Here is a 113,840-nt window from a genome sequence, read left to right as displayed (position 1 = left end):
GCCCTCGGCGTCGGGCACCAGGGTGGCGAAGATGGCGCGGATGGTGGTCGCGGCGGCACTGCGGCGGCGCGACGTGGCGGTGAGGAAGCCGGCCACGAACTCGCGGACGGCGTTGTCCCGGTCGGTCTCGGCAACGGCGTAGACGCTGCCGAGCAGCGCGGCGCCGAGCATCTCCGCGTCCAGGGCGGAGTCGAGCCTCGTCACGTCGCGAGCGGCGTGCAGCACCGCCTCGTAGGGGGTCTGTGGCGTGGCCATGCACCGACCCTACGCCGCCCGGCCCGCCCGGACACCGGTCAGCACGCCGGGCATTCCGCGCCGGGGCTCAGCCCCGGGCCGCCTCTCGCAGCGCCTCACGCGCCTCGCCGTAGCGGGCCAGCACCGCCCAGACCGGGTTGAGCACGTGCTTCTCGCCGACGCTGCCCACCGAGGTGAGCAGCCGCTGCTCGGCGCGGCGCCGGGCGCGCCGCGCCGCCCACCGGATCACCGGCCGGCTCAGCGCCGCCACCAGCAGCCCGGCCAGCAGGCCGCCGAGCAGCAGGACGGTGGGCCAGGGCACCTCGCCGAGGTCCGGGTAGTCGAGGGCGGGCAGGCCGAGGATGCGCAGCGCGTAGCCCAGCACCAGCCAGGCCAGGCCGCCCAGCGCGGCGAGGGTGACCAGCCACTGGAGCCCACCGATCACCCGCCACCAGGTCGGCCGGCGGTCCATGCCCAGGTCGGTGGCGGCCACCGCGTGGTCCAGCGCGTCCGGCAGGTCGGTCAGCCGGGACCGGGCCGCGGCCGTCACGGCTGCCGGCCAGGGCGCCGGCAGGCCGGCGGCGGAGCGGTCGGCCACCGCGCGGATGGCCAGGTTGAGCGCCGAGCGCTGCGCGGCGGTCGGATCGGGTACGGAGGTGGCCGCGACCAGGCTCTCCGCCGGCGCGTCGGCGCCCCCGCCGGGCAGGTGCAGCCGGCGCAGCGGGTCCGGCCGCAGCTTCCGCCAGCCCCGGACCAGCGGCCAGCCGGTGCTGCCCACCGCCCGGTGCCGGTACGCGCCCTCGACGGCCCCGGCCACCGTCGGCACCCCGGCCGCTCCGGCCAGGGCCGAGGTGAGTTCGTGGGCCGAGGCGTCACCCGGCCCGGTGCGCGTCGGCTCCGGCCCGACCAGCGGGTCGAGCCCGGCCACCACGGCGTCCACGTCGCCGGCCAGCCGGCGCAGGGCGGCCTGCCGCTCGGCGACCGTACGCTCCAGCTCGGCGCGGAGCCCGTCCAGACCGGCCGGGTCCACCGCCACCGTCGGCAGCAGCGGCACCCCCTCCAGCCCGTCGGCGTCGAGCAGCCGGCGCAGGTCGCCGAGGACCCGGGGCAGCTCGGCCGGGGGCAGCCGGTCGGCCTGGTTGAGCACGACCACCGTCACGTCCCGGTGCCGGTGGAACTCGCGCAGGTAGCTGGTGTGGATCACCCGGTCGGCGTACTTCTGCGGGTCGACCACCCAGACCACCAGGTCGACCAGGCCGAGCAGCCGGTCCACCTCCAGCCGGTGGGTCCGCTGCACCGAGTCGAAGTCGGGCAGGTCCAGCAGGACCAGGCCGTGCAGGGCCGACTCGTCGTCGCCGTCCAGCGGGCTCTCCCGGACGAAGCGGTGCCGCGGCAGGACCCCGATCCAGTCGAGCAGCCGGGACGCGCCGTCGAGCTGCCCCCAGACGCAGGCGTGCGCCACGCCGGTGGTCGGCCGGCGGACGCCGACCGGGGACAGGTCCAGCCGGGCCAGGGCGTTGAACAGGCTCGACTTGCCGCTGCCGGTCGCCCCGGCCAGCGCGACAACGGTGTGGTGGCCGGAGAGGGCGAGCCGGGTGCCGGCCCGCTCGACCACGGTGTGCGCGGCGACCAGCTCGGCGTCCGGCACCTGGCCGTCGACCGCCCCGAGGAAGCGCTGGAGGGCCTGGAGCCGCGCGATCAGGACGTCGGGGTCGACCCGCTGCCCGCCCCGGAACGCCTCCCGCATCCGGCCGACGATGTTGCTCACGCGCGCCCACCCTGGTCGGCGGCCGGCAACGTCGGGCCCGGTGTGCCGGAGAGGTCGGCGCGGTGCCGGGCCTTCTCCACCTCGCCGGCCGACCGGCGCAGCGCGGCGCCGGTCTCGCCGGCCGGGCGCGCCTCGGCGGTGCGGGCGAGGAACCGGTCGGCCTCCTCCGTCAGCAGCGCGCCGATCCGGTCCAGCAGGTCCACCCGTGCCTTGCTGGCGAGGTTGCGGACCGCCTGGTCACCGAAGATCGCCTGGAGCACCGCCTGCGCGGCGACGGTGGTGCCCGCGCCGGTGGCGACCTCCAGCCCGGTCGGGATGAAGGCGGTGGCCGCGAAGACCGCGATCATGACGGCCAGGCCGGTGGCGTTGACCGCGTACGCCGCGGTGCGCGCCACGAAGCGCCGGTCGCCGCCCTCGGCGCGGACCAGCTCGAGCACGCCGCGCTGCCAGTCGCGGACCAGGCGTTCGGCGCGCTCGGGGAGATCGGCCGACGGGTGGGCCAGCTCGGGTTCGAGCAGCGCCGCCCCGGCCGGGTGCGCCTTCCACCCGGTGTACGCGTTCTCCGCCGCCTCGGCGGACACCCCGCGCAGCAGCGTGACCAGTTGCGACTCGATGGCGTTGCGCAGCTCGGCGGCCGGGGCCGGGCGGCCGGTGACCGCGGCTACCACCCGGTCGCGCAGCCGGCCGATCCGCGCCTCCAGGCTGCGGAAGAACTCGCCGGTGCCGACGAACTCCTGCCAGCGGGCCAGCACCTCGCCCCGGAGCAGCCGGCCGTCCTTGAGCCCCTGGTCGACGGTCCGCTCCGCCCCCCGGTAGGCCGCCCGGACCCGCTCGTCCAGCGCGTCGGCGGCGGCCACCTGCTCGTCGGCGGCGTCGGCCAGCGCGTCGACGGTGGGGTGCAGGGCGGCCAGCGCCCCGTCGAGGGTCTGCCGGACCACCGCCGAGCGGGCCTCGGCGTCGGCGGCGAGCCGCGCGAACCAGGCGGCCAGCGGTGCGGTGACCCGGTCGGGGAGCAGGCCCTGCCCGTCCACCCAGGTCTCCGGCAGGACGAACAGCGGCGCGGCGCCGAGATCCTGTGCGGCGAGCATCTCGGACAGGTGGGCGGCGATCTCGTCGGCCGCCTCCGGGGGCACCCGGTCGAGGACCATGGCGACGGCCGTGCCGCGGGCCCGGGCGCTGCGCAGCAGCTCCCACGGGACGGCGTCGGCGTAGCGGGCTGCCGTGGTGACGAAGAGCCAGAGGTCGGCGGCGGCCAGCAGCTGACCGGCGAGCGCCCGGTTGGCGTCGACCACCGAGTCGATGTCGGGCGCGTCGAGGAAGGCCAGCCCGGCCGGGAGCGCGGGGGCGGTGACCAGCTGGAGGGTGCCCGGGTTCTCGCTCGGCTCGGTGGTGCGGGTCAGGCCGGGCAGCAGCTCGCCCTGGCGGAACCAGGCCGCGTCGGCCGGGTTGCAGACCAGCACCGGCGAGCGGGTGGTCGGGCGGAGCACGCCGGCGGCGCTGACCCGCGCCTGGACCAGGCTGTTGACAAGTGTCGACTTGCCCGCGCCGGTCGAGCCGCCGACCACCACGAGCAGCGGGGCGTCGAGGCGGGCGAGCCGGGGCAGCAGGTAGTCGTCGAGCTGGTCGGTGAGGCCGGCGGCGCTGCGGCGGGCGGGCTCGGCCGAGGGCAGGGCGAGCGGGAACCGGGCCGCCCCGATCGCCGCCCGCAGGCCGGTGAGCGCGGCGGGCAGACCTTCCGCGGTGTCGGCGGTCAGGTCCCCGCCGGTGTCGTCGGGTCCGGTGCGGGCTGCGACGGCGGGCGCGCCGGCATGGGTGGCGGGATCGCCATGCGTCGTCACCGCTAAAGCGTGCCCGACCGATGCAAGGTAAGACAACCGGACGGTAATAACGGTCAGGTTGCGTCGGGTCGGCTCAACCTCGACTTGCGGATTGCCCGGAGCGTGGCACTATTGAGTCAAGTTCACTCAACTTGTGGTGCGGTCGCTGCGGGCGACCCGCCGGGCAGGCCCGTTGACCTGCTCACCGTTACGAAGCGAGGAAGCGAACATGGCACGTGCGGTCGGCATCGACCTCGGCACGACGAACTCCTGCGTCAGCGTTCTCGAGGGCGGTGAGCCCACCGTCATCGCCAACGCGGAGGGCTCGCGGACGACCCCCTCGATCGTCGCGTTCGCCCGCAACGGCGAGGTGCTCGTCGGTGAGGTCGCGAAGCGCCAGGCGGTGACCAACCCGGACCGGACCATCCGCTCGGTCAAGCGGGAGATCGGCACCAACTGGACCGTCGACATCGACGGCAAGAAGTACACCCCGCAGGAGATCTCGGCCCGCACGCTGATGAAGCTCAAGCGGGACGCCGAGGCGTACCTGGGTGAGCAGATCACCGACGCGGTCATCACCGTGCCGGCCTACTTCAACGACGGCCAGCGGCAGGCCACCAAGGAGGCCGGCGAGATCGCCGGCTTCAACGTGCTGCGGATCGTGAACGAGCCGACCGCGGCGGCCCTGGCGTACGGCCTCGACAAGGGCTCCAAGGAGCAGACCGTCCTGGTCTTCGACCTGGGTGGCGGCACCTTCGACGTCTCGCTGCTGGAGCTGGCCGAGGGCGTCATCGAGGTCAAGTCCACCAGCGGTGACAACCACCTCGGTGGTGACGACTGGGACCAGCGCATCATCGACCACCTGGTGAAGACCTTCCGTGGCGAGCACGGCATCGACCTGTCCCAGGACAAGATGGCCATGCAGCGGCTCAAGGAAGCGGCCGAGAAGGCCAAGATCGAGCTGTCCGCCGCCACCACCAGCAACATCAACCTGCCGTACATCACCGCCGGCTCGGCGGGCCCGCTGCACCTCGACGTGACCCTGAGCCGCGCCGAGTTCCAGCGGATGACGCAGGACCTGCTGGACCGCTGCAAGGGCCCGTTCGAGCAGGCCGTCAAGGACGCCGGGATCAAGGTCTCGGACGTGGAGCACGTCATCCTGGTCGGCGGCTCGACCCGGATGCCGGCCGTGACCGACCTGGTCAAGCAGCTCACCGGCAAGGAGCCCAACAAGGGCGTCAACCCGGACGAGGTCGTCGCCGTCGGCGCCGCCCTGCAGGCCGGTGTCCTCAAGGGCGAGGTCAAGGACGTCCTGCTGCTGGACGTGACCCCGCTGAGCCTGGGCATCGAGACCAAGGGCGGCATCTTCACCAAGCTGATCGAGCGCAACACCACCATCCCGACCAAGCGCTCCGAGGTCTTCACCACGGCCGACGACAACCAGCCGTCGGTGCTGATCCAGGTGTTCCAGGGCGAGCGGGAGATCGCGGCCTACAACAAGAAGCTCGGCACCTTCGAGCTGACCGGCCTCCCGCCGGCGCCGCGCGGCGTGCCGCAGATCGAGGTCACCTTCGACATCGACGCCAACGGCATCGTCAACGTGCACGCCAAGGACCTGGGCACCGGCAAGGAACAGAAGATGACGATCACCGGCGGCTCGTCGCTGCCGAAGGACGACATCGAGCGGATGCGCCGGGACGCCGAGGAGCACGCCGAGGAGGACAAGCGCCGGCGCGACGAGGCCGAGACCCGCAACCTGGCCGAGGCGCTCCAGTGGCAGACCGAGAAGTTCCTCGCCGAGAGCGGCGACAAGCTGCCCGCCGAGAACCGCGACCAGCTCAACGAGGCGCTCGGCGAGCTGCGCAGCGCCCTCGGCGGCCAGGACATCGACAAGATCAAGGCCGCGCACGAGAAGCTGGCGCAGGTCTCCCAGCAGGCCGGCTCGCTGCTCTACTCCCAGCAGCAGGGCGAGCAGGCCGCGCCGGGTGAGGCCGGGCCGGGCGCCGGCGCGGGCGCGACCGGTGGCCCTCAGGCCGGCGGCCCGGACGACGTGGTCGACGCGGAGATCGTGGACGAGGACAAGAAGTGACCTTCGGTCCCGGACACGTTTCTCGCCGCGAGAGGGATGAGGTAGCCGCATGACGGAGAAGCCACGAGCCGCCGACCCGGGATCCACCGGGCCGGCGCCGGGTGGCTCCGCGACCGCCGGCCAGGGCGCCGGCGAGGAGCCGCGCGTCGTCATCCGTGACAAGCGCAAGATCAGCAAGACGACCGAGCGGTCGGTGGCCGACACGTCGGCCGCCGACGCGGCGGCCGACGCGCCGGCCGAGGGGCTGGTCGAGGAGGCCGAGGTCGTGGTCGACGAGATCGAGGGCGAGGCCGAAGCCCCGGTCCCCGGCCCGCCGGTGGTCGACGCGCCGGCCCAGCCGAGCGAGGAGTCCTCCACCGCGAAGAAGGCGCCGCTCGGCGGCGAGGTGGAGTCGCTCCGGGCCGAGCTGGACGAGCGGACCCGCGACGTCCAGCGCGTGTCGGCGGAGTACGCCAACTACCGCAAGCGGGTCGACCGGGACCGCAGCCTGGTCCAGGAGCAGGCGACCGGCACGGTGCTGACCGCGCTGCTGCCGATCCTCGACGACCTGGACCGGGCCCGCGAGCACGGCGACCTGGTGGGCCCGTTCGGCAGCGTGGCCGAGCAGCTCACCACCGCCCTGACCAAGTTCGGCCTGACCGCCTTCGGCGAGCAGGGCGACCCGTTCGACCCGACCCGGCACGAGGCGGTGGCGCACCAGACCTCCGCCGACGTGACCGAGGCGACCTGCGTGCAGGTCATGCGCCGGGGTTACCAGCTCGGCGAACGGCTGCTGCGGCCCGCCATGGTCGCGGTCGCCGAGCCCGAGTAGTGCCGACCCGTGACGTCCCGCCCGCCCACACCGGGCGGGCGGGACGACCGGGGTACGTCCCGTGGAAGGGGGTGGACCGGTGAGTTCCAAGGACTGGATCGAGAAGGACTACTACGCCGCGCTGGGCGTGCAGAAGTCCGCCTCCTCGGACGAGATCAAGAAGTCGTACCGGAAGCTGGCTCGGGAGTCGCACCCGGACCACAACCCCGGTGACCCGAAGGCCGAGGAGCGGTTCAAGGCCGTCTCCGAGGCGTACGCCGTGCTGGGCGACGAGAAGAAGCGCCGCGAGTACGACGAGATGCGGTCGCTCTTCGGCTCCGGGGCCTTCCGGCGCAACGCCCGCGGGGCGGGCCAGCCCGGCGGCATGCCGTTCGACGTGTCCGACCTGTTCGGCGGGGCGGGCGGCGGCGGCGAGACCCGCTTCGGCGGCGGTGGCCTGGGCGACCTGTTCAGCTCGATCTTCACGGGCGGGGGCGCCGGCGGTGCGGCCCGTCCGCGCGGCCCGGCCCGGGGCCGGGACGTCGAGACAGAGGTCGCGCTGGACTTCCCGGACGCGGTCCGCGGCGTCACCCTCCCGTTGACGCTGCGCGCCCCCGGGGTCTGCGAGACCTGCCACGGCAACGGGGCGAAGCCGGGCACCCAGCCGGTGGCCTGCCCGGTCTGCCACGGCGCCGGGGTGACCACCCGCAACCAGGGGTCGTTCAGCTTCTCCGAGCCGTGCCGCAACTGCCAGGGCGTGGGGACGGTCGTCGAGGAGAAGTGCCCGGAGTGCCACGGCACCGGCGGGGTCACCAAGACCCGCACGCTGAACGTGCGCTTCCCCGCCGGAGTGGCCGACGGCCAGCGCATCCGGCTGGCCGGCCGGGGCGAGCCCGGCGAGCGGGGCGGCCCGGCGGGCGACCTGTTCGTGCACGTCAAGGTCCGCCCGGACGAGCTGTTCGGGCGCACCGGGGACGACCTGACCCTGACCGTGCCGATCACGTTCGCGGAGGCGGTGCTCGGCATCGACCTGCGGGTGCCGACCCTGGACGGCACGGTGACCCTGCGGGTGCCGCCGGGCACGCCCAGCGGCAGGGTGCTGCGCGCCCGGGGCAAGGGCGTCGTACGCCGGGACGGCCACGCCGGTGACCTGCTGGTCACCCTCGACGTGGTGGTCCCCGCGACGCTGTCGGACGAGGCGCGGGCGGCGCTGGAGACGTTCGCCGAGCAGACCCCGCCGGCCGCGCGGGAACATCTCGACGCGCGGGTGCGTCGATTCAGTTGACCGGGTGACGAGGCACCGGAGGTGAGCGGGGATGTCACAGGAGTTCGTCGGCTCGGGTGACCCTGCCTACGAGGCCAAGGTTCTGATGATCTCGGTGGCGGCCCGGATGGCGGGGATGCACCCGCAGACGCTGCGCCAGTACGACCGGCTGGGCCTCGTGCAGGCCGGCCGGGCGGCCGGCGGCGGTCGCCGGTACAGCGTCCGGGACGTGGTGCTGCTCCGCGAGGTGCAGCGGCTCAGCCAGGACGACGGGATCAACCTCGCCGGGGTCAAGCGGATCATCAACCTGGAACGGTTGCTGGAGGAGGCCCAGGAGCGGGTGGCCCGGTTGGAGGCGGAGCTGGACGCCGCGTACCGCCGGATCGCCGAGTTGGAGTCGCTGGGCGGCTTCTCCCGCGGTGACCTCGTCCCCACCAACCGCACCTCCACGGCGCTCGTCGTCTGGCGGCCCCGCCGCACCGAACGCTGATCCCCGCTCCGCCGCACACCGACGCAGGCCGGCGCGTGCCCTTCCGGGCCGCGCCGGCCTTCCGCGTTCCGCACCCTCTGACCGCTGCACGGCCACCCTGCCGACGTGGGATCGGTCGGCGGTAGCGTCTCGGCGCATGAGGATTCTTGTCGTCGGGGCGGGCGCGACCGGAGGCTACTTCGGCGCCCTGCTCCAGCAGGCCGGCCGGGACGTCACCTTCCTCGTCCGGCCCAAGCGCGCCGACGTGCTCCGCGAGCGCGGGCTGCGGATCACCGGCCTGGGGACCGAGACCGTGCTCGTGCCACGGCTGCTCACCACAGCCGAGATCGAGGGCCATTACGACGTCGTGCTCGTCTCGGTGAAGGCCACCGCACTGCCGGCGGCGATCGACGACGTCGCCGCCGCGGTCGGCCCGCGTACCACGGTGATCCCGTTCCTGAACGGGATGGCGCACATGGACGCGCTGAACGAGCGGTTCGACGTGGGCGCCGTGCTCGGCGGCGTGGTCCGCGTCCTGACCATGCTCGACGCCGAGGGTGACATCGTCCGGCTGGGCGCGCTTGCCGAGATCGTCGTCGGCGAGCAGCGGGGCGGCGCGTCGCAGCGCGTCGAGGAGATCGCGGAGGTGCTGTCCGGCGCGGGATTCGACTTCTCCGTCTCGCCGGACATCCGCAGGGCCATGTGGCACAAGTGGGTCTTCATCAGCACCCTGGGCGCCCTCAACACCCTGGTCCGCGGTTCGGTGGGCGACGCGACGGCAATCGCCGGGGGCGACCGGCTCGGCCCGCAGATCGCCGCCGAGGCGGCGGCCGTCGCCGCGGCGGCCGGGTATCCGGTGCCGAAGCAGGCCCTCGACAACGTCCAGGCCTTCGTGACCCGACCCGGCTCGACCGACACCGCCTCGCTCTACCGGGACCTGGTCGCCGGGCAGCCCACCGAGGCCGAGCAGATCTTCGGCGACCTCACGGCGCGGGCCCGTGCGTTCGGCGTACCCACGCCTCTGCTGGACGCCACGACGGTGGCTCTGCGCGTGCACGAACAGCGCCTCACCCGGGGCTAGTGCCGTCGCAGCGGTCAGGCGCCGGCCCGCGCAGGTCGCCCCTGGCCGCCCGCTGTCTTCGGGGAAACCAGGGTGCCGGGCGAAGGCCATCCGCTAACGTCTGAACCAGGCCCAACCAACTTAATCCGGACTCCGAACTGGCAGGGGGAGCCATGGCGGAATCGGCCAAGACGGTGGCGGAACGGGCGGAGGAACGGCTGGAACAAGTGGCCCAGAACGTCCGGGAGCGATTCGACCGGGTCACCGAGGGCCGCTTCACCGACAAGGTCAAGGAAGGGCGGTTCGCCGACCAGGTGGACCATGGCGTCGACCGGGCCAGGGACGACGAGCGGCGCAAGAAGCAGGGCGGATCGACCGGCTGACCGATCCGTCGACGTGCGGGCCGGGACCCACGGGGGGTCCCGGCCCGTTCGCCGTCAAAGACGGGACGCGGTGACGCCGGCGGGAGGTCCTGGCCCCTTCGCCGCTTTCGCGGCGACGACTCAGAGCCGTCGGTTCTCCCGCACCAGGCCGCCCTCGCACCAGTCCCGGTAGACGAAGAGGTCCGGCCGGGCGAGCAGCACGCGGCTGTTGTGCGCCCAGTTGCGCATCAGCTCGTCGCCGGCCCGCTCGGCCTGCTCCACCAGCTTGCGGAAGCGGCGCTTCGGGTGGGCCCGGAAGTTCGTCCGGATGCCGTCGGCGGCGTAGATGTAGAGGCAGTGCAGGGCGAACCGGCGGGCCGGGCAGGCCGGGTCCATGGCCAGGTCGAAGAGGGTCTGCACGAGGTGGTCCCCGGCGACCAGCAGGTCCCAGTCGGGTGGCATCGAGGTCAGCGGGACCGAGTCCGGCTGGTAGGCCCACGACCGCAGCTCGGCGGGCGAGGGGTCGACGGGATTGGCGAAGCCGTGGAACGTCTCTTCCTGCACGCTCACCGGCCGACCTTCCGCTTCCGCTGGCGGGGGCACCGGCCACCCGCGGACCCTGGCTTGCTGGGCCGAAACGTTAACGCGGTTTCGCCAGGCGGCGATAGCCCTTCCCGGAATCAATTCGGCAACCGTTGGCCGGGCCGGGTCGACCGTACGGCCGACCCGGCCCGGCTGAGGTCACTCGGACGCCACTCCGACCGGCACGGGCTGCCGGGCGGCGCTGCGCCGGCGCAGCCAGAGCTTGAACCAGGGCATGTCGGGCAGGCGGGCCAGGATCGGGCCGGTCACCACGGTGATCAGCACGTACGCGGTGGCGAGCGCCGCCAGGCGGGGCTCGACCGGGTACGCGGCGGCGACGGCCAGCCCGGCGATGACGATGGAGAACTCGCCGCGCGGGGTGAGCGCGAAGCCGGCCCGCCAGCGACCGGGCTCGGCGATCCCGGCCCGTCGGGCGGCCAGCCACCCGGTGGCCAGCTTCGTCCCCATGGTGACCACGGCCAGGAGCAGCGCCGGCAGCAGCACCGGCGGCATGTCCAGCGGCTTGGTGACCAGGCCGAAGAAGACGAAGAAGACCGCGGCGAAGAGATCCCGCAGCGGCGACAGCAGCTCGGTGGCGTGGTGCGCCACCGGCCCGGACAGGGCGATGCCGACCAGGAACGCGCCGACCGCGGCGGACACCTGGAGCTTGGCGGCGACGCCGGCGACCAGCAGGGTCAGGCCGAGCACCCCGAGCAGGAGGGCCTCCGGGTCCTTCGCGGAGAGCGCGGCGGAGATCAGGTGGCCGTACCGGATCGCGACCGTCAGCACGACGACGACGGAGAGCACCGCGACGGCGAGCGCGATGCCGCCCTTCACGAGGCCGACCCCGGCAAGCAGCGCGGTGACCAGCGGCAGGTAGAGGGCCATCGCCAGGTCCTCGATCACCAGGACGGAGAGGATCACCGGGGTTTCCCGGTTACCGACCCGGCCCAGGTCGCCGAGCACCTTCGCGATCACTCCGGACGAGGAGACCCAGGTGACGCCGGCGAGCACCACGGCGGCCACCCAGCCCCACCCGAGCAGCAGGGCGAAGGCGAAGCCCGGCAGGGCGTTGAGCACCGCGTCGATCAGGCCGGCCGGTGCGGCCGAGCGGAGGTTGCCCACCAGCTCGTTGGCGCTGTATTCCAGGCCGAGCATGACGAGCAGCAGGATGACGCCGATCTCGGCGCCGACGGCGAAGAACTCCTCGCTGGCGTTGAGCGGCAGCAGGCCGCCGTGGCCGAAGCCGAGGCCGGCGAGCAGGTAGAGGGGGATGGGTGAGACACCGAAGCGGCGGCTGAGCCGGCCGAGCAGGCCGAGCAGGAGCAGCAGCGCGCCGACCTCGACGAGCAGCGTTGTGGTTTCGTGCATCCGCGCCTCAGCCGTCCGGGTCGGCTTCGGCGAGGATCGCGGTCACCCCGTCGAGCCCTTGCCGGGTGCCGACCACGACCACCACATCACCGGCCTCGAACCGGAAGGTGGGATCGGGCGAGACGTTCACCTCGCCCTGACGCAGCACCGCCACGATGGAGGCGCTGGTGCGGGTCCGTGCCTTGGTGTCACCGAGCTTCCGGTTGACGTACCGGGAGCCGGCCGGAATGGCGATCTGCTCGGTGAGCAGCCCGGCGGCCTGGTCGCGCAGCCCGGCGAGCTGGCCGAGCATCAGCGACGCGCCGAGGATGTCGGCCAGCGCCTCCGCCTCGTCGTCGGTCAGCGGTATGTCGTGCTGACAGGAGTCGGGATCGTCCGGGTCGTAGAGGACCAGGTCGCGGCGGCCATTGCGGTGGGAGACCACGCCGAGTCGGCGGCCCGATTCCGTCATCAGATCGTGACGGACGCCGATCCCCGGTAGGGCAGTCTGTTCAACACGTACTCGCACCCGCGCAAGGCTACCGTGCGGAGGAGGGGCCATGATCGGTCGCCGTGTGCTCCCGGCCATCGGTCTTCTGCTGGTGCCGGTCCTCGCCGCCTGCTCGATCGGCGACGTCCGCCGGACCCCACCCGACCGGTCGTCCGCGTCCCCCCGGCCGGCGCCGACCGCGCCGGTGCCGTCGCGGGCCGTCGGCTTCGACGAGGTACGCCACGTCCGGGTCGCCGTCGACCGCCGGTACGACCGCCCGTTCGTGGAGTTCGTCGATGCCGACCACGGGTACGCCCTCTTCGTCGCCGCCTGCGACGACCCACCGCCCAGCGGCGGCTGCCCCGGTGCCCTGCTGTACGCCACCGTGGACGGCGGCCGTTCCTGGCAGGCCCTGCGGCACCCCCGTCCGGTGGCCGTGAACCAGCAGCTCTACGCCGTGCCGGGGGCGCTGGTGCTGCTCGCCGAGCCGTACGGCTGGTACACCTCGACCGACGGCGGGGCCACCTTCGCCCACACCACCGGCGGGGAGCCGGCGGCGCTGGTGGCGGCCCGCGGCCGTTTCCAGGTGGCCGAGGGGTCCGGTGCGGTCGCCGAGTGGGACGGCGGCGCCCTGCGGCCGTTGTCCGCCCAGCCGGCCGTACCCGGGCTGAACACCGTGGGTCACTCGGGCGACCTGGTGGTGGCGGCCGGTGCGCGCGACGGCCGGCCCGCTGCGGCGGTGTCGCGGGACGGGGGCCGGCACTGGGTGTCGACGCCGCTGTCCTGGCGGGGCGACGAGGTGGGGGTGCTGCGCGTGGTGATCGCCCCGGACGGCGGCGCGTGGCTGGTCGGGGAGCGCCCGGACCGGACCGGTTTCCCGGCGCTCTGGCGGCTGGTGGGTGGCCCGGAGTGGGACCCGGTTCGTGCCGTCGGGCATCCCGCGCAGGCCCGTTCGGTGGCGCCGCTCGGCGCCGAGCTGGTGGCGGTGACCGGCCCGGACGGGGTGGGCGTGGTGGCCGGTGGCCGCTACTACCGGGTGGACTGGCCGCTCACCGCCGAGCACCACCTCACCGTCCTGGGCGACGGCACGATCGCCGCCCGCGGCCCGGACGACGTGGTGCTCGGCACGGGCTGGACGGCCAACCGCCGCTGGGTCAGGGTGGTGCTGGACGGCCAGCCCGAGTGACGGGTGTCACACGGTTGGAGTTGAGCGGAATAGACTCAACTCTGGTTGTGTCCTTCCCAGTGGACACGCCGATCCGGGGGAGCCCATGAACACGGAACGACTCACCACCAAGAGCCGCGAGACCATCACCGGTGCCGTCGCGCTGGCGAACCAGCGCGGCCACGCCACCGTGGAGCCCTGGCACCTGCTGCTGTCGCTGCTGGACACCGAGGGCTCGACCGCCGCCGGCCTGCTGCGCGCCGTCGGGGCCGACCCCGCCGAGCTGCGCCGGGTCGCCCAGCGTTCGGTCGACGCCCTGCCCGCGGCACGCGGCTCCAGCATCGCCGAGCCCACCCTGGCCCGCGAGTTCGTCAACGCCATCGGCGCCGCCGAGCAGATCGCCCGGCCGCTGGGCGACGAGTACACCTCCACCGAGCACCTGCTGGCCGGGCTGGCCCGGGTGGGTGGCGCGGTCTCCGTCGCGCTGAAGAACTCCGGCGCGACCGAGGAGAACCTGGTCGCCGCCTTCCCGACCGTGCGCGGCGGGGACCGGCGGGTCACCACGGCCGATCCGGAGCAGACCTACCAGGCCCTCGCGAAGTACGGCGTCGACCTGACCGCGAGCGCCCGCGAGGGGAAGATCGACCCGGTCATCGGCCGCGACTCGGAGATCCGCCGGGTGATCCAGGTGCTGTCCCGGCGTACCAAGAACAACCCGGTGCTGATCGGCGAGCCGGGCGTCGGCAAGACCGCCATCGTCGAGGGCCTGGCCCAGCGGATCGTCGCCGGTGACGTGCCGGAGTCGCTGCGGGACAAGAAGCTCGTCTCGCTCGACCTCGGCGCCATGGTGGCCGGCGCGCAGTACCGCGGCCAGTTCGAGGAGCGGCTGAAGTCGGTGCTGGAGGAGATCAAGAACTCCGACGGCCAGGTCATCACGTTCCTCGACGAGCTGCACACCGTGGTCGGCGCGGGCAAGGGCGAGGGCTCGATGGACGCCGGCAACATGCTCAAGCCGATGCTGGCCCGCGGCGAGCTGCGGATGGTCGGCGCCACCACGCTGGACGAGTACCGCGAGCACATCGAGAAGGACCCGGCGCTGGAGCGCCGCTTCCAGCCGGTGCTGGTCGGCGAGCCGACCATCGAGGACACCATCGGCATCCTGCGCGGCCTGAAGGAGCGCTACGAGGTGCACCACGGCGTCCGGATCACCGACGCCGCGCTGGTCGCCGCCGCCGCCCTCTCCGACCGCTACATCACCGACCGGTTCCTGCCCGACAAGGCCATCGACCTGGTCGACGAGTCCGCCTCGCGGCTCCGGATGGAGATCGACTCCCGCCCGGTCGAGGTGGACGAGATCGAGCGGGCGGTACGCCGGCTGGAGATCGAGGAGATGGCGCTGGCCAAGGAGCCGGACGCCGCCTCGGCCGAGCGGCTGGCCCGGCTGCGCAAGGAGCTGGCCGACAAGCGCGAGCAGCTCACCGCGCTCTCCGAGCGCTGGCAGCTGGAGAAGAGCCACATCACCAAGCTCTCCACCGCCAAGGAGGAACTGGAGCGGCTCGGCGGCGAGGCCGAGCGGGCCGAGCGCGACGGCGAGCTGGAGCGCGCCGCCGAGCTGCGCTACGGCCGGATCCCCGCCCTCCAGGCCGAGCTGAAGCAGGCCGAGGAGGAGCTGGCCCGGCTCCAGGCGGACGGCGCGATGCTCAAGGAGGAGGTCGGCGCGGACGACATCGCCGCGGTGGTCGCCTCCTGGACCGGCATCCCGGCCGGCCGGCTGCTGGAGGGCGAGACCGCCAAGCTGCTCCGGATGGAGGAGACGCTGGGCGCGCGGGTCGTCGGTCAGGCCGAGGCGGTCACCTCGGTCTCCGACGCGGTCCGCCGGGCCCGGGCCGGTGTCGCCGACCCGGACCGCCCGACCGGCAGCTTCCTCTTCCTCGGCCCGACCGGTGTCGGCAAGACGGAGCTGGCCAAGGCGCTCGCCGGGTTCCTCTTCGACGACGAGCGGGCCATGGTCCGCATCGACATGAGTGAGTACGGCGAGAAGCACTCCGTGGCCCGCCTGGTCGGCGCCCCGCCCGGCTACGTCGGCTACGAGGAGGGCGGCCAGCTCACCGAGGCGGTGCGTCGCCGGCCGTACTCGGTGATCCTGCTGGACGAGGTGGAAAAGGCCCACCCGGACGTCTTCGACGTGCTCCTCCAGGTGCTCGACGACGGCCGGCTCACCGACGGCCAGGGCCGCACGGTCGACTTCCGCAACGCGATCCTGATCCTCACCTCGAACCTGGGGTCGTCGGTGATCAGCGACCTGACGCTGGCCGAGGAGCAGCGCCGGGAGGGCGTCCTCGCGGTGGTCCGGTCGCACTTCAAGCCGGAGTTCCTCAACCGCCTCGACGACATCGTGGTGTTCGCCGCCCTCCAGGGCGCGGACCTGCGGGCGATCGTCGACATCCAGCTCGACCGGATGCGACGCCGTCTCGCGGACCGCCGGTTGTCGCTGGACATCAGCGACGCCGCCCGGGTGTGGCTGGCCGAGCACGGGTACGACCCGATCTACGGCGCCCGCCCGCTGCGCCGCCTCGTGCAGTCGGCGATCGGCGACCAGCTCGCGAAGGCCCTGCTGGCCGGCCAGATCCGCGACGGCGACACGGTGAAGGTCGACCTGGCCGACACCAAGGACGGCCTGACGGTGACGGCCGCCTGACCCCTGACCCCGGGCGATCAAGAAGTTTGCGTCGGCTGTGGCACATCGGCCGGCGCAAACTTCTTGATCAACAGGGTCGGTGGTGGCCGGTCGGGGAAATAGTGGGGGCATGTTCGGGATCGGGGAGAAGGACCGGGAGTTGGACGCGGCCGTCGAGGAGCTTCGGCGGGCGGACACGGTCGCCTTCGGCGGGGTCGGGATCGCGGGGCAGATGCTGCCGGCGACCGAGGCGTACCGGCACGTGGAGCAGGCCCTGCGGGAGCACCCCGAGGCGGCTCGGAAGAAGGTCGACCGGCTGCTGAAGCACGGGACGCCGGCCGGGAAGGCGTACGCGGCCACGCTGCTGGACACGGTCGACCCGGCGGCCGGCCGGGCGGCCTGGGAGCGGCTGCGCGACGACGACGGAGAGTTCACCACGTTCAGCGGGTGCCTCATGGACCGCGCCACCCTGCGCGAGTACGCCGCCGAACGCCTCTCCGGCGCCTGACCGTAGCTGACCGGTCACTCAACGAACGTCACTACGACGCACGTGCGTCTGGTTGTTACCGTCTCCGCCGAAACACCTTGGGGGGAGACGGCCGTGAACGGTTCGCTGGCGTACGTGGTGACCACGTTGGGGTGCCTGGTCGGGGTGGCCGGCGTGGTGATCGCCGTGATCGCCCTGCGCAGGGCCCGGTCCGCGCCACGCCCGAAGGCCGCCCCCGGTGACCCGTTCCGGGACCGGGACGCCGACGCGCTGCGCGGCGACCCCCGCGCGCTCAAGCCCGGCGACATCGTGGAGATCCGCCAGGTCCCCTACACCGTGCGCGGCTCGGTGCACCTGGTCGAGGGCGGCTGGAGCTGGGCGGAGCACCTGCTCGACGACGCCGGCGGGGTGAAGCGCTGGCTCTCCGTCGAGTCGGAGCCGGACCTGGAGCTGGTGCTCTGGACCAGCGAGCCGTCGGCCACCGTCACCCCCGGGGCGCCGACGCTGGAGATCGCGGGCCGCCGCTACAACTGGGACGAGTCCGGCCAGGCCAAGTTCACCGCCACCGAGGGCACCGGCCTCGACCCGCGCGGCACCATGCGCTACCACGACTACCAGGCGCCCGGCGGGGCCCGGCTCTCGTTCGAGGCGTACGGGGAGGCCGGCTGGGAGGTGAACCTCGGCGAGCAACTGCACCGCGCCGAGGTGATGATCTACCCGCAGGGCGGCCCGGAGAAGGTGGACTAGAACGTGCTCGTCGCCCTGGAGGCCCCGTACGTCGACACCCGCGCCGCCGACCTGAGCCTGGCCCTCGGCGGCCCCGAACGCCCCGCCCTGCACGTGCGCGAGCTGACCCTGCCCGGCGGGCTGCGGCTGCGGCTGCGCCTGCTCGGCGCCTCACACCAGGTGGTCTGCGGCGACCTCACCGAGACGGTCGCCTGCCTGCCCGGCCGCGCGCCGCACCTGCCGGACGCCCTGCACGACGCGACCGCCGGCTACCGGTTCACCGCCACGGTGCTCCGGCCGGCGGGTGACGGCCTGCGCACCCGGGTCGCCGCGCTCCGCGCCGACCTGGCCGACGACCCGTACGCGCTGGTCGGGGTCTTCCCCGGCGACGAGGACGCGGTCACCGCGCTCGCCGTCCGCCCCGAGCCGCCGGACGGCTCGGTGGCCTGGCGCACCTGGCACGCGTATCCCCAGACCAACGAGCTGGTCCTGACCGAGACGGTGGTGAAGCTGTGACGTATCGACGGTGGTTCGTGGTGGGGGTGGCGTTCGCCGTCATCGGCGCCGTGGTCGCCGCCTTCGCGATCTTCTACGGCAACTTCTCGCCCCGCGGCTACGTGGAGGACCGCTACAGCCGGGCGACCAGCCGGGACCTCGGCTCCGACGCGATCGCGTACACGTCGAACCGGGCGCCGAGCCAGGTGTCGAAGGAGATCACCGACGCCTGGCAGCCGGCCGACCAGTACGTCGACGGCAGCGGGGTCTACCTGCGCTACGACGACGACTCGGTGGTGATCCTGCCGCTCGCCGCCGGCTCGGTGATCCTGCTGGAGCGGATGACCACCGCGTACCCCCGCTACCACTCCCGGGTGGGCACCCACTGGGGCTGGGGGCGGGGCAGCACGGTCCGCGGCGGCGGACCCGGCTCCGGCAAGTGACCTGACCCGACGAATCCTGGAGTCCCCTGTGCAGACCCTCTTCACCGATCTGCTCGTCACGCTCGCCTACGGTGTGGTCGGCGTCGCCCTGATGGCCGTCGGCTACGTGCTGGTCGACGTCGCCACCCCGGGCAAGCTGCACGAGCTGATCTGGGCGGAGCGCAACCGCAACGCCGCGCTGCTGCTCGCCTCGAACCTGGCCGGCGTCGGCATCATCGTGGTCGCCGCGATCGCCGCCAGTGCGGACGACTTCGCGCTCGGCCTGGTCGGCGCCGCCGCGTACGGCATCCTCGGGCTGGTCATCATGGCCGCGTCGTTCCTGCTGCTGGACATGGCCACCCCCGGCAAGCTCGGCGAGATCCTGGTCGACCCGGAGCCGCACCCCGCGGTGTGGGTCTCCGCCGTGGTGCACCTGGCGACCGGCGCGATCATCGCCGCCGCCATCAGCTGATGACAGCCGGCAAGCGGGCCGCGAAGAAGAAGACCGGCTGGGTCGCCTGGCTGGCCGTCGGCCTGGTCCTCGCCGGCTGCGTGGCGGTGGGGGTGCTCCACACCGACGGGGACACCACGGTGCCCGCGCCGGCCGCCGACGAGCGCGCCGACAGCGTGGCGGTCCTCCAGCGCACCAGCGCCGAGCAGGGCCTCTGCTACGGCTGGGTGCTGGAGGACTACTACGACTACGGCGCCGCCCCGCGCAACGTGGGATCGAACCTCGGCGACGGGATCGCGGTCGAGGAGAACCCGGGCTGCCCGCGCTGGGTGCAGGTGACGGCCAACATCGGCTACGTCTCGGAGAGCAGCGAGAGCAACGACTTCGCCCGGATCGAGGTGACCGGCTCCCCGGACATCGACACGCTCGACCTCGTGCGGGTCGAGAACGGGCTGGAGCGGCTCGGGCTCACCGAGGACGTCTTCGTCGACGACCCCGGTTGGGCGGTCACCCGGGCCGCAGTCATGCTGCCGCTGCTCGCCGTCGAGGCGGGGCTGGCCCAGCCCGCCGACACCCCGCTACCGGCGGTGGGCAGCCCGTCCCCGCTGCCCGACGCCGGCAGCGACTACCTGCGGGACCGGTGGGGCTGGCTGCTCGCCACCGTCGGGCTGCTCCTGCTCGCCGCGCTCTTCGTCACCGTGGGCGTGGTGCAGCGCCGCCGGGCGACCGCTCCGGGTCGCGGCGCGGCGCCGGACGCGCCGAGCCGGAGTGGTCGCAAGCGCCGGATGGCCGTGCCCGCGCAGCCTGCCGGGGCGGGCGCCGCCGGGCGTACCCGGGAGAAGGCGTGACCGCCGACGCGCCCGCGCGGCCGCGGTGGCGCCCGGCCCGCGCGGCGGTCCTGCTCGCGGTCTTCGTGTGCGCGGCCTGCGGCCTGGTGTACGAGCTGGCCCTGGTCGCGCTCGGCAGCTACCTGATCGGCGACACGGTCGGCCAGGCGTCGATCGTGCTCGGCGTGATGGTGTTCGCGATGGGCGTCGGCGCGCTGGTCGCGAAGCCGTTCCAGTCCCGGGCGGCGGCCGCGTTCGCCGCGATCGAGCTGGCCCTGGCGCTGCTCGGCGGCCTCTCCGTGCTGGGCCTCTACGCCGCGTTCGCCTGGCTCGACCTCTACGGGCCGGCGCTGGTCGGCACCGCGTTCGTGCTGGGCCTGCTGATCGGCGCGGAGATCCCGCTGCTCATGGTGCTGCTGCAGCGCATCCGCGAACAGTCCGCGGGCAGCGCCGTGGCCGACCTCTTCGCCGCCGACTACGTCGGCGCGCTGCTCGGCGGGCTGGCCTTCCCGTTCCTGCTGATGCCCGTCTTCGGCCAGCTCAAGGGCGCCCTCGTGGTGGGCGCGGTGAACGCCGTGGCCGGCCTCGCCCTGGTCTGCACGGTCTTCCGCGCCGACCTCGGCCGCCGGTCCCGGGTCGCGCTCGGCGCCGGCGCCGTCGTGGTCGCCCTCGGCCTGGGGTACGCCTGGGTCACCGCGCACGACTTCGAGGTGACCGCACGGCAGCAGCTCTACCGCGACCCGGTGGTGCACGCCGAGCGCAGCCGCTACCAGGAGATCGTGCTGACCCGGTCGGTGCGGGAGGTCGGCCACGCCGACACCGACCTGCGGCTGTTCCTCAACGGCGACCTCCAGTTCAGCTCGATCGACGAATATCGCTACCATGAGTCGCTGGTCCACCCGGCGATGCGCGGGCCGCACGGCAACGTGCTGGTGCTCGGCGCCGGGGACGGGCTGGCGTTGCGGGAGATCCTCAAGTACCCGGACGTGCGCCAGGTGACCCTCGTCGACCTCGACCCGGCCGTGGTGCGCCTGGCCCGGTCCGAGCCGCAGCTGCGGGACCTCAACCACCACTCGCTCGCCGACCCGCGGGTCCGGGTGCTCAACGTCGACGCGTTCGGCTGGCTGCGCACCGCCACGGAACGCTTCGACGTGGTCGTCGCCGACCTGCCCGACCCGGACGAGACGGCCACCGCCAAGCTCTACACCATCGAGTTCTACGCGCTGATCCGGCCGGTGCTCGCACCCGGCGGCCGGCTCGTGGTGCAGTCCGGCTCGCCGTACTTCGCGCCCCGGTCGTACTGGTCGATCGAGCGGTCGATCCGGGAGGCCGGCTTCGCCACCGTGCCCTACCACGTGGACGTGCCGAGCTTCGGCGACTGGGGCTTCGTGCTCGCCGCGCCGGGCGCCACGCCGCCCACGCTGGGGCTGCCCGACGACGCGCCGCCGCTGCGCTTCCTCACCCCGTCGGTGCTCGCCGCGGCGGCCAGCTTCCCCGCCGACCGGGCCCGGCTGGACGTGCCCGCCTCCACGTTGCTCCAGCCCAGAGTGCTGGAGTACGCCCGCGCGGAGTGGCGCGGCTACTAACGTCGGTCGCGTGGCCGCCCGTCCGTCCCGTTGGTCGAGACCGCCCCGGGCACTGGAGGCGCCGTCGTACCTTCAGGCGTTCGTGCTGTCCGGGGTGGTGACCGTGCTGGTCACCCGGGCGTACCTCAACGCGACCGGCTTCCCACAGCTCGGCGGCGGCGGGCTGCACATCGCGCACGTGCTCTGGGGTGGCCTGCTCATGACCGCGGGCCTCGCGGTGGGGCTGATCTTCCTCGGCAGCGTGGCGCGGATCGTGGGCGCCATCCTGGGCGGGATGGGCTTCGGGCTCTTCATCGACGAGGTCGGCAAGTTCGTCACCGCCGGCACCGACTACTTCTACGCACCGGCCGCCAGCATCATCTACGTCGCGTTCGCCCTGCTGGTCGTGATCACCCAGGCGTTGCGCGGCCGGACCCGGCTGTCCGGGCCGGAGCGCACGGCGAACGCGCTCTACACCGTCGTCGGCGGTCTCACGACCGGCCTCACGGCCCGGCGCCGGGCGGCCGTGCTGCGCCTGGTCCAGGGGTGCGGGCCGGAGGTCGAGGAGGCGGTCGTCCGGCTGCTCGACGTGGTGCCCCAGCGGGAGACACCCCCGTTCCGGTTCTGGCGCCGCTGGGTCCGCCTGGCCCGCCGCGGCCTGGTCTGGGTGACCACGCACCGGTGGGTCGTGTCCCTGGTCGTGCTCTACGTGATCGGCGAGCCGTTCGTCGTCGTGCTGCGGGTCCTGCTGGACGCGATCACCGGCCATCTGCCCGACCAGGACGAATGGGGTGCGCTGCTCGGGGTCTCGGTCTCCGCGCTGATCACCGCGGTGCTGAGCATCCGCGGCGCCCTGCTGCTGCCCAGCGACCAGACGCGGGCCTTCCGGCTGTTCAAGCTCGCGCTCCTCGTGGACCTGCTGTTCGGGCAGATCTTCAGCTTCACGGTCAACCAGTTCGGCGCGGTCTTCGCACTCGGCGTGGATCTCTTCCTGCTCGCGGTGGTGACCGCCGAGTACCGCCGGCTGCGCCGGGAGGCCGGGGAGGACCAGTCGAGCTGACCTTGACGCGCGGCATCGATGGGTCGGGACCGTTACTGTGTGGGCCTGATCTAGAGAAGGAGAGAGTCATGACCGATTCCTCCCCGGCGCCGGGCCGAGCGCGTCCGGGCGTGGTGGCGGCGTCCTTCTACCTGCTGCTGCTCTTCGCGCTCACCCAGTTGATCGGTCTGATCGCGACGGTCGCCGTCAGCAGCCGGCTGAAGGAGGGCTTCGAGCGGGCGTTCGAGGGCACCACGACGGGCGCCCAGGACGTCGGCACGTTCGTGGTCGGGTTCACCATCGGGACCGCCGTCCTGCTGCTCGTCCTCGCGCTGGTCCTGGTCGTCCTGGGCCTGTTCAACAACCGGGGCAGCAACGGCACCCGGATCACCACCTGGGTGCTGGGCGGCATTCTCATCTGCTGCCTCGGCGGCAGCCTGATCAGCGGCGCCACCGGAGCCGTCGGCGGCAACACCGGTGGCGAGGGGCCCTCCGCCGAGGAGCTCCGGCGCAGCCTCGACGACGCCCTGCCGTCCTGGTACACGCCGGTGAACACGCTGCTCGGCGTGCTCGGGCTGGTCTCGTTGCTGGTCGCCCTCATCCTGCTGGCGCTGCCCAAGGCCAACGAGTTCTTCCGCAAGCCGAAGCAGGGCTGGGAGCCCCCGGTCCCCGGCGCCGCCTACCCGGCGGAGCCCGGCTACCCGCAGACCCCGGGCTACCCGGCCGCGCCCGGTTACCCGGGCCAGCCCGCCCCCGGCCAGCCGGGCCAGCCGGCTCCCGGGCAGCCGGGCCAGGCCGGTCCGTCGCCGGAGCCCGGGGAGCGCCGGGACGGCGAGCCGCCATCGGCAAGTTGACGTCCGGATAAGAGCGACGCCGACGATCCCTCCGAGTAGGTTGCAACCCGACGCCTACCGGAGGGATTCGTCGTGTCGTACCCCCATGAGGCCCCGCCCCGCCGGCCGGGCGCGGTGGTCTCGGCGGCGGCGCTGCTGCTGCTGATGGCGGTGGGCGCCGTGGCGTACGCGGTCGCCAACCTGCTGGTCACGGCGGGCACGGTGGACCGCTTCCGGGAGGCGGCGCGGACGACCGACGCGGGTGGCGGCGAGATCGACGGGGTGGCGTCGCTGCTGCGCGCCTCCACGGTCCTCTCCGCCGTGCTCGGCGTGCTGGTCGCGCTCCTGCTCGTCGGGCTCGCCCTCGGCCTGCTGTCGGGCCGCGCCGGCGCCCGGGTGTCCACCTGGGTGGTCGCCGGTCTGGGGCTGTTCTGCGGCTGCTGCGGCCTGGCCGTGCTGGTCGGGCAGCGGGCCGCCCCGCTCCGGCTCGGCGCCGACGACCGGGTCACCGCCGACCTGCTGGCCCTGGTCGGCGACGCCTACCCGGGCTGGTGGATCCCGGTGAACGCGACGCTGTCGGTGGCGCAGATCCTCGGCTACCTGGTGGTGGCCGCCCTGCTAACCCTGCCGTCGGCCGGGGCCTTCTTCCACCGCCGCCCGCCGCGCCCGCCGGCCGGGCCGGTTCCGCCGGCCGGTCCGGTGCCGGCCGGGCCGGGTTACGGTCCGCCGCCGGTCCCGGCCCCGCCGGTCGGTCCGCCCGCACCGGGACACGGCGCCCCCGCCTCGGCCGCCCCGGCCCACGGGCACCCCTCGCCCTGGGGGCCGCCGCCGGCCGGGCCGGTGCCGCCCCCGCCCGGCACGCCCCCCACCCCGCCGCCGCCCCCGCCCGGCACGCCCCCCACCCCGCCGCCGGCCCCGCCCGGGCCGACCCCACCCCTCGAGGACCGCCCGTGACCGACGCACCACCTCCCGCATCCCGCCGGGCCCTCATCACCGGTGCCAGCCTGGGCATCGGCGAGGCGTTCGCCCGCCGGCTCGCCGCCGACGGCTGGGACCTCGTCCTGGTGGCCCGGGACGCGGGCCGGCTCGACGGGCTGGCGGCCGAGTTGACCGGCCGGCACGGCCACGGCGTCGAGACCATCGCCGCGGATCTGTCCACGGACGACGGATGCGCTGCGGTGGAGGGCCGGCTGACCGCCGAGCCGCCGGTGGAACTGCTGGTGAACAACGCCGGGATCAGCCTCAACACCCCGTTCGTCCGGTCGACCGTCGCGGACGAGGCCCGACTGGTCCGGCTCAACGTGCTGGCCGTGCTCCGGCTGACCCACGCGGCCCTCGGCCCGATGACCGAACGAGGCCACGGGGCAGTGATAAATGTCTCTTCGGTCGCCGGTTTCGGTGTCCCCATGCCGGGATCGACCTACTCGGCCAGCAAGGCCTGGGTGACGAATTTCAGTGAATCGATCGGCCAGTCGGTCGCCCCGCTCGGCGTACACGTGATGGCGCTCTGCCCCGGCTACACCCGCACCGGCTACCACGAGCGGGCCGGCATCGACATGTCGCGCACCCCGGCGTGGATGTGGCTGCGGACCGAGGACGTGGTCGACGAAGGGCTGCGTGACCTGCGCAAAGGCAAGCCGGTCAGCGTGCCGAGCTGGAAGTACAAGCTGGCCGTGGCCGGGCTGCGGCACGCCCCCAGGCGGCTGCTGCGCGGCGTCTCCCGGGACACCCGCGGGCGGGTCGGCCGGTCCGGCGGCTGACCAGCGGCGACCCGCCGGAGGTCCCGTGGCCGGGATGCCCGCCCGCCGACCGGGATGGACGGTCGCACAGCGTAGTCGGCCATCGCCACCCGTCGGTCGCCCGCAGGGTTGACCCGGGTGGACCCCACGCCCGCCTCCCAGACTTGCGAAGTACCCTCTATCGCCATGGGGGACCACGACGACCTGCGTAAATTCATCACTGACCTGGCTGTTGTGCACGGCCGGGTGGTGCTCTCGTCGGGTCGGGAGGCGGACTGGTACGTCGATCTGCGTCGCGTCACGCTCCATCACCGGGCGGCACCGATGATCGGCCGGGTCATGTGCGACCTCACCGCCGACTGGGCGTACGACGCGGTGGGCGGGCTGACCCTCGGAGCCGACCCGGTCGCCACCGCGATGCTGCACGCGGCGGCCGGGACCGACCGCCCGCTGGACGCCTTCGTGGTCCGCAAGGCGGGCAAGGCGCACGGCCTCCAGCGGCGGATCGAGGGGCCGGACGTGGCCGGCCGCCGCGTCCTGGCGGTCGAGGACACCTCGACGACGGGCGGCAGCGTGTTGACCGCCGTCGAGGCATTGCGTGAGGCCGGGGCCGAGGTGGTGGGTGTGGCGGTTATTGTTGATCGAGGTGCCGGCGACACGGTGCGAGCCGCCGGATTGCCTTATCGGGCGGCCTATACGTTGGCTGACCTCGGCCTTGTGGCGTAAAAGTCTGCCGATTCGGATCTGCTGATATGCAGGCGGATCGATGCTCCTGGTGGAAGGATGGAAAACGTGGGAACTGCGTTGGCTGAAATGACCATGCCTCAGATCTCGCCGCTTGCCGGCGAGCCGATCGAACGTGCCGACGCCGAGCGGCTCGCGGGGGTCCTCAAGGCCCTCGCGGACCCCGCCCGGCTGCGGCTGCTCAGCCTGATCCAGTCGGCTCCCGAGGGGGAGGCGTGCGTGTGTGACCTCACCGCGCCGCTCGGCCTCTCGCAGCCGACGGTCAGCCACCACCTGCGCATCCTCACCGAGGCCGGCTTGCTGGAGCGGGAGAAGCGCGGTGTCTGGGCGTACTACCGGCTGGTGCCGTCCGCGATCGCCACGATCGCGGATCTGCTCACCCCGCCGCGGAAGCGGGCCACCAAGAAGGCCCGCTGAATCCGGACGTGTCCGAAGGGGTGGCCGCCTCATGTGAGTGCGGCGACGGGTGGCGTGCCAGGGGTGGCGTCACCCATCGGATGGCTGTCCGGGGTCGTGGCGCGGCGTCAGACGCGCCGAGCCCGGACAGGCCACAGGTGACGGCTGTCCGTCATCCGTGCCACCCGCAGGTCGACAGGTCGTAGTCGAAGGCCGGCTCCCGAGAAGGGGGCCGGCCTTCGGTCTGTCCGGGGTCAGCGGCGGTGCTGGCCGCCGCGCCGGTGCTGGTCGTCGTCGCCGTCGACCGCGTCCCGGACCGCGTCCACGGCGCCCGCCGCGCTGGCCGCGGCGATCACCGCGACCGCCTCACCGCGCTTGCGCGCCCGCCGGTCGCGGAGGAACTCGAAGAAGATCGGCAGCACCGAGATCAGGATGATGAGCGCGACCACCGGCAGGATGTACCGGTCGATCTTGTCGCCGATCGCGTCGTAGATCTGGTGGGCCAGCAGGTAGCCGATCAGCAGGATGCCGTCCACCCAGAGGATCGCGCCGACCACGTTCCACAGGAGGAACTGCCGGGCGGGCATGCCGAGCACGCCGGCCACCGGGTTGAGGAAGGTCCGCACGATCGGGATGAACCGGGCCAGCACCACGGCCTTCGCCGGGCCGAACTTCTTGAAGTAGTACTCCGCCTTCTCCACGTACTCCCGCTTGAACAGGCGGGAGTTGGGGCGGTCGAACATCCGCTTGCCGTAGCGCGCGCCCAGCCAGTGGCCGAGCTGGGCGCCGGCGATCGCGCAGAGCGGCCCGCCGATCAGCAGGCCGGCCAGCGAGAGCCGGGTGCCGCTGCCGAAGATCGCGTCGGCCACCGGCGAGGCGGCCACCCCGGCCAGGAAGAGCAGCGAGTCGCCCGGAAAGAAGAACCCCACCAGCAGGCCGGTCTCGGCGAAGAGGATCGCCCACACGCCGACCATCCCGAAGGTGTGGATGAGGTCCTTCGGGTCGAGCGGGTTCAGGGCCACGCTCTCGGAGAGCATCCGGGTCTTCTCTGCTGTGTCCACGGCCACAAAGGGTACCCGGGTGCGTTCAGGCACCTCACCGGACCGGGCGTACTGGTCACCGGCGCGGGGCGACCCCGGTCTCGGGGCCCGGACATGCCGGTGCCCCGCCGACCAGGGGGTCGGCGGGGCACCGTGGTTCGTTGGTGCTCCGGTCAGGCGACGAAGCGGGTCCGGCGGCGGCGGGACACCACGTAGCCGGCCGCGCCGGCGGCGAGCAGGAGCGCGCCGACGCCAGCGATCAGAGCGGTGGAGGAACCGGTGATCGGCAGCGTGCCGCCGCCACCCTGGCCACCGCCACCACCCGGCGCGGCGTTCACCACGACCTTGGCGGTGTCGTTCGCCGGCTTCAGGTCGGCGTAGAAGCCACCTTCGCACTCGCACGGGACGTTGACCTTCACGGTGCCCGTGGCGTTGGCGATGACCTTGTCGATCCGGAACTTGAACTCGGCGGTCAGCGTCTCGCCGGCCGGGGCAAAGGGACCCGGGTAGCACCGGTACGCGGCGGCGCCGGGCGTGCCGGCCTCGCCCCACTCGGCGTCATCACCGGTTCGCGGCGCGCAGTCGACCGGCACCTCGACGGCGGTGGTGCCGGTCGGCACAGTCACGTCCATGAAAGTCACGTCGGACTGCGTACGGAGGTGATCCAGCGTGGCTGGGCCGTTGTTGCGGAAGCCGAGAGCGGCCGTCAGCACCGCTCCCTTCTTACCGGTGAGCGAGGCGCCGATCGCGGCCAGGTCGGCCCCGTTCTTGCCGGTGACCTTCACGGTCAAGTCACTGAAGTTGTTGTTCGGGTCGGTGTCCGTCTGCACCACGCGGGCACTGCGAGCGGCGGGCAGCGAGGTCAACGAGAGGGACTTCCCGGCACCGCTGCGAGCCACCTCGGCACCGGCATCCTCGCGAACCTGGAAGAGGTCCTCGAAGTCCGACGGAGTCATGAACCGAACAACGCTGTACTGACTGCCCGGCGCGTACGTGTCGGCGGCAAGCTCGTAGTTGAGGGTCGTGGTGCCGCCGCCGCCAACCGCGATCTTCTCGTCGAACTCGCAGGCGAACAGGAAGTCCTTGACGTAGAGGCAGTTGTCGAACCGCTCCTTGGTCCGGATGCCGTAGTCGCTGTCGAACAGCGCCACGACGCCGTCGATGTCCTTGCTGCCGACGTTGCGTACCGTCACCGGGGCCTGGAACTTGCCCCCAGGTGCGGCCTTCACCGTCGTGTCCGCTCCACCCGCCAGGTCGACGCCCTCGCCGACCCGGAGTCGGGACGTGGAGGTGGCGATCTCCCTGTCGGCGGCGCGAAGGTCGATCTTGAGCTCACCCTCGTCGCCGGTCGCTGCCTTGTCGGTCGGAGCGACGACGACCGTGCTGAGAAAGCCGCCGTACAGCTCGTCGATGGTGACTGGGAAAAGTTCGTGGCAGACCAGGACGCCGTCGCCATCGGCCGTGCAGTCGTTGCCGCTGTCGCCGGTCAGGGTGACCTTCCCGGCGAGGCTGCGATAGTCGTAGCGGACGGTCACGTCGTTGAGCACGGCGGCCTCGTTGCTGTAGAGGCCCGCTCCCCGAACCACGCCGGGCGAATCGGCGGCGACGGTGACGTCCGGGAAGAAGAGTTCGAACTCGGCCGCTGGCGCGGCGAAGGCCGGGGAGGCGGAGGCGGCGACGAACGCGCCTGCGACGCCCAACCCGGCAAGCCAGCGCCGGCTGGAGTTGGTGAGCATTGGGGGGTTCCTCCCGTGGGGGTTCTTCAGGTGGAGCCCGTGGAGCTTAATGAACCCTTAAGTCGCCGCGCTGGCCCAGGTGACGCCGCACGGCAGATATTGACCGAACGGTTGATCAGCGGTGGTGCAATGTTTCGCCGGCCCGTACCCGTCAACAGGGCGGGACACCGGGAGGTGCAGTGACGTACGAGGAGTTCGCCGACGCGCGGCTGGGCGCCCTGCTGCGGTACGCGGTCATGTTGACCGGGGATCCGCACCAGGCCCAGGACCTGGTGCAGGAGACGATGGTCCGGGTCCAGCTCAACTGGCGCCGGGTCGCCCGCAGCGACGCGCCGGAGCGGTACGTGCGCCGGATGCTCACCAACCAGTTCGTCGACTGGCGGCGCGGCTCGTGGGCTCGGCGGGTGCTGCTGCGCGGCGAACCGGACGAGGCGCTGCCGGCCCCGACCGACCACGCGCAGTCCGCGGTGGACCGCGACCAGCTCTGGTCCTGGTTGTCGCGGCTGCCCCGGCGGCAGCGGGCCACGCTGGTGCTCCGTTATTACGAGGACCTGCCCGACGCGGAGATCGCGGAGATTCTCGGCTGCGCCGTCGGGACCGTCCGCTCCTGCATTTCCCGCGCCCTGGCCACCCTCCGAGCCGAGTACGTGGAGGTCTGCTGATGATCGAGGACGACCTGCGGGCGGCCTTCGCGCGCCGCGAGGAGTTGACCCCGCCCACCGGCCCGGTCCGGGCCGCCATCGACCGGGCGGTGGTCCGTCGCCGGCGCCGCCGTCTCCGGCTTCGGCTCGCGGGGACCGCTATGGCGGTGGTCGCCGCCGCCCTGGCCGGCTTCACCGCGATCGCGCCCCGTCCGCCGGAGACCGCGAACCTGCTCGGCGTACCGGCGACGCCGACCCCCACCGAGGCCTTGAACATGCTGCTGCTCGGCGTGGACGGGTCCGGCGCCGACGCGAACCTGCGGGCCGACTCGGTCCTGCTGGTGCACGTCCCCGCGGACCGGAGCCGGCTCTACGTCGTCTCGCTCCCGCGCGACCTGCTAGTGCCGGTCCACGGCGTGGGGATGACCAAACTCAACACGTCCTTCGCCTACGGCATACCGGGACCGGGGGGCAACCTGGCCAGTGGGTACCAGGCCACCCGGGGGGTGGTCGCCCAGGTGACCGGCGTACGGATCGACGCCGGCGCCGTGCTGACCTACCGGGCCGCCGGCGAGCTCACCGACGCGGTGGGCGGCGTGTCGGTCTGCCTGCCGACGAAGGTCCGCTCGCACCACACCGCGCGCAGCTTCCCCGCCGGGTGCCAGCGGCTCGGCGGTGCCGCCGCGGTGGACCTGCTCCGCCAGCGCTACGGGCTGCCCGAGGGCGCCCTGGACCGCGACCGCAACGCCGAACGGTACGCGGCCGGACTGCTCCGCCGGATCAACGAGCAGGGTGCGCTGACCAACCCGGCGCTGCTCACTCGGCTGATCACGCAGGTCGGCTCGACCGCGATGGTCGACACCGGGGAGCTGTCCCTGCCGATGCTGGTCTCGGCGGCCGGAAAGGCGGCCACCGCCGAGCCGGTCGCGGTCGGCCTGCCGGTCCGCTACGAGGCGAAGCCGCCGTACGGGTTCCGGCTCGACCCCGCCCTGGCCCCGGGCTTCCTCGACGCGCTGCGGACCGACCGGCTCGGCGAGTGGACGGCGGCCCACCCGAAGCAGGTCACCGGCCTGCGCTGACGCGGGCGGGGCCGCCGGCCCCGCCCGCCGATCTCAGCGGTAGTCGTCCTCGTCGGCGGTGACCACCCGGGCCTGCTCCATGGCGTCCCAGTCGTCGACCTCGAGCCCGCGCTGCGGCTCGCCGTCACCCTCCTCGGGGGTGACCACCGTGGCCTGCTCGACCGCGTCGGCCGGCTCCGCCTCCAGGTCGCGCTCCTCCGGAGCGAGGTCGTCGCTCGGAGCGAAGTCCTCGTCGGGCTGACCCATCGTCCCTCCCTGGATCTCGGTGCGGACGGTCACCACCACACCGTACGGGCTGACCCGGGTCCCCGCTCGGCAGCGGGTGGAACGGTGGATCGGCAATTGTGCTGTCCGGGACGAGCACCCGGTGCCAGGATGGTGGCGTGGGCTTCCTGATCCGGCTGGCGATCACCGCGGTCGCGCTGTGGATTACCACGCTCATCGTGCCCGGGGTGGAGGTGACCGGCCACAACGGCTTCAACACCGTGTTCACCGTGGTCGTGGTGGCGCTCATCTTCGGCGCGGTCAACGCCCTGCTGAAGCCGGTCATCAAGGTGATCGGCTGCGTGTTCTACCTGCTCACGCTCGGTCTTTTCGCGCTCGTGGTCAACGCGCTGCTGTTCCTGCTCACCGACTGGATCGCCCGCGGGCTGGACCTCTCGTTCCACGTCAACGGCTTCTGGGCCGCGTTCTGGGGCGCCATCGTGGTGGCGGTGGTGAGCTGGCTGATCAGCGTCGTGGTGCCGGACAGCCTGGACGAGCGGTGAGCGGTTCCCGGGTCGGTTGTGTCCGCCGCACGCTCCTACGGGATACTTCCCGCGGTGGACAGCGCGGTCCGGCGCACCCATGGAAGACAGCGGCCTGCACGGCCGAGAGCGGTAAGTAAGGAGCGTTCGACATGCCCATCGCTTCCCCCGAGGCTTACGCGGAGATGCTGGACCGGGCCAAGGCCGGCCGGTACGCGTACCCCGCGATCAACGTGACCTCCTCGCAGACGCTGAACGCGGCGCTCAAGGGCTTCGCCGACGCGGAGAGCGACGGCATCATCCAGGTCTCCACGGGCGGCGCGGAGTACCTGTCCGGCCCGTCCGTGAAGGACATGGTGACCGGCGCGGTGGCGTTCGCGGCGTACGCGCACGAGGTGGCCAAGAAGTACCCGGTGAACATCGCGCTGCACACCGACCACTGCCCGAAGGACAAGCTGGACAAGTTCGTCCGTCCGCTCATGGGGATCTCCCAGGAGCGGGTGAAGAACGGCCAGGAGCCGCTCTTCCAGTCGCACATGTGGGACGGCTCCGCCGTGCCCGTGGCGGAGAACCTGGAGATCGCCGAGCAGCTGCTCGCCGAGGCCGCCAAGGGCAAGATCGTCCTTGAGATCGAGGTCGGCGTCGTCGGCGGCGAGGAGGACGGCGTCGAGAACGCCATCAACGAGAAGCTCTACACCACGGTCGAGGACGGCCTGGCCATGGTCGACGCGCTCGGCCTGGGCGAGAAGGGCCGCTACATGGCGGCGCTGACCTTCGGCAACGTGCACGGCGTCTACAAGCCGGGCAACGTCAAGCTCCGCCCCGCGGTGCTGCACGACATCCAGGTGGCCGTGGGCGCCAAGTACGGCAAGGACAAGCCGCTCAGCCTGGTGTTCCACGGCGGTTCCGGCTCGCTGCTGTCCGAGATCCGCGAGGCGCTGGACTACGGCGTGGTGAAGATGAACATCGACACCGACACCCAGTACACCTTCACCCGGCCGGTCGCGGACCACATGTTCCGCAACTACGACGGCGTGCTGAAGGTCGACGGCGAGGTCGGCAACAAGAAGATGTACGACCCGCGCGTCTGGGGCAAGGCCGCCGAGGCCGGCATGGCCGCCCGCGTGGTCGAGGCCTGCGAGCACCTGCGCTCCACCGGCACCACGATGAAGTGACCACCGCGTGAGCCGGAGGCCGGCACCCGATCGGGGTGCCGGCCTCCGCGCGTCTCAGCCGGCGGTGAGCACCCGGACCGCCTCACGGGCGTCGTCGGTGAGGTGGATCGTGGCCGACAGGTCACCGAACGGGGAGGCCGCGAAGAGCGGCCGCAGCAGCGACTCCACCGGCAGCTCGGTCGTCCAGTAGGTCCGGTCCAGGAACACGTACGCGCCGCTCGCCCCGTCGGTGCCGTAGTAGGTCTTCGTGGCCGCCTGGAACACCTCCTGCACCGTGCCCGCCCGGCCGGGCGCGAAGACGATCCCGCCCCGGGCCAGCCGCAGGATGGTGTCCTCCCGGATGGCGTTGGAGAAGTACTTGGCGATCCGCCCGGCGAACAGGTTCGCCGGCTCGTGCCCGTACAGCCAGGTGGGGATGGCCAGACCCCCCGAGCGGGCCCACTCGGTGCCCGGCGCCGCCGGGCGGGGCGTGGGCAGGGACGGGCCGGCCGCGAACCGGGCCCGGACCCGCAGCGCCGCGTCGGTGTAGCGGTCGTGGTCGGTGAAGTCGGGCGCCGTGGCCAGCAGGTCGATCGCGGCGGTCAGCTCCTCCGCGGGCCAGGCCGCGAGGAACGCGCCCAGGTTCGCCGCCTCCATGACGCCGGGACCGCCGCCGGTCACCACCAGCCGGTCGGCCCGCGCCAGCTCCCAACCCAGCACGGCCGCCATCCGGTACGCGGCGCTGCCGCGCGGCACCGCGTGCCCACCCATCACGCCCACCACGGACTGCGGCCCGTGCACGGCCAGCCAGGCCCGGGTGGCGTCGGCCAGGGCGTTGTCCACCCCGTGGTCGTGCAGCCGTTGGCCGAGGGCCTCCCGCACGTCGGGCAGGGCGCCGCCGTGCGCCCGGAAGTGCGCGTACACCCGGGTGTCGTACATTCCGGCGAAGCCGCCCTCGGCGAAGCCGGCGGCCAGGTCGTCAGCGGTGTAGAGGTGGGACGGCTGGGTCGGGTAGGGCAGCCCGGAGAAGGGCGGGACGACGTTCGCGCCCCGCCGGACCAGGTCCGCGCCGACCTCGCGGTCGGCGAACCGGCAGCCCACGAAGAGCGTGCCGGCGACGTCGACGCCGCGCAGGTCGGGGACCGGGTCCAGGTCGAGGCGGAGGCCCTGCACGGTCAGGCCGGCGAGGGTGCCCTCGGCCAGGCGCCGCTCGAACGCGGTCCGGGTTTCGATCTCGTCGGGGTTGGCGTGCGGCTCGATGACGTCCGCGGGTGGTGGGGTCGGCACCAGATCATCCTGCCCCCGGTCGGCAAGCCGGCAAACCCGGGCGGCACGGACAGGAGCCCGGTGGCCAGGCCGCCGGGCTCCTGCATTACCCGGTCCTGGGGAGGCTCCGGATCTGTAGTTGTAGTGGAAAAATCCTCGCCGCGGCATGGGCCGCCGGTACGTGGGCGGGCACCGCAGGCGTGACGAAACCCTCAGCCGTTCAGCCGACCGGCTCGCCGGACCCTCTCGCGTACCCCAGGGCGAAGCGGGTTGAATGGGGCGATGCAGAACCTGTTGCCTGAGCCACCGGCCACCCTGCTCCCCGTGGACGAGGAGGCCGACGCCGCGCTGGCGTCCGCCGCCGAGCAGGACACCGACGAGGCGTACGCCGAGGTCGCGGCCCGCTTCCCGACCTACAGTGCGGGCTGGGCGGCGCTGGCCACCCGGGCGCTCGACGCGGGCCAGGTCATCCCGGCGTACGCGTACGCCCGCACCGGCTACCACCGGGGCCTCGACCAGCTCCGCCGCAGCGGCTGGAAGGGCCACGGCCCGGTGCCCTGGTCGCACCGGCCCAACCGGGGCTTCCTCCGCTGCCTCTACGTGCTCTCCCGGGCGGCCGGCGAGATCGGCGAGGCGGACGAGGCGGCGCGCTGCGCCCAGTTCCTCCGCGACTGCGACCCGGCCGCCGGGGACGCCCTGGCCAGCCACTGACGCACGCGACGGCCGGTTCCCCGCTCGGGAGCCGGCCGTCGCGTCGCGCTACAGCCCCTCCGCCACCGACGCGGCGATCTTCAACCAGGCGTCCCGGGTGGCCGAGGAGAGCTGCCCGTAACGGATCGGCTCCCCGGTGTCGATGAGCCGCTCGTACGGCGCCAGCAGCACCGCGCGGGTCCGGGCGGCGAAGTGCTCCTGGATGGCCGGCAGGTCGATCTCCTTGCGGGACGGCGGCATCGACACCACCGTCACGGCCTGCCGGACCAGCCGCTGCCGGCCGCTCTGCTCCAGGTGGTCGAGCATCCGCGCGGCGGTCTCGGCCGAGTCATTGCGCGCCGACATGGTCACCACCAGCTGGTCGGTGGCGTCCATGGCGGCCTGCCAGTTCTGCGCCCGGACGTTGTTTCCGGTGTCCACGAAGATCAGCTTGTAGAAGCGGCTCACCACCTCGCGGATCTCGGCGAACGCGGCGGCGGTCAGCATCTCGCCGCCGGTCGCCGACTCGTCCGAGGCGAGCACGTCGAACATCCCCTCACCCTGCGAGCGGACGTACTGCGACAGGTCGCCGACCCGGCCGTGCGGCCCCTGGAACTGGCCCAGGTCGCGCAGCATGTCCCGCACCGTGCGCGAGTGGAAGTCCTGCTGGGCGCGCATCCCCAGGGTGCCCTGGGTCTCGTTGTTGTCCCAGGCCAGTACGTACCCGCCGCGCTTCTGACCGAAGGTCATGGCGAGCAGCAGGATGGCGACCGTCTTGCCAGCGCCGCCCTTCGGGTTGACCACGGTCACCTGGCGCAGCCCGCCGAAGTTGCGGCGCACCATCTCGATGTCGCGCCGCATCTCCTGCTCCTGCCGCCCCGGCGCGAGCCGGACCAGCCCGATCTTGTTGACCACCGCCCGGACGCCCATGGTGGCGACCGGGTCGACCGGCCGCGCCTGCCGCCGCCGGGCGAAGTCCTCCGCCGTCGGCGGGGCACCGCTCGCCGGGGTCCAGACCTGCTCCGGGTACGCGGCCGGCTGCTGTGGCCCGGCCTGCTGCGGCCCGTGCTGTGGCGGCGCGGGCTGGCGGGGACCGGGCTGTGGCGGTGCGGACGGCTGCTGGGGTGCGCCCGGCTGCGGGGGCGGGCCGGCCTGCTGGGGCCAGGCCGGCGGGTACCAGCCCGGTGCGCCGGCCTGGGGTGGCTGTTGCCCGTAGCCGACCGGGCCCGGCGGGTACGCCGTCCCGTCGCCGTAGGGCTGCTGGAGGGGCACGCCCGGCGAGGGCGGGAACGGGCCGAGCCGCGGCGGCGAGCCCTCGGCCGGGTTGTCGGGAACGCCCTGCGTGGTTCCGGCCGCGGGCGCCACCGGGCCGGCGGCCGGCTGTGCCGGGCCGGCGCTGCCGGGCGGGGTTGCCGGGTCGGTGCGGTGCGGCTCGTGGGAGTGCGCCGGGGCGGTGGGGTGCGGGTCCCCAGGGTGGGGCGGGGCGGTGGGGTGCGGTTCCCCTTCGTGGGCGGGGCCGGGGGCGTTCGGCTCCACGGAGTGGGCCGGGGCGGTGGCGTCCGGCTCGGCCGGGTGGCCCGGGGTCGCCGGCGCGGCATGGGTCGGCGGCGGGACCGGCCCGGGATGCGCCGGCGGTGTGGGCGCGTCGGCGGTCGGGCGCTGCGGGGGCTGGGCCCAGGGTGACTCCGGTCGGCCGTTCGGCGGCGCGCCGGCCCGGCGCTCGCCAGAGGGCAGCGCCGCATCACCGGGCGTCCCGTCGGCGCCGCCCGGGGCGTCCGCCGCGGTCGCGCCCGTCGTCTGCGGGGTGGCCGCCGCCGGGGTGCCGGGCGGGCTGGCCGAACCGCCCGGGCCGGCGGCGCTCATCGGGTCGACTTCCCCGGTCCCGCCCGCCGCCGTGACCGGCTCGACCGCGCCTGCGGCGCCGAGCGGGCCGTCCGTGCCGGTGGTGCGGAGCGGGCTGACGCCGCTGTCCGGGCCCGCGGTGCTGTCCCGGCCGACCGCGCTGTCCGTGCCGGTGATCGCGCCGATCGTGCCGTCCGTGGCTGCGGTGCCGTCCAGGTTGACCGCTCCCTGCGGGCTGGCGGTGGTCGCCGATCGGGGAGCGGGAACCTCGGGCCCGGCCGGGGCAGGTTGGTCGAGGGTGAACGGAAGGTCCAGGTCGACCGGGGCCTGGGCCGCGCGGGCCGCGGGCACCGGGTCGCCCGCCGGTGCCTCGTCCTCCGACCCGTCGCCCGCCGAGGGCGCCGGCTCGCTCGGGGCCGGTGCCGGCCAGGCGGGTGGGACGGGCCAGGCCGCCACGTTGGGCTGGGCCGGGGCCGCCCACGGCGGGGCGGTGACGACCGCGTCGGTCTGCTCGGGCGGCCACAGCGGCTCGATGTCCCGCTCCGGCACCTGCGGTTGACCTGGCACGTGGGCCCGGTCGGCGTTCTCGTGCACCACGGTTCCTCCCCATTCCTCCCGCCGAGGATAGGCCGTCCGGCCAGCCGGGTGGCCCGAGCGGGGGGATCGACGGAGGTCAGGCCGTCCAGACCGCCCAGGCGCCCGGCTCGGTCCACCAGGACCGCTTCCGGCTCAGCTCGCCCTCGACGCCGTCGTCGAGGAAGGGCACCTTCTCGTCGCGAGGCACGACCGCCGCCGCCCGGCCACGGGCCCGGCGCACCTCCAGCCGTACCCTCTTCCGGCCCAGCGCGGACCGGGTGACCACGGGCACGGCGACCGCCACCTGGACCCGGCCGTCGGAGGGGTCCGGGTCGGCCAGCAGCACCACGTCGTCCAGGCGCGCGTACCCGCCGGCGTTGCCGATCGCGCAGGCCATGATCGGCTCCTCGCCGGTGCTCAGCAGCGTGCCGTCGACCTCGATCCGGGCTCGCCAGTGCAGCGGCCGGCCCGCGTCGTCGGCCGCGCCGAGCAGCGCGCCGTCGAGGGTCACCGACCCGCCGTCGTTGCGCAGCAGGTCGAGCCGCCGGGCGGTGCCGTCCAGCACCGCGGCGGCCACCGCCGCCGGGTCGCGGGGCAGGCCGAGCTGCGCGGCCAGGTCGCCCGCCGTCCCGGACCGGGCCGGGTCGAGCGGGAGTACGCCGACCGGCGGCAGGTCCGGCACCGTCCGGTTGCCGGGCAGGTCGGCGGGGCGGCGGCTGGGCGGCGGAGCGTACCGCCGGACCAGCCGGCGTAGCACGGCGCGCAACTGTCCGTCACTCGCCGTGGCGACGACCAGCCGGGTCTTGGAGTCGGGGTCCGGCCAGGTGAGGCCGTCGGCGCGGGGCGGGCCGTCGAGGCGGGCCAGCACCTCGTCGATCTCGGCGTCCGAGCGGGCGGTCACCGTCTCCACCCGGGCACCCCGGGCGGTCAGCGCGTCCGCGCAGGCCAGCACCGGTACGCGCGGCGTCTCGCAGCGTTCCTCGGGGCGCTCGCCCGCCGCTTCCGAGGCGCCACCGCAGCAGGCTCCACCGCTGCCGCAGCCCCCACCGGGAGCGTCCCGCTCCGAGCCGAGGGTGAGCAGCACCACGTCGTACACGAAGGAGCCTCCTGCTTCTCGACGAACCCCTGCCGGTCCCGCCGTCACTACTTGTTAGCCTGACACCCCGGGCTCGCCGACCGGTCGCCACCTGGCACCCGAGCCTTCTGGAGGCGGAGAAGATGCCAGCGATCGTGCTCATCGGCGCTCAGTGGGGCGACGAGGGCAAGGGCAAGGTTACCGACCTGCTGGGTGAGCGGGTCGACTACGTCGTGCGTTACTCCGGCGGCAACAACGCCGGCCACACGGTGATCACCCCGGACGGCCAGAAGTACGCGCTGCACCTTATGCCGTCGGGCGCGCTGTCGCCCAACGCGATGATCGTCATCGGCAACGGTGTGGTGGTCGACCCGAAGGTGCTGCTGGAGGAGATCGACGGCCTCGCCGAGCGGGGCGTGGACGTCTCCCGGCTGCGGATCTCGGGTGACGCGCACCTCATCATGCCGCACCACCGGGCGCTGGACCGGGTGGTCGAGCGCTACCTGGGCAGCTCCCGGATCGGCACCACCGGCCGGGGCATCGGCCCCGCGTACGGCGACAAGGTCGCCCGGATGGGCATCCGGCTCCAGGACCTGCTGGACCCCGGCATCCTGCGCAAGAAGCTGGAGCTGGCGCTCCGCGAGAAGAACCAGCTGCTGTTCAAGGTCTACAACCGCAAGGCGATCGACCTCGAAGAGACCGTCGAGGAATACCTGCGGTACGCGGAGCGGCTGCGGCCGTACATCGCGGAGACCCGGGTCATGCTCTGGGACGCGCTGGACCGCGGCGACACGGTCCTGCTGGAGGGCGCCCAGGCCACCATGCTCGACATGGACCACGGCACCTACCCGTTCGTCACCTCGTCGAACCCGACGGCGGGCGGGGCGTGCGTGGGCGCCGGCATCCCGCCGACCGCGATCACCAAGGTCATCGCGGTGAGCAAGGCGTACACCACGCGGGTGGGTTCCGGGCCGTTCCCGACCGAGCTGTTCGACGACAACGGCCAGCACCTGCGCAAGGTCGGCCACGAGTACGGCACCACCACCGGCCGCGAGCGGCGTACCGGCTGGTTCGACGCCGTCGTGGCCCGGTACGCCTGCCGCCTCAACGGCGTCACCGACCTGGTCATCACCAAGCTGGACGTGCTGACCGGCATGCCCAAGGTGCCGATCTGCGTCGGCTACGAGATCAACGGCAAGCGCTTCGACGACATGCCGATGACGCAGACCGACTTCCACCACGCCACCCCGATCTACGAAGAGCTCGACGGCTGGTGGGAGGACATCACCAAGGCCCGCACCGAGGACGAGCTCCCGGAGAACGCGAGACGCTACATCGCCCGCATCGAAGAACTCTGCGGCACCAAGGTGAGCATCGTAGGCGTAGGCCCAGGCCGAGAAGAAAACGTAATCCGCCACCCCCTCCTCCCGTAACCAGGTCGCCCCCTCCCCACCCCCTCTCTAGGCGAGTTGATCAAGAAGTTTGCGTCAGAATCCGCGCCGATTCGGACGTAAACTTCTTGATCAACAACGGGGGTGGGTGGGTTTTCCACAGGGTTGTCCACAGGGCGTGCTTCGGGGTGGCGCGGTGGGCAGCCTGGGCGGGTGGCTGATCGCGTTTTGTTGAGTCGGGTTGCTGCCCAGCAAGGTGGGATCGTGACTGCGGCGCAGGCGGTTTCACTGGGATTCAGTCGGGACCAGGTCCGTCATCTCGCTCGGTCGGGCCGGTGGATCAGGGTGGCGCGGGGCTGTTTCGTACCGGCGCCGCAGCTGGAAGTGGCGGCGCTCCGGCAGGCCCGCATCCGGGCGGCAGTCGAGAGTCTCGGTGCCGGGGCCGTCGCCGTGCTGAACACCGCCGTCGAGCTACACCGCATCGGTGGCCTGCGCGCCACCTCGGCGGTCCACGTCTCGGTGCCTCCGGATAGTCCCCGTCCGCAGCGTCCGGCCGACCCCGATTTGGTCGTGCACCAGCTCACCCTCGCTCCCGGCGATGTCGGCAGTTGCGCCGGCATCCCCGTCACTACCCCGGTTCGTAAGGTGGCCGACGTCATTCTCCGGGCCGATCGCTATCCCGCGGTGTGCGTCGTCGATTCGGCGCTCAACAGACAGCTGATCGACGAGTCGCACCTGTCCCTGGTGGCGGCGCTCATCGCCCGGCGGCGGGGTGCCGTCGCAGCCCGGCGCTGCTTGGTCGAGGCGGACGGCCGGGCCCAGTCTCCGTTGGAGACCCGGGTTCGCCTGCGGTGCGTGGACGGTGGCGTGCCGCCCGACACGCTGCAACTGGAGGTGCGCGACGAAGACGGCTATCTGCTCGGCATCGGCGACCTCGCCTGGCGCGGGGCTCGGATCATCGCCGAGGCCGACGGACAGGCCCCACACCAGACGCCCCAGGCCGTCTACGAGGATCGCACCCGCCAGAACCGCCTGACGAACGCCGGCTGGACCGTCCTTCGCTTCACCTGGCCCGACACCCTGCGCCCCGATTACATCCCCCACACCATCGCTCGCGCCCTCCGACGACCCCGTTGATCAAGAGGTTTGCGTCACGGAGGACCGGATCTGAGACGCAAACCTCTTGATCAACAACGGCGGGTGGGGGGTCAGTAGGATGCGGGGTCGTGCGGGTTCTTCTTGTGGGTGGTGGAGGGCGGGAGCATGCGCTCGCGCTCGGGCTGGCCGGTGATCCCTCCGTCTCGGCGCTGGTCGCGGCTCCGGGAAATCCGGGGATCGCGACCGTGGCGGAGCTGCGGGACGTGAACGGCGCCGATCCGGCGGCCGTGGCGGCGCTCGCCGTCGAGGTGGCGGCGGATCTGGTGGTGATCGGCCCGGAGGCGCCGCTGGTGGCCGGGGTTGCCGACGCGGTGCGGGCCAAGGGCATCGCGGCGTTCGGCCCGTCGGCCGAGGCGGCCCGGCTGGAGGGCTCGAAGACCTTCGCCAAGGACGTGATGACCGCGGCGGGCGTGCCGACCGCCCGGGCGTACACCTGTGCCGACCCGGCGAGCGTCGGGAAGGCGCTGGACGAGTTCGGCGCCCCGTACGTGGTGAAGAACGACGGGCTGGCCGCCGGCAAGGGCGTCGTGGTGACCGATGACCGCGCCGTTGCCGAGCGGCACGCCGAGGAGTGCGGCCGGGTGGTGATCGAGGAGTACCTGGCCGGTCCCGAGGTCTCCCTCTTCGTGGTCACCGACGGCGAGGCGGCCGTGCCGCTGCTGCCCGCCCAGGACTTCAAGCGCGTCGGCGACGGCGACAGCGGGCCGAACACGGGCGGCATGGGCGCGTACGCGCCGCTGCCCTGGGCTCCGCCCGGCCTGGTCGACGAGGTGATGCGCGACGTCGTGCACCCGACGCTGGCCGAGCTGCGCCGCCGGGGCACCCCGTTCGCCGGCCTGCTCTACGTGGGCCTGGCGATCACCGCCGCCGGCCCGCGCGTGATCGAGTTCAACGCCCGCTTCGGCGACCCGGAGACCCAGGTGGTGCTCGCGCTGCTGGAGACTCCCCTGGCCGGGCTGCTGCACGCCGCCGCCACCGGCACGCTGGCCGCGCACCCGCCCCTGCGCTGGCGCGACGGCGCGGCGGTCACCGTCGTGGTGGCGGCCGAGGGTTACCCGGCGGCGCCGCGTACCGGTGACGTGATCACCGGCGCGGACCGCGTCGGGGCCATCCACGCCGGCACCCGCCGGGACGCCGACGGCAGCCTGCGCTCCGCCGGGGGCCGGGTCCTCTGCGGTACGGCCACCGGCCCGACCCTGGCCGCCGCGCGGGACGCCGCCTACGAGGTGGTACGCGGCATCGAGCTGGCCGGTTCGCACCACCGCTCGGACATCGCCGCTGCCGCGGTGGACGGCCGGATCGACCTTCCCGCCTGACCAGCAGGCCGACGCCGGCGCGGTGGTCAGCGGTTCGTCGCGCCGGGTGAGACCTCGGGCTGACCCGCCGTTTCCGGGGCGGTGCGGTCCGATGGCCCCGAGCCGCGAACGCGGTTGACCATCCGGTCGAGCACGTTGGCGGTGGCCCGCTCGATCCGCTCGTCGCGGTGCGTGCGCCGGTTCAGCGCCATCGTCCAGCCGAGGGTGCCGGTGGCGAACACGACGGCTCCCCGGGGCGTCTCGTAGACGTGGGTGCTCTGCACCCGCTTCGCGCCCTCACGGTTGACGTACGGCGACCTGCTCAGCAGGGTGTCGCCGAGCCCTCCGGGCCGGGCGGCGCCGTTGTTGACGCCGTCCGCCTCGCCCAGGACGAGCCCGGGGATCCGATCGCCGTCGGCCACCCCGGTGCCGGCCCACACCCAGTGGTCGGCGGCCCGGACCACCAGCGGCTGCGGGGTGGCCACGATGCCGTTGTACTGGATGCCGATCAGCGCCTGCTCGGGCTTGTCGAGGTAGCGCCAGGTCACCGTCGGCCCGGCGGCGTCCTCGTCCGGGTCGGGGTCGGTCTTGGCGCAGGCGACGACCCGCTCGGGGCGGCCGTCGGCGGAGGGGCGCACCCGGATGTGCCAGTAGACGCTGTTCGCGCCGAAGAAGGCGAGGCTGGTGCCGCCGGCCAGCCCGGCCTCGGCGGCCCGGCGCATCTCCACCGACCAGTACTCGTCGTGCCCGCAGAAGATCAGCCCGCGGTGCCGGGCCGGGTCGAGCCGCCCGGAGTGCAGGTCGAAGCTGGTCGCGTAGGAGATGTCGTAGCCGTTGCGCTCCAGCCACTGGACGGCGTCCTGGTCCCGGGTGAAGTGTGCCGGCTGGCCGGCGTCGGCGTACGGGCGGTCGAAGGAGACCTCGCGCGCTCGCAGGGCCGGATCGCGCTTTCCGCTGGCTGTGTAGCCGTTGTAGAGGCTCTTGCCGGCCTGCCCGTCCTGCGGCCACTGGTTGTAGGCCTGCCAGGTGGTCACCGGCAGCACCACGCAGAGCGCGGCGGCCCGCGTGTCGTCCCGCACCACGAACGGGGTGGAGGCGTACCAGCCGTCGGCGGAGGTGAAGACCGCCTGGTAGAGGCCGGAGGTCCAGTCCTCGGGGATGCGGAGGGTCCAGGACACCGGCCAGCGGCAGGCGATCGCTCCGGTGTCGGGGTCGGCGGGCGGCACGGGCTGCGGGGTGCCGTCCAGTGCCGGGCTGGTCAGCATGGTCCGGGGGGTGCCGGCGCCGTCGTGCCAACCGAGCCGCTTCACGCTGATCTGGAACGGGCCGGCCGGGTTGACCGCGACGTGGAAGTCGACGGACTCGCCGGGCGTCAGGCTGGTCGTCGAGGCGTACCCCTGGATCTGCCGCCGCCGGTCGTCGGCGGGCCGGACGTCGTCCGGCATCCTCCAGGACCCGCCGGCAGCACGGTTGTCCACCCCGACCGGTGCGGTCTGGCGGCGGGTCGGCGGGCCGCTGCGGCGGTGACTCAGCACGGGCTCGCTGGAGCCGCCGAGCGCGGTGGCGGAGACGCCGCCGAGGAGGAGGCCCAGGGCCCAGCGCCGACGGAGTCGAACCATGCGAGCAGCTCCGGGTCAGATGAGAGTCACTGCCGGGACAGCCGGCACACGGAAAATACCACCGGCCCGGCGGCTCCGTCTGTCCCCTGTGGGACCCCCCTCAGCCGTAGTAGCGGCGGAGTTCGCGGCTGAGGACCTTGCCGGTGGCGTTGCGCGGCAGGTACTTCACGAACACCACGTCGCGGGGGACGGAGAAGCGGGCCAGGTAGTGCCTCACGTACTCGCGGACCGCCTCCGGGTCCAGCGTCTCACCGGGGTGCAGGGCAAGGAACGCGGCGAGCCGCTGGCCGTACTCCGGGTCCGGCACGCCGATCACGGCGACCTCGCGGACCTGCGGCAGCCGGGCGATCAGATCCTCCACCTCGGACGGGAAGACGTTCTCCCCACCGGAGACGATCATGTCGTCGGCCCGCCCGTCGACGAAGAGCAGCCCGTCGGGGTTCAACCGGCCCAGGTCGCCGGTGTCGAGCAGGCCGTCGCGCCGCTCCCGGCCGGCCCCCGAGGTGTAGCCCTCGAAGAGCATCTCGTTGCCCACGAAGATCCGGCCGACCTGGCCGTCGCGGACCGGTTCGCCGGTGTCGTCCACGATCTCCACCCGGGTGCCGTGCGGCGGGCGGCCCGCCGTGGTGGGGGCCGCGCGCAGTTCCGCCGGGCCGGCGATGGAGGCCCAGGAGACCTCGGTCGAGCCGTAGAGGTTGTGGAGGACGTCGCCGAAGCGGTCCATGAAGGCGGTGGCCAGGCCACCGGGAAGGGCGGAGCCGCTGACCGCCACCACCTTGAGCGGCGGCCGGGGCTCGGGCGGCGGCGCCTCCATGAGCCGTTGCAGCATCACCGGCACGGCGAAGAGCGCGTCGCAGGGCTGCCCGGCCAGGGCGGCCAGCGTGGCGGCCGGGTCGAACCGGCGGTGCAGCACGATCGTGGCGCGCAGCGCGAACGACACCTGGAGTGCGGCGTACCCCCAGGTGTGGAAGATCGGCGCGGCGATCAGCACGGTGTCGTGAACGTGCAGCGGGATCCGGTCGATGATGGACACCAGCGGACCGAAGCCGTGCGGCGTGGGCCGGCGGGCGCCCTTGGGCGCGCCGGTGGTGCCGGAGGTGAGCACGATGGTCCGGCCGTCCCGCTCCGGCGGCTGGAGCTGGTCTCCGGGCAGTGCGCCGGCGATCAGCTCCTCCTGGCCGCGCTCGTCGACCCGGTGCAGCTCGGGGGGAAGGCCGAGGACCCGCTCGGCGAACTCGGCGTCGTGCACCAGCACGCGCAGGCCCTGCTCCTCGGCCACGGTGGCCAGCTGTGCCGCGGAGAGACCGGTGTTGACCAGTACGGCGTCGGCGCCGAGCAGCATCGCGGCGACGATCACCTCGATCAGCCCGTGGTGGTTGCGGCAGAGCACGCCCACCCGGTCGCCGCTCTGCACGCCGAGCCCGGCCCGCAGCGACCGGGCCAGCCGCTCCGACCGGTCCAGCAGCTCCTGGTACGTCAGCGAGGCGCCGTGCTCGTCGATGACGGCGATCCGCCCCGGGTCGCGGGCGGCGGCCTGGCGCAGCTCGCCGGCGAGGCTCCAGCCCCAGCGGCGCAGGGCGTTGAGTTGGGAGGCCACCCGGATCGGGCGGCCCGGGTTGAGCAGTCCGCGTCGGGTCAGCGTGGCGACGATGAACGGCAGGTCCAAGTCGCAACCCTCCTTCGCGTTCGTGTTCTCCCGATCATGCACCGGCGGCGGCGACGGCGCCCAGCCGAGGTGATCAGTTGCCCAGCCTGCGGAATGCGGAGCGCGGACCGGCGGCCCGACCCGCGACGGGGGTACGCCCGGCGGGCGGTGCCGTCGCGGGTCGGGTCGGGGTCCGCCGGCGATCAGCGGATCTGCATGCCGGAGATGGCCCGGGAGATGACCAGCCGCTGGATCTCGGAAGTGCCCTCGAAGATGGTGTAGATCTTGGCGTCCCGGTACCAGCGCTCGACCGGGTGGTCGCGCAGGAAGCCGGCGCCGCCGAGGAGCTGGACCGCCCGGTCGGTGACGGAGACGGCCACCTCGCCGGCCTTGAGCTTGGACATCGAGCCCTCGCCCGCGGTGAACGGCCGGTTGTTGCGACCCATCCACGAGGCCCGCCAGACCAGCAGTCGGGCCGCGTCGATCTCCATCTTCATGTCGGCGAGCGCGAACGCGACCGCCTGGTTCTCGATGATCGGGCGTCCGAACTGGACCCGTTCCTTGGCGTAGTCGAGGGCGTACTCGTACGCGGCGCGGGCCACGCCGAGCGCCTGCGCGCCGACGGTCGGGCGGGACAGTTCGAACGTGCGCATGGCCGCCTGGCCGGAGGCCCGCTGGCCGGTGCGGGCCCGGGCCAGCCGCTCGTCCAGCGCGTCCTTGCCGCCGAGCAGGCAGCGCCCCGGAACCCGTACGTCGTCGAGGAAGACGTCGGCGGTGTGCGAGGCGCGCAGCCCGAGCTTGCGCAGCTTGCGGGTGGCGGTGAGCCCCGGCGTGCCGGGCGGCACGACGAACGCGGCCTGCCCCCGCGAGCCCAGGTCGGGCTCGACCGAGGCGGTGACCACGTGCACCCCGGCGATGCCGCCGTTGGTGGCGTACGCCTTCTGCCCGTTCAACACCCACTCGTCGGCGGCCGCGTCGTAGACCGCGCGGGTCCGCATCGACCCGACGTCGGAGCCGGCCTCCGGCTCGGTGGTGCAGAACGCGGCGACCGCCGGCTGGTCGACGTCGCCGAAGCACTGCGGCACCCACTCGACGAGCTGGTCGGGGGTGCCGGCGCCGTAGATGGCGGCGACGGCCAGCGAGGTGCCGAAGATGCTCAGGCCGATGCCGGCGTCACCCCAGAACAGCTCTTCGCTGGCGATCGGGAGGGAGAGCCCGGTGGGGTCGGCCCAGCAGGTGGCGAGGAACTCGAAGCCGTACAGGCCGACCTTCGCGGCCTCCTGGATGATCGGCCAGGGAGTCTCCTCCCGGGCGTCCCACTCGGCCGCGGCCGGGCGCACGACCTCGGCGGCGAAGCCGTGCACCCAGTCGCGAAGGTCCCGCTGTTCCTCGTTCAGGTCGAGCGAGAACTCGGCCATCTCAGGCCTTGGGGATGTCGAACAGGTTGGCGATGTTGGCGGCGAGGCCCAGGTCGCCCTTGGCCTTCAGCTTGCCGGTCATGAACATCATGACCGGGTTGCCGCCACCGGACACGATCTTCAGGAACTCGACCGGGCCCATGGTGAGGCTGAGCTTCGGGTCCCGGGTGGGCGTCTCCGAGACGGCGCAGGTGCCGTTCTCGATGACGATCTCGTAGGTGTCGGTGCCACCGTCGGGGCGACCGGTGATGTTCCAGTGGATGACCGCGTTGGTGGAGCCGGCCCGGTCGGCCCGGAACAGCGACGGCATCCGGTTGAAGACCTCGCTCAGGATCTTGCCGCGCAGGTCGCCGGACATGATCTCGGCGATCTTGTCGTCGGGGGTGGACTTGACCAGCTGCGCGAACTCCTTCGGGCCGACGTTCGCGAAGTTGGCCGGGTCGAAGTCACTCATGGGGGATGCACCTCTCGGGCGAGCCGACTTTGGTTACTCAGGCGTAACCCTACGCACGAGTAGGTATGCTCGCAAGGGTGTCCAGCACACCGACCTTCAAGCGCCTCCCCCGCGCCGTGCGCGAGCAGCAGATGCTCGACGCGGCGGTCAAGGTCTTCTCCCGCCGGGGCTTCCACGCGGCCAGCATGGACGAGATCGCCGACGACGCCGGCATCTCCAAGCCGATGGTCTACGCGTACCTCGGCACGAAGGAGGAGCTCTTCGTCGCGTGCCTGCACCGCGAGGGCACCCGGATGATGGAGGCCATCGCCGGGGCGGCCGCTCCCGACCTGCCCGCCGACGAGCGGCTCTGGCGCGGGCTGCGCGCCTTCTTCGGCTTCGTCGGCGCGCACCGGGACGGCTGGGCGGTGCTCTACCGGCAGGCCCGCGGCGAGCAGCCGTTCGCCGCCGAGCTGGCCACCATGCGCGGCCGGCTCGTCGAGGTGGTCGCCGGGATGCTCGACCACGCGCTGCGCGCCAAGGGGCGCGAGGTCGGCGCCACCGACCTGGAGGTCGTCGCGTACGCCCTGGTCGGCGCGACCGAATCGCTGGCCGACTGGCTGGCCGACCACCCGGAGGCGGACCCGGAGAAGACCGCCACCCGGATGATGAACGTGGCCTGGCTCGGCGCCGACCAGCTGCTGCGCGGCATCACCTGGCACCCCCGCACCCCCTGACGCCGTTCAGCGGCCGGCGGTGGCGCGGGCGCGGGCGCGCCGGCGGGCCCAGCGGACGACCTCGAACAGGCCGGTGACCGCCACCGAGATGCCGACCCCGGCGAGGAGACCCTGGACCGGGTTGTGCTCGAAGGCCAGCCCGCCGAAGTAGCCGAGCAGGCCGCAGTAGATGCCCCAGGTGCCGCAGGCCAGCGCGTCGTACATGAGGAAGGAGCGGTACGGGTAGCGGACCGCGCCCATGGTCAGGGTGACCGCGGTCCGGCCGCCCGGGACGTACCGGGAGGTGGTCAGGATGATCCCGCCGCGCCGGTCGACGGCCCGGCGGGCCCACTCGGAGCCCGTCCGGCGCCGGCTGTCGACGGGCAGCCGGGCCAGCCGGTGCGCGCCGCCACCGCGCCCGATGGCGTAGGAGATGTGGTCGCCGGCGAACGCGCCGACCGCGGCGGCCACGATCACGCCGACCACGTTCGGCTCCCCGCCGGCCGCGAAGACGCCCGCGGTGATCGCCACGGTCTCGCCGGGCACCGCCGGGAAGAACGCGTCGACCGCGGTGACCACGATGATCACCAGGTACACCCACGGCGAGGTCACCGTCTGGTGCAGCAGGTCGAGCACGTCCCCCATGCCCCCATGCTCGGTGGTGCGGTGTCAGCGGGGAGCGGAAACGGCTCCGGCGAGGGCGGCGACCTTGTCCTCGGCGGTCGGCCCGTGCGAGGTGAGCAGCACCGGCGCGCCCAGCTCGGCCGCCACCGCGGCCGGCCAGTCGGTGGGCGCCTCGTCGAGGAGCGGGCGGGCCCGGAGCAGCCGTTCGGTGAGCGCGGCCTGGCGGTCCAGGTCGCCGGCCGGGCCGGGGACGAGCCGGTCGGCCGTGTCGTAGCGGCGGCAGATCCGCAGGCCCGGGCCGGCCAGGTCGAGGTGGGTGAGGGCGAGCGCGTCCACGCCGCCGGCCACCTCGAGCGCGTAGCGGTGGGCCACGGCGTCGAAGTGGCCGAACCGGAACCGGCCCTGCCAGGGGTTGGTCGGGTTGCGCGGGTCGGCGAACGGCAGCGCCGGGTCCTCGGTGACCAGCGGCCCGGGGCCGTGCCGGGTGGTGGTCACCCGCAGCACGCCGAGCCGCTGCGCGGTGCCGGCGAGCCCGGCCTCGGCGAGCAGCGACTCGGCGTTGGCGAAGGTGGTGGTGCTCCACGTGGTGTACGGGTGGAAGCCGTGCCACTCGTCCAGCAGCACCCCCTGTGCCCCCTCGAACACGCAGGTCCCGGCCCGCAGCGCCCCGGACAGCCAGGTCCGGTCGACGATCGCCACCCGGCGGGCGAACCCGGCGTACGCGGGCAGGCAGTCCTCGACCGGCGGGGCGTCCAGCGGGCCGAGCTCGGCGGTGAGCCGGTCCCGCAGCGCGGTGAGCCGGCGGCGCAACACCGCAGGGCGGCCGCAGTCCGCCACCCGGGGCGCCTCGTCGGGGTGGGCGAGGCCGTACGCGACCGCCTCGCCCACCCCCAGCCCGCAGGAGCCGTGCCGGTCGGCTCCCCGGGCGATCTCCCGCGCCCGGTTGGCGGCCCGGTGGTACGGGGTGGCGAGCAGCGCCTCCCCGTCCACGGTCAGCCGGTCCAGCGCGTCGGGCACCCCGACCGCCGTGAGGTGGTCGGCCTCGGCGGCCAGCGCCAGCGGGTCCACCACCACGTGCCGCGACAGGTGCGTACGGACCCCGGGGCGGAACGTCCCGGCGCCGAACTGAGCGAACGTGTGGTGCCGCCCGTCGCGCAGCACGACGTTGTGCGCCGCCTGCGCGCCCCCGTTGAACCGGACCACCGTGTGCACCGGCCGGCTCGCGCAGAGCCAGTCGACGACGGTGCCCTTGCCGGCGTCGCCGTAGCCGAGGTCGACCACCATCACGTGCCTCACAGCCGGGTGACCCCGCTGCCGTCGGTCGGGGCGAACGGCAGCGTGGCCACCGCGCGCCGGCCGCCGCCGAGGCGGGCGAGCGCCCGGGAGACGGTACGGCCGGCCGTCGACCCGGCCCGGTCCAGGTCGCGCAGCCCGGTGTCCAGGTCGACGGCCTGCTCGCCGAGGCCGACGGTGAGCGCGATGGTCTCGCAGACCGCGTCGAGGTCGTCCAGCTCGACGGCGTGCTGCCCGAGCAGGTCACGCCAGAAGTCGAGGACCTTGCGGCTGCCCGCGTACGCGCTGCCGGCCGGGAGCAGGTAGTAGGTGTCCCAGCGCCGGGTCACCTCGTCGACGATCTGCCGCAGCGGCACGTCCTCGCGCAGGTCGTCGCCGATCAGCCGGGCCACCTGCCGCCGGTCCACCCGGGGGTACGCCAGCTCGTCGCCGATGATGAACAGGTAGCCGCGCCGCCCCCGCTTCGTCCAGCTGTCGGTGACCGTGTGCCGGGCCATGAAGTACAGGGCCAGCTCGTACGACTCGGTCATCTGGCCGCCACCGCCGCCCTCCAGCACGATCCGGCCGAGGTCGTCGTCCATCCGGTTGTCGGACTCGAACTGGCCGATCTGCAACGGCACCCGGTCGCAGGTGGCGTCGCCGATCGCGCCGAACAGCAGCTGCGGGTCGCGGGCGTAGCCCTGGCGGAGGAGCAGGCCGAGCAGCTGCGGCAGCTTGCTCTGGAGCACCCGGGGCACGTGCCCCATCGACCCGGTCACGTCGAAGAGCACCGCGATGGGCGTCGACTGCGGGTGCTCGTCCGAGTCGCGGCTCTCCCGTACCGCGCCGCGCGGGTCGAGCGCGGGGTGCACCGTGCGCGCTCCGCCGTCGCTGTAGGAGAAGGCGCTCGCGCCGGTGGCCCGTCGGTAGCGGTCGGCGGCGTCGTACACGTCGGTGGACCAGATTCCGCTGCCCATGGCAGCCTCCCTAGGGATTGAGGGTGAAGGGGCGGAAGGTGCGGGGGCCGTAGAGGCCGTCCAGCACCTCGTCGAGTTCGCCGAGCAGCCGCCAGGCGTCGTCGGGGCGGGCGGCCAACTTCGGGCGCGTGCAGCCGGCCGCGAAGGCGCGCAGCTCGCGCGGTGCCCGGTCGGCCATCAGCCAGGTCATGCAGCGCCCGGCCATGGCCAGGTCGGTGCCCGGGCCGGCGGGCCGCCGCGCGGGCACCTCGGCCGGGTACCAGTCCTTGTGGCCGGGAACCAGCGCCGGGATGGTCGCGCCGGGCTCGGCGGAGAAGCACCAGTCGACCAGGACCACGCCGTGCGCGTCCGGTTCGATGAGCACGTGCCGGGGGAGCACCGCGCCGTGCACCACCCCGGCCCGGTGGGCCAGGCCGAGGGCGACCAGCAGCCGCCGCCACATCCAGGCCGCGTCGCGCGGGTCCACCCCGTCCGGGTACGCCCGGCGCGCCTCGTCCAGGCTGTGCAGTCCCGGTGCCGCGGCCACCACGTTGACCAGCCGTTCCGCGCCGGTCGCCGGGTCGCGGGCGGGCAGGTGGTCGACGAGCCGGGGCACGTAGGGCAGGTGCCTCGGATCGCCCCGGTCGGCGATCCGCCGCAGGGCGCGTGCCTCGCGGGCCATCAGGTCGTTGTCGGCCGGATCGCGGGGCAGCTTGAGCAGCCGGTCCCGCCCGACGTCGTAGAGGTCGGCCAGGTCCCCGGCGTACGCGATCCGGCGCAGCGTGTAGTCGCCGAGTCGGGTGCCGCGGCCGCCCCGCCAGCGGGCGGTCACCGTCATCAGCGCATCGGAGGCGGCGGCGCGTACCCCCGGGTCGACCGCCCCGAGCCGGTCGGGGTGCAGGGCCGTGACCAGCTCGCGGTAGCGGCGGGCCGGCGCATCGGTGCCGAACAGGTCGGCGGTGCCGCGCGCCGTGGCGACCAGCCGGATCGCCTCCTCGGTCCTCACCGCACCGTCTCCTCCCGGGCGGGGCGCAGCAGCGCCGGGTGGAGGAGCCGGGCGTCGCCGGCCCGGTAGAGCTTGGCGCGGGGCCCGCCGCGCGCGCCGCCGCGCTCGGTGCTGTCGCCGGTGCTCTCCACGAAGCCCGGCACGGAGAGCACCTTGCGGTGGAAGTTGCCGGCGTGCAGCGGGTGCCCCCAGACCGTCTCGTAGACGGCCCGCAGCTCGGTGATGGTGAACTCGGGTGCCAGGAAGCGGGTGGCCAGCGGCGTGTATTCCAGCTTGGACCGGGCCCGCTCCAGCCCGTCGTCGATGATCCGGCCGTGGTCGAAGGCGAGCTGCCGGCTGGTCAGCGCGGTCACCGGCAGCCAGATCGCGTCGTCGGCGTCGGTGTCGGCGACCGGGTCGGGCAGGTCCGGGGCGAAGGCCAGGTGGGCGATGGAGACCACCCGCATGCGGGGGTCCCGGTCGGGCCCGCCGTAGGTGGCGAGCTGTTCCAGGTGGACGCGGCGTAGCCGCTCGCCGCCGAGCCCGGTCTCCTCGGCCAGCTCGCGCCGGGCGCCGGCGGCCAGGTCCTCGTCGGGGCGGACGAAGCCACCGGGCAGCGCCCAGTGGCCCGCGTAGGGCGGGGCCGCCCGGCGGATCAGCAGCAGGTGCAGCGCGCCCTCGCGGATGGTCAGCGCCACCACGTCGACGGTGACGGCGACCGCCGGGTAGTCCCGGGGGTCGTACGCGGCCAGAAAGTCCTGCTCGTTCACGGCGTCTCTCTCATCTTGAGAACAACTCAATCTGAGAACAACCTAGCGTACGAAAGAGGGGACGCCAAGCCCCCTCTTTCCTCAGCGGACGGTGCCCACCAGGTGCGGCCGCCCCTGCCGCGCGTCGTGCAGCGCGAAGTCCCAGGTCCCGCCCGTGGCGGCGGCGCTGAAGGCAACCGTCGACGGCAACGGCACGGGCAGCTTGAACGCCACCTCGACCGTGTAGGACTCCGGCAGCCGGCTCTCCAGCGCCGCCAGGCAGCGGGCCTTGCTCCACATGCCGTGGGCGATCGGGCGCGGGAAGCCGAACAGCCGCGCGCCCAGCTTCGAGGTGTGGATCGGGTTGTGGTCGCCGGAGACCCGCGCGTAGTCGGTGCCCACCCGGGGAGTCACCCGCCACTGCGCCGAGGCGGCCGGCGGTGTCGGGCGGTCACCCCGGTCGCGCCGCGGACCGCCGCCCGCCGTGCGCTCCTTCCCCAGGTACGTCGAGACGCCCCGCCAGACCTCCTCCCCGCCGACCGAGCCGACCAGCACCACGTCGAGCTGCCGGCCCCGTTCGTGCGGGCGCAGATTCTCGGCGTACGTGCGGAAGTCCACCGTCTCGCCGGCCTCCACCGGCCGGTGCACGGTGATCCGGTTCGCCACGTGCACCACCCCGCTCAGCGGGATGGGGAACTCCGGCGCGGTCATCAGCCGCAGCGACAGCGGAAAGCCCAGCACGTGCAGGTATGTCGCCGGCAGCCGGTCGGCCAGCCGGAACCCGCAGACCCGGTCGTAGTCCGCCAGATGGGCCGGGTCGACCGTCACGCCGGAGACGCCCAACTCCACGGCGGGCACGTCCGGCCGGCGCCGGCCGCCCATCCCGGGCAGCGCCCCCAGCAGGGCCCGCCGGTAGAGCGCCCCCGGCGCGGGCAGCCGGGGTAGGTCGATACGAAGGCGCCCCTCCGGCCCGGTGCGCTGCGGGGCGGTCAGGGTGCCCGCGCCGCCCGACGTGACCGCCGCGGCGGCGCCGGACAGGTCGCGGGTGCGGTCGTCGGCCAGCGCGGACAGGTCCTGGGTGTGGTCGTGGGCCAGCGCGGACAGGTCCTGGGTCGCCTCGACCGGCGGCTCCGGGACGGTCCGCGCGGCGAGCGCCGCGCGGGCCGAGGTCAGGTCCTGGGTCGGCCCCTCGATCAGCTCGTGCACCGACAGCTCCTCGGCCGGCTCCTCCGGCCGCTGCTTCCGCCGCGCCATCACGCCCCCAGCAGGCTCTGGCCGCAGACCCGGACCACGTTGCCGCTGACCGCGCCGCTCGCCGGCCAGGACAGCCAGCCGATCGTCTCGGCCACGTCCACCGGCAGGCCGCCCTGGGCCAGGCTGTTCATCCGCCGGCCCGCCTCGCGGATCATCAGCGGGATCCGGGCGGTCAGCCGGGTCTCGATGAAACCGGGTGCGACCGCGTTGAGGCTGATGCCCCGCTCGCGCAGCACCGGGGAGAGGGAGTCGACCAGGCCGATGACCCCGGCCTTGCTTGTCGCGTAGTTGGTCTGGCCGCGGTTGCCCGCGATGCCGGCGATCGAGGAGACCGAGACGATCCGGCCGCCGGCCGGGATCAGGTCGCGCTCCAGCAGCACATCGTTGATCCGCTCCTGGCTGGAGAGGTTCACGTCGATCACCGAGTCCCAGCGGTCGGCGTCCATCCGGCCGAGGGTCTTGTCCCGGGTGATGCCGGCGTTGTGCACCACCACGTCGACCCGGCCGTGCCGGCTCGCCAGGTGCTCGGCCAGGCGGGTCGGTGCGTCCGGCGCGGTCAGGTCGAGCTGCACGGCGCTGCCGCCGACCTCGTTGGCGACCGCGGCCAGTTCGTCGCCGGCGGCCGGGATGTCCAGCGCGACGACCGAGGCGCCGTCCCGGGCGAGCACCCGGGCCAGCGCCGCGCCGATGCCCCGGGCCGCACCGGTGACCAGGACCACCTGGCCGTCCAGCGGCCGGTCCCAGTCGGCCGGCGCGGCGGCGGTCCCGGCGCCGACCCGGATCACCTGCCCGGAGACGTACGCGGACCGGCCGCTGAGCAGGAAGCGCAGGGTGGACTCCAGGCTGACCGGGGTGCCGGCGTCGCCGTCCTTCGTGACGTACACGAGCTGGGCGGTCACGCCCCGGCCGAACTCCTTGCCGATGCTGCGGGTCAGCCCCTCCAGCGCGCGCTGGGCGGTCGCCTCCCGGGGCGAGCCGCACTCGGCCGGCGGGGTGCCCAGCACGATCACCCGGCCGCTGGGCAGCAGCGCCCGGGCCTGCGGGTGGAAGAAGTCGTAGAGCTGGCGCAGCCCGGTGGAGTCGGAGATGCCGCTGGCGTCGTACACCAGGGCCGCGAAGCGGGCGGTGGCGTCGGTGGCGGCGGCCGGGTCGACCAGCTCGACCCCGGCGGCGGTCAGCACCTTGCCCACCGGCTCGGCGAGCCGGCCGCCGGTCGACGAGCCGAGCAGGACCGGCCCGGGAACGAGCGGGTCGCCCGGCGTGTGCCGGCGCAGTCGAGGCGGGTCGGGCAGTCCGAGGCGCTTGACCAGCGCGCGGCCGGCCCCCGTTTGGACGAAGCTCGCGTACCTGTCGGTCATAGGCGTAGCCTACTGGCGAGTAGGGTTCGGGCAACAGCTTCGAGGAGGCCGATCGTGCAGAGTGTCCGGCGAGTCGCGGTGATCGGCGGCAACCGCATCCCCTTCGCCCGCTCCAACTCGCGCTACGCGCACGCGTCCAACGCGGACATGCTCGGTGCGGCGCTGGACGGGCTGGTCGCCCGGTTCGGGCTGGCCGGGCAGCGGGTCGGCGAGGTGGTGGCGGGCGCCGTGCTCAAGCACTCCCGGGACTTCAACCTCACCCGCGAGGTGGTGCTCGGCTCCCGGCTCGACCCGCACACCCCGGCGTACGACATCCAGCAGGCCTGCGGCACCGGGCTGGAGGCCGCCATCCTGGTCGCCAACAAGATCGCCCTCGGGCAGATCGAGGTCGGCATCGCCGGTGGCGTCGACACCACCTCCGACGCGCCGCTCGCCGTCAACGAGGACCTGCGCCGGACCCTGATCCAGCTCAACTCCGCCCGGACCCTCGGCGAGCGGCTGAAGATCGCCGCCAAGCTCCGGCCGCTCCAGCCGTTCAAGCCGGAGATCCCGCGCAACGCCGAACCGCGTACCGGGCTGTCGATGGGCGACCACGCCGCGAAGACCGCGCTGCACTGGAACGTCGACCGGCAGGCCCAGGACGAGTTGGCGCTCCGCTCGCACCAGCGGCTCGCCGCCGCGTACGAGAAGGGGTTCTTCGACGACCTCATGACCCCCTACCTGGGGCTCACCCGCGACCAGAACCTCCGCCCGGACACCAGCCTGGAGAAGCTCGGCTCGCTGAAGCCGGTGTTCGGAGCCAAGGGTCCGGACGCGGAGCAGGCCACCATGACGGCCGGCAACTCCTCGCCGCTCACCGACGGGGCGTCCACCGTGCTGCTCGCGTCGGAGGAGTGGGCGCGTGAGCACCACCTGCCGGTGCTGGCCTGGTTCTCCTGGTCCGAGACGGCGGCGGTCGACTTCGTGCACGGCGACGAGGGCCTGCTGATGGCCCCCGCGTACGCGGTGCCCCGGATGCTGGCCCGGGCCGGGCTGACCCTGCAGGATTTCGACTACTACGAGATCCACGAGGCGTTCGCCTCGCAGGTGCTGGCCACCCTGGCCGCCTGGGAGTCGCCGGAGTTCTGCAAGGAGCGGCTCGGCCTGGACGCGCCGCTCGGGTCGATCGACCGGGACAAGCTCAACGTCAACGGCTCCTCGCTCGCCGCCGGGCACCCGTTCGCGGCCACCGGCGGCCGGATCGTGGCGACCCTGGCCAAGCTCCTCGACCAGAAGGGGAGCGGGCGCGGGCTCATCTCCATCTGCGCGGCCGGCGGACAGGGCGTGACCGCGATCCTGGAGCGCTGACCTCGAACGGCGACGCCCGCCCGGATCGGTGGATCCGGGCGGGCGTCCTGCGTTCCGGTCAGCCGCCGAGGGTGAACTTCTCCCAGGGGCCGATCGAGGTGCGGTTGGCGATCAGCGGCTTGGCGCCGCCGCTGTCCGCGGTGACGTAGCGGCTGTTGACTGTCGCCTTGAGACTGACCGTGCCGTCGGTGTTGCGAACCAGGGTGAACTTCTCCCAGGCGCCGGCGCTGAGCCGGTTGGCGATGAGCGGGTTGAGGCCGCCGTTGTCCGCGCAGACGAAGCGGTTGTTCGCGTGGGCGAACACACCGATCTGCCCGTTGCCGAGGTCGGCCAGGTCGAACCGCTCCCACGGGCCGACTGTGGTCCGGTTGGCGATCAGCGGGTTGGCGCCACCGTTCTCCGCGGTGACGTACCTGCCGTTGGCGCCGGCCTTGAACGAGCGGTCGGCGTCGGCGACGTTCACCCGGTAGAACTTCTCCCGGGTGCCGATCGTGGTGGCGGTCACGGTCAGCGGCGCGGTGCCCGACGGGGTGCCCACGTAGGTGTCGCCGTTCCGCAGGCTGACCGTGCCGTCGGAGTTGCGCAGCAGGTCGAACGTCTCATTCGCGGTGACGTCCGTTCTGAGCGGGAGGACCGAGCCGATGTTGCCGAGGTAGCGGTGGGTGGCCCGGGAGAAGAGGGCGACCTTGCCGTTGCCGGCGTCCGCGAGGTCGAGCTGGCCGGCAGTGCCCAGCGTGAGCTGGTCGGCCACCACGCCCTGCCCGGCGGTCGCCGAGGCCGTGTACCGCAGGTTGTAAAACGAGAGCAGCCCGATGGTGCCGGTACGCCGCAGCACGCTGACGTTCTGCGCGCTGGTGGCGACCCGGTCGTCGCTGCCGGACACCGTCACCGACACCTGGTACGTGCCGGTGGCCGCGTAGGTGTGTGAGGCGACCGGCGTGCCCTGGGTGACCACCGTGCCGTCCCCGAAGTTGAAGACGTACGAGGTGATCGGGACGTAGCCGGGGGTGGAGGCCGAGGCGTCGAGGGTGACCGAGGCCGCGCCGAGGTCGAGCGCCGCGTCGAGTGCCGCCGTCGGGTTGCCGAGGGTTTCGGTGGCACCTCGGTCGGCGTAGGTGACCGGGCCGGCGCCGGTGTTGGGTACCGCCGGGTTGTCGGCCCGGGCAGCCCCGGTCTTGTCGGTGGCCGGGTAGGCGGGCGCCGCGGAGTTCGCCGAGTCCTCCCGGTCTTTGATGGTGGTGCCCTCCTTGTCGTGGGCGGCCTGCCCCGACGCGCTCCGGAACGCCGCCAGGCCCATCCGCGTGCCGTTCAAGGAGTAGTTCGTCCCGGACGGCATGAAGCCGTGGGAGGTGTTGTTGTAGTCGACCACCGTCTGCTGGCCCGCGTCGTCGTAGAGCCCGATCTCGGCGGTGGGGGCGTTCGCCGGGTCGCAGTTGAGTTCGTCGTTCTGGCCGTTGCCGGTCAGCACGTTGTTCTGCACGGAGACGCCGGTCGATGCCGCGTCCACCCGGATGCCGTCGAGGCAGTGGTACTGGATGGTGTTGTTGGTGATCGCCGTGCGGGTGGCCCCGTGGTTGAGAAGCCCGAAGCCACCGCCGCCGGACAGCTGGTTGTTGACGACCTGTGTGCCGGCCGCGTCCGGGCCGAGTGCGATCCCCGCGGCGGCGAAGCCGAAGACGTTGCTGTTCAGGATGCTGTTGTCCGGGCCGTCGACCTGGATGCCGGCACCGTGGTCCGCGCTGCTCTCGTTCGCGATGCTCGTCACGATCGCGGACCGGACCTCGACACCGGTTGTGGCGGCGTCCAGCGCCAACCCGCCGACGAGGCTGCTGCCCTTGACGTTCGCCTGCTTCACGGCCGACCGGGTCACACCGCTGAGCCGTACGGCCGGCGTGGTGCCGGTGGCCGCCATGGCGTAGTAGCCGCCCTGGATCGTGATCCCCGAGGCGTCTCGCAGGTCGAGGGCGGGCACGTCGACGGCATTGCTGACCCGGAGGTTCTGGAGCACGATGTCGTGCTTGCCGTCGACGACGAAACCGGCGCTCGGCCCGCTGAGGGTGGCGGCCGAGCCGGCGCTGTTGAGGATGGTGACCGGCTGGTCCGGCGTGCCTGAGCTGGCGATCGTGATGCGCTCCGGGTAGGAGCCCTGACCGACGTCCACGGTCTGGCCGGCGGTGACCTGCGCGACGGCCGGAGCGATGGAGCAGTAGGGCTGGGCGAGGGTGCCGGCCCCGGTGTCGGAGCAGGCGGTCGACGTCTGGCGGACGTAGAGAACCGTCGCGTCGGCCGCCTGGGCCGGGGTGGTGAAGGACAGCAGGGATCCGCCGGTCAGCGCGAGTGCGGTGAGCCCGGCGACTGAGGAATTGCGCATGTGCGTCCTCGGTGGGGGAGGAATGGAAACCCGGACGGGCTGGGGCCGATCCTCACCTATCGGGACGTGTCCCCGCTGCCCCGGTCGGCATTTCGGGCGGAGGTCACGGCGACGCCCGCCCGGTGGTCGCGGCCGGGCGGGCGTCGGTCGTGGTTCGGTGGTTCAGCCGCCGAGGGTGAACTTCTCCCAGGGGCCGATCGAGGTGCGGTTGGCGATCAGCGGCTTGGCGCCGGCGCCGTCCGCGGTGACGATCAGCCGGTTGGCCCAGGCCAGGAGCGCCACCTTGCCGCCGCCGAGGTCGAGCACGTCGAACCGCTGCGCGGCGCCGGCGCTGGTGCCGCTGGCGATCAGCGGCTTGACACTGGCGCTGTCCGCGGTGACGAAGCGGCCGTTGGCGCCCGCCTTCAGGGTGCGTCCCGCGTTGGCGACGTCGACCCGGTAGAACTTCTGCTCGGCGCCGACGGTCTTGCCGTTGGCCACCAGCGGCGTCGTCGCGTTCGCGGTCGCGGTCACGTACTTGCCGCTGGCGAGGGACTTCAGGCTGACCGTCCCGTCCGCGTTGCGGATCAGGGTGAACCGCTCGGTGTCGCCGACCACCACGGTCTCGTAGGTCAGCGCGGCCAGCCCGGCCGTGTCGGCGGTGACGTACCGGCCGGCCGAACGCAGGAACAGGGCCACCTTGCCGTCGCCGGCATCGACCAGGTCGAGCTGGGCGGCCGGGCCGAGATCCGGCCGGTCCGCGCCGAGCGCGGGCCACGGCACGTTGGCCATCTGGGCGACGTACCGGAGGGCGGACGTGGTGAGCAGGCCGACGGTGCCGGTGCGGGGCAGCACGCTCACCCCGTGCGTCGTGTCGTCCTTGCGGCCGTCCGTGCCGGTGACCCGGACCGAGACGCTGTACGTGTTCCGGGTGGCGTACCGGTGCGTGGCGACCGGCGTGTCCTGGGTGACGACGGTGCCGTCGCCGAAGTCGAACCGGTAGGTGGCGATCGGCGCGACCCCCGGCACGGTGGTGGAGGCGTCGACGGTGACCGAGCCCGTGTCGAGGTCCGGCGTGAGGGCGAACCGGGTGTCCGGGCCGCGGACGGTCTCGACCGCCCCCCGGTCGGCGTAGGGCTGAGGCCCGGCGCCGGTGTTCGGCACCGCCGGGTCGTCCACCCGGGCCGTGCCGAACCGGTCGGTCGTCAGGAAGCCCGGAGCGGCCGAGTTCGCCGAGTCGTAGCCGCCCGTCGGGCCCGGGGTGTCCAGGTCGTGGGCCGCCTGGCCGGAGGCGGCGCGGAACGCCGCCAGGCCCATCGGGGCGCCGTTCCAGGCGTAGATCGTCGACGACCCGGGGGTGTACCGGTCGATGAGGTTGTAGTCGACCACCGTGTCGGCGGTGGCGCCGCCGTCGACGGCGATCTGCGCGCCGTGTCCCGGCGGCGACGGGCAGCTGTGATTGGGGTTCTTGACGAGCCGGTTGTTCTGCACCGAGACGCCGGTGGAGCCGGCGTCGACGCGGACGCCCCCGAGGCAGCGGTCCGTGACGGTGTTGTTGGTGATCGCCGTGCCGGTGGCGCCGGCGTTGTGGACGCCGTAGCCGAGCCCTTCGCCGATGTCGTTGTTCACCACCGTCGTCCCGCGCGCGCTCGGCGCGACACTGACGGCGGCTCCGGTGAAGCGACCGAGGGAGCCGCCGACGATCGTGTTGCCGGAGCCCTCGACCCGGATCCCGACGCTCTGCTCGATGGGGTCGATCGGGTTGCCGGTGACGTTCATCGACGACATGAGTACGCCGGACGTGGCGTCGTCGAGCGACACGCCCGTGGTGAGCGAACTGCCGGAGACGAAGAAGTGGCTCAGGACCGAGTCGGTGACACCGGAGAGGCGCACGACCGTCCCGGTCGCACCGCTCGTCAAGGAGTAGCCGCCGCCGTCGACCGTGATGCGGGCGGCGTTGCGGATGTCGAGTGCGGGGCCGTCGGCCGCGCCGGGGACCTGGATCCGTTCGATCCTGATGTCGTGCTGGCCGTCGATGGTGATCCCGCCCGCCCCGCCGATCAGCTGCGAGTAGGAGGGACCGCCCCGGAAGACGATGGGCGCGTCCGGCGTGCCGGACCGGGTGAGGGTGACGTGCTCCCGGTAGACGCCGCCGCTGATCTCTACGGTCTGCCCCGCGGAGACGACCGACGCGGCGGCGCCGATCGTGCAGAACGGCTGGTCGTAGGTGCCGGGCCCGGCGTCGGAGCAGGTGGTGACCGTTGGTCGGACGTAGAGGGTCGTCCCGTCCGCGGCCTGTGCGGGTGCGGCGAGGGCCAGGAGTGAACCACTGGTCAGCGCGGCTGTGGCGAGGCCGGCGAGAAGAGTTTTGCGCATGTTGATCCTCGGTTCGAGGAGGAAGGGGGGACCCAGGAAGGGTCAGTGATCTTTGCCCACCGGCGGGTGTCCCGCTGACCCGAGTGGCATATCGGGCGGCGGTCTTGGAGGTGGACGACCGGACCCGACAGGGCGGAAATGGCACAAACCTCGCATGTGCGTCTACCGCCAAGCCCGCACCGGCCGCCCCCGCCCGCCGGATCCGGCTCGTGGGCCGGCCGGAGCGCTGGCCGGCGGGTACGGGAGAATGGGGCCGTGACGATCCCGAACGTGCTCGCCAACCGTTACGCCTCCCCCGAGCTGGTGGCCCTCTGGTCGCCGGAGGAGAAGGTACGCATGGAGCGGCGGCTCTGGCTCGCCGTGCTGAAGGCCCAGCGGGACCTCGGCGTGCCGGTGCCGGACGGGGTGGTCGAGGCGTACGAGCGGGCGGTCGACGACGTCGACCTGGCCTCGATCGCGGAACGCGAACGGGTCACCCGGCACGACGTGAAGGCCCGGATCGAGGAGTTCAGCGCCCGCGCCGGGCACGAGCACGTGCACAAGGGGATGACCTCCCGGGACCTCACCGAGAACGTCGAGCAGCTCCAGATCCGGGCCTCGCTGGAGCTGATCCGGGACCGGGTGGTCGCCACCCTGGCCCGGCTCGCCTGGCACGCCAACGAGTACTCGGGCCTGGTGATGACGGGCCGGTCGCACAACGTCGCCGCGCAGGCCACCACGCTCGGCAAGCGCTTCGCGTCCGCCGCCGAGGAGCTGCTCATCGCGTACGAGCGGCTGACGGACCTGATCGAGCGGTACCCGCTGCGGGGCATCAAGGGGCCGGTGGGCACCGCTGCCGACCAGCTCGACCTCTTCGACGGCGACGCCGGCCGGGTGGCCGAGCTGGAGCGCCGGGTCGCCGAGCATCTGGGTTTCGCCCGGGTGCTGGACAGCGTCGGCCAGGTCTACCCGCGTTCGCTGGACTTCGACGTGCTCTCCGCGCTGGCGCAGGTGGCCGCCGCGCCGTCGTCGCTGGCCACCACCATCCGGCTGATGGTCGGCCAGGAGTTGGTCACCGAGGGCTTCAAGCCCGGTCAGGTCGGCTCCAGCGCCATGCCGCACAAGATGAACACCCGCTCGTCGGAGCGGGTGAACGGCTTCGCGGTGATCATCCGGGGCTACCTGTCGATGGTCGGCGAGCTGGCCGGCGACCAGTGGAACGAGGGGGACGTCTCCTGCTCGGTCGTCCGCCGGGTGGCCCTGCCGGACGCCTTCTTCGCCGCCGACGGGCTGTTCCAGACCTTCCTCACCGTGCTGGACGAGTTCGGGCCGTACCCGGCGGTGATCAACCGGGAGCTGGAGCGCTTCCTGCCCTTCCTGGCGACCACCAAGATCCTGGTCGCGGCGGTCCGGCGGGGCGTGGGCCGGGAGGCCGCACACGAGGTGATCAAGGAGCACGCGGTCGCCGTGGCGCTGGCCATGCGGGAGAAGGGCGCGGCCGAGAACGACCTCTTCGACCGGCTCGCCGCCGACGGCCGGCTGGGCCTGAGCCGGGCCGAGATCGACGCCCTGGTCGCCGACCGCAACGCCTTCGTCGGTGCCGCCGGCGCCCAGGTCGACCGGGTGACCGCGCGCATCACCAGGATCGTCGAGGCCCACCCCGAAGCGGCCGCCTACTCGCCGCCCCCCATCCTCTGATCCGGAGTCAGGACCCCGGGGTGGGGGTTTCGCCGGCGGTCCCGAGGTTGGGGGCGCTGGCCGGTTCGGCGATGCCGCCGGGCGCGGTGGCGATCTCCGGCTCGTGGGCGGTCTCGGCCGCGATCATCGGCTGATCCGGCGGCATGACGTCGGGCGTCTTGGGTACGACGATCACCGCCGTCCCGTACGCGCAGATCTCCATCCACATCTCGCCGCAGTCCCGGCTGTCGAAGCGCATGCCGATCACGGCGTTCGCGCCGAGCCGCATGGCCTCCTCGCCGAGCCGGGCCACCGAGTCGGTCCGCCAGCGGGTGAGGTTGTCCGGCGCCATCGGGTCGTAGGCGCCACCGCGCAGGTTCTTGACCCCTTCGCGGTACGGGTTGCGGGTCCGCGCCATCGAGGAGACCACTTCGCCGAGGATCTGGCGGATCTCGTAGCCGGGCAGTTGATCCGTCGTCACGACCAGCACGGTTCCGATGCTGTCAGCCATCGGGCGGCCGGTTCGTGAGCCGTGTTCACCTGATCGGATGCTGCAAAACGGCGCGGCGCGGACGGTCGGGGTGCCACCGACCGATCCGCGCCGCACGGCGCTAACCGTCAGACACCGGCCGTCGAGGTGATCCAGGCCCGGTTGTACGCGACACTGCCGTAGTTCTGGATGCTGGAGCCGTCGGCGGTGGAGGCGACGCCGACCTGCCGGCCGTTGTAGAACTGCGGGCCGCCCGAGTCACCCCGCCAGGCGTTGCCGTTGATCCGGGTGCTGCGGATCGCCTGGCCGCCGTAGGCGTCCGTGGCGTTGGTGCTGGTCACCTGCACGTTGGCGGTCTTGAGCTGGCTGGAGGCGCTGCAGCCGCTGTAGCAGGTCATGCCCCACCCGTAGATCGAATTGGTCGAGCCGACCGGCGGGTTGCTGCTGGCCAGCGTCACGGTGGAGGTGCTCACCGCGCTGGAGAGGCGCAGCAGGGCCAGGTCGTTGCGGGTGTAGGAGGCGCTCACCGTGCGGGTGACGCCGCCCGAGGCGCGGTAGACGCTGCCGACCCGGACCGACATCGTGCCGCTGACGCAGTGCCGGGCGGTGAGCACCCACTGGGACGCGATCACGCTGCCGGAACAGGTGAACGAGCCGTTGCTGAACACGGCGGCGGCCCACGGGGCGGACGAGACGGTGCTGCCGCCGATGATCGGCTGCGGGCCGGCCGGTGCGGCGGTGGCGCCGGAGGCGGTGGCGAGCACGCCGGCGAGGGTGGTGGTGAGCACGGCGAGCAGGGGACGGAGACGCATGCGGGGTACTCCTTCTGCACTGAAGGCATCGACATCTGACGATGAATGCTAAGGGTCGATCCTTGCTCGTCACAAGACCTCGATCGAAATCGACCGATCGACGTCCCGGCTGCGGCGCCTGCCGGGGGCCGGCTGTCGGAAACCGGTCCCGCCGCGCGGCGTACGCGGCAGAATGCCTGGTGAAAGCCCTGCCACCGGACTCCGGCCGCGGTGCCCGGCAACGAATTCATATCGACGCCGCAACGAACGCGTATCGGCCCTCCGTCGGGGCGGCCGGTTACGCCGATCACTGCCTGAGCCGGCACCGGCCGGTGCGGGCGGGACGGCCTCTGCCAGGTAGGCTGGCTGCGCTCGCCCGTTGTGGGCCGGCACCCAACTGCGTACACAGTCAGGAGTGCCCCGTGCCTCGCGTCGTCGTCGACGTCATGCTCAAGCCCGAGATCCTCGATCCTCAGGGCCAGGCCGTCGCAAACGCGCTGCCCCGGCTCGGCGTCAGCGACGTCGCCTCGGTCCGGATCGGCAGGCGGATCGAGATCGAGTTCACCGGTGAACCGGACCTGGACCGGGCCCGGGAGATCGCCGACAAGCTGCTCGCCAACCCGGTCATCGAGGACTTCACCGTCCGCCTGGTCGAGGCCGACGAGACCGCGGACGCCCGCTCGTGACCGCGCGGGTCGGTGTGGTGACCTTCCCCGGTTCGCTCGACGACGGGGACGCGGCCCGGGCCGTCCGGATCGCCGGCGCCGAACCGGTCCGGCTGTGGCACGACGACCCGGACCTGCACGGCGTGGACGCCGTGGTCCTGCCCGGTGGCTTCTCCTACGGTGACTACCTGCGCTGCGGCGCGATCGCCCGGTTCGCCCCCGTGATGGGCTCGATCGTCGACGCCGCCCGCGGCGGCCTGCCGGTGCTCGGCATCTGCAACGGCTTCCAGATCCTCTGCGAGGCCCACCTGCTGCCCGGCGCGCTCACCCGCAACCAGCACCTGCACTTCCGCAACCGCGACCAGGTCCTCCGGATCGAGGCCGTCGGCACCGCCTGGACGAACGCGTTCCAGCCCGGCCAGGAGGTGCTCGTCCCGGTCAAGAACGGCGAGGGCTGCTACGTCGCCGACCCGGCGACGCTGGACCGGCTGGAGGCCGAGGGCCGCGTGGTCGCCCGCTACGTCGGCGGCAACCCCAACGGATCGCAGCGCGACATCGCCGCGATCACCAACGAGGCCGGCAACGTGGTCGGCATCATGCCGCATCCCGAGCACGCGGTGGAGGCGCTCACCGGCCCCTCGCTGGACGGTCTCGGCTTCTTCACCTCGGTGCTGAAGCACCTGGTGGGGGCCCCGGCGTGAGCGTGCGCGGCGCGATCATCGGTCGGCTCACCCGCCGCCACGGCGGCGAGCGCAGCGAGGAGAGGTCATGACCACCCATCCGGACCCGGCCCTGCGGGAGACGCCGGGCGTGGTGCCGCAGGCCGGCCCCGCCGACGACTGGGCCCTCGGCCTGGACACCGTGCCGCGCGCCGCCGGCACCCCCGAAGAGCTCCAGCCGTACGCCGAGCTGGGCCTCCGCGACGACGAGTACGACCGGATCCGGCACATCCTCGGCCGCCGGCCCACCCAGGCCGAGCTGGCCATGTACTCGATCATGTGGAGCGAGCACTGCTCCTACAAGTCGAGCAAGGTGCACCTGCGCCAGTTCGGCGAGAAGGCCCCGCCCAGCGACCGGCTGCTGGCCGGCATCGGCGAGAACGCCGGTGTCGTCCAGGTCTCCGACGAACTGGCGGTGACCTTCAAGGTCGAGTCGCACAACCACCCGAGCTTCGTCGAGCCGTACCAGGGCGCGGCGACCGGTGTCGGCGGCATCGTCCGGGACATCCTCGCCATGGGCGCCCGCCCGGTCGCCGTGATGGACCCGCTGCGCTTCGGCGCGGCCGACCACCCGGACACCGCCCGGGTGCTCCCCGGCGTGGTGGCCGGCGTCGGCGGCTACGGCAACTGCCTGGGCCTGCCCAACATCGGCGGCGAGCTCGTCTTCGATCCCAGCTACCAGGGCAACCCGCTGCTCAACGCGCTCTGCCTCGGCGTGCTGCCGGTGTCCCGGTTGCAGAACAAGGCCGCGGCCGGGCCGGGCAACGTCGTGGTGCTGATGGGCGCCAAGACCGGCCGGGACGGCATCGGCGGCGTGTCGGTGCTGGCCAGCGCCACCTTCGACGAGGGCAGCGAGCAGCGTCGCCCGGCCGTGCAGGTGGGCGACCCGTTCATCGAGAAGCTGCTCATCGAGGCCTGCCTCGAGCTGTACGACGCCGAGCTGGTCGTCGGCATCCAGGACCTCGGCGGCGCCGGCCTGACCTGCGCGCTCACCGAGACGGCCGCCGCGGCCGGCACCGGCATGCGCGTCTGGCTGGAGCGGGTGCCGCTGCGCGAGCCGTCGATGGAGCCGCACGAGATCCTGGCCAGCGAGTCCCAGGAGCGGATGCTGCTGGTGGTCGCGCCGGACAAGCTGGACGCGGTGCTCAAGACCGCCGAGAAGTGGGGCGTGCTCGCCACCGCCATCGGTGAGGTCACCGCGCCGTCGCCGGACGGCCAGCCGGGCCGCCTGCTCATCACCTGGCGTGACCAGATGGTGGTGGACGTGCCGCCGGGCTCGCTGGTCGACGACGGGCCCGTCTACGCCCGCCCCATGCGCGAGCCGGCCGACCTGATCCTGCTCCAGGCCGACCGGGCCGAGACGCTGCCCCGGCCGAGCGACCCGGACGCGCTCCGGGAGACCCTGCTCCGAATGATCGCGTCGCCGAACCTGGCCGACAAGACCTGGGTCACCGAGCAGTACGACCGGTACGTGCTGGGCAACACCGTGCTCGCCCAGCCGGAGGACTCCGGCGTCATCCGGATCGACGAGCGGACCGGCCTGGGCGTCGCCCTCTCCGTCGATGGCAACGGCCGCTACGCCCGCCTCGACCCGTACCACGGGACGAAGCTCGCGCTGGCCGAGGCGTACCGGAACGTGGCGGTGACCGGCGCGAAGCCGATCGCCGTGACCAACTGCCTCAACTTCGGCTCGCCGGAGGACCCGGGCGTCATGTGGCAGTTCGCCGAGGCCGTGCGCGGCCTGGCGGACGGCTGCCTGGAGCTGGGCATCCCGGTGACCGGGGGCAACGTCAGCTTCTACAACCAGACCGGCGCGGCGGCCATCCACCCGACCCCCGTGGTCGGCGTGCTGGGCATCCTGGACAACGTGGCGGACCGGGTGCCGATGGGCTTCGTGCCGCGGCCGGCCGGCGACCACGACCAGCTCTTCCTGCTGGGCGAGACGCACGTCGAGCTCTCCGGGTCGGAGTGGGCCTGGGTGACCCACGAGCACCTGGGCGGCATCCCGCCGCAGGTCGACCTGGCCCGTGAGCGGCAGCTCGCCGAGCTGCTCGCCGAGGCGGCCCGGGTCGGGCATCTCAGCTCCGCGCACGACCTCTCCGACGGGGGACTCGCCCAGAGCCTGGTCGAGTCCAGCCTGCGGCGCGGTGTCGGCGCCCGGGTGGTGCTGCCGGAGCACTTCGCCGGCGGCTCGATGCCGTTCGTCTTCCTGTTCAGCGAGTCCGCCGGCCGCGTGCTGGTGTCGGTGCCGCGCGGGCACGAGAAGGCGTTCACCGCCCTCTGCGCCGAGCGTGGCGTCCCGTGGGAGTTCATCGGGGTCACCGACCCGGCCGGCGGGGCCCTGGAGGTGCACGGCCAGTTCCGGATCGGCCTCGACGAGCTGCGCGAGGCGCACACCGGCACCCTGCCGCGCCTCTTCGGCGGCGCGGAGGCGGCCCGGGTCGAGGTGGAGGCCACCCGCACCGGGACCACCACCGTCCTGCCGGCCACCGCCGAGCAGCCGATCGGCGTCGACCCGGCCGAGGTCGCCGCCGAGCCGATAGCGCAGGCCGGCGTCGCCCCGGTGGAGACCGAGTCGGAGGCGGCCGCCTCCACGGACGTGGCGGACGCCCCGGCGGCCGACGACGCCCCTGCGGCGAACGAGACCCTGGCGGACGAGGCTGCGGCGAACGGGACCCTGGCCGACGAGGCTGCGGTGAACGAGACCCTGGCCGACGAGGCTGCGGCGAGCGAGGCGCAGGCCGACAAGGCCGGGGTGAGCGAGGCCCTGGCCGACGAGGCCGCCACGGACGAGGTTGAGTCTCCGGCGGGCGAGGCCGACGCCTCGACCGACGCTCCCGAGGCGACGGCCGGCCCGGACGGCTCCGCGACGGCTACCGCTGACCCGGACCAGCGCCCCGCCCCGGATCAGCGCTGAGGCCCTGGCCTTGGCCGTCTTCGCTCAACCCGGCGCCGGCGCCCGGTTCGACTGGGGGCTGAGCGGGGCCGCGGAACTCGGCCGGGTCTGCGCCGCCCTGGTGGTGGTGGACGTGCTCTCGTTCACCACCGCCGTGGAGGTGGCGGTGAGCCGCGGCATGCGGGTGCACCCGTTCCCCTGGGGCGAGCAGGCCGCCGACTACGCCCGCCGGGTCGGAGCCGTCGCGGCGGTGGGCCGCCGGAAGACGACCCCGGAGCATCCGTGGTCGCTCTCCCCGGCGGCGCTGCGGACCGCCCCGGTCGTCGCCGACCTGGTGCTGCCGTCGCCGAACGGTTCGGCCATCAGCGCCGCCGCGAGCGCCACGGGCGTGCCGGTGGTCGCGGCGTGCCTGCGCAACGCGCCCGCCGTCGGGCGCTGGCTCCTGGCCCAGGGGTACGGCTCGACCGACGCCCCCGTGGGTGTGGTGGCCGCCGGTGAACGCTGGCCGGACGGGTCGCTGCGCCCCGGCGTGGAGGACCAGCTCGGGGCGGCCAGCGTGCTGGACGCCCTTTCCGGGGTCCCCGGCGGGCTCTCGGTGGAGGCGGCCATGGCCCTGGCAGCCCTGGCCAGCACGCCCGACGTGCCGGCCGCCGTGCGGGGCTGCGTCTCCGGACGGGAGCTCGTCGAGGGCGGCTTCGCCGAGGACGTGGCCGTCGCCGTCGAACTCGACGTCTCCGACGTGGTGCCGGTGCTGCGCCACGGCTACTTCGCCGCCGCCTGACCTGGCGCCGTCCGGTCGGGCCGGCGTGTCGTTCAGCGCGGCTACGAGGTTGATGACGTGAACGACTCAGCGGCGGCCCGGTGCGTCCGCCGTGGCGTCCCCACCTGCGTGAAGCCGTTCAGCGCGGCTACGAGGTTGATGACGTAAACGACTCAGCGCCGGCCCGATGGGTCGCCCGTGGCGTCGCCGCCAACGTGAAGTGGCCGCCCGGATCAGCCGGGCGGCCACTCTCGTCGTGCTCGGTGGGGCGCTCGCGCCCCGGCCGTCAGTCGTCCAGCCAGTCCAGGCGGCGACCGCTGCGGTCCTGCGGGGCGTCGGATCGGCCCCGGCCGGCCTCGGCCGGGTCGGCGTAGTAGCCGCCCTGGCCGCCCTGGCCGCCCTGGTCGTAGCCCTGGCTGTCGTAGCCACCGCCGCGCTGCTGCGGCGGCTGCTCCTGGCCGTATCCGCCCTGCTGGCCGTATCCGCCCTGCTGGGGCTGGCCGTAACCGTCGCCGCCGCCGTAGCCGCCGCGCTGGTCGTAACCGTCGTAGCCGCCCTGCTGGCCGCCGTCGTACGCGCCGCCCTGCTGGCCGGCGTCGTATCCGCCCTGCTGGCGACCGTCGTAGCCGCCCTGACGGTTGTCGTAGCCGCCGGTCTGGCCGCTGTCGTAGCCACCGCTCGGGCCGTTGTCGTAACCGCCCGCCGCGCCGCTGTCGTAACCGCCCGCCGGACCGTTGTCGTAACCGCCGGCCGGGGCGCCGTAGCCGCCGGAGCCGGAGCCGGAGCCGGAGCCGTAGGCGCCCTGCTCCCCGCCGCGGCCGTACTGGCCCTGGCCGGGCTGGTCGTAGCCCCGGCCCTGCTCGGGCTGGTAGGTGCTGGTCGGGTACGGGTCGGCCGGCGGCGCGTACTGGGTGCTGTCACCCGTGTAGCGGCCGGTGGGCTCGTCGTAGCGCTCGTTGCCGTAGCCGCCGCCCTGCGCGGGCGGGTAGCCGGCGGCACCGGCGCCGTAGTCGGGGGTGCCGTAGCCGCCGCCCGAGGACGGCGCCGTGCCGTAGCCGCCGCCCGAGGAGGGGGCGTTGCCGTAGCCGTTGTTGCCGCCGTAGCCGCCCGGGCCGGGAGGCTCATCGCCGTAGCCGCCGTAGCCGGGCTGCCCCGCCCCGACGCCGTACGAGGGCCCGGGGGGCGCGCCGTACGGGTCCGGCGGGACGTCGTCCACGACCGGGCGGTGCATCATGGTCGGCGCGTCGCTGAGCGAGGCGCCGCCGACCATGGTCGGTGCCGCCCCGGCGCCCATGCCGTTCACGACCCGGGTCTGGTCGTCCGCACCCCGGTAGGCGCCCCGGGCACCCGGCACGGCGCCGGCCGCTCCCGCCGGGCCACCGGGCCCGGTCGGTCCGTTCAGGCCGTCACCGTCGGCGTCGCCGTCCTCGTTCTTGCGCCGCATGTAGAGCAGCACGATGGTGCCCACGCCGACGGCGACGAAGAGACCGCCGAGCAGGATCAGCAGCCACGAGCCGAAGCCGCCCGAGTCCTCGTTGGCGGCCGGCTGCTGGGCGGCGGGAGTCTCGCTGGCCGCCTCGTCGGTCGCCTCGTCGGTCGCCTCGTCGCTCGGCAGGACCTCTTCACTGGCCGACGCGCTGGGGCTCGGCGAGGCCGACACCTTGATCGGCACGCTGATCCGCACACCGGTCACCGACTGGCCGGCCGCCGCGTTGATCGACTTGGTGCCGGGGTCGGCGCCACCCTTGGTGGCGCCCAGGTCGATCCGGCCCGGCGCGATCGGGTCCGACGCGGAACCGGTGAACTTGAAGTTGCCGCTGCCGTCCGTGTTCGTCTGTCGCTGCGTGCCCCGGCTGTCCCGGAGCATGACGAGAGCGTTCTCGACGGGATCGCCGTTGTCCGCGATGACGACCTTGCCGGAGATGGACTTGACCGTCTGCGGCTGATCCGGGGTCGGAGGCGCGGCGGCCCGGACTGTGACGCGGAGGTTGCGGGGATTGTCCCCGGTGACCGTGATCTTCGCCGGGGCGCTGTTGGCCGCCGGCGCGGTGGCGGCGGCCGACAGCGTCAGGGTCACCGGCTTCGGCGCCGGGATGCCGCCGAAGTCGATCGGCCCGCAGCCCCCGCAGGTGACTCCGTCGGGCAGGCCGGTCACGTCGATGTCCGCGGACGTCTCGCCGGCGTCCGGCCGCACCACCACGTTGACGGTGCTGCTCCTGCCGGCGTCGATCGTGACCGAGTTGTCGGCGGTGCTGATCTTGGCGGCCGAGGCCGATGTGGCGGGGACGGCGAGCAGCGCGCCGAAGACCAGCGCCACGACCACACCGGCCCGCTGCTTCCAGGCACGTCGGTGTGTTGACACGTCCACCGCCTTCCGGGTCTGATCTCCCCGCCGGCCGGTCCGGCCGGGTGATCACTCACGGTACGAATACGCCGTCGGCAACTATGCCTTGTCTGGCCGGGCTATCTCTACCCAGGGCCAGCGTCGAGCGCGTTGCCGCGGGGTCGTATCGTCCCGTCGTGTCCTCTCCGCACACTTATTCGGCCGCCGTGGCGGCGACGTTGACGGCGCTGGATGAGGGGCGTACGCCCGATCGGCCGGTGTACCGGGAGGCGGTCCGTACCCTCTTGGCCACCCTCGCGGAGCGCGCCCCCGGCCGATCGGTGGAGGTGCGGGTTCCACCCTACGGCGCGGTGCAGTGCGTGGCGGGGCCGCGACACACCCGTGGAACGCCCCCGAATGTGGTGGAAATGGACCCGGCAACCTGGCTGGAGCTGGCCACCGGCCGCCTCGGGTGGGCCGAGGCCGTCACCGAGGGTCGCGTACGGGTGTCCGGTATCCGGGCGGACCTCTCCGAGCACCTTCCGCTCTAGCTGCGGCGACGGGGCGGCGCACGATCACACTCAGCGGGCAGCTCGTGACTGTCGGTGTCGACCGCTGTTCGCGTACACTGTGAGGCTGACGACGGTCCCCGGCCCACGGTGCGGAGCTTGCCCCCCGACCTCCGCCAGGCCAGTCCAGACCCCAGCAAGAGGGAGCGGCAGGTGCCCCGAGGCGATGGCCGGCTGAGCCACGACCTTGATCCCCAGCGACCCGGCCCCCAGGACGCGTGCGGCGTCTTCGGTGTCTGGGCGCCGGGGGAAGAGGTTGCGAACCTGACCTACTTCGGGCTCTACGCCCTCCAGCACCGCGGCCAGGAGGCCGCGGGCATCGCGGTGAGCGACGGGTCGGGCGTGGTGGTCTACAAGGATCTCGGCCTGGTCGCCCAGGTCTTCGACGAGCCGACCCTGGCGAGCCTGCGCGGGCACGTGGCGATCGGGCACGCGCGCTACTCGACCACCGGCGGGTCGACCTGGGAGAACGCCCAGCCGACGATCCGGGCCACCACCTCCGGCACCACGATCGCGCTGGCTCACAACGGCAACCTGGTCAACACGGCCGAGCTGCAGCGTGAGGTGGCCGATCGCGGCCTCGACTCCGACGGCTCGACCAACGACACGTCGCTGGTCACCATGCTGCTGGCCAGCCGCCCCGACCTCTCCGTCGAGGCGGCCGCCCTGGAGGTGCTGCCCCAGCTGCGCGGCGCGTTCAGCTTCGTCTTCATGGACGAGTCGACCCTCTACGCGGCGCGTGATCCGCACGGGGTCCGCCCGCTGGTGCTCGGCCGGCTGGAGCGCGGCTGGGTGGTGGCGAGCGAGACCGCGGCGCTGGACATCGTCGGCGCGAGCGTGGTCCGCGAGGTGGAGCCCGGCGAGCTGATCGCCATCGACGAGGACGGGCTGCGGTCCAGCCGGTTCGCCGCGCCGGAGCCCAAGGGCTGCCTCTTCGAGTACGTGTACATCGCCCGCCCGGACGCCACCATCGCCGGGCGGAACGTGCAGTCCGCCCGGGTGCAGATCGGCCGCCAGCTCGCCAAGGAGCACCCGGTCGAAGCCGACCTGGTCATCCCGGTGCCGGAGTCGGGCACCCCGGCGGCGATCGGCTACGCCGAGGAGTCCGGCATCACCTACGGCCAGGGCCTGATGAAGAACCCGTACGTCGGGCGCACCTTCATCCAGCCGTCGCAGACCCTGCGCCAGCTCGGCATCCGGCTCAAGCTCAACCCGCTGCGGGAGAACGTGCGCGGCAAGCGCCTCGTGGTGGTGGACGACTCGATCGTCCGGGGCAACACCCAGCGGGCCATCGTGCGGATGCTGCGCGAGGCGGGGGCGCTGGAGGTCCATGTCCGGATCTCGTCCCCGCCGGTCAACTGGCCCTGCTTCTACGGGATCGACTTCGCCACGCGGGCCGAGCTGCTGGCCAACGGGCTGGACAACGAGGGCATCCGGCGGTCGATCGGGGCCGACACGCTGGGCTACGTCTCGCTTTCCGGTCTCATCGCCGCGACCGAGCAGCCGAAGACGCGGCTCTGCCGGGCGTGCTTCGACGGGGAATACCCGATCGAGCTGCCGGCCGGGAACCTGATCGGCAAACACGTGCTCGAAGGAGTGGGCCGCCGGGTCGCCGCCGAGGCGTCCGAGCCCACCGCCCCACTCGACGACAACTTCAGCTCGGCGCGTCTGACGCCGTCGGCCGCCACTCCGGGCGGCGCAGCCACCCACCGCCCGTAGCACCACCGACGCGGGGCGGCCCTCCGGCCGGCCCGCGGGAACCACAAAGGGGAGAACCGTGACCCACGTGTCCGAGCGCAGCGGCGCAGGATCCAGCCCGACGGGCGCCGGCGGCGACCGCCAGCCCTGGTCGGCGGGGACCGGCCGTACGCAGCGCAAACGCTCGGTCTCGTACGCCGACGCCGGGGTGTCGATCGACGCGGGCGACCGCGCTGTCGAGCTGCTGAAGTCCAAGGTCCGGCAGACCCGCCGCCCGGAGGTCATGGGCGACCTGGGCGGTTTCGCCGGCCTGTTCCGGCTGGACACGAAGAAGTACAAGAACCCGATCCTGGCCTCCTCCACCGACGGCGTGGGCACCAAGCTGGTGATCGCCCAGCAGCTCGACATCCACGACACGGTCGGCATCGACCTGGTCGCCATGGTCGTCGACGACCTGGTGGCGTGCGGCGCCGAGCCGCTCTTCCTGCTCGACTACATCGCCACCGGCGAGGTCGTGCCGGACAAGGTCGCCGAGATCGGCGCGGGCATCGCCGACGGCTGCCGCTACGCCGGCTGCGCCCTGCTGGGCGGCGAGACCGCCGAGCACCCGGGCGTGCTGCGCCCCGACGAGTACGACATCTCCGCCACCGGCGTCGGCGTGGTCGAGGAGAGCGACATCCTCAGCTCGGAGCGGGTCGAGGTGGGCGACGTCGTGATCGCGATGCGCTCCTCCGGCCTGCACTCCAACGGCTACTCGCTGGTCCGGCACGTGCTGCTGGGCGCCGCGCGGATGCGGCTCGACGTGGTGATCGAGGACTTCGGCCGGCAGCGCACCCTCGGCGAGGAGCTGCTGACCCCCACCAAGATCTACGCGCAGGACTGCCTCAAGCTGATCGCCGAGGCCGAGGTGCGGTCGCTGGCCCACGTCACCGGCGGCGGCATCCCGGGCAACCTGGTCCGGATCCTGCCCGAGCACGTCGACGCGGTGGTCAACCGCTCCACCTGGAAGCCGCAGCCGATCTTCGACCTGATCCAGTCCAAGGGCCGGATCGAGGACCCGGAGATGGAGTCGACGTTCAACATGGGCGTCGGCATGTTCGCCATCGTCTCCGCCGAGGACGCCGACCGCGCGCTGGCCACCCTGACCGGCCGTGGCGTCGACGCCTGGCAGGCCGGCGAAATCATCGAGGGCTCGGGCAACGTGCAGATGATCGGGCAGCACACCCGCGGGTGATCACTCTCCGGTGATCATCCAGGCACCTGATCGGGGGTTCACCCGAGTAGCCACCGCCGCCTAGCCTGAAGGGCAGTTCAGGCTAACGGGGGAGGGGTGATGGCTGCGCGTACGCACACCGGAATGCGGGGCATCGCCGCCGTCCCCTCGTACGTGGTGATGCAGCCGACCACGCTCTGCAATCTCGACTGCGTCTACTGCTACCTGCCGATGCGGGCGGTGGACCGGCGGATGCCCGTGCCGGTCGCCGAGGCGGTGGCGGCGGCGGTGAACCCCTGGGCGGCCGCCGGGCGCTTCTCGGTGGTCTGGCACGGCGGGGAGCCGCTCGCGGCCGGCCGGGAACATCTGGCGGCCCTGCTGGCCCCGTTCGGGCCGGAGGTGGAGCACCACGTCCAGACGAACGCCACGCTGATCGACGACGCCTGGTGCGCGTTCTTCGCCGAGCACGGGATCCGGGTCAGCGTGAGCGTGGACGGCCCCCGGGACCGCAACGGCGAGCGGGTCACCCGGGGCGGGCGTCCGGCGTACGACCGGATCCTGGCCGGTGTGGCGGCGCTGCGCCGGCACGGGCTGCCGTTCTCCGCGCTCGCGGTGGTCTCCCGGCCGGAGCCGGGGCTGGCCACGGAGCTCTACGACTACTTCCTCGACCTCGGCTGTGACGTGCTGGGGATCAACATCGAGGAGACCGAGGGCGTGAACACCCGCACGAACGCCCGGGACGCGGCCGCCGTGACCGGGTTCTGGGCGGAGCTGGTGGGCGCCTGGCGCCGGGATCCCCGGATCCACCTGCGCGAGGTCGAGTGGTCGCTGCGCTACGCCGGCGCCGTCCTGGCCGGCACGGCGGACGACCTGCTGCCCCGCCGGCTCGACCCGATCCCCACGGTCGCCCAGGACGGCTCGGTGGTGGTGCTCTCCCCGGAGCTGGCCGGCTTCACCGACCCGCGCTACGGCGACTTCAGCAGCGGCAACGTGCTGAGCACCCCGCTGGCCGAGATCCTGGCCGGTGCCGGGCGGACACCCTGGGTGGGCGAGTTCCTCACCGGCGTGGAGGCGTGCCGGTCGTCCTGCCCCTACTTCGGCTTCTGCGGCGGTGGCCACGCGGCCAACCGCTACTTCGAGCTGGGGCGTTTTGACGGTACGGAGACCGAGCACTGCCGCAACAGCAAGATCCGCCTACTGGAGGGAGTGTTGGAGCATGCCCGAGACCACGAGTCACCGGCAGCCTGAGCGCGTCGGAGGAGCCGAGCCCGATCCGGTCGCGGACCGGGTGCGGGAAGCCGCCGGCGGACTGACCGCACTGCTCCACGAGGCCGAGGCCGCGCGCCTGCTGCGGGCGGAGGTGTCGGGCGGCGACGGTGCCAGCGCGGTGTGCGCCTGGAACCACTTCGAGAACATCCCGACGTTCTACAACTGGAACAACCGGCCCCGCTGAGGGCACGCGTCCGCGATCAGGGGCCCGCCGGTCGGCCGGATCAGCTCCGGGACGACGGCGTGGCCCCTGATCGTCGGTGCGCCGCTTCGGAAGGGCACATGCGTGAGCACGCGGGGAGTCACCGCGTGCTCAGATGCGACCGGAGGTCAGCGGGTCGGACGGACCCAGGTGTCCGGGTCGTCGTCCGCGTGATCCTCATCATCGTCGTCGACATACTCTTTGTAGTCGTCGTCGAAGTGCTGCTCAGACTTCCCACCAGCACCCGCCAACTCGCGCTGCAAGGCGGTGAGGTCGGTGTTCGGGGAGTGGTACTTCAACTCCCGCGCCACCTTCGTCTGCTTGGCCTTAGCACGGCCGCGCCCCATGGCTCGACCCCCTCGCACAGAATGCGGGGCAGCCCGAAGGCGGGCCCCGATGACGTCAGGCATCTCTCGTGGCTCTTACGGTACATGGGGATGCCACCGTTCGGCACCTCGGGTTACCGTCAACCGGCCCTGCGCGTCGCAGTGAGCCGGCCGTCACAAAGTGTACCCGGTAAGGAGCGGACACCGGGACCGGCCGTGACAGCGGTCAAATCGGCACGAAGCACCCCAACGTCCAGCTTAACGCTGGTACCCGCAGCGCGGGCGGACCGGGGGCGGGGCCGGTGGCCCGCCCCCGGGTGACGTTCAGCGCAGGTGGATGGTGCGCAGCCGGCCGACCTCGGCCATCCGGCGCTCGGCGAGCCGGTCCGCGGCCACCGCCGGGGGGACGCCCTCGTCGTCGGCGAGTCGCAGGATCTCGCGGGTGGTGTCGAAGATCCGGGTGGCCCGCAGCTTGGCGCGCTCGAAGTTGAAGCCCTCGATCTCGTCGGCGACCTGGATCACGCCGCCGGCGTTCACGACGTAGTCCGGGGCGTAGAGGATGCCCCGGTCGGCGAGGACCTTCTCGATGCCCGCGTGGGCGAGCTGGTTGTTGGCCGCCCCGGCGACCACCTTCGCGCGCAGCACCGGCACGGTGTCGTCGTTCAGGGCGCCGCCCAGGGCGCACGGGGCGTACACGTCGATGTCGGAGGCGACCAGCGCCGCGGTGTCGTCGACCAGCGTGACCTGCGGGTGGGTGGTGCGCACCCACTCCAGGGCCTTCGGGTTGACGTCGGTCGCCACGACCTCAGCCCCGTCCTCCAGCAGGTGGCCGGTGAGGTACTTGCCGACCTTGCCCAGGCCGGCCACGCCGACCCGCTTGCCGGCCAGCGTCGGGCTGCCCCAGACGTGCTCGGCGGCGGCCCGCATGCCCTGGAAGACGCCCCAGGCGGTCAGGACCGAGGAGTCGCCGGCGCCGCCGTGCTCCACGCTGCGCCCGGTGACGTAGCTCGTCTCCCGCGCGATCACGTCCATGTCGGCGACGTAGGTGCCGACGTCGCAGGCGGTGTAGTAGCGGCCGGCCAGGGACTCCACGAAGCGGCCGTAGGCCCGCAGCAGCGCCTCGCTCTTGATCTGGTCCGGGTCACCCCAGATGACCGCCTTGCCGCCGCCCAGGTCGAGGCCGGCCAGGGCGTTCTTGTACGCCATGCCCCGGGAGAGGTCGAGCACGTCGGCGAGGGCATCGGACTCGCTGGCGTACGGGTAGAACCGGGTGCCGCCGAGCGCGGGGCCCAGCGCGGTGGAGTAGATCCCGATGATCGCCTTCAGCCCGGACTGCTTGTCCTGGCAGAACACGACCTGTTCGTGACCGGTCGATCCCGGGTCGTCGGTGCTGGCGAATACGCCCATGGCTGACTCCTGTGTCGGTGTGCGCCCTTGTGGGGCGCGGACCCTGTTGGCACGCCGGCGGGATGGTGCCGGTGCTGCTGAGCCTAATATCGGCCGCAGCCGTACTGTCGCGCACGTCACGACGCCTCGTGACGGCGGCGGCGGAGAAGTCCCGTCTCGTGGGAGGATCGCGCCGTGCCGTCGCTCTTCGCTTCATACCTGCGCGTGTACGAGCCGCTGACCGCCTTCGATCGTGACCGCCAGTCGTACTGGCGCCGCTACGTCAACGAGGGCCGGGCGGTCGCCCCGCTGGAGGGGCCGGTCCGGCAGCGGACGGCGGTGATCGAGGCGCTGGGCGCGGGCTGGACCCGGCTGCCCGACCTGCCCGACGAGGCGTACGTCCTGGAGGCCGACGACACGCTGCTGGTCTGTCCGTGGAACCTGCGGATCCGGGTCGCCGAGGCGGCGCTGAGCGCCCGGGACGGCGTGCCCTCGGTGCTGGCCGACGCGTTCGTCCCGCCGGTCCTGGCCGGCCAGGCGAAGGCGGTGGTGGAGGACTGGCGCAGCGGGGCGCGGGTGCTGGAGCACGGGGTGCCCCGGGTGCACGAGCAGATCGCCACCTGGGGGGTGCCGCTGCGCTGGTTCGTGCTCTTCGACTCGCAGGAGCGGCACCTGGTCACCGAGCCCGAGCGGCGGGCGCTGCGCTACCGGACGGAGATCTCCAAGGCGCGCCGCCGGTCGTCGCGGGCGCTGTCGGTGCTGCGCAAGTCGGTCGGCGAGGCCCCGATCACCGAGGCGGTCGAGGAGGCCGCCCGCTGGCTGGAGGAGTTCCACCCGCGCTCGGTGGTGGAGCTCGACTACGGCGGCCTCGTGCAGCTGCTCCCCGACGAGACCCTCGCCGCCGACGACTCGACCGAGCTGGTCGCGGCCGGACTGGCCGGGCTCTCCCGGGGCGAGGCCGAGGACGCCTCCGCCGCGTACGACAAGCTGGTTGCCAGGTGGCGCGCGGTGCAGCTGCTGGAGCGCTGCAACTAGGCCCGGCGCGGGGGCCGGGTTTGCCCGGGTTGAGGCCTCTCGATGCGAGAGTGTCTCGTAGTTGACGCATCACGAACCGTGATCATGAGTCCTATTAAGGTAGTTTCTGCGGCATAAAAGTCGTAAAAATCGGGCATGGTTCATCCGTCCGTCTAGGGACCTTCAGCCGTTCGGCCCATGTCGGACATCGGGGACTAGCCGGACCATGGGAGGCGCGTCGGCCGGCGGGACCCCGGCCGATGTCTATACATGTGGAGGAGTGACCCGATGGCATCGCGAACGCACGAACCAGAGCCGCTACTCACACCGGCCGAGGTGGCGTCGATGTTCCGTGTCGACCCGAAGACGGTGACCCGGTGGGCCAAGGCTGGCAAGCTCAGCGCCATCCGGACCCTGGGCGGCCACCGCCGTTACCGCGAGTCCGAGGTTCGGGCCCTGCTGCAGGGGCAGATTCCCCAGCAGCGCCAGGGGGACTGACGACCCGGACGTTTCTCAGGCGTTCCGATCAGGGGCGGTGGGACGTCGCGACAGCGACGATCCGCCGCCCTCAGTCGTTTCCGGGCGCGGCTCAGTCGAGCACGATGCGCAGGCCGACCGTGCCGCCCTCGCCCCGGCGCAGCCGGCTCCCCAGCAGGCTCAAACGGCCGATGAGCCGGTACTTCTGCTTGAGCAGCCCCCGGATCCGCCGGGTCGACTCCGGGCCGCTGACCGTCGCGTGCCCCGGCACCGCCTCGCCGTGCGGCCGGCCGCGCACGTCGCACGGGGCGACCGTGACCCGGCCGTCGCGCCGGATCCGCTTCACCTTGCCGGAGTCCGACACGGTCCACACCGCCAGCGCCTCGCCGTCGCGCACCGCCCACACCGGAGTCGGCACCGCCCGCCCGTCCTTGCGGAACGTCGTGAGCAGCACGTACTTCTCCGCCGCCAGGCGGTCCAGGTCTGTCACGCCGCTCAGGATACGGCCGCGACAGCCGGGTGGAGCCCGGATAGCGTGATCGCCATGACCGGGGAACCCGCGATCGGCGACGTGTTCGGCGAGATGATCCGCGACGCGTACGCGGTCAGCACCGGGATCGGGCCGCGGCCGCTGGTCGGCGGGCGGCTGCCCCGGCCGGTCATCGAGATCATCGAGCGCGACGACGGGCTGGTCAACGGCGCGCCCACCGAGCACTACCTGGACCCGCCGGAGCGGTGGCAGCCGTACGACCACCGGGCCGTCGACCGGGTGCACGGGCAGGTGCTGGACATCGGCGTCGGGGGCGGCCGCATCGCGCTGCACCTCCAGGAGCGCGGCGTGCCGGTCACCGGGCTGGACACCTCGCTCGGAGCGCTGCGGGTCAGCCGGCACCGGGGCGTACGCGACCTGGTGCTCGGCACCGTGGACGAGCACGTCGCCGACGGCCGGCGCTACGACACCTTCCTGCTGCTCGGCAACAACCTGGGGCTGTTCGAGGGGCGGGACCGCGCCCCGGCGCTGCTGGCCGCGCTCGCCGCGCTGGCCCGGCCCGGCGCCCAGGTCATCGCGCACGGCACCGACCCGTACGGCACCACCGATCCGGTGCACACCGGCTACCACGACCTGAACCGGCGGAGGGGGCGGCTGGGCGGGCAGCTCCGGCTGCGGCTGCGCTACCGGCTGCTCGGCACCGAGTGGTTCGACTATCTGGTGTGCTCGGTCGAGGAGTTCGCCGAGCTGGTCCAGGGCTCGCCGTGGCGCCTGGCCGACGTGGACGACCGGGACCACCCGTACTACCTGGCCACGCTGAGGCTGGCCTGACGCCGGCGGGCACCGGGGGCGCCCGCCGGCGTACGCGTCAGACCTGAACGGTGGGGGTGGTCTGCTCCGGGGGCAGGCCGCCGTCGCCGTCGACCACCTCGTCCGGCGTGCCGTCCTCGTCGATGTCGACCATGGTGATGTCCACCTTGCCGTCGCCGTCGGTGTCGAACTGGAACAGGTCGGCCTTCCCGTCGCCGTCGGTGTCCACCACCCAGACGTCGGTCTTCCCGTCGTTGTTGGTGTCCGCGCGGAGCAGGTCCACCCGCTCGTCGCCGCGGGTCTCCACGGTCTCGGTGCTCTCCGCGCTCTCCGGTGCCTGGCTCATCTCGATCCTTCCCTCGGCGTTGACGGCCGTCTGTACCCGATCCGACGCGCCCCCACGCATGCCCGCGGGCCGGCCCTGCATAGGGTCGCATCCAGGAACGAGCGAGCGGACCCACCGGCGCGGCGGAGACCCCGCCCGTCGTGGGGGCCGCGGCGGAGGGACATCGATGAGTGGTCGTTTTGTGGTCGTCGGGGCCGGCACCATGGGCCTCGGCATCGCGTACGTGGCGGCCGGCGCCGGGTACGCGCTCGAGCTGGTCGAGGTGGACCCGGCACGCGGCGCCGACGCGGTGCGGCGGCTCGGCGAGCTGTGGGAGCGCGGCGTGCAGCGCGGCAAGCTGACCGCCGAGGCGGCGACGGCGAACCGCGAGCGCGTCACCCTGCGGGCCGGCCTCGCCGAGGTGGCCGAGGGCCCCGACGTGATCGTGGAGGCGGTCCCCGAGCGACTCGACCTCAAGCGGGCCGTGCTCGCCGACGCCGAGGGCCGCCGGCCCGCCCTGCTGGGCAGCAACACGTCCAGCATCCCGATCGCCGAGCTGGCCGAGGGGCTGGAGCGGCCGGCCGGGTTCATCGGGCTGCACTTCTTCAACCCGGTCTGGGCCATGGCGCTGCTCGAGGTCGTGGTCGGCCCGGCCACCGCGCCGGAGACCACCGAGGCGGCCGTCGCGCTCGCCGGCCGGCTGGGCAAGGACCCCGTCGTGGTACGCGACCTGCCCGGCTTCGCCACCTCGCGGCTCGGCGTGACCCTCGGCCTGGAGGCGATCCGGATGGTCGCCGACGGGGTGGCCAGCCCCGCCGACATCGACAAGGCGATGGTGCTCGGCTACCGGCACCCGATCGGCCCGCTGGAGCTGACCGACCTGGTCGGGCTGGACGTCCGGCTCGACATCGCCCGCACGCTCCAGGCCGCGTACGGGGACCGGTTCGCGCCGCCGCCGCTGCTGGAGGAGATGGTGGCCGCCGGCCGGCTGGGCAAGAAGTCGGGCCAGGGCTTCTACACCTGGGAAGGCGGGGTGAAGCAGTGAGCGCGAGGAGTGAGCCTGCGAGCCCCGCAGTCGCGAACGAGAGGCGGGCACAGTGAGCGGGCTGCGGATCGAGGAGCTGCCGGACCGGCTCGTGGTCACGCTGGACCGGCCGGAGAAGCGCAACGCGATCGACGCGGACCTGATCGCCGAGCTGCACGCCGTCTGCGCCGAGCTGGAGGCACGGCCCCGGCTGCTGCTGCTCACCGGCGGCACGGACGGCATCTTCGCGGGCGGCGCGGACATCGCCCAGCTCCGCGAGCGCGGCCGGCTGGACGCGCTGGCCGCCATCAACCAGGCCGCCTTCGCCCGGATCCGGGCGCTGCCGATGCCCACCGTGGCCGCTGTGGACGGCCCGGCGCTGGGCGGCGGCGCCGAACTGGCGTACGCCTGCGATCTGCGGGTGTGCACGGCGCGTGCCGTGTTCGGCCAGCCCGAGGTGCGGCTCGGCATCCTGGCCGGCGCCGGCGCGACCTACCGGCTGCCCGCGCTGGTCGGGGAGGCCCGGGCCAAGGAGCTGCTCTTCACCGGCCGGCGGGTGGACGCCGACGAGGCGCTGCGGATCGGGCTGGTCAACCGGGTGGTGCCCGAGCCGGCGGAGCTGCTGCCCACCGCGCACGGCCTGCTCGACGAGATGGCCAGGGGCTCGGCGCTGGCGCTGCGGCTGACCAAGCTGGCGGTGGACGCCCCGGCGGCCGCCCACCCGCAGCTCGACCTGCTCAGCCAGGCGGTGCTCTTCGAGGACGAGGAGAAGCACCGGCGGATGACCGAGTTCCTGGAGCGGCGCCGCTCCCGCTGACCGCGGACACGACGAGGGCCGCACCGGTTCGCCCGGTGCGGCCCTCGTCGTCGTCTCACTGCCGGATCTGCACCCCGGCGTCGGCCAGCGCGGTGATCACCCGCGCGGACTCACCGAAGCCGATCACCAGCACGGCGTCCGCTCCGTAGTCCTTGATCTCCTTGGCGCCCCCGGAGAAGTCCACCGGCGGCGCCGACGCGCCCTCCGGGGGAACGTACGACAGCAGCTTCACCTTGTCGGCGCCCATGCCGGCCCGCTCCAGCTCGGAGCGGACGTTCTCCTGGAGGCCCTCGCCGTAGGAGTCCTTACGCGCGACGATCGCGATCTTGTGCGGTCCGTCGCGCATTATCACGTCGGCCAGCGCCCGGCCCTGGAGGCCGTCCGGCGGTGCGGTGCGGAAGTAGAGGCCCTTGTCGTCCACCGTGGTCAGCCCGGCGTCGGTGTTCGACGGGGAGAAGAGGATTCGGCCGGCGGCCACCACGTCGGGCAGCACGGCCCGGGAGATGCCCGAAGCGCCGGCGCCGATGATGACGTGCACGCCCTGCTGGACGTGCGAGGTCACGGTCGCCTTCGCCACCTTCGGGTCGGTGCCGTCGTCGCCGTCGATCCAGACCACCGGCTCGCCGAGCGCGCCGCCCGCCGCGTTGATCTCGCGGATCGCCAGCGCCGCGCCGGCCGCCATCGGCGGGTACGCCAGGGCCAGGTCACCGGTCTTCGGCAGCAGGCCGCCGAGCACCAGCGGGGAGCCGTCCTCCTTGTAGGACTTGCCCGGACGCGACTTCTTGCCCCGCGGCGGCGTCTTGGTGCTCGCCCCCGACTCGTCACCGGCGCCGACGAACTCGGTCTTGCCGTCGTCGAGCTGCCGGTTACCGAAGTGCAGCGTCGCGTAGCTGGCGGCGGCCGGCTCGCCGGCGTCGGTGAACCCGGCCCGGGTCAGCGACACCCCGCGGTACTCGATGTCCTGGCCCGCGCGGGCCAGTTGGAGGCAGATCGCGACCTCGTCGCAGCGCTGGCCGCTGGTGGTCACGCCGACGATCTGCTTGGCGATCTCGCCCGGCTCGGTCGTGCCGGCGAGCTGGGCGGCCAGCACGCTTATCACGATCGCGTCGTAGGTTTCCGCCGAGTAGAGGTAGTCCTTGAGCTTCGGGTCTACGGTGCGTAGCCGATCCTTGAAGCTCTCGGGCAGCGGCGTGAGCGGGGTGGTGCCCTTCATGCCGTTGAGAAGGTCCGCGCGGTCCTTCAGTTCATCGACGTACGAGTTCTGCATGTTGCCGTCGGTGCCGTAGAGGCGCACCTGGGTGGCGGTGGCCTCTTCGGGCTTGTCGCTCCCGCAGGCGCTGGTGGCGAGCAGGAGCGCCGCGCAGGCCGTGGACAGGGCCGCACGCGACGCGCGAGATCTGAGCATTGTCGTCCTTCCTCCGGCGAGGGTCCGCTGCGCACACTAGCGTGCCGGCGCGGAGAGCGGGACCGTGGAGGTCCGTCCGTCGGCACCCCGACTGCCGGTATCACTGTGAGTGACGGCTGGACCGTTCCGGGGTCACGGCTTGACCCTCCGAACTACTGTTCCGCTGGTGAGCGACGAAGCACAGCAGACGCTGGACGATGCGACCGCCGTGCTCCGCTCGGCGCTGGCCGGGGACGGCGACGGCGTGGTGGGCACCTTCGACGCCGTCGTGGACCGCTCCGGGCTGGCCGGGGCCTACGGGGTCGCCTGGTGCCTGGCCGCCACGATGCTGGGCGACGAGGCCCCCGCGGGCGGCGCCGCGCTCGACTTCCCCGGGATCGACCAGGCCGACTACGACACGCGGTGGGTGGCCCGCTTCGTCAGCGCGTACGCCAACGACGACGCCGACACCGGCGAGGCGCTGTTCGGAGCCGCGGCGGCCGACGGGCTGCTGCCCGACTGCCTGCTCACCCTCGCCGGGTCGACGGTCGCGACGCTGCGCAGCCGGGCGGGCTGACCGGCCCTCGCGGCCCCGGTCTGTGATAGCTCTGGTGCATGTCCGAGGCGATGCTGAGCAAGGTCCGCAAGCTGCTCGCCCAGGCCGAGGACCCGGCCTGCACGCCCGCCGAGTCGGCCGCCTTCATGGCCAAGGCCACCGAGCTGATCGCCCGCTACGGCGTCGACCGGGCGCTGCTCGCCGCCCGCGAGCCGGCAACCGACCCGGTCGGCGACCGGGTGGTCGAGGTGGTCGCCCCGTACGCCCGGGACAAGTCCGGCCTGCTCGCGGCGGTCGCCGACCCGCTGCGCTGCCGCTGCGTACGCCGCCGGCAGGGCAGTGGATTCGACCTGCACCTGTTCGGCTTCGCCAGCGACCTGGAACGGGTCGAGCTGCTCTTCACCTCGCTGCTCGTGCAGGCCGCGCACGGGCTGGCCGGAACCGCCGTACCGGCCGGGGAGCATCCGGCCGCCTTCCGGCGTGCCTGGCTGGCCGGCTTCGCGCACGTGGTCGCCGAGCGGCTGCGGACGGCCGAGGCCGGTGCGGTCGCCGAGTCCGGGGCGCCCTCCGTGGCGCTGGTGCTGGCCGACCGCTCCGACCGGGTCCAGCGCCGGCTCGCCGAGGTGTATCCGCGGCTGCGTACGGCCCCGCGCCGCCGGTTGGCGGGCAGCGGCTTCGGTCCGGGCGCGGCCGCTGGTCGCCGGGCCGACCTCGGCGGCACCGGCGTGGCCGGGACCCGGGCGAGGGGCATCGGCGGCTGACCGTCCGGTGGCGGACGCGGTCAGTCGGTGGTGCGGGCGACCGTGGCCAGGTAGCGGCAGAGGAGTTCGTGCCAGCCGGCGGTGAGCGCCTTGCGGTAGCCCTCGGCGGCCTCGCCGTGCCGGTCGAAGTAGCGGTGCTCGACGTCGACCCGGGTCAGCTCCGGCCCCTCGGGCTGGAAGAGGACCTCGACCTCGCTGGCCCGCGCCGGATCCGGCACCGGCACCCGGTCCGGCCCGAGCTGCCAGGTGAAGACCAGCCGCCGGGGCGGATCCCAGGTCAGCACCCGGCCCCAATCGCCACGGAAGCCGTACGGGCCGATCTCGTAGAGCATGCCGCCGGCCCGCGGTTCGATGCCCAGTTCGGCCAGCGCCTCCGGCCCCGACCACGTATATTCGCGCACCCACCAGTCGGTCAGCGACCCAGTGAAAACGGCGTACGCCCGGTCGGCGGAGGCGGGGGCGAAGAGTGTGCTGCGGAGGGAGAATCGGTCGAATTCCTGGTGGACCTCATCCGGATCGGCCATCCCCTGTCCCATAGGCCCGGACCATACCGGCTGATGCCTCGCTGTGCAGCTTTCATATCGGCCCGCTTCCGGACAGCGGGAGACACGTTTCCCGACAGTGCCGGGCCGGCCTCGCCGCCTCCGTTCAAGGGCGTACCGGACCACCAGGGATGCCGCGCCGGAAAGCGGGTAACCGCGGCTGATTCGGCCCGGCCGGCGGGCCAGCGGGGAGCGGGGACATGAGCGAGCGCGGAGCGACCGAGCGGGAGCCGGACCCGACGGGCGGGCGGCCCGCCCGCCATGGCGGCGAGCAGTCCGAGCCGGACGTCCTGCTCGACATCCCGGAGGTGACGGTCGACCAGATCCGGCTGACCGTCAGAGAGCTCGACGCCGACCTGTCACTGCGCGCCCGGCTGGCCAACCTGCTGCAGCTCGACGCCGGGGTCCGGGTGCACCTGGACGACGTGGAACTGGACGTCACCGGCGTCAGCGCCGAGGTGCTGCTCAAGGTACGCCTGGAGAAACTGGTGCAGATCCTGGACCGCGCGCTCAGCACCATCGATCGGAACCCGCACCTGATCGAAGCGCTGGCCCGGTCCGCCGCGAGCGGCGACGACGAGAACCGGGCGGCCCACCAGCTCGCCAGCGCACCCGTCCTGGACGAGCGCGGGCAGCGCATCGGGACGGTCGGGGCCGTGGCCGACCGCGCCCTCCGGGAGAGCCTCGGCCAGCCCGCACCGCCGTCCCCGGCGACGCCGAGCGGGGCGCGCGCCCCCGAGCCGCCGACCGGCGACCAGGGGCTGGCGAAACCGCCAACGGGCGGCCAGGGCCAGCAGAAGCCGCCGGCCGGCGGTGGCGGCGGGCAGCCCTCCGGTGGTGGGGGCGGCGGCGCGAGGGCCGGCGCGTCCCGGGAGGGCGGACCGCCGAGCGGCCAGGGTGGCCCCTCCCGCGAGGGTGGTCAGGGTGGTGGCCCGTCTCGGGAGGGTGGTCAGGGTGGTGGCCCGTCTCGCGAGGGTTGGCAGCCCGGTCGCGAGGGCGGCCCATCCCGCGAAGGTGGGCAGTCCCGCGAGGGCGGCCAGACCGGCGGCCAGGGCGGCCCGTCAGGCAAGGGTGCCGGCCAACCGTCCACCGGCCCCGCGAAGGCGCCTGGCGCGGGGGCCGGGGAACGGACCGAGCCGGGAAAGCCAGCCGGGAAGCCGGACGAAGCGGAGAAGGGAAAGGGCGGCCCGCCCGGACCGGCCCAGCTCGCCGGCCAGGCCGGGGAGACGCTGTTGCAGGCCGGCCGGAGCGTCTGGGAGGCGATCCAGAGCGGCATGAGCCAGCACCGGCCGAAGCGGTAGCCCCGGAGGCTCAGCGAAGCTGGGCTGGGAGCCGCCACCAGGCCGTACGCCGGAGCAGCAGCAACCCCGCGACCGGCGCGACCGTCACGGCGAGGGCGAGGCCGCTGGTCAGGTCGCGCGGCGCCCAGAGCAGGTTGTCCCCGATCCCGTTGGCGTGCGCGGTGAGCGAGCAGGCCACCAGCAGCCCTACGGCGCCGAGCACCGCCCCGACCTGACGGCCGCGCCCGCCGCGTGTCACCCGGGCGTCCTGCCGCACGGGCTTGGCGGCCACCGTGGCGGGCGCGGGAATCGGCGGCGCCGGCCGGACGGTCGCCGGCGCGACGACGGTGGGTCGGATGCCCACCGCGGCGGACGGCGCGACGGCCGGGCGCTGACCGGTCAGCCGCTCCTGGAGGGCGGTGAGCCCTCGGACGACCCAGACCATCGGCGGTACGACCAGCAGCAGGACCAGGGCCGCATGGGTCGCCCACGCGCCGGCCAGGGTCGGGCCGCCCCAGGCGTCGGCGTACCAGTTGGTGGCGGTCTGCTCGCCGAGCCCGAGCCACGGGCGGAACGGGTACGCCAGCACGTTGATCAGCACCAGGAAGGCGAGCACCGCGGTCAGCGCGGTGGAGGCGGCCGCGACCGGCAGGGCGAGCACCACCCCGCCCAGCGCCCGCAGCCGACCCGGCCGGCGCGCCGCCCCGGCCAGCGCGCCGAGCGCCCGAGGCACGGCGACCACGGACGAGGCGAGCCGTCGCCGGCTCTCGGCCCCGTAGGTGACCCGCCAGGGCACGAAGATGTCCCGCTGCTCTCTCGTCATGCGACAAGTCTTCGCCCGACCCCACGCCCACACCATCGGGACCAACCCCGGCCCGACCCCGACCCGTACCCCTGACGTTCCAGCGCGGCCAGCGAGCGCAGACGCCCGCGAACAGTCTGACTGGGTGTTGCGCCGGTGGGGGCGGTTTGCATGCTGGCCATCATGGATCATGAATTGGCGCGCTATACGTCCTGTCATGCCACGGCGCGCGCGTCCGACCATGGTCTCCGAACGTCCGACTCTGCCGATGAGTGGGCAAGAGTGACGTGAGATCGGACCACTTCACCGTGGGTTGTCGTTGCGAGACGCGTGAGAAACCGACGGCGGTAGGCCGTAGATGCCGGTCGCGGTCACGGCGTCGTCGTCGATCCTGTTCGGGTCGATGCTCCAGCGACCGGCCATCGCCATCACGTCGAACTCGGACGGCGTCGTGGCGCTCCAGGCTGTCCACTCGTCGTCCGACCAGCTTTCCGTCCCGGCCTCTATACCGCGAGTGCCGATGCCCAATTCAATCTCGTCAGCGGTCGGATCACCGATGAACAGTGGCACCTCACCCTGTTGGCCGATCCAGCAGTAGGCGCGCAACAGCTCACCATCCCGGGCCCGGGCCCAGGCGTGATAGTCCGGGACCCGTTCGGTGGCGAAGAACTGCACCTCGCCCAGGCGCTGGCTCAGCTCCCTCAGCCATTCGGGGAAGGCCGGCTGGGTCGCGTCGAAATCCGCCGGCACATGCAGCCGGCCGTGGGCGAGGGTCCAGCCTGACACCGGCGCGGCCACGTACACGCCGTACCCGTAGGCCCGGTCGGTGCCGGTGGCCCAGTCAAGGACTTCCCGGTCGTGCAGACCAAGCGCATCGGCGACCTCCCCAGGGGCCCGATCTCGGACAGCCAGCCACGACGTCTTAAGACTGAATCCGGCCACGCCGCCATGGTCCCAGGAATCTGTATCGCGGCTGCCCGGGGGCATCCGGATCTGCCGCGGCGCGCGCGGTCCGACCGTGGTCTCCGAAGGTCCGACTCTGCCGATGTGGGTACGACGGTTGACCGGTTGACAGAAATCGAGCTGGAGAGTGTCGGATCTGCCGGATGCCGTTCGTAGCGTATGCAGAGACGGACGTCGGGTCCGGGGACGATCAGAGGGAGCGGACATGCCTGAGTACCTCATCTACTTCAATCAGCAGTGGGTGGGTGACCACACCGAGGAGTGGTTCCGCGGGCGCGGTCCACTCGCCAGGGCGGTTGTCGATGAGATCAAGGCCGCCGGGGCATTCGTCTTCGCCGGGGGCCTGGAGGAGGAGGACGGCCCAGTCTTCAACGCAGACGCCACAAGCGGTGCGGTGGTCGTCACCGACGGGCCCTATGTCGAGAGCAAGGAGTTCCTGGGTGGCCTGACCATCGTGGACGTGCCGGATGAGGCGACCGCCCGGATGTGGGCCGGCAAAATCGCGGAGGCATGCGGCTGGCCGCAGGAGGTTCGCCGGTTCAAGCCGCGGCGCGTCTTGCAGGGATGAGATCGTCACCCGTCGGCTGGGGCTTGAGCCGAGGCGTGGCCGGCACCGGGGTGACGTCGCTGCTGCGGTATCGGAAAGGATTCGACCAGGCACGGGGGCGGCCAGAAAGTGCCGCCCCCGGAGCCGGCCGACGAAAGCGCTTCGCCGTACTCATCTGCCGTGACGCCCTTGTGGTGCCCGGCGAGGTGATCGCATCAGCGCTTGGCCTTGGTCTGTTAATCGTCAGCCCACCGTGCCAATCCGTGAGCACATGCTCAGAGCATCGCGCTCCCAGTCGCTTCCTACGAGAGCGACGGGGTAACTGACCTCTCTGCCTTGCTTGTCATCGGTCTCGACCGATAGCCCTAGCGGCAGCGGCTCTCGCTGGAGGTGTGCGACCGAGCACTCGAACCACAGCTCAACCGCGAGCTGACCGGTGGTGGCAGGGGGTAACAGCCGGGGCGCTCCGATGCTGTGTATCACGACGCCCGGCCTCTTTGCATGAACCCCACGAACGGTGATCGGCCCTGGGCCGGCGTTGGCCAACGCCAAATACCCGGACAGTCGGACGGTTCCCTCGGAGGCCGCGCTTCCAGAGTCGGCAGATTGAGGGAAGGCCACGAATGCGACCACGGCGTTCCGCTCCCGCTGATCACGCGAGTCTCGCAGTTGGCTGACACCGAAGCCGCCAAGCACAACGCCGACCACGAAGGCGGCGACGAGCCGCAGGGTCATTTTCTGTCTGACCACGAGACGGTCATGGGCGGTGGTATCCGACTCCGCGGACTGGTGATTGTGCCCGTCCAGGTCGATCACTGCGTGCTCCGCGACATGGGCGTCAGCCTAGGGGCTCGTCACACCAGGTCGCCCGGCCGTAGAGCCGCCCGTACAACCAAGGCCATGAACAGACGCCGACCAAGCCCGACAACGACGGACAGGCTGACCAGGCGTGCAAAGCCGGACCAGCCACCCCTGATGTTCTTCCAGCCCCAGGCCGTAGCTCAGTCGAGCAGTCCCGGAACCCGCTCCCGAAGCTTGGCCATCACCCGCGACAGCCCGGCGTCCAGGTCGTCGCCGTCCCACCGCACGAGTTCCTCGCCCAGCGGATTGCCCGACACCAGCACCGTCCAGCGCCCCCGTTCGCGTTCGCCGTCCATCTTGACGATGGCGACCAGGCCGTGATCCCCGGACTGGACCAGCAACTCCGGTTCACGCCACCGGTCCACCGAAACGACACATCCGGTTCGACTATCCACAACGGCCACTACGCGCATTCTCGCGGTTGCCCCTCGTGGGGCACCTCCTACCGGCGCGGTGGCCCGGCCCACCTCACCCGCGATGGATTCCTGCCATGACTCGCACCGCACCTCAGGGGCAAGCTGCGGCCGGTTCACCGGCTCCCCGCTGAGGCACCCGAGCCCCAAGACTGCCAGCGCCGCCACGAGCCGCGGGTTGGTCGTCCTGCGAGGCGACGGGGGACGGGCCGGCGCACTCAGATCGATGACGGGCATAGAGCAAGTTATCCGATGGGCAGGTAACCCGCTCGTACCGACGCCGGCCATCTACGGGCCAGTAACCGTGGCGCCAGCGGTCATGAGCGGGCACGAGCGGCATTGAGCTCTGCCGCCGACAGCAGGCGTTTCGTGGCATCGCGGCTCGTTGAGCGCGATCTTCCAAACTGAGGCTCCCGAGCGCGGTGCGGGCCAAGGGCGCTACGGCGGCCATGCCGGGTGTGCGGCCGAGCCACGCCAAGGGGCTCGAAGCAAGCTCCGTCCGTGCGATCCACGTGCGATAAGGAGTGGCCACTAGTGGGATTCAGGGGCCAACCAGGGACAGACCGGACAGGCAGCCTGCCGGGGCACAAAGCAGAACGCCGACCGGCGTTTCCGCTGGTCGGCGCTCCTGTAGCCCGGCGAAAGGCTATGTGGCCAGGGGCGGGGTCGAACCGCCGACCTTCCGATTTTCAGGCACCCGCATTCTTGCAGGTCAGCGCCGTTTCGCGGTTCATCGTGCAACTGGGCGTGCAAATTCGGGTCAGCCCTCGCAAGTGCTCGGTGTGGGAGCCGACACGGTGACCATGTCGCGTAGCGCGGCCAAGAGGCGCTCCCGCTCGTCATCAGGTAGACCGAACCGGGCATGCGAGAGTTTGGTGGCGTACGAGGTGAGGGCGTCGAGGTCGGCAAGTTGTTGCCGTGCCTCCGCCTCCATCGCGTCATCGGGGTCAACATCGATGGCCTCGTCGCCGGTGTAGTCCTCGGACGCCAGTTCCATGCGATAGTCGACGGCGTCGATGGCCCGACCTGCGACGTGCACGGCGAAGGCCGGCTCCGCATGGAGGTAGCACTCCGCCGCGAAGAGAATCGCGGCGGCCGGGTCATCGTCGGCGTCATCCGGGCCGTCCTGCCCATCGTTGTGGCAGTACTCGCTGATATAGAACTCGCCAAGGGCGACGGCGATTGGCTTGAAGGCGGTCTGATCGCCGGCGGCAGCACGCCACACCAGGTCGAGCAGAGGTCGCAGGCTCTGCGTGAACGGCAGCCGTTGCGGGTCCAGACGGATCAGCCGCTCCGCCGTGATAGCGGCGAATGCCACCGCCGTACCAGCGTTGGCGGCCAACACCCGCGACCGCACCTGCTCGCCCAGGGTCTGCCAATCCGTCATACCAACCTCCGAACACCGATGCGGGCAAAGACACGACCGGAACCTCCGGCCAGCGGTACGCCGACACGGCGACACGCCCAGCCGCACGGATGACGGACGCTGCCACGCCCCGATAGCGGTGGTCAAGCATCAGCCGGGACACGACAAGGGCTCTACACCATGAACTGCCGAATTAGCCTCTTAAGGATCAAGGCGGCCCGCAAGCGGGCCGCGCCGGCCGGCCCCGGCCTGACCAGGGCGCGTTTCGTGAGTGGGCGTTGGCCTGCTGAGGTCACGGATGTGGATGGACTCCTGGGTCCTTCCGAGCAGCCGCTTGCCGCGCGGCTTCCAACTGCAGCCCCGCGAGATTCGCATCTGATGCAACCCCCGGAGCCGGACCCCGCGTGACTATCCCGACTCGACAATCGGAGGCATCGGATGAGCGATCGTGACGCGGCGTTCGCGGCGTACTTCGCGGCACGATCAGACGCGATGCGCGGGACCGCATACCTGTTGTGCGGCGACTGGCATCGGGCGGAGGACCTGGTCCAGTCCACGTTCACGAAGCTGTACCTGGCCTGGAACCGGGCATCCCGGCACGAGGTGCTCGACGCGTACGTACGGCAGATCCTGTTGCGGACCTTTCTCGATGAGCGGCGCCGCGGCTGGTGGCGACGGGAACGTGTGCAAGACGAGGCGACGGAGCAGGCCGTGACGGCGGACTCGCCGGAAGAGCGGCTCGTGCTGTTGGAGGCACTGACGGGCGTACCGCCGCGCCAGCGGGCCGTGCTGGTCCTGCGGTACTGGGAGGACCTGTCCGTCGAGGAGACCGCGTCGCTGCTGCAGTGCTCGCCCGAAACGGTGAAAAGCCAGGCGGCGCGGGGCCTGGAAACGCTGCGCCGGCTGCTGGCGCCCACTTTGGCCGCTACCAGAAGGAAATACGATGAATGAGGACGAGTTTCGAGGAGCGCTACGCCGCACCATGGCGGTCACCAGTCCTCCCCCACCGATGAGCACAACCGACGCGCTGGTCGCCGGCCGCCGCGCCCGGTTCCGCCGCCGGCGCGTCATCTCGTTCTGCGCCGGGTCGGCGACAGCGGTCGTGCTGGTCGCCGCCGTCGGGTTCACCGGCATGTTGGGTAGCGGGAGTAGCTACAGCCCGGCGGGCACGCAGCCGTCACCCGGCAGCACGGTCGATCCGAGGATCGGCCTGTCGCAGGAGGAGCGGACCGCCGGCAAGAAGCAGGCACAGGCAATGCTCGACGAGCTCGTCGCCGTCGTACCCGCCGGATACACCGTGGTCGAAGACTCGTTGAATCCGGTTGCGTTGTTTCCGGCCAAGGTGGCCGACCGCCCTGCGACGAGCAGCGCGTCGGTATACCAGGCGTCGTTCTCGATACGTCAAGGGGAGCAGACCGGGCTGGTACTGGTCGAGGTGCGCACGGCGCACTCCCCATTGCCCCGGTTGCCGGGTGACGGCTGCGAATTGGCGCTGAAGCTCTGGCCCTTACCTCGCGGACAATGCCAGCTGGTGACCGTCGGCAAGGCACAGGTAGGGGTGGCCCAATCCCACTGGAAGAACGAGGACCCGCCGCGGTTCGCCCAGTGGGCCGGATACCGGCACCCGGACGGGGTGGTGGTCAAGGTCGCCCAGATCTCGAGGCCCGACCCTTACGCGCACCGCTTCGGGGTCCTGCCAGAGCTGAAGAAGCTGCCGTTCACCGTCGAGCAGCTCGCGGAACTCGCCGCCAGCGACCGATTCCGCGTCGATTAAGGCCCGACACGGCGGGTGGGGCGCGGGATTCCCGCGCCCCACCCTTGTCGCGGAGCCGCTACCTCATGCCGGGCTGGCCGGCGAAGATCACCGATAACAGCGTCATCATTTGGCGGCGGCCCGCTTCCATCTCGTCAACGCAGCCTTGGAGCCTGGGCCATGATCGGCAGGACAGGTCCTAGTCGCTGCCCTGGTCGTGCGGGACGGTGACGGTGACGGTGCAGCCCACCGGCCGGCCGATCTCGTCGTGGCCGGCGTAGGTGAGCTGGTAGACCCGGTCCCCGCCGTTACCGGCCCGTTCGGCCCGCAGCTTGCCGCTCGTGTCGGGCGTCCCGACGGCGAAGCCGCTGACGTCAGCGGCGTCGCCACCGGTCACGCCGGTCAGGGAGAACGCGTTCGGGCCGAGCACGCCGTCGCGCAGGTCCGCGGTCACGTTGACGTCGACCAGCTGGTGGTTCGGCGGCCACAGGACCGGCCGGTCCACGGCGCAGTCGAGCTGCCGCATCGGCAAGGGGTTCGCCAGGGTGGCGGTGGCGTGCCCGATGGTCGCGGTGAGCCGGCCGCCGGCCTCGTAGTACATGTGCGCGGTCCGGCCGTCGAAGTAGAACGTCGGCGCGGCCGAGCGGCCGAGGTCGGGGGCGGCAGCCATCGAGTCGTGCACGACGCCGAGGTGGATCTCCTGGTCGAAGTTCTCCCCGACGTCCACGGCGTGCATGTTGCCGTCGGCGGCGTGGTAGATGACGACGTTGCGGTCGTTCCAGCGCAGGAAGAACGGGCCCGAGGCGTTCGGCCCCTCGTCGCCCTGCGGGGTCACGATCGGTTCGGGCTGCATGGTCCAGGTCCGCGCGTCGTTGGAGACCGCCCAGCGGATCCGCCGCGACACGGGCCCGGTCGGTCCGGGCAGCGCCGCGGTCGGGTTGTCCATGAAGACCATCAGGTACCGGGTGCCCAGGCGGGGCACGGACTGCTCGAACACCCGGGCGTAGGAGGTCTCGCCGCCGGTCGTCTCGTTCCGGCTGACGGCGGTGCCGCCGTAGTTGAAGTGGATGCCGTCGTCGGAGGTCGCGTACCGGGTGATGGAGTTCTCGCCGTGGAAGTAGAGGAACAGCTTCCGCTCCCCCTCGATCCACACGGCGTGCGGCGAGGAGATGTGGCTGACCGTGGAGTAGTGCGGCAGCCAGGTGTTGCTGATCAGGGGGTTGGCGGTGTACTCGGTCCACGGACCGTCGATCGAGTCGGCGTACGCCAGGGCGATGCCGCCGGGACGCTCGTGCGGCGCGTAGTACAGGTAGTAGGTGCCGAGCGGGTTGGGGAAGTAGTCGGCGGCCCGGATGACGCTCGGGAAGATGAACTCGTTCGTCGGGTTGTAGGCCAGGGTGCTCTTGTCGAACGCGGTGCCCTGGTAGGTGAACTGGGGGAAGTCGAGGCCGGGATCCGCGGCGGCCGGTGCGGCGCCGGTCAGGGCGGCGACGAGCAGGCCGGCGCCGGCCGTGGCCAGGACGGCGCGTCGAGAGGACGGGACGGATGGCTTCGTCATGCGGCTTCCTCTTCTGTCGGTGCGATCGGGTGACGGTTCGCGAGCAGCGCGGGATGACTCTCAGTGAGAACACAGGGGACATCGATCGGCCGACGCCTGCGGCGTCGCCGTGCTAATACGTATTAGCATCTATGTTTCTCGAATGTTGCGCGCCCGGCGGCCCGTCTGTCAAGAGGTGGCCGGCGAGGCGCCCATCCACCCGGTCCACCGACCAACCAGCCGGGGGGCGGATCGGCTAATGCGCATTAGTTCAGCGGGTTCATCGCGCCGAAATCTTCCGGCCACCTCTTGACACGCGCCGCCGCACCCGCCAGGCTCCTTCCCAACCCCGAGCGCTAATACGCATTAGCCGCACCGGAAGGACCCGACGTGACCGCTCCCCTCAGACGTGTCACCCAGCGTGACATCGCGCGGATGGCCGGCGTCAGTCAGGCGACCGTGTCGCTGGTGCTCAACAACCGCACCGACGCGGACGTCCGGATCGCTCCGGAGACCCGGGACCGGGTGTTGCGGGTCATCGCCGAGACGGGCTACGCCGCCGACCCCGTGGCCCGCCGCCTCGCCTCGCGGTTCAACCGGATCATCGGCGTCTTCACCTACGAGCCCGCGTTCCCCAGCGGCAGCCGGGACTTCTTCCACCCGTTCCTGCTCGGCATCGAGGAGTACGCCGAGCGGGTCGGCTGCGACCTGCTCCTGTTCACCAGCGCACCGGTCGTGGACGGCCGGCGGCGCATCTTCCACCAGGACAACCGGCTGCGGCTGGCCGACGGGTGCATCCTGCTCGGGCGCGAGATCGACGGCGCGGAGCTGCAGCGGCTCAACGGTGACGGATATCCGTACGTGGCGGTCGGGCGCCGCGACGACGCCGGCGGGCCGGTCCCCTACGTCGGCGCCGACTACGCCTCGGCGGTGTCCCGGCTCGTGGAGACCGCGCTGCGGCACGGCCACCGCCGCCTCACCTACGTGGGCATGGGCATGACCGCCGAGTCCTCACAGGACCGGCGCCAGGGCTTCGTCGCCGCCGCGGGCACCGCCGAGAGCGCCCGCCAGGTGGCCGCGGCGCCCGGGGCGGCCGACGCGACCCTCGACGACCTGCTGGCCGACGGGAGCACGGCGGCGTTCGTGGAGGACTTCGCCACGGCGGTGGCACTGGAGGCGGCCGCCCGCCGCCGCGGCCTGACCGTGCCCGGCGACCTGTCGATCGTGACCCTCGGCGACCCGACCGTCCCCGTCCCCACCGACATCGCGTTCACCGGGTTCCGCATCCCCCGCGAGGAGATGGGCCGGCAGTCGGTCGAGGTGCTGACCGGCGTCATCGACGGCAGCGCGGGCGGCCTCCAGCAGCGACTTCTCCCCTGCGAACTCGTCGAGGGCAGCACCCTCGGCACCCCTGATCCGGCGGTCGACCGACCCTGAGCGGTCGGCCGCGCAACTGGAAGGAAGCAAGTGGTCATCATGCGTGCGGACGTCCTCGTCGTCGGGGGCGGCCTGGGCGGTGTCGCCGCGGCGCTCGCCGCGGCCCGGACCGGCCGGTCCGTCATCCTGACCGAGGAGTTCGACTGGCTCGGCGGGCAGCTCACCAGCCAGGCCGTCCCGCCGGACGAGCACTCCTGGATCGAGCAGTTCGGCGCCACCGCCAGCTACCGGGCACTGCGCAACGGCATCCGCGACTACTACCGTCGCCACTTCCCGTTGACCGAACGGTCCCGGGCGTGGACCGACCTCAACCCCGGCGCGGGCTGGGTGAGCCGGCTCTGCCACGAGCCGCGGGTGGCCGTCGCCGTCCTCGAGGAGATGCTCGCCCCGTACCGCGGTTCGGGCCGGCTGCGGGTGCTGCAGCCGTACCGGCCGGTGGCCGCGGAGACCGACGGCGACCGGGTGACCGGCGTGACGCTGGCGCACCGCGACCGGGACGAGCGGATCGACGTGGTCGCGCCGTACGTCCTGGACGCCACCGAGACCGGCGAGCTGCTGCCGCTGACCGGCACCGAGTACGTCACCGGGTTCGAGTCGCGGGAGGAGACCGGTGAGCCGAGCGCCCCGGCCGAGGCCCAGCCGATGAACATGCAGGCGGTGTCCGTCTGCTTCGCGATCGACCACGTCGACGGGGACCACACCATCGACCGCCCGGCGGGGTACGACTTCTGGCGCGACTACAAGCCCGACTTCTGGGGTGACCGGCTGCTGTCCTGGAAGTCGCCGCACCCGCGCACATTGGAGATCGTCGAGCGCAGCTTCACCCCGAACCCGGACGACGACCCGTTGAGCGTCAACGCCGACCAGCGCGTCAACCCCGGTGACGGCAACCTGTGGACGTTCCGGCGGATCGCCGCCCGGCGCAACTTCACCGACGGCGCGTACGGCAGCGACATCACGCTGGTCAACTGGCCGATGATCGACTACTTCGAGGGTCCGGTCATCGACGTGCCGAACGCGTCGTGGCACCTGTCCAAGGCCCGCGAGCTGTCGTACTCGGTGCTCTACTGGCTGCAGACCGAGGCGCCCCGGCCCGACGGCGGCACCGGCTTCCCCGGCCTGCGGCTGCGCGGCGACGTGACCGGCAGCCCCGACGGCCTGGCCCAGGCCCCGTACATCCGCGAGTCCCGCCGGATCCGGGCCGAGTACACCGTCGCCGAGCAGGACCTGTCCCTGGCGGTCCGGGGCGACCACGGCGCGGTCAGCTACCCGGACGCGGTGGGCGTGGGCATGTACCGGATCGACCTGCACCCGTCGACCGGCGGCGACAACTACATCGACGTGGGCTCCTGCCCGTTCGAGATCCCGCTCGGCGCCCTGATCCCGCAGCGGATGGAGAACCTGCTGCCGGCCGGCAAGAACATCGGCACCACCCACGTCACGAACGGCAGCTACCGGCTGCACCCGGTCGAGTGGAACGTCGGCGAGGTCGCCGGCCTGCTCGCCGACTTCTGTCTGGCGCGGGGCGAGTCCCCGCGTGCGGTCCGCAACACCCCCCGTCTGCTGGCCGACTTCCAGGACCGCCTCACCGCGGCCGGCGTGGAACAGCGCTGGCCGCGGATCGCGGGCTACTGAACACACACCCCCGGTGAGGAGAAGATTGTGAGAGCAGGAAAGGCTTTGCGCGGCGTCGCCGTGGCGCTGGCCGGCGCGCTCGCCCTGACCGCCTGCGGCGGCGGTGGCGACTCCGCCGACAGCGGTCCGGCGAAGCTGCGGATGACCGTCTGGTCGGCCAACGAGGCGCACCTCAAGCTGTTCAACGAGATCGCCGACGAGTACCGCAAGAGCCACCCGGACGTCGCCGAGATCAAGTTCGACCCGCTGCCGTTCGACAACTACACCACCACCCTCACCACCCAGATCGCCGGCGGGAACGCGCCCGACCTGGCCTGGGTGTTCGAGAACTCCGCCCCCGACTTCGTGGCCTCGGGCGCGCTGGCGCCCCTCGACGACACGCTCAAGAAGACCGAGGGCTACCAGTACGAGGACCTCTCCCCCGCCACGATCAAGCTCTGGCAGAACGACGGGAAGCTCTACGCGTACCCCTTCTCGACCTCGCCGTTCGGGGTCTTCGTCAACACCGACATGGTCAAGAAGGCCGGGCAGAAGACCCCGGCCGAGCTGATCGCGGCCGGGCAGTGGACCTGGGACAACGCCCTGGCCACCGCCGCCGCGGCGGGGGCGAAGTCCGGCAAGGCCGGCCTGGTCATCCGGGACTTCGACTACAAGGGCTGGGACAACCTGTCCACCTTCTGGACCGGGTGGGGCGCCCAGGCCTGGAGCGAGGACGGGAAGACCTGCGGGTTCAACAGCCCGGAGATGGTCGACGCGATGACCACCCTGCACAAGGCCACCTTCACCCAGAAGGCGCTGCCCGGCCCGGGCACGACGGCCGACTTCTTCGCCGGTGACTCGGCCATGACGGTCACCCAGATCTCCCGCGCCTCGCTGCTGAAGGACGGCGGATTCGGGTGGGACCTGGTGCCGCTGCCGGCCGGGCCGAAGGGCAACTACGCGGTGGTCGGCCAGGCCGGCCTCGGGGTGATGAAGAAGAGCCCGCACGCCAAGCAGGCGGCCGACTTCCTGGCCTTCTTCACCAACCCCACGAACGCGGCGAAGCTCGCCCAGTTCTTCCCGCCGCCCCGGCAGTCCCAGCTGACCGCCGAGACGCTCGCCAAGACGAACCCGAAGCTCAAGCCGGAGCAGCTGCAGAAGGTCGTCATCGACGGCATCACCAACGGCGTGGTCAAGCCCAGCCACGCCGGCCAGGCCGAGCTGAGCCAGCAGGTCCGCGCCGGCCTCGACCCGCTGTGGCAGCCGAACGCGGACGTCAAGGCCGTGCTCGACGGCGTCTGCGCCAAGATCCAGCCGCTGCTGGCGAAGTAGGGCTGACGATCATGACCCAGACGGACACCAGGGTGGGCCCGGCGACTGCCGGGCCCGCCCCGGGCCGGGCCCGGCCGTTCTGGACCACCCGCCGCCGGGACCAGCTCACCGGTTACCTGTTCATCACCCCGCAGCTGCTCGGCAGCGCCGTCTTCGTGATCCTGCCGCTGGTCCTCGTGGTCTGGTACAGCCTCCACGAGTGGAACGTGCTCGCCGGGACCTTCGACTTCGTGGGCACCGACAACTACCAGGCGCTCGCCGACGACCCCAACCTCGGCGCGGTGCTGCGCGCCACCGGGCTGTTCTCGGTCGGCCTCGTGGTGGTCAACCTCGGTCTGGCGCTGCTGCTGGCCGTCCTGCTCAACCAGAAACTGCGCGGCACGATCCTGTTCCGCACGCTGTTCTTCTCCCCCGTGGTGGTCTCGCTGGTGGCCTGGACCATCGTGTGGGGCTTCCTGCTGCAGGACAACGGCGGGCTGAACAGCCTGCTCGACACCGTCGGCATCGACGGGCCGAACTGGCTGCGCGGCGAGGGCACCGCGATGGTGTCGGTCATCGTCGTGCAGGTGTTCAAGAACGTCGGCCTGAACATGGTGCTGTTCCTGGCCGCCCTGCAGGGCGTGCCGGCGGACCTGTACGAGGCCGCGGAGGTCGACGGCGCGAGCCGGCTGCGGCAGTTCTGGCGGATCACCGTGCCGCTGATCAGCCCCACGATCCTGCTCACCTCGATCATCACGGTGGTCGGGTCGTTGCAGGTCTTCGCGCAGATCGCGGTGCTCACCCAGGGCGGACCGGGCACGTCGACGACGGTGCTCGTCTACTACCTGTACCAGCAGGCCTTCCAGTTCCATCACTTCGGCTACGGCGCCACGCTGTCGATCGTGCTGTTCGCCATCGTGCTCGCGCTCACCGTGCTGCAGTGGCAGATGCGCAAGAGGTGGGTCTTCCATGAGTCGTGACCTGTCGCGGCGGACCAAGCTGGTGCTCTACGGGGTGCTGCTGGTCCTGGCGATCCCGTTCGTCTTCCCGACCTGGTGGATGGTCACCTCGTCGCTGAAGCCGGTGGCGGACATCTTCGCCTTCCCGCCGGACCTGCTGCCGACCAACCCGCGGCTCGACGCCTACCGGCGGGTGTTCGAGTTGCAGCCGTTCGGGCAGCAGTACCTGAACAGCCTCTACATCGCGCTGCTGGTCACGGTCGGCACCCTGGCCGTGTCGGCGCTGGCCGGGTACGCCTTCGCGCGCATCCGGTTCCGCGGCCAGAACGTGCTGTTCCTGGTCGTCCTCGCGGGCCTGCTCATCCCCAGCGAGGTGACGATCGTGCCGCTGTTCCAGATGTTCTTCAAGCTCGGCCTGGTCAACACCCACTGGCCACTGATCCTGGTGCCGATCTTCGGCGCGCCGAGCGTGCTGGCGACGTTCATCATGCGGCAGTTCTTCATCAGCCTCCCTGGCGAGCTGGAGGAGGCGGCCCGGGTCGACGGGCTGGGCCGCTTCGCCACGTTCTGGCGGATCGCCCTGCCGCTGTCGCGGCCGGCGCTGGGCGCGGTGGCCATCTTCACCTTCCTGCACAGCTGGAACCTCTACCTGGAGCCGATCGTGTTCCTCTCCTCGCCGGAGAAGTTCACGCTGCCCCAGGCGCTCACCCAGTTCGTCGACGCCTACGGCGGCCCGATGTGGGACGTCCAGCTGGCCGCGGCGTCGATGACCGCGCTGCCGGTCCTGGTGGTGTTCGTCATCGCGCAGAAGCAGTTCGTCGAGGGCCTCGCGCACACCGGCCTCAAGGGATGACGGCACCGGTCGTCGGCATCGACATCGGCGGCACCAAGACGGCGGCCGCACTGGTCGACCGGGGCGGGCGGGTGCGGGAGCGCCGCGAGGTGCCCACGCCCGCCCGGTCCGGGCCCGACGCCGTGCTGGACGCCGCCGCGCGGCTGGCCGCCGACCTGCTCGGCGCGGCCACCGGACCGGTGGGGGTGGGCACCGCCGGCACGGTCGAGCCCGCCACGGGCGTCATCCGGTACGCCACCGACAGCCTGCCCGGCTGGACCGGTACCCCGGTCGCCGACGCGCTGGCCGCCCGGCTGGGCCGGCCCGTGCGGGTCACCAACGACGTGTACGCCGCCGCGCTGGGCGAGTGCTGGGCCGGCGCCGGACGGGACCGCGCCCACGTGCTGCTGGTGGCCGTCGGCACGGGGCTGGGCGGGGCGGTCGTGCGCGACGGCCGCGTCGAGGCCGGTGCCCGCGGCGCGGCCGGCGGGGTCGGGCACCTGCCGGCGCCGGGGGCCGAGCGGCTGCGGTGCGGATGCGGCCGGCCGGGGCACCTGGAGGCGGTCGCCTCGGGCAGCGGGCTGGCCGCCGCCTACTTCCTCGAAACCGGAACCCAGGTCACCGGCCGGACCGTGGCGGATCGCGCGGCGGCCGGGGACGGGGTCGCCGGGCGGATCGTGGACCGGGCCGGAGCCGCCCTCGGCGCAGCCCTGGCGGGGCTGGTGGCCCTGCTCGACCCGGACGCCGTCCTGGTGGCCGGCGGTGCGGCCGGCGCCCTGCTGCCCGCCGCGTCGGCCGCCTACGCGGCCGAGTTGCCGGCGGGCTGGGCCGACGTTCCCCTGCGGCCCGCAGCGCTGGGCACCGACGCCGTCGTGGTCGGCGCGGCCCGGCTCGCCATGGACAGCCACGACATCGAAAGGACCGACCGGTGAACGTGCTCGACGACCTGGCCGGCGGGCTGGTGGTGTCCTGCCAGCCGCTGCCCGACGACCCGGACGACCCGATGCGCGACCCGTACGTGCAGGCCCGGGTCGCCGCCGCGGTGGTGCGCGGCGGCGCGGTGGCGGTCCGGGTCAACGGACCCGACGACATCGCCGCGGTGCGCCCCCTCGTCGACGTCCCGGTGATCGGCCTCTACAAGCACGGCACCGAGGGCGTCTTCATCACCCCGACCGCGGCCCACGCCCTCGACGTGGCACTGGCCGGCGCGGACATCATCGCGATCGACGCCACCGACCGCCCCCGGCCGGACGGACGCACCTTCGCCGACACGGTCCAGCTGATCCGCGAACGGACCGACGCGCTGATCCTCGCCGACGTCGCCACCGCGGCCGAGGGCGTCGCCGCCGTCGAGGCCGGCGCCGACGCCGTCGCCACCACGCTGTCCGGCTACACCCCGGCCAGCCCACCGACTGACGGGCCCGACCTCGGGCTCGTGGCGCGACTCGTCGCACAGCTGTCCGTACCGGTGATCGCCGAAGGGCGGTACCGCACCACGGAACAGATCGGCCGGGCCTTCGAGGCGGGTGCGCACGCGGTGGTGATGGGCAACGCCGTCACCTCACCGCTGTGGATCACCCGCCGGCTCGTGCCGGCCACCCCCCGCGCGGCGAGCGCACCGGAAAAGAGGGAGTGAGCATGAGAAGACGTACCCTCCTGGCCACCGGCGTGGCCGGGCTGGCCACCGTGGCCGTCGGCCGGCCCGCGTTCGCCGGGCCCGCCGGCCGGCAGCTGACCGTGGCACTCGTGCCGTTGGACGACCGGCCGGTCAACACCTACGCGCCGCAGATGACCGCGGCGAGCGCCGGCGCCCAGGTGCGGCTGCCGCCGCGGGAGCTGCTGGGCCGCTTCTTCACCCCCGGCGACGGGGCCGCCATCGCCCGCTGGCTCGGCACCACCGACGGTGTCGACGGGTACGTGATCTCGGTCAGCATGCTCGCCTACGGCGGCCTGATCGCCTCACGGACCGCCGCGCCGACGCTGGCCGCCGCCCTGGACAACCTGGCCGCCGTCCGGGACCTGCGCGCGGCCCGGCCGGAGGCGGTGGTCGAGGTGCACGACACCATCCAGCGGCTCGCGGTCACCAGCACCGGCACGGAGCTGGACCGGTACCGCGACGCGCTGGTCAGCTGGGCGAAGCTCTACGACCAGGTGGTCAACCTCGGGCAGGAGGAGCTGCGGGCACAGCTCGACGCCGTCCGGGCGCAGATCCCCGACCAGGTCGTCGAGGACTACCTCGCCGCGCGGGCCCGCAACCACCAGGTCAACCGCCTGATGGTCGAGTGGGTGGCCGACGGCACCATCAGCCACCTCGTGCTCTCCGAGGACGACACCGCGCCGGTCGGGCTGGCCCGGGCCGAGCGGGTGGAACTGGAGGCGCTCGTCGCCCGGCTCGGCGTGGCCGACCGGGTGGAGATCTTCCCCGGCGCCGACGAGGTCGACGCGCTGCTGGTCGCCCGGGTGATCGCGGCCGGCACGACCCCCACCTACCGGGTGGAGTACGCCGGCGTCTCCGGCGAGAACTGGACCGCCCAGCTGGAGGGCATCCCGTTCGCGGAGAACATCCGCCGGCACGTGGCCGCCGTGGGCGGGCGGGTCGTCGACGGCGACGCGGACCTCGTGCTCGCCGTGAACACCCCCTCGGCCGCGCCCGCCCAGCGGGCCGCCGACCTGGACGCCTTCGTCGGGCGGATCGGCGAGCTGCAGGCCGCCGGCACCCCGGTCATCGTGGTGGACCCGCTCATCGTCAACAAGGCCGACCACGACCTGGTCGCGCGGATGGAGAGCGGTCTGGACCTCGCGGCGCTGCTGTCGTACTCGGGGTGGAACACCGGCGGCAACGCCCTCGGCCTGGCGCTCGGGCACGGCACCGCCCGGTGGGCGTACCTGCGCTCCTCCGGCAGCGGGTTCGGCGTGCCCGAGCTGCGCGGGCCCGGCCGGGCGCACGCCGAGTACCTGCTCTACCGGTTCGTCAAGGACGACCCGTGGAAGAACATCGTGCAGGTCGAGGCGTACGCGCACGCGCGGGCCCAGGGCTGGGACCCGCTCGCGCTCACGCCCGCGCAGAAGAGCTACTTCGACGGCTGGGTACGCGAGCGGCTCGTGCCGCTGACCGAGCGGTACTTCGCCGACCACTTCGCGGGGCACCGCGTCGTGCTGGGCCGGCGGGGCGCGAAGACGTTCACGGCGACGCTGACGCGCTTCGAGTCGGCCCGGGTCGAGCTGCCGTGGGACCGGCTCTTCGAGGTGATCCTGGAGCCTCGCCTGCAGCTGTCCTGACCGGACGGCCGGTCGCGCCGGGGGTCGGCCCGCCGGCGCGACCGGCGCGGTACCGGACCGGTTCGCGGCCTTTCGGCCTCAGTCCGTGAGGCGCAGCAGTGCCCGGCCGGGGAACGGCCGGCCGTTCTCCCCCTCCCAGGTGGCCAGGTGCCGCTTCTTCTCGGCCGGCGACGGCGCCAGGAAGTCGAAGTAGCGGAGGATCACGTCGCGGGCCTCATCGACGGTGTAGGTCGTCGCGGACGGCACCGGCCCGAGGCTCTCCACGGTCACGCCTTCGGGCGTGCAGCGCACGACGGCGGAGTTGCCCTCGAACTCCTCGTACGCGGAACGTCCGGACGTCACATCGTCGATGCACTGCAGCAGCTCCAGGCAGTCCGGGGCGTACGTCTGGATGTCGCTCACCAGCTGGGAGCCCAGGTCGCGGAAGTGCCCGTTGCGCGTCGTCAGGGAAGGCGCGCCGTACTGGTTCCGCTGGAACTCGATGCCGTCCTGCATGTGTCAGTTGCCCCCCGCCACCGGCCAGGCCGAATACCACGTCGTGCCGCCGGGATTGTAGAAGCCCTCCACCAGCAGCCCGTTGGCCCTACCCTGCCACTTGTTCGGATCCCCGGGGTGGGGACCCCCCGCCCGGAACGCGCCCTCGATGGTCTCGTCGACGCGCTGTGGCGTCCAGTTGTCGGGGAAGAACGTGCTGGCGCCCCGCTTCTGGCGCCAGACGCCGGTCGCGTCCTGCACGTCGACCCGGGCCCGGTACGTGCCGTCGACGTAGCGTTCCAGGATCATCTCCCGCCCGTTGGCGTCGACCCGGACCCGCGCTCCCGGCGGGTTCTCGCCCAGGAAGCGGTGGTGGAAGCCGGTGCCGCGTGGCGGAGTGGCGTTGGTGTTGACGTGGCCGCGGAAGACGTGCTCGTAGCGGCGGTGGCGCATCCGCGCCCGGAGCCATTTCTCCACGGGCCGGAACAGGCCGGCCTTGCCGCGGCTACCCACCGAGCACCGCGTCGGTCGCCATGGTCAGCAACTGGTCGATGAGGGCGCCGGTGATGAGTTTGAAGATCGGGATCTCCAGCAACGACGCCCCGAAGGTGACCGCGGCCGTCGCGATCGCCTGCGCGATCTGGATGGCCAGCAGCGTCAACTGCACGATCACGTTGATCTTCAGCGCGAGCACGATGCCGGCGCACACCATGAGCCCGGCACCGATCAGCGCCGCCGCGCCGGCGCCGTCGTCGAGGTTCGTCTTCGCCGAGTCGCCTGCCTCCCAGGTCGCCTGGAAGCGCTCGATGGCGGCGTCGCGATTGTCGGTCCAGAGCTGCCGCGCCGACCGATCGGCCTCGGCCACGGGAGCCGCCAGGCGGTCGGGGAACGCCAGCCACGCCTGCCCCATCTCCAGCAGCTTCGTCTCGTCGGCCTCGGGCCAGGTGTACCCGAGCACACCCAGCAGGGACACCAGCTCGGCCGGAAGTGTCATGCCCATGGTCAGCCCAACATCTCGCGCAGGCGGCCGAGGTGCTCGGCGATGGCCCGCTCGGTCTCCTGATAGTTCATGCCCATCACCCGGCTCAGCTTGCCGATGTCCTCGATCTCGACCAGGTTGGCGTCGTAGGTCTCCATCGCCAGGTCCCGGATCGTCTCGTACACCATCCCGATGAGCGAACCCAGATCGTCGCCGCCCCAGGGCGTGCCGAAGGCCGCCAGTTCGGCGTTGAAGGCGGAGACCGCGGAGCGGATGCGCTGGGCCGAAGCGAGGATGTTGTCGCCCGCGTCGATAATCGCTTCCGGGTTGATCTCGATCTCACCGGTCATGGCCTGTCACCCCGACCCTCGCTCATCGTCACGGCTCCCGGATGCGGGCCATGATGCCGGTCAACGCCCCGGTCAGCGCGGCCATCTGCCGGGCACTGGCGTCCTGTAGCTCGGCCACCCGCCGGCTGAGGTCCTCCCCGACCGGTCCGGGAGGTACGGCGTCCGCCGTCCCCACGTCGTCCAGCGCCCGGTTCACCGCCTCGACGACCAGCTCGCCGAGCTGCCAGGAGGTGAGCCGGCCGGCGCGCAGCTCCAGACGTACGACGCGACCGGCGCCGTCGACCTCCGCCGACACGTGTCCCGCGTCGTCGGATCCCACGCCCCGCCGCACCGGCTCGTGGGGCTCGCCGGCATCGGACGGAACTCCGCGCGCCGACCTGAGCACCTCCATGACCCCGCCGAGCAGGTCGGACGTTTCCTGAGTGGGGACGTCGCCGCCGAGCCCGGTGCGCGGGCCCGCCTTGGTGACCGCCTCGTTGAGCGCCTCCTGGAGGCGGCGCCAGGCCAGCTCGCTCTCGGCGACGGCCGCCGCGAGACCGTCGGCCAGTCCGGACAGCTCGGGCGCGGGCTCGACGCCCACCGGGTCGGCGCGGGCAGCGGCGAGCGCATTGTTCGCCGCCTTCACGACGACGGGGGCGAGATCATCACCGGACAGCCGCATCAGCTGCGCGGCCAGCCCGACCGACCGCAGGCGGCCCGCCGACGCGACGACTTTGACCTGCCCGTCCGCGGCGTCTCCGTGGCCCTCGGCGGCGGCCTCCGGCCGGGACCGGTCCGCCTGCAGCTCCGCCAGCTGCCGGCGGTAGGCACCCACCCGCCGCACGAAGTCCACATCGCCGTCGTCTGGCATCCCGTAGCCTCCCCGTCACCGCCACCAAGACCCTAGCAACCGTCATCATCCGCAGCAGCGTCTGTTGTGGACGGACGCGGGGGCGTCAGCCCACGCGGTCGCGGTGCGGGCGCGGTCGGTGCTGCCCGTCCTCGCGGTCGATCCGGAGCTCCCGTTCGAGCTCGCCGATGACGGCGCGCAGGTCGTCCAGCCGCTGGGTGAGCGCGATCCGGTCGAGCTCGTCGGGCACCCCGTCGCCGTCCTCGTCGTAGTCCGGCGCCAGCCGCTCGGTCATCTCCAGCCGGCGGGCCTCCTCCATGGAGTTGACGATGACCGCGATCAGGATGTTGAGCAGCAGGTTCACCGTGATCAGGACGTAGCTGACGTAGTAGACCAGCGTCCACGGCGACACGGCCATGCCCTGCTCAAGCAGGTCCGGCAGGGTTTCCAGCGACAGCAGCACGAACAGGGTCAGCAGTGAGCGGCCGATGTCGCCGTACTGCTCCGGGTACCGGGTTCCGAAGATCAGCCAGCCGGCCATGCCGTACACGTAGAGCGTGACCGCGGCCAGCGCGAGGAAGCCGGCGACGCCGGGCAGGCTGCGCCACAGCGCCGCCACGATGGTGCGCAGACCGGGTGAGAACCGCACCAGCCGCAGCACCCGGGCGACCCGCAGGAACCGCAGCACCCCCGAGTCGCCGTGCAGGCCGGGTACGAAGATGCTGGCGATCACCAGGAAGTCGAAGACGTTCCAGCCGTGCCGGAAGAAGTCCTGCGGCCGGCGACCGAAGGCCAGCACCCGGATCGCGATCTCCACGACGAAGACGAGCCGGAAGAACCACTCCAACCACCGCAGGACGGGGTGCGCCGCCCCGACGTCGCGGTAGGTCTCGAAGCCGAGCACGATCCCGTTGAGCATGATGACCACGACGATCACCACGTCGAAGGCACGCGAGTCGGCGATCAACCGGCAGCGCTCCGCCAGGCTGGGCCGCCCGGCCGGCGGTGCGTTGCGCTGCCGGGGCACGGTGGACGGCCTCACCGCCCCGGCCCGCCCACACTCCCAGCGGGACCGTCGGACTGAGCAGGTGCGCGGTGCCGGGCAAGCATGCGGACAAGCCTAGAGGTGCGGCCGGTTCGCGCCCGTCGCCGTCCCCCGGTGCCGCCCGTCCCGGCCACCCGGGCGCGCCCGTCGGTCGGCCGGCGTCAGGGCGTCGCTTCGATGATGCGCAGGTCGCGGTCGGCGCCGTCGCCGAGCGCCCGCAGCGCCTCCTGGTAGGCGGGGGTCTCGTGGGCGGCGAGCGCGGCCTCGACGCTGTCGAACTCGATCAGCGTGGTGCGCTCCAGCGCGCCGGACTCGAACGCGTGCGCCGGCAGGCCGCGCGCCAGGAACGTGCCGCCGGCGGCGCGCAGCGCCGGCCCCGCCAGCTCCGCGTACGCGGCGACCTTCCCGTCGTCGCTGATGGACCGGTAGGTGGTGATCCAGTAGGCCTTCGGCACCGTCGCTGACTCCCGCTCATGAGGATGGGCACCCCCGTTGGACTGCCCTACGCAGGTTAACGGTCCTCGACCGGCGTGCGGTCAGGTCTGGGCACGGGTGGCGTCGACAATCCGGCGTACCTCGTCGCCGTCCGTGGCCTCGCGTCCGTCGCGCCGCACCGGTGCGCGCAGGTGCACCTCCCGCGCCCCGGTCTCCGCGAGCACCTGCCGGACGTTGTGCGACCGGATGCCGCCGCCGGCGACGACCCGCAACCGGTCGCCGGCCCGCTGCCGCAGCGCCGCGATCCGCGTGGCGCCGGCCAGCGCGCTCGGCGCCCCGCCCGAGGTGAGCACCGCGTCGGCCCCGAGGTCGATGAGCTGCTCGATCGCCGTCAGCTGGTCGCCGACCTCGTCGAAGGCCTTGTGCACCGTCACCGGCAGCGGTCCCGCCGCCGCGATCAGGCGCCGCAGCACGGCCAGATCGAGGTCGCCGGCGGCGGTGACGGCACCCACCACCACCCCGACCGCGAGATCGTGCGGATTGGGCAGGCCGCGAATGGCCTCGATGTCGGCGAGCATGACCTGCTCCTCGATCCCGCTCACCCGGAAGTCACCGCCACGGGGACGGACCATGACCCGTACGCCCACCCGGCGCAGCGTCCGCAGCGCGACCGCGACCGTACCCAGGCTCGGTGTGGTGCCGCCCTGGCCGAGGTCGGCGCACAGCTCCAGCCGGTCGGCGCCGGCAGCCTCGGCCACCAGCGCCGTCGGCACGTCGCTCACGCAGATCTCGACCGTGGTCATGCGGCCGCCCCGGCCCGGGCGGACGCGGCCGTCGACTCCGGACGCAGCGGGAAGTGGCAGGCCACCTGGTGCGCGCCGCCGGCCAGCGGCGGCTCCGTCTCGCAGATGTCCTGAGCCAGGGGGCAGCGGGTCCGGAACCGGCACCCGGTGGGCGGGTTGAGCGCGCTGGGCAGCTCGCCCCGGATGGTCACCCCGTCGCGCGCGGCCGCGGCGTTCGGCGTGACGGAGGGAACGGCGTCGATGAGCGCCTGCGTGTACGGGTGCCGGGCGGCGCGGACCACGTCCCGCGCGGGCCCGACCTCGACGAGCTTGCCGAGGTACATGACGCCGATCCGGTCCGCCATGTAGTCGACCACGGACAGGTCGTGGCTGATGAAGACGTACGCCACACCGAGCTCACGCTGCAGGTCCCGCATGAGGTTGAGGACCTGCGCCTGGATGGACACGTCCAGCGCGCTGACCGGCTCGTCGCCGACGATCAGGCGGGGTTGCAGGGCCAGCGACCGGGCCAGCCCGATGCGCTGCAGCTGACCGCCGGAGAACTCGTGGGGGTAGCGCTCCAGGACCCGCCGCGACAGCCCCACCTGGTCGAGCAACGTCGCGATCCGCGCCCGCCGCGCCGCCGCGCCACCCACCTTCTGGATCTCCAGGGGTTCGGCGAGGATGGCGTCGACGCGCATCCGCGGGTTCATCGCGGCGTAGCTGTCCTGGAACATCAGCTGGACCTGCCGGTGCATCCGGCGGCGCTCCCGTCCGGCCAGGCCGGCGATGTCCGTGCCGTCCAGCATGATCTGCCCGGCGGTCGGCTGCTCCAGCCCGACGGCCAGCCGGCCCACCGTGGACTTGCCGCAGCCGGACTCGCCGACCAGCCCGAACGTCTCCCCCGGGCCCACGTCGAACGACACACCCGCCACGGCGCTGACCTGCCCGGCGGTCCGGCGCAGCAGCCCACGGCCGTGCGCCGCGTAGTTCTTGACCAGGTCCCGCACCGACAGGACGGGCCCGGCCGCCGGCTCACCGGGCGCGGCCGCCGCGCCGGCCGGCTCCGGCACCGGCTCGACCCGTGCCGGGACCGGCTCGACCCGTGCCGGGACGGGTTCGACCCGTGCCGGGGCGGGCAGGCTGACCGGCGCGGCGGGCTCCGCCGGCACCGGGTGCAGGCAGGCGTGCTGGTGCGCACCGGCCGACAGGGTCACCTCGGTGGTCCGGCACTCGTCGGTGACGTGCCGGCAGCGTGGGGCGAAGCGGCAGCCGGTCAGGGGCCGGGACAGGTCCGGCGGCAGGCCCGGAATGCTGTAGAGCCGGGCGTGTTCGCCGGACTCCCGGATCGCCGACTCGGGGAGCGCCTCCATGAGCGCCTGGGTGTAGCGATGCCGCGGCGAGCGGAACAGCTCTGCGGTCGCGGCGGTCTCGACCACCCGTCCGGCGTACATGACGGCGACCCGGTCGGCACGGCCGGCGATCACCCCGAGGTCGTGGGTGACCAGGACGACGGCCATCCCGAACTCTTCCCGCAGGTCGTCGATGAGTTCGAGGATCTGCCGTTGGGTGGTGACGTCGAGCGCCGTGGTCGGCTCGTCGGCGATGAGCAGTCGGGGGGAGCAGATCAGGGCCATCGCGATGGCGACCCGTTGCCGCATCCCGCCGGACAGCTCGTGCGGGTAGTTGTCGACGATCCGCTCCGGGCGCGGCATCCCGACCCGGCGCAGGATCTCGATGGTCCGCTCCCGGGCCTCGGCCCGGCCGACCCGCTCGTGCACCCGCAGCGGTTCGCCGACCTGGACGCCGATGCGCATGGTCGGGTTGAGCGAGGTGAGCGGGTCCTGGAAGACCATGCCCATCCGGACACCACGGATCCGGCGTACCTCGTCGGCCGGCAGCGATCGCAGGTCCCGGCCCTCGAAGAGGATCTGTCCCCCGGACACCCGGCCGCCGGGCGGCAGCAGGCCCATGATCGAGAGCGCGGTCATCGTCTTGCCGCTGCCGGACTCCCCCACGACGCCGAGGGTCTCCCCCGGCATGACCTGCAGACCGACCCCGTCCAGGGCGTGCACCGTGCCGCGGCGCAGCGCGATGTCGGTGTCGAGGTCGCGCAGTTCCAGCAGGGGCTGGACTCCGCCGGCTGCCGGCGTGTGCCGGCCGGTCGATTCGCTCATTCTCTGCTCCTGCTCAGCGTCGCCGGAGGCGGACCTCGAAGGCGTCCCTCAGCCCGTCGCCGATGAAGTTGAAGGCGAGGACGATGAGGATGATGGCGATGCCGGGCGGGTACAGCAGCCACCAGTGGCCGCTGTACGTGTCCGCCAGGCCGTCGGAGAGCATCCCGCCCCAGTTGGCCGCCGGCGGGGGGACGCCGAGGCCGAGGAAGGACAGGTACGCGACGTAGAGGATCGCGTCGGCGACCTGGAAGGTCGCGTTGACGATCACGGTCCCGATGGCGTTCGGCACGATGTGCCGGCGTACCGCCCGGCCGCCGGTGCCACCCATCCCCCGCATGGCCTGGACGTACTCGCGGGAACGCAGGGTCAGGGCGTCGCCCCGGACCAGCCGGGCCGGTCCCAGCCAGGCGAACGCGCCGATGATTACGATGAGCATGGACACGCTCGGCGTGACGATGGCGGCGAGCAGCATGAAGAGGAACAGCGACGGGATCGACATCATGGCGTCGACCACCCGCATCATCGCCGAGTCCACCCAGCCGCCGGCGAACCCGGCGACGGCGCCCCAGATCGTGCCCACGGCGGTGGCGAGGATCCCGGCGGCGAGCCCGACGATGATCGAGGTCTGCCCGCCGAGCATGAGCCGGCCCAGCTGGTCGTAGCCGACCCCGTCGGTGCCGAGCGGATGCCCCTGCTGCCCGGGCGCCAGGTGGACAGCGGTGAGATCCGTGTGCACCTGGTCGGTGTGGTAGAAGAGCGGACCGAGGAAGCAGATCCCGGCCAGCAGGACGAACAGGCCCAGGCCCACCAGGGCGAGCCGGTTCTCGCAGAAGACGACCAGCCCCTGCCGCCAGAGGCCGCGCACCGGCGCCTCGGCGTCGGCCGGCTGGTCGGGGACGGCGCCTGGGCGGACCGCCTCGGAGAGTGTGGTCATGACGCGCTCCGCTGGAGTCGGACCCGGGGATCGACGGCGGCGTAGAGCAGGTCGGCGACGAGCGCGCCGACCACCGTCGCGATCGAGATGATGACGGTGACCCCGAGCAGGATCGGGAAGTCACGCTTGAGCGCCGCCTGCCAGAACAGCTGCCCCATGCCGGGGAAGTTGAACAGCGACTCGACGACCAACGCCCCGCTGAACAGCGCGGGCAGGTACATCCCGAGCAGCGCGATGACCGGGAACAGCCCGTTGCGCAGGGTGTGCCGCAGCACCACCCGCCGCTCCGAGAGGCCCTTGCTGCGGGCGGTGCGGACGTAGTTCTCGTTGAGGTTGTCGACCATGGCGGAGCGGACGTACCGCGAGTAGACCGCGATGGTGACGACGGCGAGGGTGATCGTGGGCAGGACCAGCCCGGCCGGATCGGCGAGCACCTCCGCCACCGTGAACCCCTGCGGCGCCTCGGGCGGCAGGATCGGCCAGACCTGCGAGAAGAGGATGATCATCATGAGGCCCATGAAGAAGATGGGCGTGGCGTACGCCAGCAGCGACAGCGAGGTGATGGCGTAGTCGGGCCAGCGGTTGCGGCGTACGGCCTGGATCACCCCGAGCGGAATCGCCAGGACGATGGCGAGCACTGTCGACAGCAACGACAGCACCATGGTCTTCGGCAGCCGCTGGGTGATCGCCTCGACGACCGACTGGTTGAGCTGGTACGAGTAGCCCAGATCGCCCCGCAGCAGGCGGTGCACGTACATGCCGTACTGCTGGATCCAGGGCCGGTCGTAGCCCATGTCGTGGTTGAAGGCCGCCAACTGCTCCAGCGTGGCCTCCTTGCCGAGGGTGGCGCGCGCCGCGCCTCCGGGCAGCAGGTGCAGGATGAGGAACGCGATCACCGTGACGAGCACGACGACGACGAGGGCCTGGCCCAAGCGCGTGATGAGGTACCGGACCACCTGGGCCGTGCCTCCTCCCTGGTCGGGGGGGCCGGGGGGGGGGGGGGGGGGGGCGGGGGGGGGGGGGCGGCGGGGCGGGGCGGCGAACTCCCCACACGTAAACACAAAACACTAAAAAACAAAAAACAAG

General features: G+C 72.8%; 110 protein-coding genes and 1 pseudogene (1 of these 111 running past the window's edge). 60 read left to right on the top strand and 51 right to left on the bottom strand.

The genetic code is table 11. The features are described 5' to 3' along the window. The 3 genes from ABZ452_RS17910 to ABZ452_RS17900 form a co-directional block, all read right to left on the bottom strand. A protein-coding gene (locus ABZ452_RS17910; protein WP_357943903.1) for a hypothetical protein crosses the window boundary here: on the bottom strand, positions 1–255 show its beginning. 966 nt of this gene lie to the left of the window's left edge; 255 of the gene's 1,221 nt are visible here — the first part of the coding sequence; the start codon lies at positions 253–255; its stop codon lies beyond the left edge, outside the window. A gap of 67 nt (positions 256–322) precedes the next feature. Further along, positions 323–1,981 (bottom strand): GTPase, encoded by a 1,659-nt coding sequence (locus ABZ452_RS17905; RefSeq protein WP_357944573.1) that lies wholly within the window; start codon positions 1,979–1,981, stop codon positions 323–325. Between the two features lie 17 nt (positions 1,982–1,998). Further along, a complete protein-coding gene (locus ABZ452_RS17900; RefSeq protein ID WP_357943901.1) occupies positions 1,999–3,840 on the bottom strand; it encodes a GTPase domain-containing protein in 1,842 nt (613 codons plus the stop codon). Between the two features lie 208 nt (positions 3,841–4,048). On the opposite strand from ABZ452_RS17900, the gene dnaK reads away from it, so the two are divergent. The 6 genes from dnaK (at position 4,049) to ABZ452_RS17870 (ending at position 9,874) form a co-directional block, all read left to right on the top strand. Next, positions 4,049–5,908 carry a molecular chaperone DnaK gene (gene dnaK, locus ABZ452_RS17895; protein WP_357943899.1) on the top strand — a complete coding sequence of 620 codons (1,860 nt, stop codon included), beginning with the start codon at positions 4,049–4,051 and terminating at the stop codon, positions 5,906–5,908. Positions 5,909–5,957: 49 nt separating this feature from the next. After that, the gene (grpE, locus tag ABZ452_RS17890) at positions 5,958–6,719 is read left to right on the top strand and encodes a nucleotide exchange factor GrpE (protein WP_357943897.1); all 762 of its coding nucleotides are present in this window, start codon (positions 5,958–5,960) and stop codon (positions 6,717–6,719) included. 79 nt (positions 6,720–6,798) lie between these two features. After that, positions 6,799–7,983: a molecular chaperone DnaJ gene (gene dnaJ / locus ABZ452_RS17885; protein WP_357943895.1), complete on the top strand. Its 1,185-nt coding sequence runs from the start codon at positions 6,799–6,801 to the stop codon at positions 7,981–7,983. Between the two features lie 31 nt (positions 7,984–8,014). After that, positions 8,015–8,452, top strand: coding sequence for a MerR family transcriptional regulator (locus ABZ452_RS17880; RefSeq protein WP_357943893.1), 438 nt, complete (start codon positions 8,015–8,017; stop codon positions 8,450–8,452). Between the two features lie 136 nt (positions 8,453–8,588). Next, entirely contained in the window at positions 8,589–9,512 is a 924-nt protein-coding gene (locus tag ABZ452_RS17875) for a ketopantoate reductase family protein (protein ID WP_357943891.1), read from the top strand. A 152-nt stretch (positions 9,513–9,664) separates the two neighbouring features. Next, a complete protein-coding gene (locus ABZ452_RS17870) occupies positions 9,665–9,874 on the top strand; it encodes a hypothetical protein (RefSeq protein ID WP_357943889.1) in 210 nt (69 codons plus the stop codon). A 120-nt stretch (positions 9,875–9,994) separates the two neighbouring features. On the opposite strand, the gene ABZ452_RS17865 is transcribed toward ABZ452_RS17870, so the two are convergent. From ABZ452_RS17865 to ABZ452_RS17855, 3 genes are all read right to left on the bottom strand, one after another. Further along, positions 9,995–10,423 carry a hypothetical protein gene (locus ABZ452_RS17865; RefSeq protein ID WP_151465805.1) on the bottom strand — a complete coding sequence of 143 codons (429 nt, stop codon included), beginning with the start codon at positions 10,421–10,423 and terminating at the stop codon, positions 9,995–9,997. A 171-nt stretch (positions 10,424–10,594) separates the two neighbouring features. Then, a complete protein-coding gene (locus tag ABZ452_RS17860) occupies positions 10,595–11,806 on the bottom strand; it encodes a cation:proton antiporter (protein WP_357943886.1) in 1,212 nt (403 codons plus the stop codon). Positions 11,807–11,813: 7 nt separating this feature from the next. Further along, positions 11,814–12,314 carry a cation:proton antiporter regulatory subunit gene (locus ABZ452_RS17855; protein ID WP_357943884.1) on the bottom strand — a complete coding sequence of 167 codons (501 nt, stop codon included), beginning with the start codon at positions 12,312–12,314 and terminating at the stop codon, positions 11,814–11,816. A 31-nt stretch (positions 12,315–12,345) separates the two neighbouring features. Between ABZ452_RS17855 and ABZ452_RS17850 the strand changes: the two genes are divergently transcribed. The 15 genes from ABZ452_RS17850 (at position 12,346) to ABZ452_RS17780 (ending at position 25,862) form a co-directional block, all read left to right on the top strand. Beyond that, positions 12,346–13,461, top strand: a complete 1,116-nt coding sequence (locus ABZ452_RS17850) for a hypothetical protein (RefSeq protein WP_357943882.1) — start codon at positions 12,346–12,348, stop codon at positions 13,459–13,461. A gap of 85 nt (positions 13,462–13,546) precedes the next feature. Further along, the gene (gene clpB / locus ABZ452_RS17845) at positions 13,547–16,138 is read left to right on the top strand and encodes an ATP-dependent chaperone ClpB (protein WP_357943880.1); all 2,592 of its coding nucleotides are present in this window, start codon (positions 13,547–13,549) and stop codon (positions 16,136–16,138) included. A 109-nt stretch (positions 16,139–16,247) separates the two neighbouring features. Continuing rightward, positions 16,248–16,625: a hypothetical protein gene (locus ABZ452_RS17840; RefSeq protein WP_357943878.1), complete on the top strand. Its 378-nt coding sequence runs from the start codon at positions 16,248–16,250 to the stop codon at positions 16,623–16,625. 93 nt (positions 16,626–16,718) lie between these two features. After that, on the top strand, positions 16,719–17,351 hold the full coding sequence (locus tag ABZ452_RS17835; protein WP_357943876.1) for a DUF4178 domain-containing protein: 633 nt from the start codon (positions 16,719–16,721) through the stop codon (positions 17,349–17,351). Between the two features lie 3 nt (positions 17,352–17,354). Further along, positions 17,355–17,846, top strand: a complete 492-nt coding sequence (locus tag ABZ452_RS17830; RefSeq protein WP_357943874.1) for a DUF2617 family protein — start codon at positions 17,355–17,357, stop codon at positions 17,844–17,846. Then, a complete protein-coding gene (locus ABZ452_RS17825) occupies positions 17,843–18,268 on the top strand; it encodes a DUF4247 domain-containing protein (RefSeq protein ID WP_357943872.1) in 426 nt (141 codons plus the stop codon). Before ABZ452_RS17830 ends, ABZ452_RS17825 begins: the two co-directional genes overlap by 4 nt. 28 nt (positions 18,269–18,296) lie before the next feature. After that, positions 18,297–18,719, top strand: coding sequence for a DUF350 domain-containing protein (locus ABZ452_RS17820; protein WP_355337402.1), 423 nt, complete (start codon positions 18,297–18,299; stop codon positions 18,717–18,719). Next, positions 18,719–19,546, top strand: a complete 828-nt coding sequence (locus ABZ452_RS17815; RefSeq protein WP_357943870.1) for a hypothetical protein — start codon at positions 18,719–18,721, stop codon at positions 19,544–19,546. The genes ABZ452_RS17820 and ABZ452_RS17815 overlap by 1 nt, the downstream gene beginning before the upstream one ends. Beyond that, positions 19,543–21,111, top strand: a complete 1,569-nt coding sequence (locus ABZ452_RS17810; protein WP_357943868.1) for a polyamine aminopropyltransferase — start codon at positions 19,543–19,545, stop codon at positions 21,109–21,111. The genes ABZ452_RS17815 and ABZ452_RS17810 overlap by 4 nt, the downstream gene beginning before the upstream one ends. Positions 21,112–21,121: 10 nt before the next feature. After that, complete coding sequence (locus tag ABZ452_RS17805; protein ID WP_357943866.1) at positions 21,122–22,150, top strand: hypothetical protein; 1,029 nt, start codon at positions 21,122–21,124, stop codon at positions 22,148–22,150. A gap of 68 nt (positions 22,151–22,218) precedes the next feature. Next, entirely contained in the window at positions 22,219–22,983 is a 765-nt protein-coding gene (locus ABZ452_RS17800) for a hypothetical protein (RefSeq protein WP_357943864.1), read from the top strand. A gap of 72 nt (positions 22,984–23,055) precedes the next feature. Then, positions 23,056–23,916 carry a hypothetical protein gene (locus ABZ452_RS17795; protein ID WP_357943862.1) on the top strand — a complete coding sequence of 287 codons (861 nt, stop codon included), beginning with the start codon at positions 23,056–23,058 and terminating at the stop codon, positions 23,914–23,916. After that, a complete protein-coding gene (locus tag ABZ452_RS17790; protein ID WP_357943860.1) occupies positions 23,913–24,722 on the top strand; it encodes an SDR family oxidoreductase in 810 nt (269 codons plus the stop codon). The genes ABZ452_RS17795 and ABZ452_RS17790 overlap by 4 nt, the downstream gene beginning before the upstream one ends. Before the next feature lie 165 nt (positions 24,723–24,887). Continuing rightward, positions 24,888–25,427 carry an orotate phosphoribosyltransferase gene (gene pyrE / locus ABZ452_RS17785; RefSeq protein ID WP_357943858.1) on the top strand — a complete coding sequence of 180 codons (540 nt, stop codon included), beginning with the start codon at positions 24,888–24,890 and terminating at the stop codon, positions 25,425–25,427. Positions 25,428–25,484: 57 nt separating this feature from the next. After that, positions 25,485–25,862: a metalloregulator ArsR/SmtB family transcription factor gene (locus ABZ452_RS17780; protein WP_091081602.1), complete on the top strand. Its 378-nt coding sequence runs from the start codon at positions 25,485–25,487 to the stop codon at positions 25,860–25,862. 233 nt (positions 25,863–26,095) lie between these two features. On the opposite strand, the gene ABZ452_RS17775 is transcribed toward ABZ452_RS17780, so the two are convergent. Beyond that, the gene (locus tag ABZ452_RS17775; protein WP_357943856.1) at positions 26,096–26,935 is read right to left on the bottom strand and encodes a DedA family protein; all 840 of its coding nucleotides are present in this window, start codon (positions 26,933–26,935) and stop codon (positions 26,096–26,098) included. A 119-nt stretch (positions 26,936–27,054) separates the two neighbouring features. Next, positions 27,055–28,617: an LPXTG cell wall anchor domain-containing protein gene (locus tag ABZ452_RS17770; protein ID WP_357943854.1), complete on the bottom strand. Its 1,563-nt coding sequence runs from the start codon at positions 28,615–28,617 to the stop codon at positions 27,055–27,057. A 179-nt stretch (positions 28,618–28,796) separates the two neighbouring features. Here ABZ452_RS17770 and ABZ452_RS17765 point away from each other — a divergent pair, with 179 nt between their 5' ends. Beyond that, positions 28,797–29,279, top strand: a complete 483-nt coding sequence (locus ABZ452_RS17765) for a SigE family RNA polymerase sigma factor (RefSeq protein ID WP_357943852.1) — start codon at positions 28,797–28,799, stop codon at positions 29,277–29,279. Further along, a complete protein-coding gene (locus ABZ452_RS17760; RefSeq protein WP_357943850.1) occupies positions 29,279–30,337 on the top strand; it encodes an LCP family protein in 1,059 nt (352 codons plus the stop codon). Before ABZ452_RS17765 ends, ABZ452_RS17760 begins: the two co-directional genes overlap by 1 nt. Before the next feature lie 33 nt (positions 30,338–30,370). Here the strand turns inward: ABZ452_RS17760 and ABZ452_RS17755 are convergent, their stop codons facing one another. Continuing rightward, positions 30,371–30,583: a hypothetical protein gene (locus ABZ452_RS17755; protein WP_357944570.1), complete on the bottom strand. Its 213-nt coding sequence runs from the start codon at positions 30,581–30,583 to the stop codon at positions 30,371–30,373. Between the two features lie 137 nt (positions 30,584–30,720). On the opposite strand from ABZ452_RS17755, the gene ABZ452_RS17750 reads away from it, so the two are divergent. Together ABZ452_RS17750 and fbaA are read left to right on the top strand one after the other, a co-directional pair. Further along, a complete protein-coding gene (locus tag ABZ452_RS17750; RefSeq protein WP_357943848.1) occupies positions 30,721–31,104 on the top strand; it encodes a phage holin family protein in 384 nt (127 codons plus the stop codon). 131 nt (positions 31,105–31,235) lie between these two features. Continuing rightward, entirely contained in the window at positions 31,236–32,258 is a 1,023-nt protein-coding gene (fbaA, locus tag ABZ452_RS17745; protein WP_357943846.1) for a class II fructose-bisphosphate aldolase, read from the top strand. 54 nt (positions 32,259–32,312) lie between these two features. On the opposite strand, the gene ABZ452_RS17740 is transcribed toward fbaA, so the two are convergent. Continuing rightward, positions 32,313–33,524, bottom strand: coding sequence for a hypothetical protein (locus ABZ452_RS17740; protein WP_357943844.1), 1,212 nt, complete (start codon positions 33,522–33,524; stop codon positions 32,313–32,315). Positions 33,525–33,785: 261 nt separating this feature from the next. On the opposite strand from ABZ452_RS17740, the gene ABZ452_RS17735 reads away from it, so the two are divergent. Continuing rightward, positions 33,786–34,214 (top strand): DUF3151 domain-containing protein, encoded by a 429-nt coding sequence (locus tag ABZ452_RS17735; RefSeq protein WP_357943842.1) that lies wholly within the window; start codon positions 33,786–33,788, stop codon positions 34,212–34,214. A 48-nt stretch (positions 34,215–34,262) separates the two neighbouring features. Here the strand turns inward: ABZ452_RS17735 and ABZ452_RS17730 are convergent, their stop codons facing one another. Next, positions 34,263–36,632 (bottom strand): chromosome partitioning protein, encoded by a 2,370-nt coding sequence (locus ABZ452_RS17730; RefSeq protein ID WP_357943840.1) that lies wholly within the window; start codon positions 36,630–36,632, stop codon positions 34,263–34,265. A 76-nt stretch (positions 36,633–36,708) separates the two neighbouring features. Continuing rightward, on the bottom strand, positions 36,709–37,707 hold the full coding sequence (locus ABZ452_RS17725) for a diacylglycerol kinase family protein (RefSeq protein ID WP_357943838.1): 999 nt from the start codon (positions 37,705–37,707) through the stop codon (positions 36,709–36,711). Positions 37,708–37,829: 122 nt separating this feature from the next. On the opposite strand from ABZ452_RS17725, the gene ABZ452_RS17720 reads away from it, so the two are divergent. The 3 genes from ABZ452_RS17720 (at position 37,830) to purD (ending at position 41,551) form a co-directional block, all read left to right on the top strand. Further along, positions 37,830–39,119, top strand: a complete 1,290-nt coding sequence (locus tag ABZ452_RS17720; protein ID WP_357943836.1) for an adenylosuccinate synthase — start codon at positions 37,830–37,832, stop codon at positions 39,117–39,119. A 171-nt stretch (positions 39,120–39,290) separates the two neighbouring features. Then, entirely contained in the window at positions 39,291–40,214 is a 924-nt protein-coding gene (locus ABZ452_RS17715; protein WP_357943834.1) for a type IV toxin-antitoxin system AbiEi family antitoxin domain-containing protein, read from the top strand. 89 nt (positions 40,215–40,303) lie between these two features. Continuing rightward, positions 40,304–41,551: a phosphoribosylamine--glycine ligase gene (purD, locus tag ABZ452_RS17710; protein WP_357943832.1), complete on the top strand. Its 1,248-nt coding sequence runs from the start codon at positions 40,304–40,306 to the stop codon at positions 41,549–41,551. Between the two features lie 26 nt (positions 41,552–41,577). Here purD and ABZ452_RS17705 read toward each other — a convergent pair whose 3' ends face one another. The 4 genes from ABZ452_RS17705 to ABZ452_RS17690 all read right to left on the bottom strand — a co-directional run bounded on the left by ABZ452_RS17705 (position 41,578) and on the right by ABZ452_RS17690 (position 46,666). Beyond that, on the bottom strand, positions 41,578–43,149 hold the full coding sequence (locus ABZ452_RS17705) for a N,N-dimethylformamidase beta subunit family domain-containing protein (protein WP_357943830.1): 1,572 nt from the start codon (positions 43,147–43,149) through the stop codon (positions 41,578–41,580). Positions 43,150–43,249: 100 nt separating this feature from the next. Beyond that, positions 43,250–44,815, bottom strand: coding sequence for an AMP-binding protein (locus ABZ452_RS17700; RefSeq protein WP_357943828.1), 1,566 nt, complete (start codon positions 44,813–44,815; stop codon positions 43,250–43,252). Positions 44,816–44,997: 182 nt separating this feature from the next. Then, on the bottom strand, positions 44,998–46,212 hold the full coding sequence (locus tag ABZ452_RS17695; RefSeq protein WP_357943826.1) for an acyl-CoA dehydrogenase family protein: 1,215 nt from the start codon (positions 46,210–46,212) through the stop codon (positions 44,998–45,000). Between the two features lies 1 nt (position 46,213). Then, positions 46,214–46,666, bottom strand: a complete 453-nt coding sequence (locus ABZ452_RS17690) for an SCP2 sterol-binding domain-containing protein (RefSeq protein ID WP_357943824.1) — start codon at positions 46,664–46,666, stop codon at positions 46,214–46,216. 77 nt (positions 46,667–46,743) lie between these two features. Here ABZ452_RS17690 and ABZ452_RS17685 point away from each other — a divergent pair, with 77 nt between their 5' ends. After that, on the top strand, positions 46,744–47,382 hold the full coding sequence (locus ABZ452_RS17685) for a TetR/AcrR family transcriptional regulator (RefSeq protein WP_357943822.1): 639 nt from the start codon (positions 46,744–46,746) through the stop codon (positions 47,380–47,382). Positions 47,383–47,388: 6 nt separating this feature from the next. Here the strand turns inward: ABZ452_RS17685 and ABZ452_RS17680 are convergent, their stop codons facing one another. The 7 genes from ABZ452_RS17680 to ABZ452_RS17650 all read right to left on the bottom strand — a co-directional run bounded on the left by ABZ452_RS17680 (position 47,389) and on the right by ABZ452_RS17650 (position 54,559). Next, on the bottom strand, positions 47,389–48,006 hold the full coding sequence (locus ABZ452_RS17680; RefSeq protein ID WP_357943819.1) for a DedA family protein: 618 nt from the start codon (positions 48,004–48,006) through the stop codon (positions 47,389–47,391). 24 nt (positions 48,007–48,030) lie between these two features. Beyond that, complete coding sequence (locus tag ABZ452_RS17675) at positions 48,031–49,281, bottom strand: adenylosuccinate synthetase (protein WP_357943817.1); 1,251 nt, start codon at positions 49,279–49,281, stop codon at positions 48,031–48,033. Next, positions 49,278–50,234 (bottom strand): hypothetical protein, encoded by a 957-nt coding sequence (locus ABZ452_RS17670; RefSeq protein ID WP_357943815.1) that lies wholly within the window; start codon positions 50,232–50,234, stop codon positions 49,278–49,280. Before ABZ452_RS17670 ends, ABZ452_RS17675 begins: the two co-directional genes overlap by 4 nt. Positions 50,235–50,244: 10 nt before the next feature. Then, positions 50,245–51,219, bottom strand: coding sequence for a serine/threonine protein kinase (locus tag ABZ452_RS17665; protein WP_357943813.1), 975 nt, complete (start codon positions 51,217–51,219; stop codon positions 50,245–50,247). After that, on the bottom strand, positions 51,216–51,968 hold the full coding sequence (locus tag ABZ452_RS17660; protein WP_357943811.1) for an NUDIX domain-containing protein: 753 nt from the start codon (positions 51,966–51,968) through the stop codon (positions 51,216–51,218). Before ABZ452_RS17660 ends, ABZ452_RS17665 begins: the two co-directional genes overlap by 4 nt. An 81-nt stretch (positions 51,969–52,049) precedes the next feature. Then, positions 52,050–52,940, bottom strand: coding sequence for a MaoC/PaaZ C-terminal domain-containing protein (locus ABZ452_RS17655; protein ID WP_357944568.1), 891 nt, complete (start codon positions 52,938–52,940; stop codon positions 52,050–52,052). Positions 52,941–53,200: 260 nt separating this feature from the next. Further along, on the bottom strand, positions 53,201–54,559 hold the full coding sequence (locus ABZ452_RS17650; RefSeq protein ID WP_357943809.1) for a 3-oxoacyl-ACP reductase: 1,359 nt from the start codon (positions 54,557–54,559) through the stop codon (positions 53,201–53,203). Positions 54,560–54,613: 54 nt separating this feature from the next. Between ABZ452_RS17650 and ABZ452_RS17645 the strand changes: the two genes are divergently transcribed. Continuing rightward, positions 54,614–55,906 (top strand): acetyl-CoA C-acetyltransferase, encoded by a 1,293-nt coding sequence (locus ABZ452_RS17645; protein ID WP_357943807.1) that lies wholly within the window; start codon positions 54,614–54,616, stop codon positions 55,904–55,906. A gap of 58 nt (positions 55,907–55,964) precedes the next feature. On the opposite strand, the gene ABZ452_RS17640 is transcribed toward ABZ452_RS17645, so the two are convergent. Next, positions 55,965–58,277, bottom strand: coding sequence for a PKD domain-containing protein (locus ABZ452_RS17640; RefSeq protein WP_357943805.1), 2,313 nt, complete (start codon positions 58,275–58,277; stop codon positions 55,965–55,967). 162 nt (positions 58,278–58,439) lie between these two features. Further along, positions 58,440–60,632 (bottom strand): PKD domain-containing protein, encoded by a 2,193-nt coding sequence (locus ABZ452_RS17635; RefSeq protein WP_357943803.1) that lies wholly within the window; start codon positions 60,630–60,632, stop codon positions 58,440–58,442. Between the two features lie 255 nt (positions 60,633–60,887). On the opposite strand from ABZ452_RS17635, the gene purB reads away from it, so the two are divergent. Beyond that, positions 60,888–62,309, top strand: coding sequence for an adenylosuccinate lyase (purB, locus tag ABZ452_RS17630; protein WP_357943801.1), 1,422 nt, complete (start codon positions 60,888–60,890; stop codon positions 62,307–62,309). Positions 62,310–62,316: 7 nt separating this feature from the next. Here purB and ABZ452_RS17625 read toward each other — a convergent pair whose 3' ends face one another. Both ABZ452_RS17625 and ABZ452_RS17620 read right to left on the bottom strand, forming a co-directional pair. After that, positions 62,317–62,895 carry a YbjQ family protein gene (locus ABZ452_RS17625; protein WP_357943799.1) on the bottom strand — a complete coding sequence of 193 codons (579 nt, stop codon included), beginning with the start codon at positions 62,893–62,895 and terminating at the stop codon, positions 62,317–62,319. A gap of 11 nt (positions 62,896–62,906) precedes the next feature. After that, on the bottom strand, positions 62,907–63,590 hold the full coding sequence (locus ABZ452_RS17620; RefSeq protein ID WP_357943797.1) for a DUF1986 domain-containing protein: 684 nt from the start codon (positions 63,588–63,590) through the stop codon (positions 62,907–62,909). 401 nt (positions 63,591–63,991) lie between these two features. Here ABZ452_RS17620 and purS point away from each other — a divergent pair, with 401 nt between their 5' ends. The 4 genes and pseudogenes from purS (at position 63,992) to ABZ452_RS17600 (ending at position 68,630) form a co-directional block, all read left to right on the top strand. Beyond that, entirely contained in the window at positions 63,992–64,255 is a 264-nt protein-coding gene (gene purS, locus ABZ452_RS17615; protein ID WP_030332194.1) for a phosphoribosylformylglycinamidine synthase subunit PurS, read from the top strand. Continuing rightward, the gene (purQ, locus tag ABZ452_RS17610; RefSeq protein ID WP_357943795.1) at positions 64,252–64,935 is read left to right on the top strand and encodes a phosphoribosylformylglycinamidine synthase subunit PurQ; all 684 of its coding nucleotides are present in this window, start codon (positions 64,252–64,254) and stop codon (positions 64,933–64,935) included. Before purS ends, purQ begins: the two co-directional genes overlap by 4 nt. A 67-nt stretch (positions 64,936–65,002) precedes the next feature. Further along, a pseudogene (gene purL / locus ABZ452_RS17605) lies at positions 65,003–67,528 on the top strand (phosphoribosylformylglycinamidine synthase subunit PurL); the annotation flags it as partial. Positions 67,529–67,880: 352 nt separating this feature from the next. Next, positions 67,881–68,630, top strand: coding sequence for a 2-phosphosulfolactate phosphatase (locus tag ABZ452_RS17600; protein ID WP_357943793.1), 750 nt, complete (start codon positions 67,881–67,883; stop codon positions 68,628–68,630). A gap of 265 nt (positions 68,631–68,895) precedes the next feature. On the opposite strand, the gene ABZ452_RS17595 is transcribed toward ABZ452_RS17600, so the two are convergent. Then, positions 68,896–70,971, bottom strand: a complete 2,076-nt coding sequence (locus ABZ452_RS17595; protein WP_357943791.1) for a carboxypeptidase-like regulatory domain-containing protein — start codon at positions 70,969–70,971, stop codon at positions 68,896–68,898. A gap of 188 nt (positions 70,972–71,159) precedes the next feature. Between ABZ452_RS17595 and ABZ452_RS17590 the strand changes: the two genes are divergently transcribed. From ABZ452_RS17590 to amcA, 5 genes are all read left to right on the top strand, one after another. Then, positions 71,160–71,483, top strand: coding sequence for a sterol carrier family protein (locus ABZ452_RS17590; protein WP_357944565.1), 324 nt, complete (start codon positions 71,160–71,162; stop codon positions 71,481–71,483). Between the two features lie 171 nt (positions 71,484–71,654). Then, positions 71,655–73,220, top strand: a complete 1,566-nt coding sequence (purF, locus tag ABZ452_RS17585) for an amidophosphoribosyltransferase (RefSeq protein ID WP_357943789.1) — start codon at positions 71,655–71,657, stop codon at positions 73,218–73,220. 58 nt (positions 73,221–73,278) lie between these two features. After that, positions 73,279–74,433 (top strand): phosphoribosylformylglycinamidine cyclo-ligase, encoded by a 1,155-nt coding sequence (gene purM / locus ABZ452_RS17580; protein WP_357943787.1) that lies wholly within the window; start codon positions 73,279–73,281, stop codon positions 74,431–74,433. Positions 74,434–74,556: 123 nt separating this feature from the next. Continuing rightward, the gene (amcB, locus tag ABZ452_RS17575) at positions 74,557–75,660 is read left to right on the top strand and encodes a cyclophane-forming radical SAM peptide maturase AmcB (RefSeq protein WP_357944563.1); all 1,104 of its coding nucleotides are present in this window, start codon (positions 74,557–74,559) and stop codon (positions 75,658–75,660) included. Beyond that, positions 75,629–75,865, top strand: a complete 237-nt coding sequence (amcA, locus tag ABZ452_RS17570) for a multiple cyclophane-containing RiPP AmcA (protein ID WP_151461157.1) — start codon at positions 75,629–75,631, stop codon at positions 75,863–75,865. The genes amcB and amcA overlap by 32 nt, the downstream gene beginning before the upstream one ends. 146 nt (positions 75,866–76,011) lie before the next feature. Here the strand turns inward: amcA and ABZ452_RS17565 are convergent, their stop codons facing one another. Then, positions 76,012–76,230 (bottom strand): DUF3073 domain-containing protein, encoded by a 219-nt coding sequence (locus tag ABZ452_RS17565; RefSeq protein WP_091315761.1) that lies wholly within the window; start codon positions 76,228–76,230, stop codon positions 76,012–76,014. 303 nt (positions 76,231–76,533) lie between these two features. Further along, entirely contained in the window at positions 76,534–77,616 is a 1,083-nt protein-coding gene (locus ABZ452_RS17560) for a Glu/Leu/Phe/Val dehydrogenase (RefSeq protein ID WP_357943785.1), read from the bottom strand. 174 nt (positions 77,617–77,790) lie between these two features. Between ABZ452_RS17560 and ABZ452_RS17555 the strand changes: the two genes are divergently transcribed. Together ABZ452_RS17555 and ABZ452_RS17550 are read left to right on the top strand one after the other, a co-directional pair. Continuing rightward, the gene (locus tag ABZ452_RS17555) at positions 77,791–78,630 is read left to right on the top strand and encodes a hypothetical protein (protein WP_357943783.1); all 840 of its coding nucleotides are present in this window, start codon (positions 77,791–77,793) and stop codon (positions 78,628–78,630) included. A 267-nt stretch (positions 78,631–78,897) separates the two neighbouring features. Continuing rightward, positions 78,898–79,107 carry a BldC family transcriptional regulator gene (locus tag ABZ452_RS17550; RefSeq protein WP_007073996.1) on the top strand — a complete coding sequence of 70 codons (210 nt, stop codon included), beginning with the start codon at positions 78,898–78,900 and terminating at the stop codon, positions 79,105–79,107. Positions 79,108–79,198: 91 nt separating this feature from the next. On the opposite strand, the gene ABZ452_RS17545 is transcribed toward ABZ452_RS17550, so the two are convergent. Next, positions 79,199–79,576, bottom strand: coding sequence for a PPOX class F420-dependent oxidoreductase (locus ABZ452_RS17545; protein ID WP_313723643.1), 378 nt, complete (start codon positions 79,574–79,576; stop codon positions 79,199–79,201). A gap of 54 nt (positions 79,577–79,630) precedes the next feature. Here ABZ452_RS17545 and ABZ452_RS17540 point away from each other — a divergent pair, with 54 nt between their 5' ends. After that, the gene (locus ABZ452_RS17540; RefSeq protein WP_357943781.1) at positions 79,631–80,407 is read left to right on the top strand and encodes a methyltransferase domain-containing protein; all 777 of its coding nucleotides are present in this window, start codon (positions 79,631–79,633) and stop codon (positions 80,405–80,407) included. Between the two features lie 37 nt (positions 80,408–80,444). Here ABZ452_RS17540 and ABZ452_RS17535 read toward each other — a convergent pair whose 3' ends face one another. Further along, positions 80,445–80,732, bottom strand: coding sequence for a hypothetical protein (locus tag ABZ452_RS17535; protein ID WP_013283434.1), 288 nt, complete (start codon positions 80,730–80,732; stop codon positions 80,445–80,447). A 166-nt stretch (positions 80,733–80,898) separates the two neighbouring features. Here ABZ452_RS17535 and ABZ452_RS17530 point away from each other — a divergent pair, with 166 nt between their 5' ends. After that, positions 80,899–81,756: a 3-hydroxyacyl-CoA dehydrogenase family protein gene (locus ABZ452_RS17530; protein ID WP_357943779.1), complete on the top strand. Its 858-nt coding sequence runs from the start codon at positions 80,899–80,901 to the stop codon at positions 81,754–81,756. A 52-nt stretch (positions 81,757–81,808) separates the two neighbouring features. Continuing rightward, complete coding sequence (locus ABZ452_RS17525; RefSeq protein ID WP_357943777.1) at positions 81,809–82,552, top strand: enoyl-CoA hydratase/isomerase family protein; 744 nt, start codon at positions 81,809–81,811, stop codon at positions 82,550–82,552. A gap of 55 nt (positions 82,553–82,607) precedes the next feature. On the opposite strand, the gene ABZ452_RS17520 is transcribed toward ABZ452_RS17525, so the two are convergent. Continuing rightward, entirely contained in the window at positions 82,608–83,957 is a 1,350-nt protein-coding gene (locus ABZ452_RS17520) for an ABC transporter substrate-binding protein (protein WP_357943775.1), read from the bottom strand. A gap of 166 nt (positions 83,958–84,123) precedes the next feature. Between ABZ452_RS17520 and ABZ452_RS17515 the strand changes: the two genes are divergently transcribed. Continuing rightward, positions 84,124–84,513 (top strand): hypothetical protein, encoded by a 390-nt coding sequence (locus ABZ452_RS17515; protein ID WP_357943773.1) that lies wholly within the window; start codon positions 84,124–84,126, stop codon positions 84,511–84,513. A 38-nt stretch (positions 84,514–84,551) separates the two neighbouring features. Beyond that, on the top strand, positions 84,552–85,253 hold the full coding sequence (locus tag ABZ452_RS17510; RefSeq protein WP_357943771.1) for a DUF2786 domain-containing protein: 702 nt from the start codon (positions 84,552–84,554) through the stop codon (positions 85,251–85,253). A 20-nt stretch (positions 85,254–85,273) separates the two neighbouring features. Here the strand turns inward: ABZ452_RS17510 and ABZ452_RS17505 are convergent, their stop codons facing one another. Beyond that, positions 85,274–85,789: an SRPBCC family protein gene (locus ABZ452_RS17505; protein WP_357943769.1), complete on the bottom strand. Its 516-nt coding sequence runs from the start codon at positions 85,787–85,789 to the stop codon at positions 85,274–85,276. Positions 85,790–85,995: 206 nt separating this feature from the next. Between ABZ452_RS17505 and ABZ452_RS17500 the strand changes: the two genes are divergently transcribed. Continuing rightward, complete coding sequence (locus tag ABZ452_RS17500; protein WP_357943767.1) at positions 85,996–87,096, top strand: hypothetical protein; 1,101 nt, start codon at positions 85,996–85,998, stop codon at positions 87,094–87,096. Between the two features lie 10 nt (positions 87,097–87,106). Here the strand turns inward: ABZ452_RS17500 and ABZ452_RS17495 are convergent, their stop codons facing one another. Both ABZ452_RS17495 and ABZ452_RS17490 read right to left on the bottom strand, forming a co-directional pair. After that, a complete protein-coding gene (locus tag ABZ452_RS17495; protein ID WP_357943765.1) occupies positions 87,107–87,898 on the bottom strand; it encodes a hypothetical protein in 792 nt (263 codons plus the stop codon). 282 nt (positions 87,899–88,180) lie between these two features. Further along, positions 88,181–88,819 (bottom strand): hypothetical protein, encoded by a 639-nt coding sequence (locus tag ABZ452_RS17490; protein ID WP_357943763.1) that lies wholly within the window; start codon positions 88,817–88,819, stop codon positions 88,181–88,183. A gap of 226 nt (positions 88,820–89,045) precedes the next feature. On the opposite strand from ABZ452_RS17490, the gene ABZ452_RS17485 reads away from it, so the two are divergent. Beyond that, positions 89,046–89,408 carry a YciI family protein gene (locus tag ABZ452_RS17485; RefSeq protein ID WP_357943761.1) on the top strand — a complete coding sequence of 121 codons (363 nt, stop codon included), beginning with the start codon at positions 89,046–89,048 and terminating at the stop codon, positions 89,406–89,408. Positions 89,409–89,630: 222 nt separating this feature from the next. On the opposite strand, the gene ABZ452_RS17480 is transcribed toward ABZ452_RS17485, so the two are convergent. The 3 genes from ABZ452_RS17480 to ABZ452_RS17470 form a co-directional block, all read right to left on the bottom strand. Next, positions 89,631–90,203, bottom strand: a complete 573-nt coding sequence (locus ABZ452_RS17480) for a hypothetical protein (protein WP_357943759.1) — start codon at positions 90,201–90,203, stop codon at positions 89,631–89,633. Positions 90,204–90,388: 185 nt separating this feature from the next. Then, positions 90,389–90,613: a hypothetical protein gene (locus ABZ452_RS17475; protein WP_357943757.1), complete on the bottom strand. Its 225-nt coding sequence runs from the start codon at positions 90,611–90,613 to the stop codon at positions 90,389–90,391. An 808-nt stretch (positions 90,614–91,421) separates the two neighbouring features. Next, complete coding sequence (locus tag ABZ452_RS17470) at positions 91,422–92,048, bottom strand: hypothetical protein (RefSeq protein ID WP_357943755.1); 627 nt, start codon at positions 92,046–92,048, stop codon at positions 91,422–91,424. 417 nt (positions 92,049–92,465) lie between these two features. Between ABZ452_RS17470 and ABZ452_RS17465 the strand changes: the two genes are divergently transcribed. Together ABZ452_RS17465 and ABZ452_RS17460 are read left to right on the top strand one after the other, a co-directional pair. After that, positions 92,466–92,978: a SigE family RNA polymerase sigma factor gene (locus ABZ452_RS17465; protein WP_357943754.1), complete on the top strand. Its 513-nt coding sequence runs from the start codon at positions 92,466–92,468 to the stop codon at positions 92,976–92,978. Continuing rightward, positions 92,971–93,801 carry a hypothetical protein gene (locus ABZ452_RS17460; protein WP_357943752.1) on the top strand — a complete coding sequence of 277 codons (831 nt, stop codon included), beginning with the start codon at positions 92,971–92,973 and terminating at the stop codon, positions 93,799–93,801. The genes ABZ452_RS17465 and ABZ452_RS17460 overlap by 8 nt, the downstream gene beginning before the upstream one ends. Before the next feature lie 178 nt (positions 93,802–93,979). Here the strand turns inward: ABZ452_RS17460 and ABZ452_RS17455 are convergent, their stop codons facing one another. Beyond that, positions 93,980–95,338: a hypothetical protein gene (locus ABZ452_RS17455; RefSeq protein WP_357943750.1), complete on the bottom strand. Its 1,359-nt coding sequence runs from the start codon at positions 95,336–95,338 to the stop codon at positions 93,980–93,982. 369 nt (positions 95,339–95,707) lie between these two features. Here ABZ452_RS17455 and ABZ452_RS17450 point away from each other — a divergent pair, with 369 nt between their 5' ends. From ABZ452_RS17450 to ABZ452_RS17415, 8 genes are read left to right on the top strand one after another with little or no spacing between them, the layout of a single operon-like run. Further along, positions 95,708–96,754, top strand: coding sequence for a LacI family DNA-binding transcriptional regulator (locus ABZ452_RS17450; protein WP_357943748.1), 1,047 nt, complete (start codon positions 95,708–95,710; stop codon positions 96,752–96,754). 39 nt (positions 96,755–96,793) lie between these two features. After that, a complete protein-coding gene (locus tag ABZ452_RS17445) occupies positions 96,794–98,389 on the top strand; it encodes an FAD-dependent oxidoreductase (protein ID WP_357943746.1) in 1,596 nt (531 codons plus the stop codon). Between the two features lie 27 nt (positions 98,390–98,416). After that, the gene (locus ABZ452_RS17440) at positions 98,417–99,700 is read left to right on the top strand and encodes a sugar ABC transporter substrate-binding protein (protein ID WP_357943744.1); all 1,284 of its coding nucleotides are present in this window, start codon (positions 98,417–98,419) and stop codon (positions 99,698–99,700) included. An 11-nt stretch (positions 99,701–99,711) separates the two neighbouring features. Next, on the top strand, positions 99,712–100,659 hold the full coding sequence (locus tag ABZ452_RS17435; protein ID WP_357943742.1) for a sugar ABC transporter permease: 948 nt from the start codon (positions 99,712–99,714) through the stop codon (positions 100,657–100,659). Then, on the top strand, positions 100,649–101,491 hold the full coding sequence (locus ABZ452_RS17430; protein ID WP_151462263.1) for a carbohydrate ABC transporter permease: 843 nt from the start codon (positions 100,649–100,651) through the stop codon (positions 101,489–101,491). The genes ABZ452_RS17435 and ABZ452_RS17430 overlap by 11 nt, the downstream gene beginning before the upstream one ends. Beyond that, positions 101,488–102,402, top strand: coding sequence for an ROK family protein (locus ABZ452_RS17425; RefSeq protein ID WP_357943740.1), 915 nt, complete (start codon positions 101,488–101,490; stop codon positions 102,400–102,402). The genes ABZ452_RS17430 and ABZ452_RS17425 overlap by 4 nt, the downstream gene beginning before the upstream one ends. Beyond that, a complete protein-coding gene (locus ABZ452_RS17420) occupies positions 102,399–103,106 on the top strand; it encodes a putative N-acetylmannosamine-6-phosphate 2-epimerase (RefSeq protein WP_357943738.1) in 708 nt (235 codons plus the stop codon). Before ABZ452_RS17425 ends, ABZ452_RS17420 begins: the two co-directional genes overlap by 4 nt. 2 nt (positions 103,107–103,108) lie before the next feature. Next, positions 103,109–104,749: a DUF4127 family protein gene (locus tag ABZ452_RS17415; RefSeq protein ID WP_357943736.1), complete on the top strand. Its 1,641-nt coding sequence runs from the start codon at positions 103,109–103,111 to the stop codon at positions 104,747–104,749. A gap of 78 nt (positions 104,750–104,827) precedes the next feature. On the opposite strand, the gene ABZ452_RS17410 is transcribed toward ABZ452_RS17415, so the two are convergent. The 11 genes from ABZ452_RS17410 to ABZ452_RS17360 form a co-directional block, all read right to left on the bottom strand. Further along, positions 104,828–105,244, bottom strand: a complete 417-nt coding sequence (locus tag ABZ452_RS17410; protein WP_357943734.1) for a hypothetical protein — start codon at positions 105,242–105,244, stop codon at positions 104,828–104,830. Positions 105,245–105,247: 3 nt separating this feature from the next. Continuing rightward, the gene (locus ABZ452_RS17405) at positions 105,248–105,736 is read right to left on the bottom strand and encodes an EndoU domain-containing protein (protein WP_357204370.1); all 489 of its coding nucleotides are present in this window, start codon (positions 105,734–105,736) and stop codon (positions 105,248–105,250) included. Next, complete coding sequence (locus ABZ452_RS17400) at positions 105,729–106,223, bottom strand: hypothetical protein (protein WP_357204368.1); 495 nt, start codon at positions 106,221–106,223, stop codon at positions 105,729–105,731. The genes ABZ452_RS17405 and ABZ452_RS17400 overlap by 8 nt, the downstream gene beginning before the upstream one ends. A gap of 2 nt (positions 106,224–106,225) precedes the next feature. After that, complete coding sequence (locus ABZ452_RS17395) at positions 106,226–106,552, bottom strand: hypothetical protein (protein WP_091257727.1); 327 nt, start codon at positions 106,550–106,552, stop codon at positions 106,226–106,228. Positions 106,553–106,580: 28 nt separating this feature from the next. Beyond that, positions 106,581–107,402 carry a hypothetical protein gene (locus ABZ452_RS17390; protein WP_357943732.1) on the bottom strand — a complete coding sequence of 274 codons (822 nt, stop codon included), beginning with the start codon at positions 107,400–107,402 and terminating at the stop codon, positions 106,581–106,583. 85 nt (positions 107,403–107,487) lie between these two features. Then, positions 107,488–108,423, bottom strand: a complete 936-nt coding sequence (locus tag ABZ452_RS17385; RefSeq protein ID WP_357943730.1) for an ion transporter — start codon at positions 108,421–108,423, stop codon at positions 107,488–107,490. 164 nt (positions 108,424–108,587) lie between these two features. After that, entirely contained in the window at positions 108,588–108,881 is a 294-nt protein-coding gene (locus ABZ452_RS17380) for a DUF1330 domain-containing protein (RefSeq protein WP_357943728.1), read from the bottom strand. Positions 108,882–108,962: 81 nt separating this feature from the next. Continuing rightward, positions 108,963–109,664, bottom strand: coding sequence for a copper homeostasis protein CutC (locus ABZ452_RS17375; protein WP_357943726.1), 702 nt, complete (start codon positions 109,662–109,664; stop codon positions 108,963–108,965). Continuing rightward, a complete protein-coding gene (locus tag ABZ452_RS17370; protein ID WP_357943724.1) occupies positions 109,661–111,820 on the bottom strand; it encodes an ABC transporter ATP-binding protein in 2,160 nt (719 codons plus the stop codon). Before ABZ452_RS17370 ends, ABZ452_RS17375 begins: the two co-directional genes overlap by 4 nt. 13 nt (positions 111,821–111,833) lie before the next feature. Continuing rightward, positions 111,834–112,754, bottom strand: a complete 921-nt coding sequence (locus ABZ452_RS17365; protein WP_357943722.1) for an ABC transporter permease — start codon at positions 112,752–112,754, stop codon at positions 111,834–111,836. After that, positions 112,751–113,710 carry an ABC transporter permease gene (locus tag ABZ452_RS17360; protein WP_357943720.1) on the bottom strand — a complete coding sequence of 320 codons (960 nt, stop codon included), beginning with the start codon at positions 113,708–113,710 and terminating at the stop codon, positions 112,751–112,753. Before ABZ452_RS17360 ends, ABZ452_RS17365 begins: the two co-directional genes overlap by 4 nt. Between the last annotated feature and the right edge of the window lie 130 nt (positions 113,711–113,840).

This window comes from Micromonospora sp. NPDC005707, from assembly GCF_040631005.1.
Classification (GTDB): Bacteria; Actinomycetota; Actinomycetes; order Mycobacteriales; family Micromonosporaceae; genus Micromonospora.
This window is presented reverse-complemented; position numbering and strand designations above follow the sequence as displayed.

Coding starts and splice junctions, on each gene's coding strand:
- ABZ452_RS17390 (WP_357943732.1), bottom strand. CDS start 107,402: ATGCCAGACGACGGCGATGTGGACTTCGTGCGGCGGGTGGGTGCCTAC.
- ABZ452_RS17880 (WP_357943893.1), top strand. CDS start 8,015: ATGTCACAGGAGTTCGTCGGCTCGGGTGACCCTGCCTACGAGGCCAAG.
- pyrE (WP_357943858.1), top strand. CDS start 24,888: ATGGGGGACCACGACGACCTGCGTAAATTCATCACTGACCTGGCTGTT.
- ABZ452_RS17520 (WP_357943775.1), bottom strand. CDS start 83,957: ATGCTCAGATCTCGCGCGTCGCGTGCGGCCCTGTCCACGGCCTGCGCG.
- ABZ452_RS17460 (WP_357943752.1), top strand. CDS start 92,971: ATGAATGAGGACGAGTTTCGAGGAGCGCTACGCCGCACCATGGCGGTC.
- ABZ452_RS17860 (WP_357943886.1), bottom strand. CDS start 11,806: ATGCACGAAACCACAACGCTGCTCGTCGAGGTCGGCGCGCTGCTGCTC.
- ABZ452_RS17840 (WP_357943878.1), top strand. CDS start 16,248: ATGTTCGGGATCGGGGAGAAGGACCGGGAGTTGGACGCGGCCGTCGAG.
- ABZ452_RS17760 (WP_357943850.1), top strand. CDS start 29,279: ATGATCGAGGACGACCTGCGGGCGGCCTTCGCGCGCCGCGAGGAGTTG.
- ABZ452_RS17670 (WP_357943815.1), bottom strand. CDS start 50,234: ATGGGCAGCGGAATCTGGTCCACCGACGTGTACGACGCCGCCGACCGC.
- ABZ452_RS17690 (WP_357943824.1), bottom strand. CDS start 46,666: ATGAGTGACTTCGACCCGGCCAACTTCGCGAACGTCGGCCCGAAGGAG.
- ABZ452_RS17870 (WP_357943889.1), top strand. CDS start 9,665: ATGGCGGAATCGGCCAAGACGGTGGCGGAACGGGCGGAGGAACGGCTG.
- ABZ452_RS17530 (WP_357943779.1), top strand. CDS start 80,899: ATGAGTGGTCGTTTTGTGGTCGTCGGGGCCGGCACCATGGGCCTCGGC.
- ABZ452_RS17400 (WP_357204368.1), bottom strand. CDS start 106,223: ATGGGCATGACACTTCCGGCCGAGCTGGTGTCCCTGCTGGGTGTGCTC.
- ABZ452_RS17435 (WP_357943742.1), top strand. CDS start 99,712: ATGACCCAGACGGACACCAGGGTGGGCCCGGCGACTGCCGGGCCCGCC.
- ABZ452_RS17640 (WP_357943805.1), bottom strand. CDS start 58,277: ATGCGCAATTCCTCAGTCGCCGGGCTCACCGCACTCGCGCTGACCGGC.
- ABZ452_RS17445 (WP_357943746.1), top strand. CDS start 96,794: ATGCGTGCGGACGTCCTCGTCGTCGGGGGCGGCCTGGGCGGTGTCGCC.
- ABZ452_RS17800 (WP_357943864.1), top strand. CDS start 22,219: ATGACCGATTCCTCCCCGGCGCCGGGCCGAGCGCGTCCGGGCGTGGTG.
- ABZ452_RS17705 (WP_357943830.1), bottom strand. CDS start 43,149: ATGGTTCGACTCCGTCGGCGCTGGGCCCTGGGCCTCCTCCTCGGCGGC.
- ABZ452_RS17365 (WP_357943722.1), bottom strand. CDS start 112,754: ATGACCACACTCTCCGAGGCGGTCCGCCCAGGCGCCGTCCCCGACCAG.
- grpE (WP_357943897.1), top strand. CDS start 5,958: ATGACGGAGAAGCCACGAGCCGCCGACCCGGGATCCACCGGGCCGGCG.
- amcA (WP_151461157.1), top strand. CDS start 75,629: ATGCCCGAGACCACGAGTCACCGGCAGCCTGAGCGCGTCGGAGGAGCC.
- ABZ452_RS17495 (WP_357943765.1), bottom strand. CDS start 87,898: ATGACGAGAGAGCAGCGGGACATCTTCGTGCCCTGGCGGGTCACCTAC.
- ABZ452_RS17505 (WP_357943769.1), bottom strand. CDS start 85,789: ATGGGACAGGGGATGGCCGATCCGGATGAGGTCCACCAGGAATTCGAC.
- ABZ452_RS17875 (WP_357943891.1), top strand. CDS start 8,589: ATGAGGATTCTTGTCGTCGGGGCGGGCGCGACCGGAGGCTACTTCGGC.
- ABZ452_RS17470 (WP_357943755.1), bottom strand. CDS start 92,048: ATGACGGATTGGCAGACCCTGGGCGAGCAGGTGCGGTCGCGGGTGTTG.
- ABZ452_RS17485 (WP_357943761.1), top strand. CDS start 89,046: ATGCCTGAGTACCTCATCTACTTCAATCAGCAGTGGGTGGGTGACCAC.
- ABZ452_RS17510 (WP_357943771.1), top strand. CDS start 84,552: ATGTCCGAGGCGATGCTGAGCAAGGTCCGCAAGCTGCTCGCCCAGGCC.
- dnaK (WP_357943899.1), top strand. CDS start 4,049: ATGGCACGTGCGGTCGGCATCGACCTCGGCACGACGAACTCCTGCGTC.
- ABZ452_RS17635 (WP_357943803.1), bottom strand. CDS start 60,632: ATGCGCAAAACTCTTCTCGCCGGCCTCGCCACAGCCGCGCTGACCAGT.
- ABZ452_RS17540 (WP_357943781.1), top strand. CDS start 79,631: ATGACCGGGGAACCCGCGATCGGCGACGTGTTCGGCGAGATGATCCGC.
- ABZ452_RS17565 (WP_091315761.1), bottom strand. CDS start 76,230: ATGGGGCGCGGCCGTGCTAAGGCCAAGCAGACGAAGGTGGCGCGGGAG.
- ABZ452_RS17780 (WP_091081602.1), top strand. CDS start 25,485: ATGGAAAACGTGGGAACTGCGTTGGCTGAAATGACCATGCCTCAGATC.
- ABZ452_RS17415 (WP_357943736.1), top strand. CDS start 103,109: ATGAGAAGACGTACCCTCCTGGCCACCGGCGTGGCCGGGCTGGCCACC.
- ABZ452_RS17850 (WP_357943882.1), top strand. CDS start 12,346: ATGATCGGTCGCCGTGTGCTCCCGGCCATCGGTCTTCTGCTGGTGCCG.
- ABZ452_RS17550 (WP_007073996.1), top strand. CDS start 78,898: ATGGCATCGCGAACGCACGAACCAGAGCCGCTACTCACACCGGCCGAG.
- ABZ452_RS17650 (WP_357943809.1), bottom strand. CDS start 54,559: ATGACCGACAGGTACGCGAGCTTCGTCCAAACGGGGGCCGGCCGCGCG.
- clpB (WP_357943880.1), top strand. CDS start 13,547: ATGAACACGGAACGACTCACCACCAAGAGCCGCGAGACCATCACCGGT.
- ABZ452_RS17410 (WP_357943734.1), bottom strand. CDS start 105,244: ATGCAGGACGGCATCGAGTTCCAGCGGAACCAGTACGGCGCGCCTTCC.
- ABZ452_RS17395 (WP_091257727.1), bottom strand. CDS start 106,552: ATGACCGGTGAGATCGAGATCAACCCGGAAGCGATTATCGACGCGGGC.
- ABZ452_RS17560 (WP_357943785.1), bottom strand. CDS start 77,616: ATGGGCGTATTCGCCAGCACCGACGACCCGGGATCGACCGGTCACGAA.
- ABZ452_RS17370 (WP_357943724.1), bottom strand. CDS start 111,820: ATGAGCGAATCGACCGGCCGGCACACGCCGGCAGCCGGCGGAGTCCAG.
- ABZ452_RS17425 (WP_357943740.1), top strand. CDS start 101,488: ATGACGGCACCGGTCGTCGGCATCGACATCGGCGGCACCAAGACGGCG.
- ABZ452_RS17755 (WP_357944570.1), bottom strand. CDS start 30,583: ATGGGTCAGCCCGACGAGGACTTCGCTCCGAGCGACGACCTCGCTCCG.
- ABZ452_RS17695 (WP_357943826.1), bottom strand. CDS start 46,212: ATGGCCGAGTTCTCGCTCGACCTGAACGAGGAACAGCGGGACCTTCGC.
- ABZ452_RS17680 (WP_357943819.1), bottom strand. CDS start 48,006: ATGGGGGACGTGCTCGACCTGCTGCACCAGACGGTGACCTCGCCGTGG.
- amcB (WP_357944563.1), top strand. CDS start 74,557: ATGCGGGGCATCGCCGCCGTCCCCTCGTACGTGGTGATGCAGCCGACC.
- fbaA (WP_357943846.1), top strand. CDS start 31,236: ATGCCCATCGCTTCCCCCGAGGCTTACGCGGAGATGCTGGACCGGGCC.
- ABZ452_RS17535 (WP_013283434.1), bottom strand. CDS start 80,732: ATGAGCCAGGCACCGGAGAGCGCGGAGAGCACCGAGACCGTGGAGACC.
- ABZ452_RS17500 (WP_357943767.1), top strand. CDS start 85,996: ATGAGCGAGCGCGGAGCGACCGAGCGGGAGCCGGACCCGACGGGCGGG.
- ABZ452_RS17815 (WP_357943870.1), top strand. CDS start 18,719: ATGACAGCCGGCAAGCGGGCCGCGAAGAAGAAGACCGGCTGGGTCGCC.
- ABZ452_RS17430 (WP_151462263.1), top strand. CDS start 100,649: ATGAGTCGTGACCTGTCGCGGCGGACCAAGCTGGTGCTCTACGGGGTG.
- ABZ452_RS17455 (WP_357943750.1), bottom strand. CDS start 95,338: ATGACGAAGCCATCCGTCCCGTCCTCTCGACGCGCCGTCCTGGCCACG.
- ABZ452_RS17465 (WP_357943754.1), top strand. CDS start 92,466: ATGAGCGATCGTGACGCGGCGTTCGCGGCGTACTTCGCGGCACGATCA.
- ABZ452_RS17720 (WP_357943836.1), top strand. CDS start 37,830: ATGCCAGCGATCGTGCTCATCGGCGCTCAGTGGGGCGACGAGGGCAAG.
- ABZ452_RS17735 (WP_357943842.1), top strand. CDS start 33,786: ATGCAGAACCTGTTGCCTGAGCCACCGGCCACCCTGCTCCCCGTGGAC.
- ABZ452_RS17375 (WP_357943726.1), bottom strand. CDS start 109,664: ATGACCACGGTCGAGATCTGCGTGAGCGACGTGCCGACGGCGCTGGTG.
- ABZ452_RS17620 (WP_357943797.1), bottom strand. CDS start 63,590: ATGCGTCTCCGTCCCCTGCTCGCCGTGCTCACCACCACCCTCGCCGGC.
- ABZ452_RS17905 (WP_357944573.1), bottom strand. CDS start 1,981: ATGCGGGAGGCGTTCCGGGGCGGGCAGCGGGTCGACCCCGACGTCCTG.
- ABZ452_RS17770 (WP_357943854.1), bottom strand. CDS start 28,617: ATGCTCACCAACTCCAGCCGGCGCTGGCTTGCCGGGTTGGGCGTCGCA.